This window comes from Mesorhizobium sp. M0317 (assembly GCF_040321555.1).
Taxonomy (GTDB): domain Bacteria; phylum Pseudomonadota; class Alphaproteobacteria; order Rhizobiales; family Rhizobiaceae; genus Mesorhizobium.
Genome location: NZ_JAMYRV010000005.1, coordinates 57,672 through 167,285 on the forward strand (window position 1 = coordinate 57,672; position 109,614 = coordinate 167,285).

Consider the following 109,614-nt stretch of genomic DNA (forward strand, 5'->3'; position numbering starts at 1 on the left):
TGGCTGGCGCAGTACACGCTGTCGCCGCCCGGCATGGTGGCGCGCATGCTGTTGCGCGCGCCGGAGGCGTTCGATCCCGAACCATGGATCGAGGGCCTGCAGCGGACCCTCGTCATGCCCGACCGGATGACGGATGCCAGGACGCGCGTGCTGGAGACGGCGGAAGGGGGGCTTGCCTGGACGCGATCCGGCCTGGCGCACGCGGCGGGCGTGTCGTCGACGGTGGTCGAGGGGCTCAAGGCGCAACGCGTGTTCGAGACGGTGATGATCCCGCCTCGACCGGTGGTCGCCGCGCCCGATCCCTCCTACGCCATGCCGGAGCTGATGCCGGACCAGGCAGACGCGGCCGCCATGCTGCGCGCCAATGTCGCGGCCGCTGCTTTCAACGTCACGCTGCTCGACGGCGTCACCGGCTCGGGCAAGACGGAAGTTTATTTCGAAGCGGTGGCGGCAGCCCTGGACCAGGGCAGGCAGGTGCTGATCCTGCTGCCGGAGATCGCGCTGACGCATGCCTTCCTCGAACGCTTCCAGCAGCGTTTCGGCGCCAAGCCGGCGGAATGGCATTCCGACCTGCCGCCCCGAATGCGCGAAAAGGTCTGGCGACAGGTGGCGGAAGGCGGCGTGCGCGTCGTCGCCGGCGCACGCTCGGCGCTGTTCCTGCCGTTCCGCGAGCTCGGGCTGATCGTCGTCGACGAGGAGCACGACCCCGCCTACAAGCAGGAGGATCGCGTCTTCTACAATGCGCGCGACATGGCGGTGGTGCGCGGCCATATCAGCGGCTTCCCGGTGGTGCTGGCGTCGGCGACGCCATCGGTCGAAAGCCGGGTCAATGCGCAGCAGGGCCGCTACAGCAGGGCGGTGCTGTCGGCGCGCTTTGCCGAAGCCGCGCTTCCCGATCTCAAGACGATCGACCTGCGGCGCGCGCCGCCGGCCCGGGGCGGCTTTCTGTCGCCGCTGCTGATCGACCAGATGCAACGTACGCTGGAGAAGAAGGAGCAGTCGCTGCTGTTCCTCAACCGGCGCGGCTATGCGCCGCTGACGCTGTGCCGTGTCTGCGGCCACCGCTTCGGCTGCCCGGTTTGTTCGGCCTGGCTGGTCGAGCACCGCTTTCGCGGCCAACTCGTCTGCCATCATTGCGGGCACAATGAGAAGCGGCCGGAGGCTTGTCCGGAATGCGGCACGCTCGACCATCTGGTCGCCTGCGGGCCTGGCGTCGAGCGGATAGCTGAAGAAGTCGTGGCGCATTTCCCCGACGCGCGCACGATCGTCCTGTCGTCCGATTTGATGGGTGGAGTGCGCCGGCTGCGGCTGGAGCTCGAGGCCATTGCCAATGGCGAGGCCGACATCGTCATCGGCACGCAGCTGGTCGCCAAGGGCCATAACTTTCCCAACATGACGCTGGTCGGTGTCGTCGATGCCGATCTCGGCCTCGCCAATGGCGATCCGCGCGCCGCTGAGCGCACCTTCCAATTGCTCAGCCAGGTGACTGGACGCGCCGGCCGCACCGGCAAGAAGAGCCTCGGCCTGCTGCAGACTTTCCAGCCGGACCATCCGGTGATGCGGGCGATCGTCTCGGGCGATGCCGAGGCCTTTTACGAACGCGAGATCACTGAGCGCGAACGGGCAGCCCTGCCGCCCTTCGGCAGGCTTGCCGGCGTCATCGTCAGTGCGGTGACGCGGGCCGAGGCCGAAGGCCACGCGCGCGGCCTGCGCCGTGCAGCACCCCAGGCCAGCGACCTGTTCGTGCTCGGTCCGGCCGAGGCGCCGCTGTCGCTGCTCGGTGGGCGCCATCGTTTCCGTTTGCTGATCCAGGGTGAAAAGCGCGCCGACATCCAAGGCTTCATCCGCACCATGCTGGTCGAAGGGCCGAAGCAGCGCGGCTCGGTCCGCGTGCAGGTCGACATCGATCCGCAGAGCTTCTTGTAAGCACAAAGGCTGACGCCGCCGCCGGCCGCCCGTAAGCCGTTTGTCAAGAAAACTCAGCATCTTAGTGCCGGCTAAAATGCGCGCCGTTCATGTACCCGGCTCCCATACGTTCGCTGACTAATCCTGATTTGAAAAGCCACAAAATAAATGTTGACTCGTTTTATCATGAATTATAACTGGGCCTTTCCGCTCTGGCGCTGGGGACCAGGGCATGGATGGGTACAGCATGCGCAGATTTTTCAGTACGCTTCTTTGGTCATCGGCTTTGGGTTCGTCGATTATGGCAGGCGCGGCATTTGCCCAGGAAGCCGCTCCGACGGACCAGCAGGGAGCCACCGTGCTCGATCAGATACTGGTCACCGGCCGCAATGAAAGGTCGATTTCCAGCGTCGCTCAGTCTGTCCAGGTCGTGGAACAGGAACAGGTCGAGGAAGCCGCGCAGGAAAATATCGACGCCGCGACCCTGATCAGCCGCATCGTCCCCGGCTACGCGCCACGCAACCAGACCATTTCCGGCGCTTCGGAAACCTTCCGCGGGCGCAGCGTTCTCATCATGGTCGACGGTGTGCCGCGCAACACACCGCTGCGGGACGTCTCACGCATCCTGTCGATGATCGACCTGAATTCGGTCGAGCGCATCGAAGTCATCAATGGCGCGTCCAGCCTTTATGGCGCCGGCGCCACCGGCGGCACGATCAACTTCATCACCAAGCGCGGCGACAGCGACAAGCCGAAGGTGACGGTGCGCACCGGCGTCACCGCCTTCACCGAAAACCCCGGCAAGTCGGCCGGGCCAAGCACCAGTGTCTCAGTCGAGGGCAAGAAAGGCGATTTCGACTATTTCTTCTCGGCGTCCGGTGATCTGTCGCGCCGCACCTATGACGGCCACGGCAACGAGGTGGCTTCCGACGCCATGCTTGGGCAAGGCGGCGGCGACCGCACCGGCACGGGCAATCTCTTCGGCGTGGCCGGCTACCAGTTCGATTCCAGGCGCTTCGAGGCCAGCGTCGACTGGACCTATGCCAACCAGAAGCCGGACTGGTTCACCGATTACACGACCAATCCCGTCTCCCCGGATTTCGGCGATCCCTATGAAGGCAAGCCGCTGAAGGAAGATACGAAATATCTGACCGCCAAATACACTGACAGCGACTTCGCGCTCGGAAACCTCGAGGTCAAGGCGTTCTACAACGACATCTTCAAGCAGTCGCCCTTTACCAAATTCTCGGCCGTCAACAGCCAGGTGTATTTACCGACGAACCCGACGCGGCCGGTGATCCTGCCGCCGGGTACGGACCCGACCGCCGACTTCAACCAGACGGCGCTGCAATCGCGGCGCAGCGGCGTCAACCTGACCGTCAACACGCCGATGGACTTTATCACTCAGGGCAGCACACTGACCTGGGGCGCCGACTACGTTTTCGATGCCACCGATCAGCAGCTGACCAACGGCCAGGACGCCATCTCGCCCACGACCCAGAACTCGGTTGCCTTGTTTGCGCAGGGCGAAATTCCGGTGACGGATCGCTTTCGCATCAGCGGCGGCGCGCGCTACGACCAGTTTTATCTCAACGTTGAAGACTTCACCCGGCCTGCCGCTGCCGTTCTGCTAGGCCGGAACATTATCGGCCTGCCGGCGATCCAGGTGACCGGCGGCTCGTTCGACTACGACGCCGTCACCTTCAACGCCGGCGCCGTCTACGATCTGACCGAAAGGATGCAGCTTTTCGGCAATTTCTCGCAAGGCTACAGCCTGACCGACATTGGCGGCTTCACCCGCCGGGCCGGGTTGAACTCCAACGCCGAAACCTGCGACGCCTATGGCACCGCCATCCGGCCGCTGCTGCCGTGCACCAACGCGCCGGATTACGCGATCAGCTATGCCGATATCGCGCCTGAACCCCAGCTGGTGAACACCTGGGAAGCCGGTCTGCGCGGCGATTGGGGCGACTATCGCGGCGGCGTCAGCACCTATCTGTCGACCTCGGACAACGGCGTCAGCTACGACATCGTCAACAACCGGGTATCGCAGCAGAAGGAACGTATCTGGGGCGTCGAAGCCAATCTCGAGGCAGACCTCAGCGGCATGTTCACGCTGGGCGGATCGGTCGGCTATGTCGAAGGCAAATACGACGCGGATCGCGACGGCCACATCGAAGCGAACGAGTATCTGCCGAACAACCGTGTCCCCTCGACCTACAAGGGCCTGGTCTATCTCACCACCCGTTTCGAGAACGAGCTGACCCTGCGCAGCGAGTTGGAGCTGTTTTCCGGACGCGACCGCATCGCCACCCAGGAACTGGACGGTGCAGCACTGGTCAATCTCGCCGTCTCGAAGACGTTCGGCAATGAAAGCGTGCTGAACCTTGCCGTGCGCAATGTGTTCGACACCTACTACATCAACCCTTCCGCATCGGCGACCCGCGGCGCCGACGTTCCGGGTCTGGGACGTTCGGTCGCTCTGTCCTACCAGATCACATTCTGAGGGGCGGCGGTGGCGGTGTCTCTCCAACGAAACGGTGCATTGGTCTCGCTGCTGGCAGAAGCGCCAGCCGATCCGGCGGATGGCGCGCGCTATATCGAGGCGCTCGGCCGCCTTTCGCAGGAACGGGAGCCGTTCGTGCTCCTGGTCGATATCCGCATCGAGATCGCGCTGAGCGACGCCCAGCGCAAGGCGCAAAACCTCTGGTACAAGGCGGAACGCGAGCAGCTCGAAAAAGCCTGCCGCGCCTGTGCGCTGGTGCGCCCCGCCGCCGACGAGAACATGCAGCGCGTCTGGCAAAGCCTGTTCGGCTTTCCAGTGCTCGTCACCCGCAGCCGGGCGGAGGCCGGCGCCTTCCTGAACGGTTACGCACCGAAGGACTATGTCAAATGAGCGCCGACGCAGACCGGCCGGCGCCAGCCGGGCTTTCGCGCCTGCGGCTTTTCGTCGTTCTCGCCTGCCTTTATCTGGCGCAGGCCATCCCGAGCTATCTGTTTGCCGCGGCGATCCCGCCGATCCTGCGCGAGCAAGGCGTGTCGCGCACCGCCATTGGCTTGATGGCGCTGCTGATGCTGCCGCTGGTGCTGAAATTCCTATGGGCGCCGCTGGTCGACCGCTTTCGGCCAATGGCCCGCGCCCATCGCGCCGGCTGGGTCATCATCACCCAGATCGGCGTCATCGCCGGCATCGCCGCCATGCTTTGGATCGAGCCGACCGATGTCGCCGGTATCTTTGCCGTCGGCCTTGTCGTGAGCCTGTTGATGTCGACCCAGGACATCGCCACCGACGGCTACGCGGCCAAATATCTCGACCCGAAGGACAGGCCGATCGGCAATGCGATCCAGGGCGGCGCCGTCGCGCTCGGCGTCGTTCTCGGCGGCACGCTCGGCCTGTTGGCTTATCATCATGCCGGCTGGCAAACCATGGTGGCCATGGTGGCCGCGCTGTCCATCATCCCGCTGGTCGCCGCCTTCGCCATGCGCGAGACCGATCCCGTCGCCAGCGCGCCGCAGGCGGCCATCGACCGCCCCTCGATCCTGCGCTTTCTGCGCCGGCCGGAGGCACGCCAGATCCTGTGGATCGCGCTCATCTACCGCGCCAGCGAGGGGCTGGTGAAGTCGATGGAAGGCTCCTATCTCGTCGATGCCGGCGTGCCGCTCGATATCATCGGTTATTTCTCGGGCGGTGCCGCGCTCACCGTCGGGCTCGGCGGCTCGGCGCTGGCGGCGTGGCTGCTGCACAACAGGGGCGCCGCCTCGGTGCTCGGCCTGCTCGGCGCGCTGCGAACCATCTGCTTCCTGATCTTCGCGCTGCACGCTTTCGGCGCTATCGCCGGCTTCTGGCCGATCTTCGGCGCCTCGTTCCTGCAGACGCTGGTGCGCTACATGGAGATCGTGGCGCTCTACAGCCTGTTCATGGCCGTGACGTCGTCGGACCAGCCGGGCACCGACTTCACCATCCTGTCCTGCGCCCAGCTTATCGTCTACCTCGTCGGCTCCATGCTTGCCGGGCGCCTCGCCGACATGCTCGGCTACTCCGCGCTGTTCACCCTGGCGACCGTGCTGTCGGGCATAGCCGTGGTGGCGACCTATCGCATGTTGAATGCCCATTTCGCCGATACCGCAAAAGCCCAACCGGGTACTCCGATGCCGCCATTGCCGGAGGTCGCCGAATGAGCGCGGTCTTCCTAACGCCCGGTCTGACGAACCATGGCAGCGAGACAGGCGGCGGCCAGCGCCAACGCCGCGCAGCCAGCCAGTGGCGCAAAAGGCCAGAGCGTGAAGGCAAAGCCGCCGGCCACCGCGCCGATGCTCTGGCCGAGCACATGGGTGCTGGTGAGCCAACCGGCCGCCGCGCCCTGCTCGCCGGGCTCCAGGCGCTTCATCAGCCAGGCGGTGTAGCCGGGTGTCGCCAGCGCAATGCCGGCCGCCGCCACCATCAGGGCTGCAGCCGAGGCGACGTGGCTTGCCGTGACGGTCAGCATCGTCATGCCGCCGCAAACCAGGAGGCATCCGACGACAACGCTGTTGCGCTCGGCCAGCCGCAGGCGCGCCACGACCAGACCCTGAACCAGAACCATGACGACAGCCACCAGCATCAAGGCCAGGCCGGTCACCGTCGTGGCCTGCGTCGCACCAAGGCCAAAACGCTGTTGGACCATCGGGCCGAGCATCATCTGTGCCTGTCCGAAGCCCAGAGTCAGGCACAAGCCTATCACCAGGCAAGGCAGAGCGCGGCGATCGAAGGGCGATATTCCACGGCCGGCATCAGCCGCCTTGCCGTCGATCTGTCCGCCGCCTGCCTCCTTGCCCGGCGCGAGCCACAGCAACAGCGGGCTGAACAGGAACAGGATGGGCGGCAGCAGCGGCGACAGGACGGCAGCCGTTGCCGCCAGCGCGCCGGCCAGCCGCCCCATGCTGACGCCGGCGCCAAGCAGTCCCAGCGCGGCCTGTCGCCTGTCATCGGCAACCGAGCGGCTGGCCCAGACCTGCGCCGTCGGCATGACGCCGGACGCGGCAAAACCGTACACGGTTCGCGAAAGCATCAGCAAAGCGATGCCCAGCGCGGCTCCCGTGCCGGCTATCAGCAGAATGGCGAACACCGCCTGGCCGGCCAGCATGGCGAGGCCGAGCAAGCGCAGCAGCCTGGCATGGCCAAGCCGCTCGCCCATGCGACCCCACAGCGGCGAGCCGACCAGAAAGGCCGCCGCGCCGACAGCAGTTGCCGCGCCGATAGCAAACGTGTCGAGCCTCAGCCGCTCCATCACCAGGGGAACGAGCGATACGAAGGCCGACTGGCCGAAGCCGATTGCCGAGACCGCGATCGCCAGGCGGCGAAGAAGCGAAGATCGATTTTTCATACTGGTCGTCATAACGCGAAGCTTATTTCCTGGTTAGAATAAATAATCAACAGAAATGTTCTAATAACCACAGCGTATAAGATATAATACTACAGTATTGTGTGGATTTATGAGGATGCACATGGAACAAGTAAAATCAGAATCTTCCTCTGCATTAAGCCCGTTCCTCAACGCGTTGCTGCGGGAATGGGATGGCTGGGAATTCGTCGACGCCAGCCAAACCGGGCTGTTTCGGCCGCAGGCGGCCGTGCTGCGTCTGAATTTCCCTGCCTCGCGCGCGGCGGTGCTCGTCGAGGCGCGGCATCGCTCGAAGGTTGGTTACCACGATTTCGCGATGCCGCTCTGGCGCCTCGATATTAGTAGCGAGGGGGCCGATGGCGAGGCGTCCGAGATCGACCTTTTCAGCCTTTTGGCGCTGATCCTGGCGGATCCCGACATTGCCGGCCGGGCGACAGCGAAAAGCCGACTGACCTTCCTGCGCCGCAGCCTGGCCAGCATCGCCGCAATCGCTGACGCGACTGCGGCGCGTGGATCGTCGCGGCCCTTCTCCGAAGGCGATCCTGATTTCATCGATGCCGAAAGCGCCCTGCGCTTCGGCCATGCCGTGCATCCGGCGCCGATGAGTCGCGAAGAGTTCACGCAGACTGATTCCGCGCGCTTCGGGCATGAATACTGCAATGCGTTCAAACTGCGCTGGTGGGCCGTCGACCCGACCATCCTCACTGGGGGCAGCGTCGAGCCGCTAGATGTCACCGAGATGGTCCGCGGGCTTGCCGCCAGCGATCCGCAGCTGCTTGCTCGGGCTGGCAAGCAACAGGGCAAGGTTCTCGTTCCGATGCATCCGTGGCAGGCCGTACGGCTCATGCTGGAAGACCGCGTCGAGCGCCTGTTTTGCGCCGGCCGTATCGTCGATGTTGGGCTCGGCGGACCAGCGTGGCGGGCCACGACCTCGCTGCGCACGGTTCATTCAGCTGAAGCCGAGTGGATGCTGAAATTCTCGCTCAGCCTGCGCCTGACTAATTCCAGGCGCATCGTCGAGGAGCATGAGTGCCGGCGCGGCCTTTCGGTGCACCGGCTGGTCAAGGGCAAGCTCGGCGGCGCCTTGCAGAGCCGCTGCCCAACCATGACGGTGCTGGGTGAGCCCGCCTGGTTCGGCCTGCGTGACGAAGACGGCCGGCTGATGACGGATACCATTGTCTCGTTTCGCGAAAACCCGTTTCGCGGCACGGGCAATCCGCCGGCTGCCGTTCTCGGCGCGCTTTGCGAGCGCCATCCCGGCCGTACCGAAAGCCATCTGTCCGACCTGGTCCACCGTATCGCCCGCGACGAGAAGCGACCTGTCGAGGAAACGGCGCGTTTGTGGTTCGAGCGTTTCCTTCATGCTGCCATCGAGCCGTTTATCGTTGCCTTCTCGGAATTAGGCCTGCTGTTCGGCGCCCATCAGCAGAACCTCGTCGTCGGTCTTTCCGGAGGCTGGCCGAATGCGCTCTATTTTCGCGACTGCCAGGGCACTGGTTATGTCGAGGAATTCCTGCCCAGGCTGCGCGAATTCGTGCCCGAGGCCGGTCAGGCGGGCGATCATGTCTTCCCAGCGGAAGCGGCCGCGAAGCTGTTCGGCTACTATCTGGTCGTCAATGGCGCTTTCGCCGCCGTCGCAGCCCTTGCCGCCGCTGGCCTCACCAACGAAGACGATCTGCTGGCGATATTCCGCCGCTCGCTCGAGCGGCTGGCCGCCACGCCGATGGCTGACCGGTCCTGCGTCGACTATTTGCTCAACGCGCCGACGCTCGCCGCCAAGGGCAATTTCCTGATCGCGCTGCGCGACATCAATGAGAACACCGAAGTGACCGACCCGCTGGCAGGTTACGTCGAGCTTCCGAACCCCCTGCATGTGAGAGAATACGCATGAACATCGAGGCTGCGAAAAACTGGTCACCCGCCACCGTCGCCGGCAACGAAGGATGGCAGCATCTGGCCTCGGCCGCGGAGCCGCTCGCCATCCGTGCCGGCGATGGCCATGTCAGCCTGGTCAACGCTGAGGGAACAGCGGTGGGACAGGCCCGCATCTCCGACGCGGATGGCCGCCTGCTCATCGACGATGTCGCGTTCATTGGCGGCCGCCTCGACCAACCGCAAATCCTGGCAGGTCTCGTCGACGCCGCGCTGCGCCTGCATCCTTCCTTCGACTGCGCCTTCCTGCCGGCGGCCAAGACGCTGTGGCCGGTTTCGGCGCTGGCTACCGAGACGGTTCCGGGTGAACCGGAACGCGCCGTCATCCATCGCTCGGTCCTGCGCCAGCTGCCGCTGCTGTGGCGCAGCCAGGCCTCGCATGTCACCTATCCGGCATTGATGACCGCTATCGGCCCGCAAGACCGGCTGCCGCCATTGCGCCAACCGCGCCCCTGCGGCCCGATGTACGAACGCTGGATTCCGGAGATCGGTCTCACCGTGTCGCTGCGCCCGATCGACCGCCGGACCGATCTCGACCTCTTCCATCGCTGGATGAACGATGGCCGTGTCGCCTTCTTCTGGGAACTTGCCCAGAGCCATGAAGAGCTCGACAAATATCTCGCCGAGCAGGAAAGCGATCCGCACATCTTCGGCGTCATCGCCAGCTTCGATGGGGAGCCGACCGGCTATTTCGAGTTCTACTGGGCCAAGGAGGACCGGCTCGGGCCTTATTACGAGCCACTCGACTGGGATCGCGGCTGGCATGGGCTGATCGGCAATACGCGCCATCTCGGCCGGCCGAAGACGCTGGCTCTGTTCCGTTCCGTCACCCACTATCTGTTCCTCGACGAGCCGCGCACGCAGCGCGTCGTCGGCGAGCCACGCGCAGCGCACCAGAAGATGCTGAGCTATTGCGCCGGCGCCGCCTACGACAAAGTCAAGGAGTTCGACTTCCCGCACAAGCGCGCGGCACTGGTCTGCTGCGAGCGGGAACGCTTCTTCCGCGAGGTGCCGCTGTGACGGTGCAGCAACCGATTGCCAAAGCGGGCGAGGCGACACGCTGGGCCGCGATCAACCGCGATGCCGTCGCCAAGGCCATTTCCGAACTGACCTTCGAGGAGTGCCTGTCGCCCCGCGAGCTTTCGCCCGGCCGATGGAAACTGACGCTCGGCCCCGGCGTGACCTATCGCTTTGCCGCGACGCGGCGCCTGTGGGGTCAGATCGCCGTCCGTCCGGAGACGCTGACCCGCGATGCCGGCATCGAGCTGCCGGTCGACGATGCGGTCGCCTTCTTCGCCGACGCGCGCGAGACGCTCGGCATGCCGCCGGCAACATTCTGCACCTATGCGAAGGAGCTTTACAACACGCTGATGGCCGACATGCGGATCGCCAAAGCCCGCGGCAATCGACCAGCCGCCGAACTAGCCGCGCTGCCGGATACCGAGTTGCAGGCATTGCTCGACGGCCATCCGAAGGCGCCCGCCAACAAGGGCCGGCTCGGCTGGGGACGGGACGACTTCGAGCGCTACGCGCCAGAATCGGCTGCCGCATTCCAGCTCTTCTGGCTTGCCGCCGCCAGCGATCGCTGCCTGCTGGCGCTTGACTGCGGGCTCGACGAAGAGGCGCTGCTGCAGGCCGCACTCGGCGACTACGAGCGCGCAAGGCTCGAAGCGGCTTTCAGCGCCGCCGGGATCTCGCGATCGACGCATAGGCTGCTGCCGGTCCACCCCTGGCAGTGGCAGGCGATGATCGCCTCGCAATATGGTAGCGAGATCGCCGCCGGCCGGCTGGTGCCGCTTGGCCAGTTCGGCGATCCGTTCCTGCCCCTGCAGTCGCTGCGCACTCTTGCCAATGTGGCGCGGCCCGAGGCGCTGCACGTCAAGCTGCCGCTGACCGTCCTCAACACCTCAGCGTGGCGCGGCGTGCCGGGCAAATACATGGCGATCGGCGCCGATCTGTCGCGCTGGCTGGCCACGGTGGCGGCCGCGGACCCGGTGCTCAAGGACGTCAAGGTCTTGCAGGAAGTCGCCGGCGCCTTCTATCCGCATCCGCACTATACCGGCGTTGAAGGCGCGCCCTATCAGTTTTGCGAGATGCTGGGCGCCATATGGCGCGAAAGCCCCGAAAAGGATCTGACAGCGGGCCAGCGGCCGATGATGATGGGCGCCCTGCCGCAGCGCGACGCGCATGGCAGGCCGATCGCCAGCGCCCTGATGGAGCAGTCCGGCCTTGGTCCGGAGGCATGGCTCGATCGCCTGTTCTCCACGGCCTTCGTGCCGCTCTACCACTTCATGTGCCGTTACGGCGTCGGCTTCATCGCCCATGGCCAGAACGTCACCATCATCCTCGACGGAGCGACGCCTCTCGGCGTGGCGGTCAAGGATTTCCAGGGCGACCTCGATCTCGTCGACCAGCCGTTTCCCGAACTGGCCGGCCTCGACCCCAAAATCCTGTCGACGCTGAAGCGCCGGCCGCCGGCACCTCTTCTCCAGCATCTGCAAACGGGACACATCGTCAGCGTTCTGCGCTTCCTATCCGAGGCGCTGGCCGCCTATGACCGCTTCGACGAGAGGACTTTCTACGCCATCCTGGCCGCCGCCATCCGGCGCTACCAGGCGCAGAACCCGGATCTGTCGGAACGGTTCGCGCTCTTCGATCTGTTTGCTCCGAAGATCCCACGCATCGCCATCAACAAGGTGCGCTTCGCCATCGGCTACGGCGACAGCGGCGAACGCCCTCTGCCCGACCTTGGCACACCGCTCGACAATCCGCTTAACCCCGAGTCAGCCCGGCGATCTCCCATCAGCCCAGCCAGCTCCATAAGGAGTTCGCCATGACCCATACGCTTGACCTCGCAGGCATCGGCATCGGGCCGTTCAATCTCAGCCTCGCCGCCCATCTCGATGCGGTGGACGGCGTCGAAGCGCGCTTCTTCGATCGGGCGACGCGGCTCGAATGGCATCCGGGCATGATGCTGCCGGGCGTCGAACTGCAGACATCCTTCCTCAAGGATCTCGTCACCGCGACGCATCCGACCAGCCCATGGTCGTTCATGTCCTATCTGGTCGCGCAGAAGCGGTTCTATGAATTCCTCAACGCGGATTTCTCAGCCATCCCGCGGCCGGAATTCGCCCGCTATCTCGGATGGGTCGGCGAGAACTTGTCTTCGCTGCGCTTCGCCAGCGCCGTCGACCGGATCGACTTCGACGGAACGAATTTCAGGCTGCGTATCGGCCGCGAGCAGGTGAACGCGCGCAATCTCGCCATTGCCGTCGGGCTGGTGCCTAACATCCCCGCCTGGGCGCGGGCGGCGGCCTCCGATCAATGCTTCCACAACGCCCAGGCCGCCAACCGCCTCGATCGCCTGAGCGGACAGCGTGTCGCCGTGATCGGCGGTGGCCAGAGCGGCGCCGAAGTGCTTCTGCATCTGATCTCCTCCGACCGCTTCGCCGGCCGCGAAATCGAGTGGATCTCGATGCGGCCGAATTTCCTGCCACTGGACGACTCGCCTTTCACCGACGAACTCTTCACGCCGGGCTATGTCGAAAGCTTCCATCGGCTGCCGCAAGGGCGGCGTGAGACGATCCTGGAACAGCAACTGCTTGCCGGTGACGGCGCATCGACGAGCACACTGAAGGCGATCTATCGCCAGCTTTACACGCTGCGGCACCTCTCGGAGGAAACGACGGCGGTCAACATGACGCCGCACCGCGAAGTGCTGAACGTGACGCGGGAAGGCAGCGAATACCGGCTGATCATGCGCAACGGCTTCGACGGCGCCATCGAGACGCGCACCGTCGATGCGGTGGTTCTGGCCACCGGCTATGCCTTTGCCATTCCTGATTGCATGGCGCCGCTCATGAACAGGATCGCGCTGGACGAGCGCGGTCATTACAGGCTCAACGCCAGCTTCGAGGTCGAATGGGACGGGCCCGACGACCGCCGGATCTACGCGCTCAATGCCGGCCGGCTCAGCCATGGCATAGCCGAGCCGCAGCTCAGCCTGATGGCTTGGCGCAGCGCCAAGATCGTCAATTCGCTGCTCGGGCGGGCACAGTTCGATCTCGATCTGCCCGATCCGCCGGTTGCCTGGAGTTCAAGGCACACGATACAAAGCCTGCATCATCTCGGCGCCAATGCGAGGATGACCGAATCGGGCGCGCGGTGATGTTTGTGGAGGCGGGCCGAAGAGCGTGGTACGGCGCGCGTTAAGGTTGACATCGACCCGTAAAGCTTTTCTGTGAGAGAGATCGTTCGGTCCTGCTGGAGGCTCAGCGCATGAAAACCCTTGGCCTCATCGGCGGCATGAGCTGGGAATCGACGGCGATCTATTATCGCCTGCTCAACGAGATCGTGCGCGAGCGGCTGAGCGGGCTGCATTCGGCAAAGCTGTTGCTCTATTCCTTCGACTTCGCCGAAATCGCCGACCGGCAGCATCATGGCGACTGGGACAGTGCGGGCGTGCTGCTGGCGGATGCGGCGCGCAAGCTGGAGGCGGGCGGCGCAGAGGGGCTTTTGATCTGCACCAACACCATGCACAAGCTCGCCGACCGGGTGCAGGCGGCGGTGTCGATCCCGCTTATCCACATTGCCGACGCCACGGCCGTCGCGGTCAAGGGCGCCGGCGTCAAGCGGCCGGCGCTGCTGGCGACCCGCTTCACCATGGAGCAGGATTTCTACAAGGGCCGGCTGACGGAGAAATACGGGCTGCAGCCCGTGGTGCCGGACCAGGCTGGGCGCGACATGGTGCACCAGGTAATCTACGACGAGCTTTGCCGGGGCATCGTCAACGCGGCATCGAAGGCGGCCTATATCGACGAGGTCGCCCGTCTGCGGCGCGATGAGAAGATCGATGGCGTCATCATGGGCTGCACCGAGATCACCATGTTGATTGGCGAGCGCGATTTCGACATTCCGGTGTTCGACACCACGCGCATCCATGCCGAGGCGGCGGTCGCATTCATGCTGCCCTGAAGGGTCAAAACAAGGATCAGGGCTGGGCAGCCACGGCGACATTGCCGCTGCCGGCCACTTTCAGCTTCCATCGATCTGCTTCCGTGCCGGCCAGATTGAGGTGCCCGGTCAGGAAATAAAGGCGACCGGTGTCGGGGCCTTTGGCTGTGCAAAACCGGTCCTGCAGATAGGAGGGAGGCGTCGCCTGACAATACAGGTTGGCCACGATGCTGGCCGGACGCGTGCGCGGCCTAAACAGCCTTCCGCTCCTTCACGAATTGCGCGCCGAAACTGCCGCGCGCTTGACTTCTTTTTGCAGCGACATTCAATGCATCCGGCATTGCTGTGAGGGGATGAAAGCAAGATGGAATTCGCGTTTCCGTGGCCGACCAGCCAGGGCGAATGGCTGGCTTGGTCCAGCGCCGTCGTCACCTTGGCGCTCGGTCTGCTGTTTTTCCTCGCGCCAGGGCTGGCATTTCGGATTCTGCGGCTGCAGGTCCGGCCCGAAAGGGCAGCGGCAATCGCGGAAGGGCGCGGCCGCATGTCGGGCTTCTATCTCGGCGTCAGCCTGTGCTGCATTCTGTTGGCGCAGCCGTGGCTCTATATGGCACTCGGCTTTTCCTGGCTGTTCACCGCTTTTGGCCGTTTGCTGTCGATTATGTCGGACGGCGCCAACACGCCTTTCAACTGGGCGTCGATCGTCGTCCAACTCGTCCTGGCCGCGTTGCCGCTTGCCTTCGTCTTCGGCTTTCTGCCCTGAATCGGCAGCCAATCCAAAGGCTTCGGTTGAACTCTGCGGCCGGATGCGACAATAGTGCCCGAAAAGCATGCGGGACGACGCATTGCGGTCTTAAAATGCCTGTGCTAGACGGCAATCGACTTTCGGCCGGGGATAGCGGAAGCCGCGCCTCCGTGCTTGGAAAAACTTAGTAAGGTCAAAGATTTAGCCAGAGTTTTTGCTCGCGCCAACAATCTGCGGCCCCTCAGACAAGAGAAAAGACGGTCCGTGGCTCAATCGTCATCGCCAATCTCGGGTGTCGCAGAACGCTACGCGGGTTCGCTGTTCGAACTTGCGCGGCAGTCGAATTCGGTGGCCAAGGTCGAGGCCGACCTCAACAGTTTCGCCAGGATGCTGGATGACAGCGCCGACCTGACGCGCCTCATCAACAGCCCGGTGTTCTCCAGCGAGGACCAGGCCAAGGCAATCGCGTCGATCGCCGACAAGGCCGGCATCACTGGCCTGACCGGCAATTTCCTGCGCGTCGTCGCCCGCAACCGCCGGCTCTTCGCGGTGCCCGGCATGATCAAGGCATTTCGCCGGATCTCTGCCGAACAGCGCGGTGAGACATCAGCCGAGGTCACTTCGGCGCATGAACTGACGGCTGCCCAGCAGACGGAACTCAAGGCCGCGCTGAAAAGCGTCGCCGGCAAGGACGTGGCCATCACTGTTACCGTCGATCCGTCGCTGCTCGGCGGGCTGGTGGTCAAGATGGGCTCGCGCCAGATCGATACGTCGCTCAAAACCAAACTCAATTCGCTCAAGCTTGCACTGAAAGAGGTCGGCTGATGGACATCCGCGCCGCGGAAATTTCCGCAATTCTCAAAGACCAGATCAAGAATTTCGGCAAGGAGGCCGAGGTCTCCGAAGTCGGCCAGGTGCTGTCCGTCGGTGACGGTATCGCTCGCGTCTACGGCCTCGACAATGTCCAGGCCGGCGAAATGGTCGAGTTCCCCGGCGGCATCCGCGGCATGGCGCTCAACCTCGAAGCCGACAATGTCGGCGTCGTCATCTTCGGCGCCGACCGCGACATCAAGGAAGGCGACATCGTCAAGCGCACCGGCGCCATCGTCGATACGCCTGTCGGCATGGGCCTGCTCGGCCGCGTCGTCGACGCGCTAGGCAATCCGATCGACGGCAAGGGCCCGATCAAGGCGACCGAACGCAAGCGCGTCGACGTCAAGGCGCCAGGCATCATCCCGCGCAAGTCGGTCAACGAGCCGATGTCGACCGGCCTCAAGGCCATCGATGCGCTGATCCCCGTTGGCCGCGGCCAGCGCGAGCTGGTCATCGGCGATCGCCAGACCGGCAAGACCGCGATCATCCTCGACACGATGCTCAACCAGAAGGCCGTGCACGACAACGGGCCGGAAAAGGAAAAGCTCTACTGCGTCTACGTCGCCATCGGGCAGAAGCGCTCGACGGTCGCGCAGTTCGTGAAGGTTCTCGAAGAGCGCGGCGCCCTTGAATATTCGATCATCGTCGCCGCCACAGCTTCCGATCCGGCGCCGATGCAGTTCCTGGCGCCGTTCACCGGCGCCACCATGGGCGAATATTTCCGCGACAACGGCATGCATGCGCTGATCAGCTATGACGATCTGTCGAAGCAGGCCGTCGCCTATCGCCAGATGTCGCTCTTGCTGCGCCGCCCGCCGGGTCGCGAAGCCTATCCGGGCGACGTGTTCTACCTGCATTCGCGCCTGCTCGAGCGCGCCGCCAAGCTCAACGACGATCTGGGTGGCGGTTCGCTGACCGCGCTGCCGATCATCGAGACGCAGGCCAACGACGTGTCGGCCTACATCCCGACCAACGTGATCTCGATCACCGACGGCCAGATCTTCCTCGAAACCAACCTGTTCTTCCAGGGCATCCGTCCGGCGGTCAACGTCGGCCTGTCGGTGTCGCGCGTCGGTTCGTCGGCGCAAATCAAGGCGATGAAGCAGGTCGCCGGCTCGATCAAGGGCGAGCTCGCGCAGTACCGCGAAATGGCTGCGTTCGCGCAGTTCGGCTCCGATCTCGACGCCGCCACGCAGCGCCTGCTCAACCGCGGCTCGCGCCTGACCGAACTGTTGAAGCAGCCGCAGTTCTCGCCCCTCAAGGTCGAGGAGCAGGTCACGGTGATCTTCGCCGGCGTCAGCGGCTATCTCGACAAGCTGGCGCTGAACCAGGTCGGCAAGTTCGAGCACGGCCTGCTCAGCCATATGCGCTCGGCCGGCAAGGACGTGCTGGACGGCATCCGCAAGGAAAAGGCGCTGTCGGACGATCTGCGCGCCAAGCTGAAGGCCGAGATCGACGCCTTCGCCAAGACCTTCGCTTGAGAAGAAGCCGGACGCTCGGGATCAGGTTTGAAGCATGCCTTCATTAAAAGACCTTCGTAACCGTATCGCCTCGGTCAAGGCGACGCAGAAGATCACCAAGGCGATGCAGATGGTCGCCGCGGCGAAGCTGCGCCGCGCGCAGGAAGCAGCGGAGGCGGCGCGTCCCTATTCCGAGCGGATGGGTGCGGTGCTGGCCAATATCACGCAGGCGATCGGCGGCGGCGGCGATGCCCCGGCGCTGATGACCGGCACCGGCAAGGACGATGTGCATCTGCTCGTCGTCTGCACCGCCGAGCGCGGCCTGTGCGGCGGCTTCAACTCGCAGATCGCACGTCTGGCCCGCGACCATATCCGCCGGCTTCTGGCCGACGGCAAGCAGGTCAAGATCATCTGCGTCGGCAAGAAGGGTTTCGACATTCTGCGCCGAGACTATGCCTCGCTCATTATCGACCGCGTCGACCTGCGCGATGTCAAGAAGCTCGGCTTCGTCAATGCCGATGCCATCGCCCGTAAGATCATCCATCTGTTCGGCGAAGGCGGCTTCGATATCTGCACGCTGTTTTATTCGCAGTTCAAGTCGGTGATCAGCCAGATTCCGACCGCGCAGCAGATCATTCCTGCCGGCGTGGCTTCCGCTCCCGCCGAAGCGGCCGCCGGTGGCAATGCCGTCTACGAATACGAGCCGGAGCCGGGCGAGATCCTCACCGACCTCATTCCGCGCAACATCTCGGTCCAGGTCTTCCGCGCGCTGCTCGAAAACGCAGCCGGCGAGATGGGCGCCAAAATGAGCGCCATGGACAATGCAACGCGCAATGCCGGCGACATGATCAACAAACTGTCGATCACCTATAACCGCCAGCGGCAGGCGCAGATCACCAAGGAACTGATCGAAATCATTTCGGGCGCCGAAGCGCTCTAGGCGCGACCGCCAGGAGGTCATCGACCTTCTGATGGAGCGTGAGAAACAAAGGACGAGAAGGGTAAAGACGATGGCGAAAGCAGCGACCCCCGCGAAGACGGCCCCCAAGGCGGCCGCAAAGGCTCCGGCAGCAGCGGCGAAGGCCGCTCCGGCCAAGAAGGCGGCCGCGCCCGCCAAGGCCGCGGCTCCGGCAGTGAAGACGACGAGCGTTGCCGTCAAGAAGACCGGCGCCATCGGCAAGGTTCGCCAGGTCATCGGCGCCGTCGTCGACGTGCAGTTCGGTGATCATCTGCCGGCCATTTTGAACGCCATCGAAACCTCCAATGTCGGCAACCGCCTGGTGCTCGAAGTTGCCCAGCATCTGGGCGAAAACACCGTGCGCTGCATCGCCATGGATTCCACCGAAGGCCTGGTTCGCGGCCAGGACGTCTATGACACCGGCGCGCCGATCACCGTTCCGGTCGGCCCGGGCATGCTCGGCCGCATCATCAACGTCATCGGCGAGCCGGTCGACGAAGAAGGCCCGGTCGACGGCATCGAGATGCGCGCCATCCACCAGCCGGCGCCTACCTATGTCGAACAGTCGACGGAAGCGCAGATCCTGATCACCGGCATCAAGGTGCTCGACCTTCTGGCGCCCTACGCCCGCGGAGGCAAGATCGGCCTGTTCGGCGGCGCCGGCGTCGGCAAGACGGTTCTGATCCAGGAGCTGATCAACAACGTCGCCAAGGCGCATGGCGGCTTCTCAGTGTTCGCCGGCGTCGGCGAGCGCACCCGCGAGGGCAACGATCTTTATCACGAGTTCATCGAGTCCGGCGTCAACAAGAAGGGCGGCGGCGAAGGCTCCAAGGCGGCACTGGTCTATGGCCAGATGAACGAGCCGCCGGGCGCGCGTGCCCGCGTCGGCCTGACCGGCCTGACGGTCGCCGAATATTTCCGCGACCAGGGCCAGGACGTGCTGTTCTTCGTCGACAACATCTTCCGCTTCACGCAGGCCGGTTCTGAAGTGTCGGCGCTGCTCGGCCGTATTCCTTCGGCCGTGGGTTACCAGCCAACGCTGGCCACCGACATGGGTGCGCTGCAGGAACGCATCACCACAACGACCAAGGGTTCGATCACTTCGGTGCAGGCGATCTACGTGCCGGCCGACGATTTGACCGACCCGGCGCCTGCGACCTCGTTCGCCCACCTGGACGCGACGACCGTGCTCAACCGCGCGATCTCGGAAAAGGGCATCTACCCCGCCGTCGATCCGCTCGACTCGACCTCGCGCATGCTCGATCCGCTGGTCGTCGGCGAGGAGCACTATGCCGTCGCCCGCCAGGTGCAGTCGATCCTCCAGCGCTATAAGTCGCTGCAGGACATTATCGCCATCCTTGGCATGGATGAGCTGTCGGAAGAGGACAAGCAGACGGTGGCCCGCGCCCGCAAGATCGAGCGCTTCCTGTCGCAGCCGTTCTTCGTCGCCGAAGTGTTTACGGGTGCGCCGGGCAAGCTGGTCGACCTCGCCGACACAATCAAGGGCTTCAAGGGCCTCTGCAACGGCGACTACGATCACCTGCCGGAAGCCGCCTTCTACATGGTCGGCGGCATCGACGAAGCGGTCGAGAAGGCTCAGCGCCTGGCGGCTGAAGCAGCGTAATCAAGGCAATAGGGAGTAGTCAGTAGTCAGTAGTGAATAGCGGCCGGGTGATCAGGACAGCTGTCCTCTCCCTACTCCCTACTCACTATTCCCTACTCACTAAATTGACATGGCTGAAGCTTTCAAGTTCGAACTGGTCTCGCCGGAGCGCCTCCTGGTTTCCGAGCAGGTCGAGTCCGTCGTCATTCCAGGCGCCGAAGGTGAAATGACAGTCATGGCGCATCATGCGCCAGTCATGACCACGATCAAGCCGGGCGTCGTCACGCTGAAGACCGCCGGCGGCAAGGAAGAGCGCTATGTGGTGTTCGGCGGCTTTGCCGACATCGTCCCTGCCGGCTGCACGCTGCTCGCCGAATCGGCGGTCGCCGTCGGCGATATCGACCGCGCCGATCTCGCCCGCCGCATCCAGGAAGCCAAGGAAGACGCCGCCGACGCCAAGGACGACCAGAGCCGCAGCAAGGCGGAGCAGTTCCTTAGCCAGCTTACCACGCTCGAAGGCGCGCTGCTGCCGGCGTAAGCCGCAGAATGACTGGACGTGATCCGAGGGGTCATGGTCGGGCAAAGGTATGAAACAGGCCGGGCTTAAGCCCGGCTTTTTGTATCCGGGCGACGTCAGGTCACCTGGTCTTTCCCGGTATACCCAGTGCCGCGAGCGCGAGCGCCACCCCGCCTTGCAGGATATGCTCGCGATGAGCGGCAACCAGTTCGATCAGCGTCTGGCGGTCGGGGCTGCCGCTGGCGAAGCCGGCGAGGTCAAACACCGTCACCACCCGTTCCAGCGTCGGCTGCGCTCCGAGCGCCGCCAGTGCCGCGTCGAGCGGATCGGTAAAGTGGGCTTCCGGCAGGTCCTTGCCGCGCGCCTCGCAGGCGGCGATCCAGGCGGCGATCACCAGCGTCAGATGCTCCGGGACCAGGCCGGCCTGGATGCACTCGATGGCGGTAGCGACAATGCGCTGCGGCAATTTCTGGCTGCCGTCATTGGCGATCTGCGCGGTGCGGTGGACCAGCGCGGTGTTGGAGAAACGTTCGGCAAGTTCGGCCGTATAGGCTGACGTGTCGAGCCCGGCATCCCCAGGCAATGTCGGGATGGCCTCGGCCCAGAGCCGGTCGACGAACGCGCGGATCGCGGGATCCGCGAAGGCGCGGTCGACGGTGACGTGGCCGCTGAGCAGGCCGATATAGGCGATGCCCGAATGGGCGCCGTTGAGCAGCCGAAGCTTCATGTCCTCGAACGGCCGGACATCCTCGACCATGGTGACGCCGAATTTCTCCCAGGCCGGGCGGCCGGCTGGAAACCTGTTTTCGATCACCCATTGCCGGAACGGTTCGGTCATCACCGGCCAGGCGTCCTCGAGGCCGAGTTCGACCGCGATGCGCGCCCGGTCGGCATCGGTGGTTGCCGGCACGATGCGGTCGACCATGCTCGATGGGAATGCAACGTCATCGGCTATATGACCGGCGAGGGCAGCGTCGCCTGAAGCAGCAGCGCCGGCATCGCGCAGTTTTGCAAACCCGACCAGCAGCCGGTGCAGCGTGGCGCCATTGGCCGGCAGGTTGTCGCAGCAAAGCACGGTGAAGGGCGGCGTGCCGGCGGCCCGGCGTCGCACCAGCGCTTCCGCCAGGAATCCATGCGCTGTCCTGGGAGATCCGGGATTGCCCAGGTCGTGGACGATATCGGGATGGTTTTCGTCGAGGCTGCCGTCGGCGGCCCTGAGATAGGCCTTTTCGGTGATGGTCAGGGTGACGATGCGGGTGCGCGGGTCGGTCAGCGCGGCCAGCACCGCGCCGGGGTCTTCCGGCGCGACCAGCATCGACTGGATCGAGCCGATAATGTGCAGCGCTTCGCCATCGCTGCCGCGCACCGCCAGCGTGTAGAGCCCGTCCTGTGGCGTCAGCGCATCGCGCGTGTCGGGGCTGCGCAGCGAGACGCCGACAATGCCCCAGCCGGTCTCGCCGGCCGCTAGGCAGTCATCGACATAGGCGGCCTGATGGGCACGGTGGAAGGCTCCAACGCCGAGATGGACGATGCCTGGGGCGACACTGGCGCGATCATAGGGGGGGACCGCGACCGAGGTCGGCAAGGATTGCACTGTTGCGTTGGAAAGGCGTCTGCTGGTCATGGCGCGGCTTGTCGCTGGATGGTGTGCGGGGCGGGATCTGCTAGCGGCGTAACATCCGCTCTTCCGCCGCACAATGACCTGACGCCGGTTAAAAGTCATCATACAACAATCCAGTTTTTGTATGTTGACATTATTTCTTTCCAATCCTACCGATATCGCCCCTGGGAGGAACGACGTGGCGGGACTGACCGATCCGGATCTGCTTTTTGCCGCCGAAGGGCGCGCGCTGTCGATCGCGCGCGATCTCCATGCCGGCATCAAGGACCTGCCGATCATCAGCCCGCACGGCCACACCGATCCGCGTTGGTATGCGCTCAACGAGCCATTCCCCGATCCGGCGCAATTGCTGGTGGTGCCCGACCACTACATTGTCCGCATGCTGTTCAGCCAGGGCGTGCGGCTGGAAGATCTCGGCGTCCCGACCCTCGACGGCTCGCCGGTCGAGACCGATCCCAGGGCGATCTGGCGGCGCTTCGCCGAGCACTATTACCTCTTCCGCGGCACGCCGACGCGGTTGTGGCTCGACCATGTGCTCGAGCATCTGTTCGGCATCGAAGAGCCGCTCAACGCCGACACCGCTAGCCGCCATTACGACACCATCGCGGCGCTTTTGCAGCGCGACGATTATCGTCCACGCGCGCTGTTCGAACGCTTCAACATCGAGGTCATCGCGACGACCGAGGGCGCACTCGACGATCTCCAATGGCACAAGACGATCCGCGACAGCGGCTGGCAGGGCCGCGTCGTCACTGCCTACAGGCCGGATGCCGTCGTCGATCCCGACTTCGAAGGATTTTCTGCCAATCTCGATCGCCTGGGCGAGATCGCCGGCTGCGACACCGGCACATGGGCCGGCTATCTCGACGCGCATCGCCAGCGCCGCGCCTTCTTCAAAAGTTTCGGCGCAACCTCGTCGGATCACGGCCATCCGACGGCCGAGGCCGCCAATCTTTCCGATGCGGCGGCGGAAGAGCTGTTCAACCGCATCCGCCGCGGCTCGGACGACGAGCGCGAGCGCAAACTGTTTCGCGCCCAGATGCTGACCGAAATGGCCAAGATGAGCCGCGACGACGGGCTGGTCATGCAGATCCATCCCGGCTCATGGCGCAACCACTCGCCTGGTGTTTTCCAAAAATTCGGCCGCGACAAAGGCTTCGATATTCCGACCCGCACCGACTATGCCGCGGCGCTCAAACCCTTGCTCGACTGCGTCGGGCTGGAGCGCGACCTCTCCATCATTCTGTTCACGCTCGACGAGACCAGCTACGCGCGCGAACTGGCGCCGCTGGCCGGCGTCTATCCGGCGTTGAAGCTCGGGCCGGCCTGGTGGTTCCACGACAGTCCGGAAGGCATGCGCCGGTTCCGCGAGATGACCACCGAGACCGCCGGCTTCTACAACACCGTCGGCTTCAACGATGACACCCGTGCCTTTCCATCCATACCCGCCCGTCACGATGTGGCGCGCCGGGTTGACTGCGCCTTTCTCGCCCGTCTCGTCGCCGAGCACCGGCTGCGTGAGGACGAGGCGCATGAGCTGGCGCGGGAGCTTGCCTACACGCTTGCCAAGAAGGCGTACCGGCTGTGAGCCGGGCGCGTGGAATTTTAAAAGGGAGGAAGACAGTCATGTTGCATTTTTCAAAACTGGTGGCAGCCACATTCGCCTTCGGCTCGCTGATGATCGGCGTTGCCGGCGCCCAGACCGTACTGCGCTCGGCCGACACCCATCCGGACGGGTATCCGACTGTCGAGGCGGTCAAATATCTCGGCGAGCTCATCAAGGAGCGCACCGCCGGCCGCTATTCGGTCGAGGTCTATCATTCGGCGCAGCTCGGCGAGGAAAAGGACACGATCGAGCAGACGCAGACCGGTGTCATCGATCTGAACCGCGTCTCGATGGGTCCGTTCAACGGCATCGTGCCGGAAACCGCGGTGCCGTCGCTGCCCTACATGTTCCGTTCGGTCGAGCACATGCGCCATGTCATGGACGGGCCGATCGGCGACGAGATCCTCAAGGCCTTCGAGACGCATGATCTGGTCGGCCTTGCCTTCTACGATTCCGGCGCCCGTTCCTTCTACAACACCAAGAAGGACATCACCTCGATCGCCGATCTGAAAGGCATGAAGTTCCGCGTCATCCAGTCCGACGTGTTCGTCGATATGGTCAACGCGCTTGGCGCAAATGCCACGCCGATGGCGTATGGCGAGGTCTATTCGGCGCTCGAAACCGGTGTCATCGACGGCGCCGAGAACAACTGGCCCAGCTTCGAATCCGCCAAGCACTACGAAGTCGCCAAGCACTATACCGTCGACCAGCACCAGATCGTGCCGGAAGTGCTGGTGATGTCGAAATCGAGCTGGGACAGACTGACGCCGGAAGACCAGGCGATCGTCAAGCAGGCGGCCAAGGATAGCGTCGTCAAGATGCGCGAATTGTGGGACGCGCAGGAGAAGAAGTCGCGAGAGATCGTCGAGAAGGCCGGCGTCAAGGTCAGCGAGATCGACAAGCAGCCGCTGATCGATGCGATGAAGCCGGTCTACGACAAGTATCTGAAGACGCCGGAGCTCAAGGAGCTCGCGACGCGCATCCAGGCGACCAAGTGATTTTCTGGCGGGGCGGCATGGCGCCCCCCCGCCAATCGCTTTTAGGCGACGGAAAGACCGGGAGGATCGGATGACTGCGGGAACGGCCAGGAGCGGAGCGCCACCGCGCTTCAGTGCGGTGCTTTCGAAGATTTGCGACGGTGCGCTCTATCTCGCGGGCATCGGGATGGTCGCCATGACTGCGCTTGTTGCCTACCAGGTGTTTTCCCGCTTCGTGCTCAACGCGTCACCGAGCTGGACCGAAGTCACCGCCATCATGCTGATGAACTGGTTCATTTTCCTGGGCGCTGCCGTCGGCGTGCGCGAGAATTACCATATGGGCTTCGACGTGCTGCTCTATATCCTGCCCAAGGGCAGCAAATGGGCGCTGCGCACCCTGTCCGACCTGATCGCGTTGGGCTTCGGCTTCGGCATGGTCTGGTACGGCTGCAAGCTGGTCGGGCTGACCTGGCGGACCATCATCCCGGCGCTCGAGCTTCCCGGCGGTTTTGACTATCTGCCGCTGGTTGCCGGCGGCTTTCTGATCTGCCTGTTCTCGGCCGAACGCATCGTGCTGCGCTGGTCCGGCGCCGACATCGACAAGGATATCAATCTCGAAGAAGTTCCGGAAATGCCGGCCGTGCAGGAGGCCTAGATGGAACTCTGGATCCTGTTCGGCGTCTTCACGCTTTTGATGTTTGCCGGCACGCCGATCGCCTTTTGCCTGGGTGCGGCGTCCTTCGCCACCGTGCTTTATCTCGGCCTGCCGCCCCTGGTGGTGTTCCAGCAATTGAAGTCGGGCATGTCGGCGTTCTCGCTGATGGCGATCCCGTTCTTCATCTTTGCGGGCGATCTGATGGTGCGCGGCGGCATCGCGCAGCGCATCGTTTCCTTTGCCGGCTCGCTGGTCGGTCATGTCCGCGGTGGGCTCGGTCAGGTCAACATCATCGCCGCGACGTTGTTCGGCGGCATTTCCGGCTCGGCTGTGGCGGAAGCCGCTGCCGTCGGCGGGCTGATGATCCCGCAGATGAAAGCGCGCGGCTACGGCGCCGACTATGCCGTCAACGTCACCTCGATGGCGGCGCTGATCGCGCTGCTTCTGCCGCCGTCGCAGAACATGATCATCTATTCGATCGCCGGCGGCGGCAAGATTTCGATCGCCGACCTGTTCACCGCCGGTATCCTGCCTGGTCTGCTGTTCGCCGCTTCGCTGATGGTCACCGCCTATTTCGTCGCCCGCAGCCGCGGCTACCCGGTCGAGGCTTTTCCCGGCTTCTCGCGTGTCGGCCAGCTGGCGGTCATCGCCATCCCCGGACTTCTGCTCATCGGGATCATCTTCGGCGGCGTTCGCTCGGGCATTTTCACGGCGACGGAAAGCTCCTGCATCGCCATCATCTACGCTTTGCTGGTCACCGTCTTCGTCTACCGGTCGATGGCCTGGGGCGATTTCGTCCATGCCACAAAGGGCGCGGTGCGCACGACCTCGATGGTGCTGCTGATCATCGGCACGGCGGCCTCGTTCAGCTGGCTGATGGCCTATCTAAAAGTGCCGGTGCTGCTGATCGCAGGCATGAACGCCATCTCCACCGATCCGCTGGTGGTGCTGCTTCTGCTCAACGTCCTGATGCTGCTGCTCGGTACCTTCATGGACATGGGGCCGATGATCATCATCTGCACGCCGATCTTCCTGCCGCTGGTCACCCATTACGGCGTCGACCCCGTGCATTTCGGCGTCATCACCATCCTCAATCTCGGCATTGGGCTCAACACGCCACCGGTCGGCACGGTGCAGTTCGTCGCCTGTGCCGTCGGCAAGATTACGGTCTGGGAAGCGATGCGCTCGATCTGGCCGTTCTATGGCGCGGGCATCGTGGTCCTGGGGCTGGTCACCTATATTCCGGCGATTTCGCTCTGGTTGCCGAGCGTGTTCAAATAGGGCGTCTTCAAATAGACGTCTTCAAACAGGGGTGCGATATGGCATCGGATAGCGCTGTTGATCTCAGGGTCGAGAGAAAACCCAAACTGTCGGAGACCGTCGTCGCAGCGATCCGCAAGCAGCTGCAGGCGGGCGAGATCCTGCCCGGCTACAAATTGCCGACCGAAGGACAACTGACCGAGACCTTCGGCGTCAGCCGCACCGTCATCCGCGAAGCGCTGGCCAAGCTCGCCGCCGACGGGCTGGTCGAGGCGCGCCAGGGCGCAGGCGTGTTCGTCACCGAGCACATCTCAACGATGTTCGGCGCGCTCGCCGCCGACATGGGCAGCAAGGATTCCATCGCGCTCAATGTGCTCGAAGTGCGCCTGGCCGTCGAAATCGAATCGGCCGGGCTCGCCGCCATTCGCCGCAACGCCGCGCAGGAAGCGGCGATCCAGGAAGCCTTCTTCGAGTTCGAACGGCTGCTGCTCAACAGCGAGCCGACCGGCCCGGCCGATCTCGCGTTCCACCGTGCGATCGCCAGCGCCACCAACAACCCGTTCTATGTCGAGATGCTCGATGTGCTGGGCCGCCGCGCCATTCCTTGCGACGTGACCTCGCCCTGGTCGACGGAACTTGTGCAATCCGACAGCTATCAGCGCGGGCTGCAGCGCGAGCATCTGGTGATCCTGAATGCGATCACGTCAGGCGACGCCGAAGCCGCGCGCGAGGCGATGCGCACCCATCTCACCGCCAGCCAAGAGCGCTACCGCGAGCGGCTGCACGCCCGCCAGGTCTACTACGCCGACTCGGTCAAGGCGTCGGCAACCAAATAGCCATTCATTCAGCTGGAGCAGCAATGACTCAAAGTCACCCGCATACCGATTTCACCTCGCGTTTCGCCATCGACCCGGTCGCCGCTGCTTCCATGGGCACCGACGAACTGCGTCACAACTTCCATATTGACGACCTGTTCCAGCCGGGACGCGTCAGCCTGACCTACACCCACTATGACCGCATGATCGTCGGCGGCGCCGTGCCGGCGGCAGCGCCGCTGCCGCTGGAAGCGATCAAGCCGACGGGCACCAAGAATTTTCTCGACCGCCGCGAGCTGATCATCGTCAATATCGGCGGCGCCGGCTCGGTGACGGCAAATGGCGAGACCCACCAGTTGCAGGCGCGCGACATGCTCTATCTCGGCATGGGCAGCACCGACGTTTCGTTCGCATCGGCCGATGAGGGCGCACTGGCCAAATTCTATCTGCTCGGCGCGCCTGCGCATCACACCCATCCCAACCGGCTGATCCGCATTGGCGATGCCAAGCGCCTCGATCTCGGCAGCAAGGAAACCTGCAACGAACGCTCCATCTTCCAGTTCATCCATGCCGATGGCGTCAAGACCTGCCAACTGGTGGTCGGTATGACCCAACTGGCGCCGGGCTCGGTGTGGAACACCATGCCTTGCCATGTGCATGACCGGCGCATGGAGGCCTATCTCTATTTCGACCTGCCGGAGACGGCGCGCGTCTTCCATTTCATGGGCGAGCCGGACGAAACGCGGCATCTGGTGATGGCCAACGAGGAGGCGGTGCTGTCGCCGGGTTGGTCTATCCATTCCGGGGTCGGCACCTCGAACTATGCCTTCATCTGGGCGATGGCCGGCGACAATGTCGACTACACCGATGTCGACCCGGTGCCGCTGGGTGAATTGCGTTGAGCGGCCCTTCCTCCTTCAGCCTGGCCGGCAAGCGTATCCTGGTCACCGGCGCGAACACCGGCATCGGCCAAGGCATCGCCGTCTCGATCGCGCGCGCCGGCGGCACCGTCATAGGTGTCGGCCGCTCGGCGATGGACGACACGGAAAGACAAGTCACGGAAGCCGGTGGCCAGTTCGAGGCGGTGCGATGCGATCTCGCCGATCATGTTGCCGCCAAGGCCATGCTCGACCAGGTGTGGGAGAAGACCGGCCCGATCGACGGGCTGGTCAACAATGCCGGCATCATCCGCCGCGCCGATGCGGTCGATTTCTCCGAGGCCGACTGGGACGACGTCATCGACGTCAATCTGAAGACGCTGTTCTTTCTCAGCCAGGGTTTTGCCAGGCGCGTGCTGACCGACCCGAGGCGGCGCGGCAAGATCGTCAACATCGCCTCGGTGCTGAGTTTCCAGGGCGGCATCCGCGTCGCGTCCTATACCGCGTCGAAACATGGCGCGCTCGGCGTGACCCGGCTGCTCGCCTGCGAATGGGCGGCCAAGGACATCAACGTCAACGCCATTGCTCCCGGCTATATCGAAACCAACAACACCGAGGCTCTGCGCGCCGATCCCGACCGGAGTGCGGCTATATTGGCGCGCATCCCGGCCCGGCGCTGGGGCGGACCGGAAGACATAGGCGACGCCGCTGTCTTCCTGCTGGCCCCCGCATCCGACTATATGCACGGCGCCGTGATCCCGGTGGATGGCGGCTGGCTGGCGCGATGAGGAAACAGTCATGATCGAGCATAAGATTTTTGCCCAACCCGGCGAGAGCGCGTGGACGCCGACGCCGGACGGCAACAGACGCCGCGTTCTCGTCTCCACCGATGAGCTGATGATGGTCGAGTTCGGCTTCGACAAGGGGGGCGTCGGCGCACTGCATTCGCACCCGCATGTCCAGGCCAGCTATGTCGCCGAAGGCCGCTTTGAGGTGACCATCGACGGCCGCATCGAAACAATCGAGACCGGCGGCAGCTTCATCGTGCCGTCCAATCTGGTGCACGGCGTCAAGGCGCTGGAGGCCGGGCGCCTGGTCGACAGCTTTACCCCGCACCGCGCCGATTTCCTGGCCTGAACCTTTTTCGGCAATTCCAGAAACAGGAAACCCGCGCCTACTGGGGAGGCGCGGGCTGTTGCCTGTGCGCTCGTGGCGCAGCGGTACTCGAAACATCGCCGCAGGGTTGGACGGTGCCGCAACATGGTGAAGATAGGTTTAACGATGCCAACCAGGTCGATCGCCGGTGGGGTGTTGCTGCTGCTTGTTGTGGTCACGCAGGGGCTGCGCTAATCGTTCTGTCCCGCCGCTGCTTCGGGCGGCCGATCGAAACATCAGTGATGCAGATATCGACGACGAGCGTGCCGACGCACGATCCCAAACGGCGCGTCCTCAAGGACGTGTTCGGCTTCGACGATTTCCGTCCCGGACAGGCCGCGGTGATGGAGGCGCTGCTTGCCGGCCGTCATGTGCTGGCCGTCATGCCGACGGGTGCCGGCAAGTCGCTCTGCTATCAGGTCCCGGCGCTGGTCAAGGGCGGGCTGACCATCGTCGTTTCACCGCTGGTGGCGCTGATGCAGGACCAGGTTGCCGCACTGCGCCTTGCCGGCGTCGCCGCCGATACGATCAACTCCTCGATCGACCGTGACGCCAATGTCGCGGCATGGCGCCGCGTTGCGTCCGGGCAGACGCGGCTGCTCTACCTCGCGCCGGAACGGCTGATGACCGAGCGGATGCTGGATGCGCTTGCCAGGCTCGATGTCAGCCTGATCGCCATCGACGAGGCGCATTGCATTTCGCAGTGGGGGCCGGCGTTCCGGCGCGAATATGAAGACCTGTCGCAGCTGCGTGGCATCTTTCCCGACGTACCGATCATTGCGGTGACGGCGACGGCGGACGAGACGACGCGGGCAGACATCGAGAGACGGCTGTTTGGCGGGCGTGTCGAAACGCAGGTGCTTGGCTTCGACCGGCCCAACATCAAGCTTGCCATCGAGCCCAAGCAGGACAGCAAGCGGCAGTTGTTCAATTTCATCGGGCGCCATCAGGGGCGCAGCGGCATCGTCTATTGCCTGTCGCGCAAGAAGACCGAAGAGATGGCGGCGTTTCTCGAAAAGAACGGCGTGACCGCGCTCGCCTATCACGCCGGGATGAGCAAGGAGGCGCGCGATGCGAATCAAAACGCCTTCATGACGCTGTCGGGCGTCGTCATGGTGGCGACCATCGCCTTCGGCATGGGCATCGACAAACCCGACGTCGCCTATGTCTTCCACACCGACCTGCCGGGCAGCCTCGAAGCCTATTACCAGGAAATCGGCCGCGCCGGTCGTGACGGGCGGGCGGCGGAGGCGCATATGCTTTACGGGCTCGGCGACATCCGCATGCGCCGCATGTTCATCGACGACGAGGACGCCGCTGTCGAGCACAAGCGCCGTTCGCATGGCCGGCTCGAGACGCTGATCGGCTATTGCGAGACGGCCGAGTGCCGCCGCCAGGTGCTGCTCGGTTATTTCGGTGAAGAGGCGGTCCCTTGCGGCAATTGCGACAATTGCCTGGAACAGGCGCCGCGCGCCGACGGCACCGCCGAGGCGCGCCTCATCCTGGCGGCGGTGGCGCAGAGCGGCGAGCGCTTCGGCGCCGGCCATGTCATCGACATCCTGATCGGCCACGAGACTGAAAAGATCGCGGCAAGGGGGCATCACAGGCTGGCAGCCTTCGGCAATGGCGCCCCGCACAAGAAGGATTTTTGGCAATCTATGATTCGCCAGCTGGTCGCGAACGGTTTCCTGATGCCGGACCCGGCCGGCCATGGCGGGTTGGCCATCGCGGACAAGGGCCACGCACTCGGCCGGGGCGAGGTGCCGTTCCAGTATCGGGTCGAGATGCGCACGCGCGCCGCGCGCCGCGCGGCTCGTGCCGGGCAGAGCCCCCAGAGCGAAAATGTCGATGCGTCGCTGCTCGCGGCGCTCAAGACGGTGCGGCTGCGGCTGGCCAAGGAACGCCAAGTGCCAGCCTATGTGGTGTTTTCGGATCGTACACTGATCGACATGGCCGAGCGTCGTCCGCAAGACCTCGACGATTTCGCCGGGGTCAACGGCGTAGGTGCGGCCAAGCTCAAGGAGTTCGGCAAGGTTTTTCTGAGCGCCATTGCCGAACATCAAGCTGGCGGGTGACTACGCGTTGCGGCTCGCCTGCATCCGATCTGGCAAATGGATTTCGGCGATCAATCCGCCGCCGCTTCGGTTTTTCAGCTCCAGCCTGCCTTCGATAGCAAGCGACAATTGATAGGCGATTGCCAGGCCTAATCCGGCGCCTCCGCTGCCCCGGTTTCGCGATTGCTCGAGGCGGAAGAACGGTTGCAGGACCGCTTCGAGCTGGTCTTGCGGAATGCCGGGGCCGCGATCGAGCACACTTATGACGACGTGGTCTCCAAGCCCTTTTGCCGCCAGGACTTCCGCCTTGCCGGCAAACTTCAGCGCATTGTCGACGAGGTTGGTGAGGATGCGCCGCAGCGCTTGCGGGCGCGTCACCACCGCGGCATCGATTTCCGCACCGGCCGACACGGCCTTGCCGGTGTCCTGGTAGTCGTACACCAGGCTTTCGACGAAGGAGCCGAGGTCGATCCGCGACGGCTTTTCGAGGCTGCCGCGGGCACTGCGGGCATAGGCCACGCCCTCATGCACGAGGTTCTCGATCTCGGCCAGATCGTGCATCAGCTTCTCTTTCCCCGGCGTCTCGTCCGACAGTTCGGCGCGCAGCTTCATGCGCGTGATCGGCGTCTGCAGATCATGGGAGATCGCGGCAAGGATCTGCATGCGCTCTTCGAGGTGCTCGGCAATGCGCTCGCGCATCGAATTGAAGGCGGTCGCCGCATGCGCGACTTCCAGAGGCCCTGATTCGCTCAAGCGCGGCGTGGGCTTACCCGGATCGAGTGTGTCGGCGGCGTTGGCCAGATCGACCAGCGGACGGATGACCAGACGGACGGCGAACCAGCTGCACAGCACGAGCAAAAGCAGCTGCGCCACCAGCACATAGGGCAGCCATCGCGCCAGCGGCATCAGCGAGGGGTGGACATCGATGGTCAGCGGTGCGCCATCGCTTAGCGTCAAATGCGCCTGAAGACGGTTTCCGTCAGCGGGAATGGCCTCGACCCTCACTAGGAAACGCGGGCCGGCTGCAGCGCTTATGGTCGCGCCTATCAACGGGCCTCTGCCGGTCAGCTCGGGCACGCCCGGCACTCCCGGTCCCAACACATAGCGATAGGTGTTCCGGTCGAGCAGCGGCAGCCATTGCGCCCGTTCCGCCGCGGGAACGCGGTCGAGGATGGCGATCGCAGCCTTCACATCCCTGTCCAGCGTATCGGTCATGATCGTCTGGGCCGAGGCGAAGCGCTCTGCGATCAGGAGCACAAAGGAAAGACCCTGCGCCACGATCAGGCCGGCGAGCAGGATCAGGAACAGCCGGGAGCGCAATGTGCGCGGCCAGGGCCGGAAGCGCTGCAATGTCGCCATCTGGCTCAACCCGGCTCGCTGATTTCGACAGGCATCGACAGCACATAGCCTTGGCTGCGAACCGTCTTGATGTAGGCCGGTTCGCGCGCATCGTCGCGCAGGCGCTGGCGCAGGCGGCTGACCAGCAGGTCGATGGAGCGGTCGAAGATCTCCGCTTCGCGCCCCTGCGTCAGGTTGAGCAGCTGGTCGCGGTTCAGGACACGCTGCGGATGGTCGACGAAGACGCAGAGCAGCCGGTATTCGGCGCCGCTGAGTGCGATCGCGGTGCCATCCTCGTCGAGAAGGTGACGTGCCACCGTGTCGAGACGCCACGCACCGAATTTCAGCAGACGCCCGGTCTCCGTCACCTGGAGATTTGGCGGCAGCATGCGGGTTCGCCGCAGCACCGCGTTGATGCGGGCCAGAAGCTCGCGCGCGGCGAAAGGTTTCACCAGATAGTCATCCGCGCCCAGCTCCAGGCCGATGATCCGGTCTGTTTCGTCGTTGCGGGCGGTCAGCATCAGGATAGGCGTTGCCTTGTGCTTGCCGGCGCGCAATTGCCGGCACAGAACGAGGCCGTCATCGCCGGGCATCATCACATCGAGGATGATGAGGTCGACGGAATCAGTATCGAGGAAGGCGCGCATCTGCCGGCCGTCCGGCACGGCGGTGGCGCGCAGGCCGTTCTTCTTGAGGTAGCCCGAGACCAGCTCGCGGATTTCGCGATCGTCATCGACGATCAGGATGTGATCGACATGATCCATCGTGGATGCTTCCTGTCTTCTTCGCCTGATGTCACCTGTACATTTTCCCTGGGGAAAGTGCATCAAGCGCCGCCGGCAGTGTATCCGCGAGACGCGATAAGCTGCCGGCTGCGATGCCGTTGTTTTTGCCAGTTGGCTAGACCAGCTCGATGGTGACGCCGATATTACCACGCGTGGCCTTGGAGTAGGGGCAAGTCTGATGCGCCCCTTCCACCACAGCGCGGGCAGTCTCCCGATCCACACCGGGAAGGCTGACATTGAGACGAGCCTGGAGCAGATAGCCACCCTCCGATGTCGCGAGGTCGACTTCGGCATCGACGGCGACATCGGACGGCAAGGCGACATTCATCTTGCGTGCCGCCAGGCCCATGGCGCCGATGAAGCAGGCCGACCAGCCGGCGGCAAACAGCTGCTCCGGATTGGTGCCGGCGCCGGTACCGGGCGGTGAAAGCTTGATGTCGAGGTGGCCGTCCGAGCTGCGGGATGCACCGTCGCGGCCGCCCGTGGTGTGGGTCTTGCCGGTGTAGAGAACTTTTTCGATCGTGGTCATGGGGATCATTTCCTTGAGGGAGGATAGCGTTGCGTCGAAGGCCAGGAGGCCCGCGATATCCGCATAAGAGGCGCACGACGTATCCCGAATGTGTGCTGATCGGCTGGAAATGTATCTCAGTGTGTCCGGGTGCCGGATTGCTACTTCAGCTTTCAATTTCGGCGCATGGGAACACATGCGAGATACACCGGGGCCATCCTTTCCAGCCGGTATCAAATCAGTAGGAGAAACCATGACCGACGAAATCAACCACGACCGCCGCCGCTTCTTCGGTACGGCGGCCCTAACCCTCGCCGCCGCCGGCCTGGCCGGCTCGGCCGGCGCACTGGCCAGTACGGCAAAGGCGGCGACCCTGCCCACGCCGGGGGCGAATACGACCTTCGCCGCGCTGAAGCAGATCAAGGCCGGCGTCCTCGATATCGGCTATGCCGAGGCTGGTCCGGCCGATGGGTCGCCGGTCATTCTCCTGCATGGCTGGCCCTATGATATCTACGCCTTTGTCGAAGTCGCGCCGCTGCTGGCGTCGGCGGGCTACCGGGTGATCGTGCCCTATCTTCGCGGCTATGGCACGACGCGCTTCCTGTCAGCTGAAACGATGCGAAACGGCCAGCAATCGGTGGTCGCCCAGGACATTGTAGCCCTGATGGATGTGCTCGGTATCCCCAAGGCTATCCTTGCCGGTTTCGACTGGGGCGCGCGTTGCGCCTGCATCATTGCGGCGCTGTGGCCGGAGCGTGCAAAGGCGCTGGTCTCGGTGAGCGGCTATCTCGTCAGCAACATCAAGACCGGCAAGGTGCCGCTGCCGCCGAGCGCCGAGCATGACTGGTGGTACCAGTTCTATTTCGCCACCGAGCGCGGCGCGGCCGGCTACGACAAATACCGGCATGATTTCGCCAAGCTGATCTGGCAGACGGCGTCACCGAAATGGAATTTTGACGACACCACTTTCGACCGCAGCGCCGCGGCCTTCGACAATCCTGACCATGTCGCCATCGTCATTCACAATTACCGCTGGCGCGGCGGGCTGGCGGCGGGCGATCCGCAATATAATGAGCTCGAAAACCGGCTTGCCGCTGGCCCCATCATTGGCGTGCCGACAATCACGCTGGAGGGCGACGCCAATGGCGCGCCGCACCTTAACCCAAAGGCCTATCGCAACAAGTTCTCGGGCAAATATGAGCATCGGACGATCGCGGGCGGCATCGGCCACAATCTGCCGCAGGAAGCGCCGCAGGCTTTCGCCCAGGCCGTCATCGACGTCGACAGCTATTGATCCTGTCGCTGGAAACGAAACGGGCGGCCAGTGGCCGTCCGTTTGTGGGAAGACACGAAGCGCCTCCTAGACAGTTCTGGTGAAGGGTTTCACAGAGGCGGCCGTAGATACAGCTAATATGCCCGAATTCAGCGAAGGCAATAGACCGCCATTCGTATTGCGTTCGCTGAGCTTCGGGCGACGTTTACAGCTTGCATGAAACGAACGGGGCGCGCCGAATTTTCGGCGCCCGTCTGGCTATGGGAGCAGGGCATGGACGAGAACCATCTGGCGATGTCGTTCACCGAGTTTCGTTCGCGCTACAGCCTCTAAGGGCAAGGTAATCAAGGCGATCGGATCGCCGCCTCAGGCGGCATCGCGTTCGGCCTGCGCAGTCAGGTCCGGCTCCCGGCGGCTGTATTGGCGCGGCGAACAGCCCATGACGCGCTTGAATGCCGTGCTGAATGCGCTTTCGGATTCGTAGCCGAGCGCCAGCGCGATGACGGAAACCGGATCGCCGGAATGCATCAGCCTGTCGCCGGCCAGCATCATGCGCCAGCGCGTCAGATAATCCAGGGGTGAGGCCCCGACCGTCTGCTTGAATCTGAGCGCAAAAGTCGATCGCGACATGCCGGCGCGCCCCGCCAGTTGCTGCAATGTCCAGCCATGCGCCGGGTCCTCGTGCATGGCGCCGATCGCCGCGCCGATCTGCCTGTCGGTCAGCGCGAACAGCCAGCCGACATTGCCTTGCGCCGTCATATGCAGGCGCAAGGCCTCGATCAGGATCATGTGGGCGAGGTGCTCGACGATGAGAAAGCCGCCGGGACGCCGCTGGCGCAATTCCTGCATCATCCGCTCCACCGGCCAGCGCAGCGCCGAATGGTCGCTCTCGGCGCGGATGTGGACGATGGGCGGCAGCATCCGCAACAGGATGCCGGCATGGTCGCCGGACAGCGTGAAGCGACTGCTGACGAGGAGGAAATCGCCGCCGCCATTATGGACAGTGATGCCGCCGGTGCGTGCCGGTGAAAAGATCGTTCGGGCATCGACCGTCGTCAGGCCGAGATCGCTGGCAAGCCGGAAAGGGCGGCCGCGCGGCAACAGGAAACAGTCGCCCACGTCCAGCCGCACCGCGTCAGGGACGCCCTCGACCGACAGCCAGCATCGGCCGGACACCACGGCGCCGCATTTGATGGCGGCCTGCTGGTCAGGAAACTGGATCGCCCAGTCGCCACCGGTTTCCAGCCCAGCCGACAGGTAATTGCGCGGCTTCAGTAGCGACAGCACGTCTGACAGCGGATCCATGAGCGTTCTCGGACGATTGCGAAGATATCTCGGATTTTACAGTATAGATCGTATGATCGCAACCTTCTATCTCCTTCGGCAACGGGCTGCCTGTACGGCCTTCGCCGAAAACCAAGGAGAAATGATCATGCGTGTGTTCGTTACCGGGGCTACCGGTTTTGTCGGTTCGGCTGTTGTGCGGGAATTGCTCGGGGCGGGCCATCAGGTGCTTGGCCTCGCGCGGTCGGAAGCAGGTGCGGAGTCGATCGTGGCCGCGGGCGCCGAGGCGCATCGCGGCGATATCGAGGATTTCGAGAGCCTGCGCAGCGGCGCTGCCCAATCGGATGGCGTCATCCACACGGCCTTCAACCACGACTTTTCGAGATTCGCCGCCAGTTGCGCAGTTGACCAGCGCGCCATCGAAACGCTCGGCGCGGCGCTCGAGGGTTCCGAGCGGCCGCTGCTTGTCACCTCCGGACTCGCCGGTTTTGCTCAGGGAAGGCCGGCAACCGAAGACGACAAACCTGCGCCTCCATCGCTCTCCATGCCGCGCGCTTCGGAAGCAACGGCCGTGGCGCTCGCAGCGCGCGGGGTGCGCGCATCGACGGTGCGGCTGGCGCCGACCGTCCATGGCGAGGGCGATCACGGTTTCGTGCCGATGCTGATTGCCATTGCGCGTGAAAAGGGCGTCTCGGCCTATGTCGGCGACGGCGCAAATCGCTGGGCGGCGGTGCACCGGTTCGACGCCGCCACCCTGTACAGGCTGGCGCTGGAGAAGGGGGCGGGCGGCGTCAGCTATCATGCGGTTGCCGAACAGGGCGTGGCGAGCAAAGAGATCGCCGAGATCATCGGCCGCCGGCTCGGCCTGCCGGTCGTTTCCATAGGCCCTGAGGACGCGGCTGCGCATTTCGGCTTTCTCGGGCATTTCATCGGCAGGGACTTGTCGGCGTCAAGTGAGCAGACCCGCACTGCGCTGGGATGGCAGCCGACCGGGCCGGGGCTCATCGCCGATCTCGATCGTGCCCGCTATTTCGAGGCCTGATCAGGCCGGCCAGTCGCGTTGCATTGCACGACCGACAGCCTGGCGATCAGCGGCAGTGCCAGCAACACGGCCAGACGCAGCCCGCCGAGCGGGCAGCACCGTCGTGCTGCTGGAACCGCCGCCACATGTGTATGGCGGCAAGCACAACGAACACGGCGTAGAGGCCGCCCGCCGCCGGGACGACCTGCTCGCCCGTCGCCGGAAAGCCGGCGAAGGCATGGCCTCGTCATGGCAGACCTACCTTGTTACGGGGATGCGCGCGCGATTCCCGCGCCTAGTTAGAAATCGCCCTTCCTCACCTTGCCGTAAACGATATTCCGGTTCGAGCCATAGTAGACTTTCGCGTCGAAAGGACTCCCGCCGAGGGCGGCATTGATGATGTCCCACATATCGTCGGCCGAACGTAGGATGAGCGGCCAATCCATGAAAGTCTCCATGTAACCATCCGTCGTTATCTCGTCGCTGAAATTGGCAAACAGGAATTCGCCACCGGGCTTGACGAGTTCCATGGCTCTTTGAAGCAGGCGGACGCCGATGGCACGCGGCAGGTAATCGTAAAGCCCCGATGCGTAGACGAGATCGAATGTGCCAAGGGCGTAGGCGCGGCGCAGGATGCCGCGTACGGAACCCTGGACTGCCTCGACTGCCGTGCCGGCAAAGTCGTGGTTCACCGTGGCTACGCTGACGGGGTCCTGATCCAGGCCGATCCAACGCTGCAGTTTATGCCTGGCCAACGCGTCGGAGCGTTCGGCTTCCCTGAGGTGGCCGCAGGCAATCGCCAGCACCTCAGCCTTTTCCACACTGCTGGCCGTCTCGTCCACGGTCCTGGCCAGAATATCCCGCCGCTCGCGCCCCGCCACCGAACTGGCAGCTTCACTGGTGTACGCATAGATTTGCCGACCAAGTAAGGTCGACGAGGCCACGATCTCGTCGGCGATCGGATGCTTGTAGTAAATATCCAGCAGGCCTGCATCGCCCGAATACCCGCGCGGTTTTTCGACCGACCACCGCGTGAACGGGTCCTGGAGCAAATATTCCGCGACCCGATGCTGCTGAGCCAAAGGAACGAGTTTCTGCCAAACCGCGGTAGCAACCTGCCGGCGGAGCTTGTGGAGTCGCCCCGCCAAACGATGGACGACGGGGGCGGCCGGTTTGTTTCGCGCAAAGGCTTGATGAGCAAGGTCCAGTATCAGGGCGAGCTGGGCCGTGCTGTCCCTCAACTCGTCGGAGTCAGCTGCCTCTTCGGAGGTCGCAACATGTTTCTTCATCAGCCTGGTGGTGACCAGGCTGTATTGGTCGAGCTGCAGTTTTGGCTTGATAGGCATGCCGTTTACTCTCCGGTTTACCGCCCCGGTCCCCGGCCGACAGCATAGGTGCGCCGCCGACCAATGCTAACAATTTTAATAAAATTTTAGTAAAATTTTAATCAATGGAACGGCCATCAATCCTGCAAACTGGCTAAATCCGAACCGCCCGTTTACCCTCGGTTAGCGACATCTGACTTTTCCTGCGGACAGGGGCGTCTTCATTCCCCGACCGCAGGCGACGTCGGCTGTCGCATTCGCTACTGCAGATCGCGGAGGAGCGTTGCGATGCAACTGAGCGAGGACGTTGCCCACAAGGTGGCGGCAGCGATTGGACGTCCGCGGTGGCATTCCGCCGATCCGGAACTGCTGGCGCTGTTCCTGCAGAAGGATGCCGATGAGAATCGCAGTCTCGTGCGATGGGGTATTGCGGCTGCTGTATTCAGCTATGTGGCCTATGGCCTCTTCGATTGGTTTCTTTTTCCGGATATCGCCGGCCGGCTTGTTTTGACCCGCGTTACGCTAGGGATCACTTCCCTGGCGCTTGTCGAATTTGTCGCCCGACGGGGCTTTGCCCTTGCCACCTTGCACCTTGTAGCAGCGCTGGCGATTGTATCCGGTGCCCTTGGGTGGCTCGTCTCCGCTGTTGGAACAGAGCATCAGGATGCCCTCTCCCATTTCATGGTTTTTGGCACCGTGTTCATCCTGGGTGCGAATCTGTTCTTCAACTTCCGTTTTTGGCTTTCAGCCCTTGCCTCCGCGACGGTCGCCGCAAGCTTTGTGTACGCCGCGATGTTCTCCCTTCAGGCCGACATCGCCGGCCGGGTCGTGTTGTCGGCCTATTTCGTGAACTGCCTCGTCTTGTCGCTTTATCTTTCCTGGCGGCTGAGCCTGGAGCGGTACCAGACTTTCCTGCACGCGCTTCGGGCACAATTCCAGGAGCAGGCTGCTATCAAGAAGGGGCAAAAGCTAACTGAAATCGCCGACACCGATCCGCTCACGGGAATGAAGAACCGCAGGGCGATCATTCGAGAATTCTCGGAGCTGCGCGAAGACTGGGCCGCGGACGACGACGAGATAGGCCTCATTCTGATCGACGTCGACTACTTCAAAAGGTTCAATGACGGACTTGGTCATCAGGCCGGCGACGATTGCCTGATCAAACTCGCCCATGTCCTTTCCGAGATGGCGGCTGCCAACAACGCCATCGCGGCCCGCTATGGCGGAGAAGAATTCGTCATTCTCTGCAAGGTCACCGGGCGGGCTCACCTTCATGAGATAACGAAGAAATTCTGTCGCGCTGTAGAGGATTTGGATATCTATCACCCTGATCGGGGCGACAAGCTCAACATCGTCACGATCAGTGCCGGAGCGTCGTTGACGCGCGCCGATCAGAGCATAGAGCTTAGAATCCTGCTGCAGGAAGCTGACCGCGCGCTCTACGCGTCCAAGTTTGCCGGTCGGGCTACGTTCACGATTTACGACCCGCATGCCACCAGCCAGGATCGCTCCGGCGAAAATCTTTCAGAACTGCTGAAGGTGGCAGTTTCCAACCAGCTCGTTTCCGTCGCTTACCAGCCAATTCGCGAGCTGGCGTCGGGACGCGTGCTGGGCCACGAGAGTCTGATGCGGGTATGCGACTTCGACGGCACCATGATCAGTCCGTCCGTATTCATACCCGTTGCCGAGCAGACCGGAGCGATCGTGGAACTGGGTACGTGGCTGATCGATCGAGCCTGCGGTGACATGGCGGAATATGGATTGGGCTCGGTCGTGACGGTGAACGTCTCCGTTCTTCAGCTCAAGGCTCCCAACTTTTCACTCCGGATCACCGAGATCCTTGGCAGGCACGGCCTTGCGCCCCAGAAACTGGCCATCGAAATCACCGAAGGCAGTGACATCTTTCTGGAGGCGCAAGCGGTAAGAAACGTGGAGCGGTTGCGAAAACTCGGCGTTCAGATCTGGCTGGACGACTTCGGAACGGGATTTGCCGGCCTGACATGGCTCCGCCGCTTCAAATTCGACGTGGTCAAGATCGATCGCAGCTTCCTCCACGATTGCCAGACCTCTCGCGGCTTGAGCCTGTTGCGGGACATGGTCGGGCTGCTTCGCAATCTCGGCCATGTCGTGCTCGCCGAGGGCGTCGAAACGGAGGAGCAGTACATATTGCTGCAGCGCCTGGGGGTAAATTTGATGCAGGGCTTCCTCACCGGGCATCCAGTCCCGATCGAAGAGGTAAACCAAATGAGGCAAGGCCTTGTTGCCTAGCGGCAGCCCCTTCGCTGAAGCTTCGGAGGGCATCCTGCTTCGTTCCGGTCCCCCTACGCTACTTCGTAGCTTCGGGCGACACTCCTACGCCCAGATGCGGTTCCGGGTGGCCTGCCACCCGAAGCCCGCAGGGCGTAGGGTGGCGGAGAGGGAGGGATTCGAACCCCCGATGGGCTTGCACCCATGCCGCATTTCGAGTGCGGTGCATTCGACCACTCTGCCACCTCTCCGCGGTCATGGTCGGCCGTTGCCGGCGCGGCGCACTAGATAACGGCTGGGCGGGCAGGTTACAAGGCCAAATCCGCGGGGGAATTCAGCTTCCTGTGCGGGCTCTGTCTGGAGGGCTGCGTTGCGGCCACGTCGGCAGATGGGGCCAACCGGTCCTCGACCGGAGAGATCGGGGGCGGCAAGGAGGCGGCGTGGCCAAGGATTCCGCCCGTTTGCCTTGACTCGTACCGAACCTTCGGTTAGGGGAAGCGCGCAATCGGCGTGGAGGGTTCTTCCACGCCGCTTGTTTTTCGAACCCGCAGACTGACAAAAGACGGCCGAACCGCGTGACGCGGCTCATCGAGGCCGACCGAACAGCGAAAGGCAAAAAATGTTCGCAGTCATTAAAACGGGCGGTAAGCAGTATCGCGTTGCCGCCAACGATCTCCTGAAGATCGAGAAGCTCGAAGCCAATGTCGGCGATATCGTCGAAATCGGCAGCGTCCTCGCCCATGGCGAAGGCGAAAATGTCACCTTCGGCGCCCCGTTCGTCGATGGCGCTCTGGTCACGGCGGAAGTCGTCGAGCAGGGCAAGAACCGCACCGTCATCGCTTTCAAGAAGCGCCGCCGGCAGAATTCGCGCCGCAAGATCGGCCACCGCCAGCTTCTGACCACCGTGCGGATCGCCGAGATCCTGCTGGGTGGCGCCAAGCCTTCCAAGAAGGCCGCAGCCAAGGTGGAAGCCAAGGAAGTCAAGGCTGACGTAGCGCCCGAGGCGAAGGCTGAGGCCGCGCCGAAGGAAGCCAAGGCGAAGAAGGAAGCCAAAGCCGAGGCTGCTCCGAAGGATGAAGCCAAGACGGAGACCGCCGTCGCCGCGCCGCTGTTCAAGGCGCCGAAGGGCGAGCCGGACGATTTGGCCGTGATCAAGGGCATCGGCCCGGTTGCCGCCGGCCAGCTGCACGAGCAGGGCATCACCACCTTCGCCCAGCTTGCCAAGCTGTCGGACAAGGACGTGGCCAAGATCGACGCGCACATGCCCTTCAGCACCGACCAGATCAACGACTGGCGCGAGCAGGCCAAGGAACTGGCGAAGAAGTAAAACGAACCGGCGACAAGGTCGCCGGATCGGACTTGAAACGGAACGCGAACGCGTTCATAAGACCATTCAAGCGCCCCAGGGCGCATCGGAGTTAGTTAGATGGCACACAAGAAAGCTGGCGGCTCGTCGCGCAACGGTCGCGACTCGCATTCCAAGCGTCTGGGCGTGAAGAAGTTCGGCGGCGAAGCCGTCATCCCGGGCAACATCATCATCCGTCAACGCGGCACCACCTGGCATCCCGGCGTCAATGTCGGCATGGGCACGGACCACACCCTTTTTGCGCTCGAGACCGGCGCAGTCACCTTCAACAAAAAAGCCAACGGCCGAACCTACGTATCGGTCAACCCGATTACCAAAGCCGCGGAGTAGCCGGTTCCGCACTATAAAACCGGCGCCCATCTCGGGAACCGGTGTCTGGCCAAACCAGTGAATGGAGCCAGGAAAAGGATCAGGGGAGATGGGTTTTCCATCTCCCCTTTTTTCTTGCCTGGAGGACGTCGAATGGTTGCCGAAGCGGAAGACACCGAAGACGAAAGTTACGCGATAGATTGCCCGGTGCTGGCCACGGAGCGGCTGGTGATGCGCGCCCCGTGTGAAGCCGACATCGCGCAACTGGTCGAGCTTGCCGGCAACCGTCACGTCGCCGAGATGCTGGCCCGCATGCCGCACCCCTATGGCGAGGCCGAGGCACGCGCCTTCCTGGCCATGACCAGGTCGCGCCGGGCCGGCATCGCCTACGCCCTGACGCTCGCCGGCACCGACATTTTCGTCGGCTGCGCCGGCCTCAACATGACCGATCGCGGGCTGGAACTCGGCTACTGGATCGGCGAGCTCTATTGGAAGCGCGGCTATGCGACGGAGGCCGCGCATGCGTTGGTCGACCTCGCCTTCCAACGGACGTCGATCCAGGTGCTGCAGGCTTCGACGCGGGTGATCAATCCGGCCTCGCGCCGCGTCATCCACAAATGCGGCTTCCAGTATGCCGGCCAGGGCATGCTGAACTCGATCGTCGCCGGCCAGGTGCCGGTCGAGCGGTACCGGCTGGACAGAAAGACCTGGATCAGTCTTCGAAACTGGGTGCATTTCTAGGTGTTTTGATATTCAGGTGAGGCCGGCCTGCAAACGCGGGTTTATGCGCTTCCGGTGCACGTACTTAAGTACGCTCCGCTCCGGTTCTCGAAAACCAGTGTTTTCGGCTCGGCCTGACCTGAATCTCAACACACCTAGCGCGTGCCTCCAAACGACAGGTTTGGCAACGTTGGTTGTGGATCGGACTCAACTCAGCCCATCTCGACCCAAATCGGGAGATGGTCCGAACCGACCGCTTGACGGTCGACCCACAGGCGCTTCAGCGATCCGGCGAGCGAGGCCGAGGTGAAGATGTAGTCTATGCGCTTGTGGCGGCTTGTGTCTTCGGGTCGCGTGGGATCGACCCAGGTGACGACGTCTGGTGTGTTCAGGCGCTGGGCGACGTCGACGGCGAGATCGGCGGTCAGCGGCATACCGAATTCATGGTCCGGGCGGCCGACGAGTTCGACATATTCGGGCGAGCCGGGCAGCATGTTGAAGTCGCCCATGACGATGAAGGCTTCGGGATAGGGCAGGTCCGGCAGGCCGATCTCGGGAATGCCGGAGAGGCCGCCGCCCTCGAAGGCATAGTTCAACAGGCGCTGGCGCAGGAACCGGATCTGGCTGGCGCGTTCAACCGGACTGCGATGGTCGAGATGCGTGGAATAGAAGCGGATGAAGCCGAGCGGGGTCTCGACCAGCGCCTCGAGCGCGCCGCGCTGGAAGTTCATCGCCTCAAGGCTGCGGCTGCGCGGCAAAAGCAGATTGCGCGACAGATGGATCGGCGTCTTCGACAGCACCATGTTGCCGAGCTGGAAAGTGGTGGTGATGGCGCGGCCGGCCTCCAGGCGCGAGCCTACATTGACCTCGAAATTGCTGCCGTAGGCGGCAAAATATTGGGGCAGCGCCTCGCCGATCTCGGCGACCATGTCGCGGTTGCCGTTCCTCGGATTGTTGCGGGTCACTTCCTGCAGCGCGATCACGTCGGCGCCGCGAACCGCCGCGGTGATGCGGCCGAGATCGTAGCGGCCATCCAGACCGATACCGTACTGGATGTTGTAGCTTACAACCTTCATTCCCGCGCCCCTCAAGCTCCGTCCGCGAACACTGCTACCGCGTCCCCGGCAAAAGGGCATCCGGCGCTTTAGTCGCAAAACGGCCTCGCCCTTGGCCGCGCCTTGGTTTAGAGCAAGGCGCAAGATCTAAAGCAAAGCCGCAAGGCCAACAGAAACTGCGTAGTCCAATGAAATTTCTCGATCAAGCCAAGGTTTATATCCGCTCCGGCGACGGTGGCGCCGGCTCTGTGTCGTTCCGGCGCGAAAAATTCATCGAGTTCGGCGGCCCGGATGGCGGCGACGGTGGCCGCGGCGGCGATGTCTGGCTGGAAGCGGTCAATGGGCTGAACACGCTGATCGACTATCGCTACCAGCAGCACTTCAAGGCCAAGACCGGTGTCCACGGCATGGGCCGCAACATGACCGGCGCCAAGGGCGCCGATGTGACGCTCAAGGTGCCGGCCGGAACCCAGGTGTTTGCCGAGGACAATGAGACGCTGATCTGCGACCTGACCGTGGTCGGCCAGCGCTTCCTGCTGGCCAAGGGCGGCAATGGCGGTTTCGGCAACCAGCATTTCAAGACCTCGACCAACCAGGCGCCTCGCCGCGCCAATCCGGGCCAGCCCGGCGAAGAGATGAATGTCTGGCTGCGGCTGAAGCTGATTGCCGACGCCGGCCTGGTCGGGCTGCCAAATGCCGGCAAGTCGACTTTTCTGGCAACCGTCACCGCAGCCAAGCCAAAGATCGCCGACTACCCCTTCACCACGCTGCATCCAGGTCTCGGCGTTGCCCGCATCGATGCGCGCGAATTCGTCATCGCCGACATTCCGGGCCTCATCGAGGGCGCGCATGAGGGTGTCGGCATCGGCGACCGGTTCCTCGGCCATGTCGAGCGCACGCGTGTGCTTTTGCACCTGGTCTCGGCGCAGGAGGAAAATCCTGGAAAGGCCTACAAGACCGTGCGCGCCGAGCTGGATGCCTATGGCAATGGGCTGATCGAGAAGGTCGAGATCGTGGCGCTGAGCCAGGTCGATATCCTCGACGCCGATGAGCGCAAGAAGAAGGTTGCGTCGCTCAAACGCGCTGCCGGCCGCGCGCCGATGCTGCTGTCGGCGGCCACCGGCGAGGGCGTCGAAGCGGTGCTGCGGGCGCTGATGGCGGTTGTCGGCGAAGCGCGCGACAGGGCTGACGCTCCCGTCGAGACCCGCTGGGACCGATAGCGATGACGGCGCAGTCGCTGACAAAATACCGGCGCATCACGGTCAAGATCGGTTCGGCCTTGCTGGTCGACCGCACCAGCGGCCTGAAGCGCGACTGGCTTGCCTCGCTTGCTGAGGATATTGCGGTGCTCGCCAATGGCGGCGCCGAGATCCTGGTCGTATCGTCCGGCGCCATTGCGCTCGGCCGCACCATTCTCGGTCTCGGCAAACGGGCGCTGAAGCTGGAAGAAAGCCAGGCGGCTGCGGCCGTCGGCCAGATCGCGCTGGCCGGCGCGTGGTCGGATGCGCTGGGCAAGGGTTCGCTGAAATCGGGCCAGATCCTGCTGACGCTGGGCGACACCGAAGAGCGCCGCCGCTATCTGAATGCCCGCGCGACGATCTCGACGCTGCTCAAGATGAAGGCGGTGCCGGTCATCAATGAGAACGACACGGTGGCGACCTCCGAAATCCGCTATGGCGACAATGACCGGCTGGCGGCCCGGGTGGCGACGATGATGGGCGCCGACCTGCTTGTGCTGCTCTCCGACATTGACGGGCTCTATACGGCGCCGCCGGCGCGCGATCCCGATGCGAAATTCATTCCGGTGGTCGACCGCATCACGCCCGATATCGAGGCGATGGCGGGGGCGGCCGCTTCCGAACTGTCGCGCGGCGGCATGCGCACCAAGCTCGATGCCGGCAAGATCGCCACCGCCGCCGGCACCGCCATGATCATCACCTCGGGCACAAGGCTGTCGCCACTGATGGCGATCGAGCGTGGCGAGCGCGCCACCTTCTTCAGGCCGAGCGCCAATCCGGTGAAGGGCTACAAGAGCTGGATCGCCGGCCAGCTCGAACCGGCGGGGCGGCTCACCGTCGATGCCGGCGCCATCGGTGCGCTGCTGTCCGGCAAATCTTTGCTGCCGGCCGGCGTCAGGCTGGTCAGCGGCAATTTCTCGCGCGGCGACACGGTGGCGATCCTGTCGCCGGAAGGGCGCGAGATCGCGCGCGGGCTTGTTGCCTACGATGCCGCCGATGCCGTAAGGATCGCAGGCCTGAAGACCGCCGAGATCGAAACCGTGCTCGGCTACGAGGCGCGCTCGGCGATGATCCACCGCGACGATCTGGTGGTGAGCGATCCGGGTGACCAGATACGGGCTGCCGGCCAGGTATGGGCCGGGGGCGAGGTAAGCGGAGGATGAGACATGCTGAAGTTGCATGAACAATCCGGGGATGACACCGTCGCGCTGATGGCTGATATCGGCCGCCGCGCCCGCGCGGCCGCCCGACCGTTGGCGATTGCGACCGCCGCCGCCAAGGATGCCGCACTTCTCGCCATGGCCGACGCGATCATCGCGCGCCAGCAGCAGATTCTCGATGCCAACGCCATCGATGTCTCTAACGGACACGAATCGGGCTTGTCCGGCTCCTTCATGGACCGGTTGAAGCTCGATCCGGCGCGCACCCGTGCCATGGCGGATGGCATCCGTGAAATCGCCGAGCTCAGGGACCCGGTCGGCGATGTGATCGCGGCCTGGGATCGCCCCAACGGCCTGCAGATCGAGCGCGTGCGCACGCCGCTCGGCGTTGTCGGCGTCATTTATGAAAGCCGGCCGAATGTGACGGCGGATGCCGGCGCGCTCTGCCTCAAGGCCGGCAATCCGGTGATCCTGCGCGGCGGCTCGGACTCGCTCAATTCGTCCGCCGCCATTCATGCCTGCCTGGTCGAGGGGCTGAAGGCCGCCGGCCTGCCGGAAGACGCCATTCAGCTGGTGCCGACCACCGACCGCGCCGCCGTCGGCGAGATGCTGAAGGGGCTTTCCGGCAATCTCGACGTCATCATTCCGCGGGGCGGCAAGAGCCTGGTCGGGCGCGTCCAGAGCGAGGCGCGGGTGCCGGTCTTTGCCCATCTTGAAGGCATCTGCCATCTCTACATCGACCGCTCGGCCGATCTCGACATGGCGGTCAGGATCGCCGTCAACGCCAAGATGCGGCGCACCGGTGTCTGTGGCGCTGCAGAGACTTTGCTGGTCGACCGCGCGGTGGCCTCCACACATCTGGTGCCGATCCTCGACGCGCTACGCGCCGCCGGCTGCGAGATCCATGCCGATCAGGAAGTGATGAAGCTGTTCTTCGACGCCAAGCCGGCGACCGATGCCGACTGGATGACCGAATATCTCGAGGCCATCATCGCGGTAAAGCTGGTAGACGGAATTGCCGGTGCCATCGACCATATCGAGACGTTCTCCTCACACCACACCGAGGCGATCATCGCCGAGGATACCAAAGCGGTCGAGCGGTTCTTCAACGAGATCGACTCGGCGATCCTTTTGCACAATGCCTCGACGCAGTTCGCCGATGGCGGCGAATTCGGCATGGGAGCCGAGATCGGCATCGCCACCGGCAAGATGCACGCGCGCGGACCGGTTGGTGTCGAGCAGCTGACCTCGTTCAAATACCGCGTGCGCGGGTCGGGACAGGTGAGGCCTTGAATCATTCGCGTCAGGGCTTGAGGCATTGAGCCCAGACACCCCCCTCTGTCCTGCCGGACATCTCCCCCGCAAGGGGGGAGATCAGGTTTTTCTTCCGCTTTCGCCAATCACTAACGTTGCAAGAAAAGTGCCTTTGCCGAAGCTGCTGATCTCCCCCCTTGCGGGGGAGATGCCCGGTGGGGCAGAGGGGGGTGCCTAGCACCATGCTGTCGTCCCTTCAGCCCGCCATCCCCTCGCACTACCTCCGTATGCCGCATGCCGAGAAAGGCCTCGCCGTCGGTCTGTTCGGCGGATCGTTCAACCCGCCGCATGCCGGCCATGCGCTGGTGGCGGAAATTGCCTTGCGGCGCCTCGCGCTCGACCAATTGTGGTGGATAGTGACGCCTGGCAATCCGCTGAAGAGCACCAGGGAACTGGCGCCGCTGAGCGACCGGCTGCTCCAGTCGGAGCAGATCGCCAAGAACCCGAAGATCAAGGTCACCGCCTTCGAGGCGGCGTATCATATTCGCTTCACCGCCGACACGCTGGCGCTGGTCAAGGCACGCAATCCCGGCGTCGACTTCGTCTGGATCATGGGCGCCGACTCACTCCGCGATTTCCACCGTTGGCAGCGCTGGCGCCAGATCGTCATGACCTTCCCCATCGCGGTCATCGACCGCCCGGGCGCGACGCTGTCCTTCCTGTCCTCGGTCGTGGCCAAGACCTTCGACTATGCCCGCGTCGACGAGGGTGACGCGCCCCGGCTCGCCCGCATGAAGGCGCCGGCCTGGACTTTTATTCACGGCCCGCGTTCGTCGCTGTCATCGAGTGCTATTCGCCAGCAAGCCAAGGGGTAACTCCGTAAGACCAGATCGCCGATGTCGCTTTTACGGCGGCCTTTCGCGATTGGCTGGGCGATGCTGCGCTGGATATGGCCACTTCAGTGAACCAGACCGATATCGGCCCCAATCATGGCGCCCCGCCGGCGCCCGTGATCGCCATTGCCAGCGTAATCGTGTCGATGGCGCTGATCGCGGTCGGCAACGGGTTGATGTTCGCCTATATCCCGGTCCGGCTTGGCGTCGAGCGCTTCGATCCGACCTGGGCCGGGCTGATCATCACCGGCCTGTCTGCCGGCGGACTTGCCGGCTGTATCCTGACCGGGCCGCTGGTGCGCCGCGTCGGGCACGCCCGCGCCTTCATGGTGCTGTCGGCGCTGATAGCGCTGTCGAATGCTGCCATTGGCGCCGGCACCTACCCGCTGCTGTGGATCGCGGCGCGCGCGCTTTACGGTTTTGCAATATGCGGCCTGTTCATCGTCGCCCAGAGCTGGCTCAACGATGCCGTCGCAAACGCCATTCGCGGCCGGGTGATGGCGGTGTTTTACGTCGCCTATGTCGCCGGACTTGGCGTCGGCTATGCCCTGCTGGCGGCGGTCGACATCGCGACGGCGCAGGCGCCGCTGATCGGCATTGCCTTCACCGCAGTGTCGATCCTGCCGGTCGGCATGACGCGGTTGGCTCAACCGCCGCCACCTCGCGCAGCCTCCGTGGCGCTTGGCCGCGCCTGGCGGATCTCGCCGGTCGGCGTGGCCGGCATGCTGGCCGTCGGCGGTCTGTCGATGGCGATCGCCGGGTTCGCACCGATCCATGCCACGGCCAAAGGCTATAGCCAGGCCGATGTGGCGCTGCTTTTGTCGGCGATGCCCGTCGGCACGCTGATCCTGCAGATACCGCTCGGCTGGATTTCCGACCGTACCGATCGCCGTTACGTGCTGGCCGGCGCTGCGGCACTGGCCATCGTCGCCGGTATTCTGGCCATCGGCTTCGACCGCGGCGCGCTGATGGTGCTCGTGGTGATCTACATCGTCTGGGACGGCGCCTCGGAATCGATCTATTCGCTGGCCAGCGCGCATGCCGCCGACCGCGCCGGCAAGGACGACATGGTGGCGCTGTCGAGTTCGTTGCTGTTTGCCTGGTCGCTGTCGGGGTTCATCGTGCCGGGTATCGTGACGGCCCTGTCGGCTGTCTATGGCACGCAGGCCTTCATTTATGTGGCCATCGTCATCGCCACTGTCTTCTGCCTGTTCGTGCTGTGGCGAGTGGCCACCACGCGCGCCGTCCCCGCTACGGAGACCAGCAGTTTCGCGCCGATGTCGGCGCAGGCGCCGCTGCCGGTGGAGCTCGCCTACGCCCCGGAAGATAAGCGCTGAACGGTTTCACAGCTCCTACTGCCTGGTGGCGGCAGTTTCCTGTCGAGCCTCCGGCGGAGGTGCGGGAACCGAAATGGCTTCGGCGTCGAACGCCTGCTTGACGCGTTTGGTGAGATCGATCTGGGTGGCGAAGAAATCCGCCGCCGTGGTCCAGTAGCGCAAGGTGATGGCGACGCTGGCATCGCCCACCGTGGCGACGAAGGCGATCGGCGCCGGCTCTCGCTTGACGCGGCGCTCGCCGCCGGCAACGCCCAGCATGGTTTTCTGCGCCAGGTCGATGTCGTTCCAGGAGCCGATGCTCAGCGTGATGTCTCCGCGGCGCACACCGTTGCGGGTAAAATTGCGCACCGGCTGGTTCCACAGCGTCGAATTGGGCGCCAGCACATAGACGCCGTCTGTCGTGCGGAGCTTGGTGGCGAACAGGCCGATTTCCTCGACGGTGCCGGAAATGGCGCCGACCTCGACATATTCGCCGATGCGGAATGGCCTGAGCGCCAGAAGCATGATGCCTGCGGCGATGTTCTGCAGCGTGCCTTGCAGCGCCAGGCCGATTGCCAGCCCGATGGCGCCGATGGCGGCGATGATCGAGGCCGTCTGAACGCCGAACTGGCCGAGCACCATGATGACCACCAGGATCAGGATGGCGTAGCGCACGATCTTCGAGAAGAAATGGCGCAGCGTCGCGTCGAAACCATGGATATGGCCGAGGCCGGCTGAGATCGATCGTTCTGCGAGCCCGGCGACGAGATAGCCGACGACCAGCAGGATGATGGCGCCGATGGCGGAGAAGGAATAGGAAACGATCAGTGTGCTGAGTTGCGCAAGGCCAGCCTGCACGGTGAGCAGCGTGTTCTGGGGGTCGATTGGCATCAGGAAAATCCGTTTGGGGGGTGTGTCGATAACCCCTGCCGCGGCCATGGGTTCCGATTTTTCTCAAGGCTCCGGAACCGGAAGTCGTGCACTGCGTTCGCGGTGGCAGGGCCTCCCGTCTTGAAACTGCAAGGGAACTCTGCCTATCTATAGGGTGTCACCTGATTTCGTGGGTGATTTGGTTGTTCTTGCTGCGAAAGGAAATACACTGAGAACAGCATTGCGGAAGAAGGCTGACATCATGCCTTCGCCGGCCAGGATCAGCGTAGATGACGCCGTGTCCCGTGCCATCAAGACAGTCCTTGCCAGTCTGGAAGACTCCAAGGCCGAAAATATTGTCTCAATCGACATTCAGCGGAAATCGAGCCTCGGCGACTATATGGTCATCGCGTCGGGCCGGTCGCACCGTCATGTCTCGGCTGTCGCCGACCACCTGCTCAAGGCGCTCAAGGATGCCGGTCTCGGCACGGCGCGCGTCGAGGGGCTGTCCGGCGCCGACTGGGTCCTGATCGATTCAGGCGACATCATCGTCCATGTCTTCCGCCCAGAAGTCCGCGAATTCTACAATCTTGAAAAGATGTGGCAGGCGCCGGACCTCGAGGAAGAGACCTTGCACTGAGCTTCGTCTCATGTCGTAACCATCCTGGGTGCGACATGGATTGAAAGCTCGCCGAGGCAGGGATGAAGATAGCAGTTCATGCCGTGGGCCGGATGAAGGCCGGCCCCGAGAGAGAGCTCGCCGACCGCTATTTCGAGCGTTTCGCCAAGAGCGGCCCGGCGATCGGGTTCGAATTCTCTGGTGTCGCCGAGATCGCCGAGGGACGAGCCCAGAACGCCAATGAGCGCCGCCGCGAGGAAGGCCAGAAGCTGCAGGCACAGCTGCAGCCGGGCACGGCGCTGTTCCTGCTCGACGAACGCGGCAAAAACCTGTCCTCAGACGATTTCGCCAGCCGTATCGGCCAGCTGCGCGACGGCGGACGCAAGGCGTTGGTCATCGCCATTGGCGGCGCCGACGGGCACGACCAGTCGATTCGCGATCAGGCTGAGCTGATGGTCTCGTTCGGCGCGGCGACCTGGCCGCACCAACTGGTGCGTGTCATGCTGGGCGAGCAGCTCTATCGGGCGGCAACGATTCTTTCGGGACATCCCTACCACCGTTCGTAAATCAGTGGGTCGAGGGTCAATCGTCCGGATTTCCGCCCCAATGCGCGGCTGTTTTGTGCTAGGCTTCGGTTCGATCATGGTTGATGGTTCGTTAACGAAGCCACGCATAGAGTCGGGCTTCAATGGCTGACAACGGGAAATCACGAACGGGCTTCCGGCACGCGCGCTGCGGCATCGCTGCAGCGGTGGTTTTGCTGTCGCTCGGGCTTGCGCGGGCCGAAAACACGCTGGACGTGGCGCCCGACCCCGATCTGAGCCGTGCCGAATATGAGAAGGTGTCGGCCGAGATCACGCTGTCGTCCGAACGGCTGGCCAAGCTCGCCGCCGACATTGCTTCGGTCAAGAAGGACCATGCCTCGATCACCGCGGCGCTTATCCAGTCGGCGATGACCGAGCAGAAGCTCGGCCAGGACATCGAGGATATCGGCGCCAGGCTCGAAGGACTGAAGGGCGAGGAACAGAAGATCCGTGTCTCGCTGGCGGCGCGGCGCGACGTGCTGGCCGAGGTGCTGGGCGCGCTGCAGCGCATGGGGCTCAATCCGCCGCCGGCGATCCTGGTCAAGCCGGAAGACGCACTGTCGTCGGTGCGCAGCGCCATCCTGCTCGGCGCAGTGGTGCCCGAACTGCGCCAGCAGACCGACAAATTGCTGGCCGACCTCAGGGAACAGACCCGGGTGACGGCCTCGATCGAGGCCGAGCGGACGCGGCTGACGGCGGCGGTCGGCGAGCAGACGGCGGAAAAGAAACGCCTCTCCATGCTGCTCGAAGCCAAGCGGAAGCTCGAGGCGGACACCTGGACGGCGATGGCCGCTGAAAAGGAGCGGTCCCAGACGCTTGCGGCCAAGGCCGGCAGCCTGAAAGAGCTGATCGCTTCGCTTGAAGCCGACAAGAGCCGCAAGGCGGCGGATGCCGTCAAGGCAGGCGAGCAGAAAGCGGCCGACAGCGATAAGCCCGACGCCGATAACGCCGATGCAGGCACAACCGCGTCGACGGAACTGGCTTCGCTGCCCGTGCCGGAAGGCAACCGCCTCACCGCCGCCGCGCCGTTTTCGGCACTTCAGGGACAGGTCTCGCTGCCGGTCACCGGCAAGATCAAGCTGCGTTTCGGGGCCGATGACGGTAACGGCGCGGTGATGCTTGGCGACATGGTTGCGACACAATCGGGAGCCATCGTCACGGCACCAGCGGACGGAAATGTGCTTTATGCGGGGCCTTTTCGCTCTTATGGTCAACTCTTGATCCTCAATGCGGGAGACGGCTATCATGTCGTCCTGGCGGGGATGAGCAGAATCAGCGTCGCGTCTGGCCAGTCGGTGCTCGCAGGAGAGCCGGTCGGCGCGATGGGAGAGGCCCGGGTGGCAAGCACCTCGGCCTCGAAGAATGGAAATGCCACGCCGGAACTCTATGTCGAGTTCCGCAAGGATGGAAAACCCGTCGATCCGACCCCATGGTGGGCGGACCGCTTCTCTGGAAGGACGTGAAATGATGCGGAAACTGTCGCTTCTTATTGCCGGTGCGCTGATGGGCGCGTCAGCGATGAGCCTGGTCTATGGCGCGCCCGGGTCGACGGCGAACGCTGCAGGCTCCGAGACCTATAAGCAACTGGCGATCTTCGGCGACATCTTCGAGCGCGTACGGGCGCAGTATGTGACGCCGCCGGACGACAAGTCGCTGGTCGAAAACGCCATCAATGGCATGCTCACCTCGCTCGATCCGCACTCCTCCTACATGAATGCCGAGCAGGCGCAGGACATGCGTGTGCAGACCAAGGGTGAGTTCGGCGGCCTCGGCATCGAGGTCACCATGGAGAACGATCTGGTCAAGGTGATCACGCCGATCGACGACACCCCGGCTGCCAAGGCAGGCGTGCTGGCCGGCGACTATATCGCCAAGATCGACGGCCAAGAGGTTCGCGGCCTGACGCTCAACGATGCGGTCGAAAAGATGCGCGGCCTGGTCAACACGCCGATCAAGCTGACCATCCTGCGCCAAGGCGCCGACAAGCCGATCGAGCTGACGGTGGTGCGCGATATCATCAAGGTCAAGGCGGTCAAGTTCCGGGTCGAGAACGACATCGGCTACATGAAGATCACCTCCTTCACCGAAAAGACCTATGACGACCTCGAGAACGCCATCGACACGATCAAGAAGCAGGTGCCGAACGACAAGCTCAAGGGCTATGTGCTCGATCTCAGGCTCAACCCGGGCGGCCTGCTCGACCAGGCGGTGAGCGTGTCCGACGCCTTCCTCGACCGTGGCGAGATCGTCTCGACCCGCGGCCGCGACCCGAAGGACGTCACACGCTTCGACGCCAAGGCAGGCGACGACATCGGCGCCAAGCCGCTGATCGTGCTCGTCAATGGCGGTTCGGCCAGCGCCTCCGAGATCGTCGCCGGCGCGCTGCAGGATCTGCGCCGCGCCACAGTGGTCGGCACGCAGTCGTTCGGCAAGGGCTCGGTGCAGACCATCATCCCGCTTGGCGAGAACGGCGCGCTGCGCCTGACGACGGCGCTCTATTACACGCCGTCCGGCAAGTCGATCCAGGGCAAGGGCATCACGCCCGATATCAAGGTCGACCAGCCGCTGCCGCCCGAACTGCAGGGCAGGGACCTGACGCGCGGCGAATCGGACCTCAAGGGCCATATCAAGGGCGCCGACGAGAGCGATACCGGCTCGGGCTCGGCTGCCTATGTGCCGCCGGATCCGAAGGACGATCTGCAGCTGATCTATGCCGAACAGCTGCTGCGCGGCCAAAAGACCGATCCGGCATTCCCGCCGAATCCGGAGAAGGCAGTGCTTAACCAGTGAATCGACTGGTAGCTCTGGCTGCCCAATCGAAGCGATGCAATGCTGCCGGGACCGTGAGGTTCCGGCAGTTTGATTCGGGGGCAGCTGGGCGCTGTGCCTCAAAAGGCGCAGGGGACGCGCCGTCAGTTTTGGATCTGCGCATGGCGAAGATTTCGCTGATCACGCGCCGGGGGATGCGGCTTGGCTGACGTCGGCAAGGACATCGAACGCCCGCTCGGACAGACCGTCCGACCGCGTGCCGCGTCGCGCGGGATCAGCGCTGGCGCCGTCGCGGCGATGCTGGTCGTGCTGGCCGCGGTCGGCATCTCCGGCGCGATCGCGCTGCGCGAGAAGCCGTTCCGCAAACCGGAAGCAATCGCGGTCTCGACGCCGAGGGTGACGGCGGCGGCCGAGCCCGCGGCCGCAGCGCCCACTGCTCAAGCGACGGCGGCAGCGCCGAAGGCGGAAACGCCCAAGGCCAGCGGTCCGCAGATCATCCATGTGCAAACCCAGGAGGGTGACGGCCCGCCCAATGCAGCCATTGTCATCCATGACCCGTCGACGATCGGCCAGAACCTGAAGATCGCGCATATCCCCGACAGGGCGCTGATCGAGGCCAGCGACACCGGCCCGCTGCCGGTTCGCGCCGCTGACGGCCGGCGGCCGTTCGATGTCTATGCGCGGCCGTGGTCGGGTTCGCGTGGCGCTCGAGTGGCAATCGTCATCGGCGGGCTTGCCGTGTCGCAGACCGGCACGCAGGCCGCGATGGCCAAGCTGCCGGCCGAAGTGACGCTGGCTTTTGCGCCGCAAGGCAACAGCATCGGCCGCTGGATGCAGGCGGCACGGCAGAGCGGGCATGAGGTGGTCATGCAGGTGCCGCTCGAACCGTTCGACTATCCCAACGTCAATCCCGGCCGCAACACGCTGACAGTGGCGGCAAGCCCGGACGACAATCTGAAGAATCTGCGCTGGGCGCTGTCGCGGACCACCAACTATACCGGCGTCATGAACTATATGGGGGCGCGCTTTTCGGCCGACGCGACAGCGATGGGGCCGTTCATGGCCGAGCTTGGCAAGCGCGGCCTTGCCTATGTCGATGACGGCTCGTCCGCGCGGAGCCTGGCGTCCGATCTCGCCTTGAAGGACGGTGTGCCGTTCGTCGCCGGCGATACGGCAATCGACGCCGTGCAGGACCGCGGCGCCATCCTGAAAAAGCTCGACGCGCTGGAAGCGACCGCGCGTGCCAAAGGCTCCGCCGTCGGCATCGGCTCGGCCTTCGACCTCACCGTCGATACCGTGGCGTCCTGGGTGGTCGAAGCAAAAAAGCGCGGCATCGAGATCGTGCCGATCTCGGCGGTGGCCATCGACCCGGAAAAAGGCTGATCATGACGAAGAAACCTGTCGACCCCGAGACGCTGCCTTACCGCCCTTGCGTAGGACTGATGATCCTCAATGGCGACGGGCTGGTCTGGGTCGGGCACCGCATCGCCGAACCGGACAGCGAATTTGCCGGGACCACGCAGCTCTGGCAGATGCCGCAAGGCGGCATCGACGAGGGCGAGGAGCCGCTGCAGGCGGCCGGGCGCGAGCTCTATGAAGAGACCGGCATGCGCTCGGTCACGCTGCTGGCCGAGGCGCCGCACTGGATCAACTACGACCTGCCGCCCGATCTGGTCGGCATCGCCCTCAAGGGCCGCTATCGCGGCCAGACGCAGAAATGGTTCGCCTACCGCTTTCACGGCGAGACCAGAGAGATCCAAATCAATCCGCCGCCGGGCGGCCACACCGCCGAATTCGATGAATGGGCATGGCGGCCGATGCAGGACCTGCCCGATCTGATCGTGCCGTTCAAACGGAAGGTCTATGAGGATGTGGTGGCGGCGTTCCGTCATCTAGCCTAGCTGATGTGACGGTTCGCACGGCACCTGATTCGTGCTTTATTGATCGGGACACCCGCAGCCACGAGACCCATATGAACGACGCCGGGCAATGGCCTCTTAGCGCAGCGTCTGGGCTGCCCCTCACCTGCCTGCCGGCTTTCGTCACACGAAAAGCCAAGCAGTTGGCTTTTCGTCCGCCTTACGCGGACCGCTCCTCAACTCCCCGTATAGGGCCGGGGAGAAATATCCGGCAGGACAATGAGGGGCAGCGCCGACTTCAGCGGGTCTGCAATGCATAAAGCCAAAGATACGATCAGCGAAGCGGCGGCCGGCGCCATTCTCACCATCGATCTCGGCGCGGTCAGGGAGAATTACCGGCGGCTCAAGGCAAAGCTCGGCGGCGTACGCTGCGCCGGCGTCGTCAAGGCCGACGGTTACGGGCTCGGCGCGCGGCAAGTGGCGGCGGCACTGGTTGCCGAAGGCTGCGACAGCTTCTTTGTCGCTCATCTCACCGAGGGTGTCGCGCTGCGCGACGCACTCGGACCGAAGCTGGAAATCCATGTGCTGAACGGCCTGCCGCCGGGCTCGGAACCCGAAGCGGTGGCCGCCGACCTTGTTCCCGTCATCAACAGCACCGGGCAACTGAAGGCGTGGAGCGAGGCAGGCCAAAAGGCCGGCCGCAAGCTCAAGGCCGCCATCCAGGTCGACAGCGGCATGTCGCGGCTGGGCATGGCGCCGGCAGAGGTCGAGGCGCTTTCGGCCGATGCTTTCGCCGGCGTCGATGTCGTCCTCGTCATGAGCCATCTGGCCCGCGCCGACGAACCGACCAATGCGGCCAATGACGCGCAACTTCGGGAATTCGAACGGCTGCGCAAAATGCTGCCCAGGGCGCCGGCGTCGCTCGACAATTCCTCCGGCATCTTTCTTGGGCCGCGCTATCAGTACGACCTCGCGCGTCCGGGCGCTGCGCTCTACGGCATCAATCCGACACCTGATGAGGCGAACCCGATGCTGCCGGTGGTGCGGCTCGAGGCAAAGATTATCCAGACACGCGGCATCGATAAGGGCGCGGGCGTCGGCTACGGACATGCGTTTCTGGCCAGTGGTCCCTTGCGAGCGGCCACGATCTCGCTCGGCTATGCCGATGGCTGGCACCGGCGCGCGGCTTCGGCTGCCTGGCTCAACGGCGTGCGGCTGCCCTTTGTCGGGCGGGTGTCGATGGATTCGATCATCCTCGACATCTCGGCCCTGCCGGCCGGCCGGCTGCGAGAGGGCGACCTTGTCGAACTCCTGGGTCCCTCGCAGAGCGTCGATGACGCCGCTGGTCATGCCGGCACGATCGGTTATGAAATCCTGACCAGTCTCGGACCTCGCTTCCACCGGCGCTATGTCAACGAATAGAGCCGCGACACGCCGCCCCTTGGCGGACGCCGCAGAATCCGGCAGACAGGAGGCGGCGGCCCTCTGACGGAAGTCGTCGTGGAGAGTGATGCGATGAAGATCTTCGTGTTGGGCGGCGGCGTTATCGGGGTCACCACTGCCTACTATCTCGCCGAGGCCGGCCACGAGGTGACGGTGTTCGACCGCCAGAAAGGGCCGGCGCTGGAAACCAGCTTCGCCAATGCCGGCGAGATCTCGCCGGGCTATGCCTCGCCCTGGGCCGGCCCCGGCATTCCGCTGAAGGCAATCAAGTGGCTGTTGATGAAGCACGGCCCGCTGGTGGTGCGGCCGGCCTTCGATCCGTATATGTGGACATGGCTCATCAAGATGCTGCGCAATTGCACCGCGGATCGCTACGCCATCAACAAGGCGCGCATGGTGCCGCTCGCCGAATACAGCCGCGACACGCTGAAGGCGCTGCGCGAGGCGACCGGCATCGCTTATGACGAGCGGACCAAGGGCACGCTGCAGCTGTTTCGTACGCAAAAGCAGCTCGACGGCACCGGCGGCGATGTCGAAGTGCTGAAGAAATATGGCGTTCCCTACGAGTTGCTCGATCCCGAAGGCTGCATTGGGGCCGAGCCGGCGCTGGCCGGCGTGCGGGAAAAGTTTGTCGGGGGGCTGAGATTGCCCGGCGACGAAACTGGCGACTGCAAGATGTTCACCGATCGGCTGGCCGAGCTCTGCGTGGCGCGCGGCGTCACGTTCGAGTACGGCACGCAGATCCGGCGCTTCTCCAAGAACCGCAATCGCATCGTCAGCGTCGGCACCGACCAGCGCTCGCGCGCGGCCGACGCTTATGTGCTGGCGCTGGGCAGCTATTCGGCGCGCTTCATGCGCCTGCTCAGGCGCCCGATCCCGGTCTATCCGGTCAAGGGCTATTCGATCACCGTTCCTATCAAGGACGCGGTCGCCGCCCCGGTGTCGACGGTGATGGACGAAACCTACAAGGTGGCGATCACCAGGCTCGGCGACCGCATCCGCGTCGGCGGCACGGCGGAGATTTCCGGCTTCGATCTCAGGCTGCATGAATCGCGCCGGCGCACCCTCGAACATTCGGTCGGCGATCTGTTCCCGGATGGCGGCGACCTCAAGGCGGCATCCTTCTGGTGCGGGCTGCGGCCGATGACGCCGGACGGGCCGCCGTTGGTCGGCCGCACCGAGTTCTCCAACCTCTATCTCAACACCGGGCACGGCACGCTTGGCTGGACCATGGCCTGCGGCTCGGCCAAGGTGCTGTCCGACATCATCTCCAGCAAGGTGCCTGATATCGATGTGAGGGAGCTGGGGCCGGAGCGGTATTTGAGGTAGGGGTGCTTTTTAAAGCTCGCGGCCAGCACCCCTCTGTCGTACCGGACAGAGGGGGTGTAAAGGATCGCTACAGAACGGCATTCCTTCAGCCTCGCCAGCCCTTCAAAACGCCTCCTTCACCCAACCCTTCGAGAACAGCCATCGGTAGGCCCACGGTATCGTCACCTCGGTCGATACCTGGTTCGAATGGGCGACATAGTCGTCATAGACCGGCTGCATCCTGGCGTAGAAGGCAGGGTCGAGCACCGTCATGCCGTTCTCCAGATCGTGGAAGAAACTGCGGTTGTTGAGATTGACCGACGAGATCGTCACCAGCCTTTCGTCGATCATCATGATCTTGGAGTGCAGCACGACATCGGGCGCCTTGAATTCGCGGATGTTGATGCGATTCCCATATTTCTCGACGAACAGCTTGTTGAGCGCGGTCAGCAGCTTGCCGCCAATATCGCCCTTGAGGTCGATGCGGCCGACAATGTCGATCCTGACGCCGCGCGCCAGCGCCCGCTCGATGGCCAGGCTGAGCTTCGGCGTCAGATTGAGGTAGGGATTGACGATCTCGATATGGTGCCGGGCAGTGTCGATCAACTCGACGAAGTAGGTCTCGAGCGCATGGTTGTCCTCATAGGGCACGGAAATGAAATGGCGCACCGTGCCCGGCGGGCGCCGGCTGTCGGAGCGCACCGGAATGGAGAAGGGTCTTGCGATGTTGGTGTCGGCGTCGCGCAGCCATAATGTCGAGAGATGCGCGGCCAGCGTCTCGACCGTGGCCGGGTCGGCAAACTCGATGTCGAAATCGCTCCAGTTCGAATAGTAGTTGAGCGAGAGGCCGTCGGTCTTGCCGTATTGCTCCAGGTTCGGATAGCGCGACAAGTCGATCGGCTTGTGGAACAGGAAGCCGTCATGAATGTTGCGGCCGCCGATGATGACGCGCGAGCGGGCGGGATCCTCGGCAAGTGTCGCCAGCATCTTGACGTGATGGGTCTTGTGCAGCTGCGACAGCTGCTCGTCTATCGGCGCGCCGTGGTCGGCCCGCCAGCGGTATTCCTGCAACTCGACATTGGGATAATCGGCCGCCAGCCGGTGCAGCAGGGCATCGTCCTTGTCGCGCTCCAGCACGTCTGTGACCATGATGCGCACTTTGGTGCCGAGGGCTGCGTGATGGCGGATCAGCCGCTCGATGACGCGGCCGGAAAAGTCGGCCTTGAACTCCAGCGACGACAGATAGACCAGCTTGAGTTTCGGCGCGCGCGAGAAATCGAGCGGCAGTTCGGGGTCGGCCTTGTCGAAGGCGCTGTCGGGTAAAGGCGCGCCGAGCAGCGCTTCGACCTTGGCGTTGAAACCGTCGCGCGACTTGCGTAACAGGCGCGGTGACCCGAGCGGCAGCGAACAGGTCTGCGACAGCCAGCGGCCGGCGTAGAAGACGCTGGCAAGCTTATCCAGGCCGGATGGATCGGGCACTGGACAACGCTCGTAGCGGCTGTCGAGCGCGGCTATCGCCGGATAGGCAACCTCTTCGCGCAGGATGGTGAGCGGGGCGCCTGCCGGCGCCAGACTGGAGCTGAGCTTGAGACTGCAGCGGTTCAAACCATCGCTGGGGAACAGGCTGGCGGTTTGCTCGGCCGACAGGCGGAGCCGGAAGGCGGCACCGCTCGCCACGCTGCGCGAGCCACCGCCGGCGCGAATCGCCAGCGCGCCGTCGCAGGCGCCCGATATCTCAACCGGCTGCTTTCCCGGCTGGCGCATCACGATCTCGACCGAGCGCGCCTGCAGGCCGGAAAAGCTGAACGTCTTTGGCGCGGAGGGCCGCGCGGCGGCGGCGACATAGAGCGTCTGCCGCGACACCCGCCAGCGGCCGTCGAAATGGCCTTCGCCGGCTGTGCCGCTCACTGCCGGCATCTGTTCGGCGGCAACCGGCTTCGCCAGCTGTTCCAGTGTCCGGTAGGTGGCTTGGAAATCGCGGTTGGCGATGGCGTGGCGGTCATGGCCGAACGGACCGGTGCCGTTCGCCCTGTCGATGGCGCCGATCTGGTTGTGGGCGAGCAGCGCCAGAAACTGCCTTTCATAGTCGCTGGCACCGGCATCGCCGAAAAACGCTGCTGCTGCAGTCTGCGGTCCGGGCGTGCCGGCCGATACCGACGGCCGGCCGCAATCCTTCGCATCGGGGAAGAAATCGCAGCTGTGCCGAATCGGGGCGGCGCAAGCGGCAAGGGCCGCCAGCCCCAGCCCGGCCAGAGCCAGGCAGATGGCGCGGTTCATCCCGTGGCCCCGTTCATCGTCTTCAGCTCAGCCGGGTCGCGCGGCGGCATAAAGCCTTGCGGAAAGACCTTGCAGACGGGAAGTGCGAAAGTGGCGATCAAAAGCTCGGCCTCGCCGCGCTCCTTTTTCGGCGCTGTCTTGTCATCACGGATCGCCTTTGCCGAGGCGACGAGCGCGCCGTCGCAGTCGCAATGATTATGGCGCGCGATGTAGCAGGCGTCATGGATTTGGCAGGCGCTGTCGAGGCGATTGACAGGGCGAGCCGAGAGGTCGCCGGTGCGGGTGCCGGGACCGCAGTAATTGCCGAAGACGAAAGGCGACGGGCGGGCCATTGCGATGCGGACCGGCTTGGGCAATTCGGCTTCCGGAACTTCGGTCCATGGATTGGCGCAGGCGGAAAGCGCGACAAGCGGCAAGATGGCGAGCACCGCTCGCATTTTGATCCGCACCAGCTTTGCAAAAAAGTGTCCCACCCGGCGCAGCCAATCCTTAATGATAGGCGACATCGCGCTTGTTGCCACACTGGCCGATTTTGTGGCGAAGGCAAGGCGGCGCGGCCATCAGACAAACAGCCCGCGCTCTCTCTCGACCGCCTTGGTGATGAAGTTGGCGACGATCTGCACGCGGCGCAGCGGCCGGACCGATTCATGATAGACCAGCCAGTAGGCGCGGCGGATCGGCGTCACGATGTTGACGGGGATCAGCTCCGGCATCGAGCGGGCGACAAAGGTGTGCAAGATGCCGATGCCGGCGCCCGAGCGCACCGCTTCGGCCTGGCCCAGCGCTGAGGAGATGGCGAAGCTGGTGCGCCAGTCCGGGCTGAACTCCGCCGCATAGTCGAGCGACGGGCTGACGATCAGGTCTGGGACATAGCCGATCAGCGTATGCTGGCCGAGTTCGGCAGCGGTCTCGGGTAAGCCGTGCGCCTGCGCATAGTCGCGCGAGGCAAACAGGCCGAGGGTGTAGTCGACCAGCTTTCCCGCCACCAGCCTGCCTTCGGTCGGCCGCTCGACGGTGATGGCGATGTCGGCCTCGCGCCGCGACAGCGAGAAGGAACGCGGCACCGGCACCAGCTGGATGGTGAGTTCGCGGTGCAGCGCGGTCAGCGCGCCAAGACGCGTGGCGAGGAATGCAACGCCAAACCCGTCGGGGGCGCCGATGCGCACCGTGCCTGAGATATCGTCGCCTTCGCCCGACACGGTGGAGCGTGCGGCGATCATGTCGGCTTCCATGCGCTCGGCAATGTCGAGAAAGCGCTGGCCGGCCGGCGTCAGCTCGCTGCCGGTGGTAAGCCGGCGAAACAGTTTTGTCCGTAACGCATCCTCAAGCGCTGCGATGCGGCGCGAGACGGTGGCGTGATTGAGTTCCAGCCGCTTGGCGGCGCCAAGGATCTGCCCGGCGCGGGCCACGGCGAGGAAGATGCGGACGTCATCCCAGTTCATGGGGGTGATCCGGGCTAGCGGCGAACGCGGCGTTCCCGCCCACCCCCCTCTGGCCTGCCGGCCATCTCCCCCGCAAGGGGGGAGATTGGCAGCTCCGCCGACGGCACCTTTTTTGCAGCGTTGAAGATTTGCGAAGGCAACAACCACATCTGATATCCCCCCTTGCGGGGGAGATGTCCGGCAGGACAGAGGGGGGTGTGACGGAGCGCAACCTTCGGGCCTTTCAGCAATCTGTAATTTGCGGCAATTAATGCACACTCGTCCTTCGTTGTCTATTTCCCGCACAACGGTTGCGTTTCCCCTCGCGTTGCCTTCGCGCCTGCAAAGGCGTTGAATGCTTCATCACAAACTCAGGGAGAGAAACCATGATCGAATACGGTCATTTCATTGGCGGCAAGCATGTCGCCGGGACCAGCGGGCGCAAGCAGGACGTCATGCAGCCCATGGACGGCTCGGTGCGCGGCACGGTGGCGCTGGCTTCGCCGGCTGAACTGCGTGCGGCTGTCCTGAATGCCAAGGAAGCACAGATCAAATGGGCTGCGACCAACCCGCAGCGGCGCGTGCGCGTGCTGATGAAGTTTCTTGAACTGGTTGCTCGCGACTATGACGAACTGGCCGATCTCCTGGCGCGCGAGCACGGCAAGACCATTGCCGACGCCAAGGGCGACATCCAGCGCGGCCTCGAAGTGGTCGAAGTCTGCATCGGTGCGCCGCACATGATGAAGGGCGAGTTCACCGACGGCGCCGGCCCCGGCATCGATGTCTATTCGATGCGCCAGCCCCTCGGCGTCGTTGCCGGCATCACCCCGTTCAATTTCCCGGCGATGATCCCGCTGTGGAAGATTGCCCCGGCGCTGGCCTGCGGCAACGCCTTTATCCTGAAGCCTTCCGAGCGTGACCCTGGCGTGCCGATGCGCATCGCCGAACTGTTCCTCGAGGCTGGCCTGCCGGCTGGCGTCCTCAACGTCGTCAATGGCGACAAGGATGTCGTCGACGCCATCCTCGACGATCCTGATATCAAGGCCATCGGCTTTGTCGGCTCGACGCCGATCGCGCATTACATCTATTCGCGCGGCACGGCGGCGGGAAAACGCGTGCAGTGCTTCGGCGGTGCCAAGAACCACATGGTCATCATGCCCGATGCCGACATGGACCAGACCGTCGATGCGCTGATCGGCGCGGGCTACGGCTCGGCCGGCGAGCGCTGCATGGCGATCTCGGTTGCCGTTCCCGTCGGCAACGACACCGCCAACCGCCTGATGGAAAAGCTGATCCCGCGTGTCGAAAGCCTCAAAGTCGGCCCGTCGACGGATTCGTCCGCCGATTTCGGCCCGCTGGTCACGGCGCAGGCATTGGAACGCGTCAAGGGTTATGTCGACACCGGCGTCAAGGAAGGCGCCAAGCTGGTCGTCGATGGCCGCGGCTTCTCCATGCAGGGCTACGAGGATGGCTACTATATGGGCGGCTGCCTGTTCGACAATGTGACCGCCGACATGCGCATCTACAAGGAAGAGATTTTTGGCCCGGTGCTGTCGGTGGTGCGTGCGCCGACCTATGAGAGCGCCATCAAGCTCGCCAACGATCATGAGATGGGCAATGGCGTCGCCATCTTCACCCGTGACGGTGATGCTGCTCGTGATTTTGCTTCGCGCGTCCAGGTCGGCATGGTCGGCATCAACGTGCCGATCCCGGTTCCGATCGCTTACTACACGTTCGGCGGCTGGAAGGCGTCGTCCTTCGGCGACCTCAACCAGCACGGCCCGGACGCGTTCCGCTTCTACACCAAGACCAAGACGGTGACCTCGCGCTGGCCCTCAGGCGTCAAGGACGGTGCCGAGTTCGTCATCCCGACGATGAACTGACCGGACGATTTCGAAGATCGGCAAGAAGGCCTGGGTTCAACGTCCCGGGCCTTTCTTTGTACGAAACCGACATTGGCCATCACGTTTAAGCGATGGAACCAAGAGCCGGTCATCTGCCTTAAATTGCATTCCTGCCGTGGTGCAGGCCATCAAAATAGCGCCGGTAGCAGCCGGGGTTCTCGTCTGGCGCAAGGAGGTGTCAGATGACACGACGTCTTGTGGCGGCGATGTTCTTTGCGGTGTTCGCGATGTCCGGCATCGCCCAGGCTAAAGCCGATCAATGCACGGCGCGGACCGACTTGGTCAAGGCGCTCGGCGAGAAGTTCCACGAAAACCAAGCCGCTCGTGGCCTGGTGAACCCAGATGTGGTGCTTGAGATATTCGTCTCCGACCAGGGCACCTGGACCATCCTGGCCACCGACACACACGGCCAAAGCTGCATCATCACGGCTGGCGAAGGCTGGGACGGGGCGACCATGGCCGCAGTCTTGCCGGGCACCTGATAAAGACCGGTCGGAAGTCTGGAGCAGAGACGGAGTTCAGCGTGTGGCGGCCACTTCGGCATGGCCGCGCAGCAGTGCCATAAGGCGTTTGGCGTCCTTGGCGGCAGCCTCTTCGTCACCGGCCAGGATCGAGCGGATTAGCGCGACGTGGTGTTCGGCCGATTCGGCCAGCCCTGTGTCGGCCTTGTAGCGAAACCAGAAGCGGCGGCTGTGGGTCTGCAGGGGCGCGGCCAGACGGGCCGCAAAAGGGTTGTCGGCGGCCATCGCCAAGGCCTCGTCGAGCGCCTTGTCGGCCTGGATGAAGGCCAGCACATTGCCCGAGATGACGGCCTTCTGCATGGCAAGGGCTGCCTCATGAAACAGGTCGGCGGCCTCACGGGTGACGAAGCGGGCGGCCGAGCGCGCCAGCACCACCTCGACGCCGCGCCTGGCATCCAGCACGCGCAGCCAGTCGCCGGGATGTAGCGGGGCAATGGCGATGCCGGCGCGTGGCCTGACATCCAGCAGTCCTTCCCAGGCGAGGCGCTGGATCGCTTCGCGCACCGGCGTGCGTCCTAGCGCCAGCTTCTCGATGAGGGCGCCTTCGGTGACAAAGCTCGCCGGCGCCAGTTCCAACGTCACGATCATATGCTCGAGTACATGGTAGGCCTTGGCAGCGGCCGGCTCGGGGTATGCTGTCTCACTGGATATCAAAGGTGGGCTCCTGATATATCTTACATATATCATAACTAATTCCGCGTTGACAGCCGGTTTTCAAATAGATATACGGCTGATATATCAGATGGAGAGACGATCATGTGGACCGGAGTTTTCCCCGCCGTCACGACCAAATTCACCGAAGACGACCGCCTCGACCATGCCGAAATGGAGCGCTGCTTTGCGTTGCAGATGGAGGCAGGCTGCGACGGTATCATCGTCTGCGGTTCGCTCGGCGAAGGGCCGATGCTGTCGCATGACGAGAAGATCGAGGTGCTGAAGACGGCGCAGAAAGTTGCAGGCAACAAGCCGGTGCTGCTGACGGTCAACGAGGCGGGCACCCGTGAAGCCGCAAGCATCGCCAGGCGCGCCGCAAAGGAGGGTGCCAACGGCCTGATGGTGGTGCCGAGCCCGATCTATCACACCAACCCGGAAGAGACGGTCGCCGCCTTGCGCGCCGTCGCTCAGGCCGGCGACCTGCCGGTGATGATCTACTCCAACCGGCTGGCCTACCGTGTCGATGTCACTGTCGACCAGATGGAGGATCTGGCTGCGGACAAGCGCTTCGTCGCTATCAAGGAGTCCTCCGACGACATCCGCCGCTCGACCGAGATCATCAACCGCTTCGGCGACCGCTACGATCTGTTCACCGGCGTCGACAATCTCGCCTTCGAGGCGCTGTCGGTCGGCGCCATCGGCTGGGTGGCGGGTCTGGTCGTCGCCTTCCCGCGCGAGACCGTCGCCATCTACCAGCTGATGAAGCAGGGCCGCCGTGAGGAGGCGCTTTCGATCTACCGCTGGTTCCGGCCGCTGCTCGATCTCGATGTCTCGACCTATCTGGTCCAAAACATCAAGCTTGCCGAAGTGCTCGCGATCGACACAAATGACCGCGTGCGCATGCCGCGCCAGCCGCTGTCGGGCGAGCGCCGCAAGTCGGTCGAGAAGATCATCAATGACGCGCTGGCGGTACGGCCGAAGCTGCCGCAGTTCTGAAGGCTTTCTTCTCCCCATTCACGGGGAGAAGATGGCGGCAGCCGGATGAGGGGCAGCGCCGACGTGCTAGGAAATTCCAGGGACACAGAGGAGGGCCGCCGCCCCTCATCCGCCCTTCGGGCCCCTTCTCCCCGTGAACGGGGAGAGAGGGTAGATATCGCCATTGTCGGTGGCGGCATTGTCGGCATCTGCGCGGCGGCCATGCTGGCCGAGGCCGGGCGCAGCGTCACGGTCTTCGACCGCACCGGCATCTGCGAGGAGACGAGCTCCGGCAATGCCGCCGCCTTCGCCTTCTCCGACGTGCTGCCGCTGGCGCATAAGGGCATGATGCGGCACTTGCCGAAATGGCTTGCCGATCCGCTCGGGCCACTCAGCATCCCGCCGGCCTACTTGCCGAAGCTGTTGCCTTGGCTGTTGCGCTTCTGGCGCGCTGGCGCACCAGAAAAATATGAGGCGAGCCTTGCTGCTCAGGCAGGCATGATGAAGCTCGCCGAGGCCGAATGGATGGGCCTGCTCGACCGTTCCGGCACGCGGCCGATGCTGCGCGAGGACGGCTCGCTGGAGCTTTATGAAAGCGAGGCCGAATTTCAGGCCGGGCTGCCGGGCTGGGCGGCGCGCGAGCGCTTCGGCATCGGCTTTCGCCATGTCGAAGGCGACGAACTGGCGCGGCTGCAGCCGGGACTGTCGCCGCGCTTCATCAAGGGCACCTTCGTGCCGGGCTGGAAGACCGTCGCCGATCCGAAACTGCTCGGCAAGGGGGTGTGGGCCTATGCCGAAAGGCTGGGCGCGCGTTTCGAAAAGGCGCGCATAGAGCGCGTCGCCGCCAATCCTGATGGCGCGACGCTGACGCTGACGGACGGCACGACCAGGCAGGCAAGACATCTTGTCGTGGCCGCCGGGGCATGGTCGCATCTGCTGACGAAGGCGCTTGGCGACACCATCCCGCTCGAAACCGAGCGCGGCTACAACACGACACTGCCGAAGACCGCTTTCGACGTGCAGCGGATGCTGATCTTTTCCGGCCATGGCTTCGTCATCACGCCACTCGAGACGGGCTTGCGCGTCGGCGGCGCCGTCGAGTTGGGCGGTCTCGACCGGCCGCCGAATTTTGCGCGTTCGAAGGCCATGCTGGAAAAAGCCAGACAATTCCTTCCGGGGCTGGACGCGTCAGGTGGCCGCGAGTGGATGGGGTGTCGCCCGTCGCTGCCGGATTCGCTGCCCGTCATCGGCACGGCGCGCACCGCGTCCAACGTCGTCTACGCCTTTGGCCATGGCCATCTCGGCCTGACCCAGGCGGCGGCCAGCGGCCGCTTGATCCGCGATCTTGTTCTCGGGCAAACTTCGCCGATCGATCTTGCTCCCTTCAGCCCGCAACGGTTTTGAGTTCGAGGAAATCATGGCCAAAAAATCCTTCTTTTGCATCGACGGCCATACCTGCGGCAATCCGGTGCGGCTGGTCGCCGGCGGCGGTCCCTTGCTCGAGGGTTCGACGATGATGGAGCGGCGGGCGCATTTCCTGGCGGAGTATGACTGGATCCGCACCGGGCTGATGTTCGAGCCACGCGGCCACGACGTCATGTCGGGCTCGATCCTCTATCCGCCGACGCGCGAGGATTGCGACATAGCCATCCTGTTCATCGAGACGTCGGGCTGCCTGCCGATGTGCGGCCACGGCACGATCGGCACGGTGACGATGGCCATCGAACATGGGCTGATCAAGCCGAAGACACCCGGCGTGCTCCGGCTCGACACACCGGCCGGGCTGGTTATCGCCGAATACAAACAAGTCGGCGACTATGTCGAGGAGGTGCGCATCACGAATGTGCCGTCCTTCCTTTATGCCGAGGGACTGACGGTCGACTGCCCGCAGCTTGGCGAGATCACTGTCGATGTCGCCTATGGCGGCAATTTCTACGCAATCGTCGAGCCGCAGGCGAATTTTCGCGACATGGCTGATTATTCCGCCAGCGATTTCATCGCCTGGAGCCCCGTGGTGCGGCAGCGGCTCAACGAGAAGTACTCGTTCGTGCATCCGGAAAACCCCGGCATCAACCGGCTGTCCCACATGCTGTGGACGGGCGAGCCGACAGTGGCGGGCGCGGATGCGCGCAACGCGGTCTTCTATGGCGACAAGGCGATCGACCGCTCACCTTGCGGCACCGGCACCTCGGCGCGCATGGCGCAGCTCCATGCCAAGGGCAAGCTCAAGGCCGGCGACAGTTTTGTCCACGAATCGATCATCGGCTCGCTGTTCAAGGGCAAGGTCGAGAAGGACGTCACTGTTGCCGGCAAGCCGGCCATCATTCCCTCGATCGGCGGCTGGGCGCGGATGACCGGCCTGAACACCATCTTCATCGACGACCGCGATCCGTTCGCGCACGGTTTTGTGGTTAAGTGATACGGTAGGCTGCCGATCATCCACCGAGACCAGGACTTGGACCCAGGGCGGGACCTCTTGGCGAAACCAGTCAGCGAAAGGTTAGCGCGTTGGGCGAGGCATCCACCGCCGTAGTCGGAAGTAACCCATGTTGCAGCTGGTCAGTACGGAATGTGGCTAAAAAACGAAGCCCGCCAACAACGCAAGGATTCGTCTCAAAACCTAATTTTGACCGGGATTTCTTCGAAATGAGGTCGCTGGTCCGGCTGAATCGTCAAAGACATTGCGTTATGCCAATGATAGGGTCCGCGATAGTCCAGGGGTCGGGAGCAAAAAAACGGGCAATCGGAAGGCGTGCCGGCAAAACACGCTCGACGTTTGAAAAATCACGTTGCAATCCGGGCTCGAAACTTTACGACTAGGGGAAATACGAAAAGGAATGCGTCTGCATGGGCGACATTCCAGGGGAGCCATGTACACATGCAGTACTTTGTCCAGCAGCTTATCAATGGGCTGACGCTGGGATCGATCTATGGGCTGATCGCAATCGGCTACACGATGGTCTACGGCATCATCGGCATGATCAACTTCGCCCACGGCGACATTTTCATGGTCGGGGCATTCGCCGCCCTCGTCGTCTTCCTCATCCTCGGCTCCTTGTTCTATTCGGTCCCGGTCGTCCTGGCGCTGCTGATCATGATGATCGTGGCGATGCTGCTCACCAGCCTCTACAACTGGACGATCGAGAAGGTGGCCTACCGGCCGCTGCGCGGTTCGTTCCGGCTGGCGCCGCTGATCACCGCCATCGGCATGTCGATCGCGCTGTCGAACTTCATCCAGGTGACGCAAGGTCCGCGCAACAAGCCGATCCCGCCGATGGTCAGCCAAGTCTACAACATCAATGGCATCAGCGTGTCGCTGAAGCAGATCATCATCGTCGTCGTCACCGCCCTGCTGCTGGCGCTGTTCTGGTACCTGGTCAACAGGACTTCCCTCGGCCGGGCGCAAAGGGCGTGCGAGCAGGACCGCAAGATGGCGGCGCTGCTCGGCGTCGATGTCGACCGTACGATCTCGATCACCTTCATCATGGGTGCAGCGCTTGCGGCCGTCGCGGGCACGTTGTTCCTGATGTATTACGGCGTCATCGCCTTTTCCGACGGCTTTGTGCCGGGGGTCAAGGCCTTCACCGCGGCCGTTCTCGGCGGCATCGGGTCTCTGCCGGGCGCGGTGCTTGGCGGGCTTTTGATCGGCTTCATCGAGAGCATGTGGTCGGCGTATTTCTCGATCGACTACAAGGACGTCGCGGCGTTCTCGATCCTGGCGATCGTGCTGATCTTCCTGCCTTCCGGCATTTTGGGCCGGCCAGAAGTCGAAAAGGTCTGAGACAATGGCGGTTTCCGTATCCTCGGAGCGCGACACCGTCGCCTCCCCCGTGCAGCGTGCATTGCGCGAAGCGTTCTATGCCGGCGCCATCTCGCTGGGGTTGTTCATTCTCTTCGTCGGCCTGAAGACCGACCAGAACATCAGCAACCAGCTGATCCTGGTGCAGCGCTGGTTGCTGCTCATCACCGTGGTCGTGCTGACCATGCTTGGCCGCTTCTTCTACATTGCCTATGGCCAGCCGTTCATGGCCAATCAGAAGATCACCAATGTCGCCACCGGCCTGTTGCCGGCGAGCGTCGCGTCGCGCTTCTTCCTGCTTCCGGCCTTCATCGTCGCCGTCGTGCTGGCGGTTGTCCTGGTTGCGTTCGGCAGCGCCCTGCCGGCGTTGGTGGGACCCGATCTGGCCGGCTACCTTCAGTTCCTGCGCGCATTGGCCGTCATTTACGCGCTCGCTTGCGTGATCTTCTATTTCCGCTCCTTCATCCACGCCAATTTCACCAAGCTCGGCATTGCGGCGCTGGTGCTATACCCGATCCTCGTCGTCGTGGTGCTGTCGATCTACGCGTGGTCGATAACCGGCGGCCTGCAGGGCTCGTTGAAGTGGGTCGACAATTTCGGCATCCAGATCCTGATCTATGTGATGCTGGCCTGGGGGCTGAACATCGTCGTCGGCCTCGCCGGCCTGCTCGATCTCGGCTACGTCGCCTTTTACGCGGTCGGCGCCTATGCCTATGCGTTGCTCGGTTCGCAATACGGCCTGTCGTTCTGGATCCTGCTGCCGGCCGCCGGCGCCATGGCCGCCTTCTGGGGCGTTATGCTCGGATTTCCGGTGCTCAGGCTTCGTGGCGATTACCTGGCGATCGTGACCCTGGCCTTCGGCGAGATCATCCGCCTGGTGCTGATCAACTGGCGTGAAGTCACCAACGGCTCGGCCGGCATCTCCGGCATTCCGAAGGTCACCTTCTTCGGCCTGATGACGTTCAATTCGACGGACCCGAACTACATCGGCAAGGTGCTGCACATCGCCCAGTCGAGCGCCTACTACAAGATCTTCCTCTACTATCTCATTCTCGGGCTGGCGCTGCTGACCGCCTTCGTCACCATCAGGCTCAGGCGCATGCCTGTCGGCCGCGCTTGGGAGGCGCTGCGCGAGGACGAGATTGCCTGCCGCTCGCTTGGCATCAACACCACCACCACCAAGCTCACCGCCTTTGCCACCGGCGCCATGTTCGGCGGATTTGCAGGCGCCTTCTTCGCCGCACGGCAAGGCTTCGTCAGCCCTGAATCCTTCGTCTTCCTCGAATCGGCGATCATCCTGGCCATCGTGGTGCTCGGCGGCATGGGCTCGCTGGTCGGCATCGCGGTCGCCGCGCTGGTGATGATCGGCGGCACCGAGGCGCTGCGCGAACTCGATTTCCTGAAAAGTGTCTTCGGAAAAGATTTCACGCCGGAGCTTTACCGGATGCTTTTGTTCGGCATGGCGATGGTCATCGTCATGCTGTGGAAGCCGCGCGGCTTTGTCGGCAGCCGTGAACCGACGGCCTTCCTCAGTGAACGAAAAGCGGTCTCCTCCTCCTTCACCAAGGAAGGGCACGGCTGATGAGCGCGACCTCCATTCAGAAGACCAATCCGGGTATGAAAGACGCCATCCTCCAGGTCGAGCATCTTTCGATGAAGTTCGGCGGCCTGATCGCCATCGGCGACCTGTCGTTCCAGGCCAAGCGCGGCGAGATCACCGCGCTGATCGGACCCAATGGCGCCGGCAAGACCACCGTCTTCAATTGCATCACCGGCTTCTACAAGCCGTCGGAAGGCATGATTACGCTCAACCGGGCCGACGGCTCGAGCTTCCTGCTCGAACGGCTGCCCAATCATGAGATCCCGGCGCGCGCCAAGGTGGCGCGCACCTTCCAGAACATCCGCCTGTTCTCGGGCATGACGCTGCTGGAGAATCTGCTGGTTGCCCAGCACAACAAGCTGATGAAGGCATCCGGCTATACGATCCTGGGCCTGTTCGGGATCGGCGGCTACCGCAGAGCCTCGGCTGAATCGGTGGAGCTTGCCAAGCACTGGCTGGAGAAGGCCGATCTTGTCGATCGCGCCGACGATCCGGCCGGCGACCTGCCCTATGGCGCGCAGCGGCGCCTCGAGATTGCGCGCGCCATGTGCACAGGGCCCGAACTTCTGTGCCTCGACGAGCCTGCGGCCGGTCTCAATCCGAAGGAGTCGGCTGCGCTGAATTCGCTTCTGATGGACATCAAGAGCAGTACCTCGATCCTGCTGATCGAACATGACATGTCGGTGGTCATGCAGATTTCCGACCATGTCGTGGTGCTTGAATATGGCCGCAAGATTTCCGACGGCAGCCCGCAATCGGTGCGTACCGACCCGCGCGTCATCGCCGCCTATCTCGGCGTCGACGACGAGGAGGTCGAGACGGTGCTGACCGAGGTTGGCGATGAAGACGTCATCGAGCAGCTGGACATCGGGCCGGATTCGGCTCACGGACCAGGCACATCGTCTTCCTATCTCGCCGGCCCGGTAAGCGACACGATCGGCCACAGCCAGGGCGAGCGGGTCACAGTGTCGAAGGGAGCTTCAAAGGCCACCCAATACGATACAAGAGCCAACTCCGCGCCAAGAGCACCGTCCGAGCGTCTGACGGCCAAGTCCAAGCCGGCGGCCACCAAATCCCCGACAGGCAAGCCGCGCGGAGGGCGTAAGTGATGGCCGAGACAACGCTCCTCGACATCAAGGGCGTCGAGACCTACTACGGCAACATCAAGGCGCTGAACGGCGTCGATGTCCACGTCAACCAGGGCGAGATCGTCGCGCTGATCGGTGCGAACGGTGCCGGCAAGTCGACGCTGATGATGACCATCTTCGGTGCGCCGCGCGCTCGTGCCGGCTCTATCACTTTCGCCGGCACCGACATCACCCAGATGCCGACGCACGAGATCGCCCGCATGCGTATCGCGCAGTCGCCGGAAGGCAGGCGCATTTTCCCGCGCATGACGGTGATGGAAAACCTGCAGATGGGCGCCGGTCTCGACAATCTCAAGCACTATGACGAGGATGCCGAGAAGGTGTTCGCGCTGTTCCCGCGCCTCAAGGAGCGCATTGCCCAGCGCGGCGGCACGCTGTCGGGCGGCGAGCAGCAGATGCTGTCGATCGGACGTGCGCTGATGGCGCGGCCGAAGCTGCTGCTGCTCGACGAGCCGTCGCTGGGTCTGGCGCCGCTGATCGTCAAGCAGATCTTCGATGCCATCCGCGAGCTGAACCGCACGCAAGGGCTGACCGTGTTCCTGGTCGAGCAGAACGCCTTCGGCGCGCTCAAACTCGCCACGCGCGGCTATGTCATGGTCAACGGCAACGTGACCATGAGCGGCACAGGCAAGGAATTGCTCGCCAATCCGGAAGTGCGGGCGGCCTATCTCGAAGGCGGCCATCACTGATTTTGGAGCGGAATGTATGCATACGGTATTCCGCTCCAACTTGTTTGTTTGTCGCATGACCTTTGTCCGAAAAGTCTGCAACTTTTCGGGATCATGCTAGGGAGTCTTCATCATGCAAGGCATTCTTCACGAGGAACCTTCCATCTGGCAGTTCTTCTTCGTCACCTGTCTGCTCGGCGGCTGGGCGGCATGGATGACCGGCAAGGCCAGCGCCCAGACATGGCGCAGCCTGCCGGCGCTGTTCGCCTATCTGCTGGGTCTCGGCATAGGCATCAGGTTCATCCATCATGCCTTGTTCGGCGGCACGATGTTTTCGCTGCAATACTATGTCGTGGACACAATCGTGCTCATGATATTGGGATTTGTTGGCTATCAATACACGCGTACGAACCAGATGGTGACGCAGTATAATTGGCTTTACGAACGGGCTTCGATCTTAAGCTGGAAACCGAAAGGTTGACGTTCATCATTAACGCCGTTCCGGGGATGAATCGGCGTGACAAGGGCCTGAAAATCGGCAAAGTACGCTTTCTGCGATAAGGGTGGGCATCGCATGAAAGTTTCATCCACGCCCACCTCGTAAATGGGAGCGTTTAAATGAAGAAATCACTTTTGTCCGCCGTTGCCCTGACCGCGCTTGTCGCGTTCGGTGGCAATGCATGGGCTGACGTTATCGTCGGCGTCGCAGGTCCGATCACCGGTCCGAATGCGGCCTTCGGTGCGCAGCTGCAGAAGGGTGCGGAAGCGGCCGTTGCCGACATCAACGCAGCAGGCGGCATGAACGGCGAGCAGATCAAGCTCGAAGTCGGCGACGACGTCTCGGATCCGAAGCAGGGCATTTCGGTCGGCAACAAGTTCGTCGGCGACGGCGTGAAATTCGTGATCGGCCACTTCAACTCGGGCGTCTCGATCCCGGTTTCGCAGGAAGTCTACGTCGACAACAACATCGTCGAAGTGACGCCTGCGGCGACCAACCCGAAATTCACCGAGCGCGGCCTGTGGAACGTGTTCCGCACCTGCGGACGCGATGACCAGCAGGGCGGCATCGCCGGCGGCTATATCGCGACCAACTTCAAGGACGCCAAGGTTGCCGTCATCCACGACAAGACCCCCTATGGTCAGGGCCTTGCCGACGAGACCAAGAAGGCGATGAACGCAGCCGGCCTGACCGAAGTCATGTATGAAGGCGTCAATGTCGGCGACAAGGACTTCTCGGCGCTGATCGCCAAGATGAAGGACGCCGGCGTCACCCTGATCTATTGGGGCGGCCTGCACACCGAAGCCGGCCTGATCATCCGCCAGTCGGCCGACCAGGGCCTCAAGGCTACCTTGATGTCGGGCGACGGCATCGTGACCGACGAGCTGGCTGCGATCGCCGGCGATGCGGTTATCGGTACGCTCAACACGTTCGGTCCAGATCCGCGTCTGATCCCCGAGAACAAGGCACTGGTCGAGAAGTTCCGCGCCCAGGGCTTCGAGCCGGAAGCGTACACTCTCTACTCCTACGCCGCCATGCAGGTGATCGCCGAGGCTGCTGCCGTGGCCAAGTCGAACGACCCCGTGGAAGTGGCCAAGGCGCTGCACGAGAAGGGCCCGTTCAAGACCGTTCTGGGCGATCTCGCCTATGACGCGAAGGGCGATCCGAAGCTCCCGGGCTACATCATGTACGAATGGAAGAAGGGTCCGGACGGCAAGATCTCCTGGTTCCCGAAGTCGTAATTCGGAACACAGCTCTATTTAATGCCCGGCGTTCGCGCCGGGCATTTTTCTTTGGTGACAGGGCGGCAGCGAGGGTGGCTGGATAAGCCGCTAGCCGGGGTCGAATTTGTGCGGGCACGACAATTAGCGTCACCTCGCGACGCCAATCGCACGCAGCTTTTCGAGCAGTGGTGCTAGAATCGGATTAAATCGGTTTAATCTCTCCCCGATTTTGGTTGCACTGCAGCATTTTCGCGTTAATCATGCCTCTGCCCCATCCCTCCCTGTCCGGAGCCTCCTTCCTTGGCCATCACGAAGATCCTCGTCGCCAACAGGTCCGAAATTGCCATCCGCGTCTTTCGCGCGGCCAACGAGCTCGGCCTCAAAACCGTGGCGATCTGGGCCGAGGAGGACAAATATTCGCTTCATCGGTTCAAGGCCGATGAAAGCTACCAGGTCGGGCGCGGGCCGCATCTGGCCAGGGACATGGGGCCGATCGAAAGCTATCTGTCGATCGAGGAAGTGATCCGGGTCGCCAGACTGTCCGGCGCCGACGCCATCCACCCGGGCTATGGCCTCCTGTCGGAAAGCCCTGAATTCGCAGATGCCTGCGCCGAGGCCGGCATCACTTTCATAGGGCCGAAGCCCGACACGATGCGCCGGCTCGGCAACAAGGTCGCCGCGCGCAATCTGGCCATCGAGGTCGGCGTGCCGGTGGTGCCGGCAACCGAACCGCTGCCGGACGACATGGAAGCAGTCAAGCAGCTCGCCAAGACAGTCGGCTATCCTGTGATGCTCAAGGCATCATGGGGCGGCGGCGGGCGCGGCATGCGCGCCATCCGCGCGGAAGCCGACCTCTCCCGCGAGGTGATGGAAGGCAAGCGCGAGGCCAAGGCCGCCTTCGGCAAGGACGAGGTCTATCTCGAAAAGCTGATCGAGCGCGCTCGCCATGTCGAGGTCCAGGTGCTCGGCGACACGCATGGCAACGCTGTACATCTGTTCGAGCGCGACTGCTCGATCCAGCGCCGCAACCAGAAGGTCGTCGAACGGGCGCCGGCGCCCTATCTTGGCGAGGCATTGCGCCAGGAGCTTTGCGGCTATGCGCTCAAGATCGCGCGCGAGACCAGCTATATCGGCGCCGGTACGGTGGAATTCCTGCAGGACGCCGACACCGGCAAATTCTACTTCATCGAGGTCAATCCGCGCATCCAGGTCGAGCACACCGTCACCGAGCAGGTGACCGGCATCGACATCGTCAAGGCGCAGATCCACATACTGGACGGCTTTGCCATCGGCACGAAAGAGTCGGGCGTGCCGGCGCAGGCCGACATCAGGCTGAACGGTCACGCGCTGCAGTGCCGCATCACGACCGAGGATCCGGAGCATAGTTTCATTCCGGACTACGGCCGCATCACCGCTTATCGCGAAGCCGCCGGTTTCGGCATCCGCCTCGACGGCGGCACCGCCTATTCGGGCGCGGTCATCACCCGCTTCTACGATCCGCTGCTGGAGAAGGTGACTGCCTGGGCGCCGACACCGGCCGAGGCGATCGCCCGCATGAATCGGGCCCTGCGCGAGTTCCGCATCCGCGGCGTGGCCACCAACCTCACCTTCCTCGAGGCAATCATCAACCACCCGCGCTTCGCCGACAATTCCTACACGACCAGGTTCATCGACACGACGCCGGAGCTGTTCGCGCAGGTGAAGCGGCAGGACCGCGCCACCAAGCTGCTCAACTATCTGGCCGACGTCAGCGTCAACGGCCATCCCGAAACCCGCGGCCGACCGATGCCCAAGACCGATGCGGCAGCGCCTGTCGTGCCCTATCTCAACGGCAATGTGCCTGATGGCAGCAAGCAGAAGCTAGACGCGTTGGGGCCGGAGAAATTCGCTGCCTGGATGCGTGAGCAAAAAGAGGTGCTTGTCACCGACACGACGATGCGCGACGGTCACCAGTCGCTGCTCGCCACCCGCATGCGCACGCATGACATTGCCGGCATTGCCGGTACCTATGCGCGCGCGCTGCCGCGGCTGCTGTCGCTGGAATGCTGGGGCGGCGCCACTTTCGACGTCGCCATGCGCTTCCTCACCGAGGATCCGTGGGAGCGGTTGAGCAAAGTGCGCGAAGCGGCCCCCAACCTTTTGCTGCAGATGCTTCTGCGCGGCGCCAATGGCGTCGGCTACACCAACTATCCCGACAATGTCGTGCAACATTTCGTCAGCCAGGCAGCGGCCGGTGGGGTCGACCTGTTCCGCGTCTTCGACTGCCTGAACTGGGTCGAGAATATGCGCGTCGCCATGGACGCGGTGGGCGCCGAGGGCAAGCTGGTCGAAGCAGCGATCTGCTACACCGGCGACATCATCGATCCGGCGCGCGCCAAATACGATCTCAAATATTATGTCGGGCTGGCGAAGGAATTGCAGGCCGCCGGCGCCCATATCATCGCCGTCAAGGACATGGCCGGGCTTTTGAAGCCTGCCGCCGCCCGCGTGCTGTTCAAGGCGCTGCGCGAAGCCACCGACCTCCCGATCCATTTCCACACCCACGACACGTCAGGCCTGTCGGCGGCGACGGTGCTGGCGGGCGTGGAAAGTGGCGTCGACGCCATCGACGCGGCGATGGATTCCTTCTCCGGCAACACCTCGCAGCCTTGCCTGGGCTCGATCGTCGAGGCGCTGAAGGGAACCGAGCGCGATCCCGGCCTCGATCCGCAATGGATCCGCAACATCTCCTTCTACTGGGAAGCGGTGCGCAACCAGTATGCGGCCTTCGAAAGCGATCTCAAGGGGCCAGCCTCGGAAGTCTATCTGCACGAAATGCCGGGCGGCCAGTTCACCAACCTCAAGGAGCAGGCGCGTTCGCTCGGGTTGGAAACGCGCTGGCACGAGGTGGCCCAAGCCTATCACGACGTCAACCTGATGTTCGGTGACATCGTCAAGGTGACGCCGTCATCCAAGGTGGTCGGCGACATGGCGCTGATGATGGTGAGCCAGGACCTGACCGTTGCCGACGTCGAAAACCCGGCCAAGGACATCGCCTTCCCGGACTCGGTCGTCTCGATGCTGCGCGGCGATCTCGGCCAGTCGCCCGGCGGCTGGCCTGAGAAGCTGCAGAAGAAGGCGCTGAAGGAAAACAAGCCGATCACCGTGCGGCCGGGCTCGCTGCTCAAACCGGCCGACCTCAAGGCCAGCCGCAAGGAGATCGAGGCGAAGCTGGAGCGCAAGCTTTCGGAGTACGAATTCGCGTCCTGGCTGATGTATCCGAAGGTGTTCACCGACTTCGCCGCCGCGCAGGAAACCTACGGGCCGGTCAGTGTGCTGCCGACGCCGACCTATTTCTACGGCATGAAGTCCGAAGACGAGATCTTCCTGGACATCGAGAAAGGCAAGACGCTTGTGGTGCGCTGCCTTGCGATCGGCGATGTCGATGAGAAGGGCATGGTCACCGTGTTCTTCGAGCTCAACGGCCAGCCGCGCCGCGTCAGGGTGCCGGACAGGGCGCATGGCGCCTCGGCAGCCAAGGCACGGCGCAAGGCCGAGCCCGGCAACGAGGCGCATGTCGGCGCGCCGATGCCGGGCGTGGTCTCCGCCCTTTCGGTTGCCGCCGGCCAAGCGGTCAAGGCCGGCGACGTGCTGTTGTCGATCGAAGCCATGAAGATGGAGACGGCCCTGCATGCCGAGCGCGACGGCACAGTGGCCGAAGTGCTGGTCAAGGCCGGCGATCAGATCGATGCGAAGGATCTGTTGATCGCGTTTGGCTGACGCGCGGATCCATCACACTGGGGACGGCTGGCAGCAGCCGTTCACGAGTGCGCCGATAATGGCTTGACCCGCCGCGCCCGCTCGGGCATCGAACCCGCTCCCAATTTACCGCGCCAGAATCGCGGTGCTTAAAAAGTAGCGGAGAAAAAACATGGCCGACGACATCACAGATACCAGCCAGACTGTTGCCGCCGGCCAGTTGCGCGCCTTCATCGAGCGCATCGAGCGGCTCGAGGAAGAAAAGAAGACCATCGCCGACGACATCAAGGAAGTGTTCGCCGAGGCCAAGGGCACCGGCTTCGACACCAAGGCGATGCGGTCGATCATCCGGCTGCGCAAGAAGGATCAGGCCGAGCGCCAGGAAGAGGAAACCATCCTCGATCTCTACAAGGCCGCGCTCGGCATGGTGTAAGGCTGTCTGGAAATTCTACTCCGGCTGATATCGCCGGAGCGAATTTCGAAACAGTCTCGGGCCAAGGAATGATGCTGGAACGGGCATCGAACCATGAGCGAATTCGACTTCGGCGCCCGCCGCGCCTCTGAATTCCGCCAACGCAGCTTCTGGGCGCTGTTCGCCGAACGGCATCCGGAGGAACGCGCTTCCATGGCGCGGCGCGGACCCTGGTTCTGGCAGCGCGGGCTGCCTGACTTCGCTCTGGTCCTGTCCATGTATGTCGCGCCGGCGCAAAGCCAAGTTGGCGTCTTTTTCGGCCGTAACGAGAAGTTCGGCGCGACCGGGGTCTGGTCGCGGCTGAAGCCGTTCCAACCGGCAATCGAAGACTGGCTGAAGCTCAGGCCGGAGCAGAGCTGCGAGGGCCTCGGCATCAATTCGATGTGGCGGGTGAACTGCTATGCCGAGGACAACTGGCCGGCCATGGCCGACTGGCTGGTGACGGAATGCTCGCGCTTCGAGCGCGCCGTCACCGACGTGCTGGGAGAGGGATAGCTATCAGGTGTTGGTGCAAAGCATCGGATCCTTCTTCGACTCGCGCTGGCAAGGCGCGGTGCCGGTCGAGCGGTTGTTCTGGCGCGATCTAGTCCTTGTCGGCACGACGATCAACATCGCCTCGTCGGTGGCCGCGCTCATTCTGCTCGGCTTGAAGCTGCCGCTCGCTGTCGTCCTGGCGGTGCATTTCGCGCCCGTGCCCTACAACATCTTTCTGACCTTTGCCGTCTGGCGAACCACGGAAAAATCCAGTGGCGCCAAGGCTTCGTTGATGACGCTCGGGGCTACGCTTTGGCTGATCCTGGTGGTGGTTGTCTGAGAAGATTGACACGAAAAAGGGCGGCCGAAGCCGCCCTTTGAAGATGGTGGTCAAGCCGCGGCTTAAGCCGCCGGCTCGAATTTCAGCGCCACGCCGTTGATGCAATAGCGCAGGCCGGTCGGCGGCGGGCCGTCCTCGAAGACATGGCCGAGATGGCTGCCGCAGCGGGCGCAGTGGCATTCGGTGCGGACCATGCCGTAGCTGCGGTCGACGGTGTTTTCGACCGAACCGGGCACCGGATCATTGAAGCTCGGCCAGCCGGTGCCGCTCTCGAACTTGAGCTTGGATTCGAACAGCGGCTGGTCGCAGCCGACGCAGGAAAAGGTGCCGGCGCGCTTTTCGTAGAGCAGGGCGCAGCTTCCGGGCCGTTCGGTGCCATGGCCGCGCATGACCGCATATTGCTCGGGCGTCAGGCGGGTGCGCCATTCGGCGTCGGTGCGGGTGATAGGGTAGGTGTGGGTGTCCATTTGATCTCCTCAGCCTTGGCGGCTTGTTGTTGGTTGCAAGCTATATTCGCTTAGAGATAGGCGTTTGTTACGTGTTTTGCTCGCATTTTCAGCCGAGCTCCTACCCAATCGCCTGAAGATAGCGGGCGATCGACGCATGAAATGCCGTTCTTGCGCCGCCGATGATGTTCTGCTGCCACCACGCGCCGTAGATGTCGTCGAATTCGAAAGGCTCAAGTGCCGCCGCGATGCGTCGCACGGCCGGCGCATTGAGCGGAATGTAGTTCGGATAGCTGTACATGAAGCTGACATGGCGACGCGTCGGCGTCACCTGCAATATGTCGCCGGACAGCAGGGCGTTACCGTCATCGCGTTTCCAATGCAGCACCTGGCCGCCGGCAAAATGGCCACCGCAACGCACGAGTGTCAGCGACGGGTTTATGGCCAGCGTCTCGCCCGCCCAGCTGACGATGGCGTTGTGCGGCCGCATGATCCACTGGCGGTCGTCGGCATGGAGATAGATCGGCACGCCGCCAAACGCCTCGCTCCACTCGACCATCACCGAATAATAGTGGCAGTGCGAAATGGCGATCGCGGCTAGGCCGCCGCGACGGTTGATTTCGGCTACCGCCTCGTCGCTCACCATCGAGATGCAATCCCACAGCACATTGCCGTGCGGCGTCTGCGCCAGCAGCGCCCGCTGGCCGATAGCAAAGCGCGGCTCGATGCCGAAAGCGAGAACGCCGGCATCGTCCTTCATCACAAGCCTATGCCCGGCAGAGAGTTCTTCCCCAGTGGTCCAGGCCTGGCCTTCCCAGCGCACATATTGCCGCTCGTCCTCGCAGATCGGGCAATTTTCTGGAGGGGTCTGCGTTGCCGCGAACTGGACGCCGCATTGCGGGCAAAGAAAGCAGGTCATCGGTTTTCCTCTCATATCAACGCTTGCGTGAGAGCTGCTTCGTCGCGGCTTCCAACCCGGCCAGCGTCAGTGGGAACATGCGGCCGCCGAAGAGATCGCGGATCATCGCGATCGAATGGGTGAAGCCCCAGTTTTTCTGATTTTCGGGGTTCAGCCAGACCGCATTCGGCCATTGCTGGATTAGGCGGCCAAGCCAGACACTGCCGGCTTCCGGATTCCAATGCTCGACCGAACCGCCGGGATGCGCGATCTCGTAAGGGCTCATCGAGGCATCGCCGACGACGATTACCTTGTAGTCGGGGCCGTATTTGTGAAGCAGATCGAAGGTCGGGATGGTCTCGGCATGCCTGCGCCGGTTGTCCTTCCAGACGCCCTCGTAAAGGCAGTTGTGGAAGTAAAAATATTCGAGCTGGCGGAATTCGGCGCGGGCGGCCGAAAACAGCTCCTCGACGCTTTTGATGTGGTCGTCCATCGAGCCGCCGACATCGAAGAACATCAAGAGCTTCACGGCGTTGCGCCGTTCGGGGCGCGTCTGCACATCGAGATAGCCGTGCTCGGCGGTGGCATGGATGGTGCCGGGCAGGTCGAACTCTTCCTCCGCACCCTCGCGCACCCAGCGGCGCAGGCGCTTCAGCGCCACCTTGATGTTGCGGGTGCCGAGCTCGACGGCGTCGTCGAAATTTTTGAACTCGCGCTTGTCCCAGACTTTCATCGCACGGCGATTTCGGCTTTCATGCTGGCCGATGCGCACGCCTTCGGGATTGTAGCCATAGGCGCCGAAAGGCGAAGTGCCGCCGGTGCCGATCCATTTCGAGCCGCCCTGGTGGCGGCCTTTCTGCTCCTCCAGCCGCTGCTTCAGTTTCTCCATCAGCTTGTCGAAACCGCCGAGCGCCTCGATCAGTTTCTTCTCTTCCTCGGTCAGGTGCTTTTCGGCGAGCCGGCGCAGCCATTCCTCAGGGATGTTGGCGACACCGACGGCATCGGGGCCGGTGAGCGCCTCGATCCCCTTGAAGACATGCGCAAACACCTGGTCGAAGCGGTCGATATGGCGTTCGTCCTTCACAAGCGCGGCGCGGGCGAGGTAGTAAAAACCCTCGACGTCATAGTCGACCAGCCCGGCCTCTAGCCCTTCCAGCAGCGACAGATATTCCCTGAGCGAAACGGGAACGCGCGCGGCCTTTAGTTCGAGAAAGAAGGGGAGGAACATGGTTTGCCGTTATCTATGCCGAACGGTCACGGCGGAGTCGCCACGGGCACTGTCGATTTCGCCGGATTGCAGAAGATTTGCCACAGTCGTGGGTTGGGCATGGGCAAGTGCTTTGCGATGCGGGCTTCCGCCCATTCGCGCATAGCCGAGGCGGCATCGGCTATCGCTTCCGCCGGGTTTGCGCCGGCCCCGTGGCAGCCGGCGAGATCGGGCATCCGCACTCCCCAAACGCCGTCACTGCCATCCAGGATTCCGACATAGCGGATCATTCGGCTCCTTCCGCGTTATTTCGACCGCGCTCGCATCATAGCAGATCATACTCGATAAAACCTGTCCGCCGCGCGACATGGTCGTAGAGCTTGCGCGCTGTGGCGTTGGTTTCGTGGGTCATCCAATAGACGTTCTTGACGCCGATCTTGCCGGCTTCCTGCTTGACCGCTTCAATGAGGGCCGCACCGATGCCCTTGCCGCGCACATCAGGGTCGGCGAACAGGTCCTGCAGGTAGCAGTTGTTTTTCTCCGACCAGCCGGAGCGGTGATAGAGATAATGGGTCAGGCCGACCGCCTTGCCGTCGAGCGTGGCGATAAACCCCTTCGGTTCGAATTCACCTTCCGTGAACAGTCGTTTCCAGGTGATGTCGTAGACCTCGTCCGGCAGCTTGGTCTCGTAGAAGGTGAGGTAGGCAGTCCACAGCCGCCGCCAGTCGGCATGGTCGGCCAGCGCCAGCGGGCGGACGGTGATCTCGGTCATTTCGGTTCCTCCAAGGCCTTATCGGATTCCGGCGGAATCAGATCGGAAACACCATCGCCTAATCCACCGGCGAATTGTACTCGCGAAATGCGGTCGCCAGCATTTGCAGCGCGTCACGCGCCCGCGGCGCCAGATTGTGCGAATGCAGGACCACTTCGGAGGGGTCAAGCGACGGCAGGCCGAGCTTGCGGCCAACCTCGATCAGGCCGGGCGGAGCGACGCAGTGAGCCAGCGCCGAAACGGCAAAGCCCGCCGATATCGCAATGTTGACGGCCGCGCCGCCGCCGCCGACGAAGGCCTCCTCCCAGGCGATGCCTGCTTTGTCCAGCGCCTCGACCGCCCGCACACGATCCGGACAGTTGCACACGGTGCTTAAGAGCGCGAGGCGCAACGGCGTTCCGCGCTGCCACTCGAAGGAAGGTGCGGCGAACCAGCCATAGTGGTTGCGCGACAAGGTCCGGCCAGGACGGCTGTCGCCTTCGCGGTGCACGATAACCGCGTCGAGCTCGCCGTGATCGAAAGCTTCCTTGAGCACCGTGCTGGTATCGATCCTCAAACTGAGCGTCAGCGATGGATCGTGCGCATGGAGCTGGGCAATCAGAATGGACAGCGCCGGACCGGCGGCATGATCGACAAAGCCGAGCGCAAGCCGGCACGGTGCTGACGCAAACTCCGCCATGGCGCGCTCGTGCGCGGCAAGGAAGTCGCGCGCGGCGGGGAGGAAGACGGCGCCTCGTGCCGACAGGCTGACGCGGCGCGGCGTTCTTTCGATCAATCGCGCGCCGAGCTTCTCCTCAAGGCGGCGCAGCTTGACGCTGATCGTCGCCTGCGTGCTGCCCAGCGCCGATGCCGCCTGGGTGAAGCTCTGCAGATCGGCCACCATCACAAAGGTTCGTACGGCGTCCACATCAAGACTGGTCATCGCAGCACTCCATTGGGCCAATCATTCCGTTTTGTCATTTCTGATATAGCCGAGCATAGCCTTTTTTCATGGTCGAGTCTCCTCTATCTCAAACCGGTCGCGGTTTGAAGAGCGCCTCATGCTCGGATGGAAAGAGTTCGATATGCCAATTCAACGAAACACCATAGCGCTCACCGGCGTGTGCCTGGCGTCGCTGCTGTTCGGGCTCGAAATCTCCAGCGTGCCGGTGATCCTGCCGAAACTGGAAAGCGTGCTCGCCGCCGATTTCAAAGACCTGCAATGGATCATGAACGCCTACACCATTGCCTGCACCACGGTGCTGATGGCGACAGGGACATTGGCCGACCGTTTCGGCCGCAAGAGCGTGATGGTGATCACCACCGTCGCCTTCGGCCTCGCCTCGCTGCTGTGCGGCCTGGCGCCGAGTGCGGCGCTGCTGATCGCCGCCCGCTTCCTGCAAGGTCTCGCCGGCGGCGCGATGCTGACCTGCAGCGTCGCCGTGCTGTCGCATCAGTTCCAGGACGGCCGCGAACGCGGCAAGGCTTTCGTCGCCTGGAGCGTCGTCTCAGGCATCGGGCTCGGTTTCGGGCCCGCCATCGGTGGCTTGATCGTGGCGCTGTCGAACTGGCAATGGGTGTTCCTCATCCACGTGCCGCTGGCGATCCTGGCGCTCGCCTTTATCGGCGCCGGTGTCACGCAATCGCGCGATCACAACGCCCAGAAGCTTGACTGGGCCGGCATGCTGACGCTGTCGGCTTCTGTGTTCGGCTTCTCCTATCTGATTACGCAGGGTGCGGATCTCGGGAACAGCGCCCGCATCGGCGTGATATCAGCCTCCGTGGCTGCGTTCATCGCTTTCCTTGTCGCCGAGAGGGTCAATCCCTATCCGATGTTCGATTTCTCCGTGTTCCGCATCCGCCAGTTTTCCGGCGCGATCATGGGCGCCATCGGCATGAATTTCAGCTACTGGCCGTTCATCATCTATCTGCCGATCTATTATTCCGGCGTTCTCGGCTACGACAGCACGACGACCGGCCTGCTATTGCTCGTCTACACGCTGCCCTTCATGGTGATGCCGCCGATCGCCGAGCGCATTCGCGCGCGCTATCAGGCACGAATTGCCATCCCGCTCGGTCTGCTGACGCTAGGGATCGGTTTCATCGCCATGTGGATCGGCTCCAGGCTCGAGGGCGCCACCTGGCTGACCATGCTGCCCGGCACGCTGATTGCCGGCATCGGCATCGGTCTCACCAATTCGCCGACCACCAATACCACGACCGGCGCGGTATCGCCGGATCGTGCCGGCATGGCGTCCGGCATCGACATCAGCGCACGCCTGATCACGCTCGCTATCAACATCGCGGTGCTCGGCCTGCTGCTGACGCAAGGTATCGTTTCCCACCTGCGGGCCACACTCGGCGCGGCTTTGGAGCCGGATGAGTTGCGGGCACTGGCGGAAAGGGTCGCCACCGGCAATCTGGAGGGCCTTGCGCAGGGGACGCCGAAGCTCGCAGCCCTCGACCCATCCGGCGCCATCGTGCATGCCGCGCTGGTCAACGGTTTCGGCTGGGTCATGCTCTATTGCGGGATCGGCGTTCTCGCCCTGTCGGTCATCGGCTTCGTCATCTTCGGGCCGAAGCGCGTCGCGCCGCAGGAGACAGGGCTTGCGGCGGCCGAGTGATCGGCCGAAGCCCGCTCATAGCGCTCAGCCCGCCCGCCGATCCTTATCCCTGCCGCCTGGCCATGAAAGCAAGGCGCTCAAACAGATGCACGTCCTGCTCGTTCTTCAGCAGCGCGCCGTGCAGTTTCGGCAGCGCGTTCCTGGGGTCGGCGCGCAGATCCTCGGGTGCGATGTCGTCGGCGACCAGCAGGCGGATCCAGTCGAGCACCTCGGAGGTCGACGGCTTCTTCTTCAACCCCTGCATATCGCGGATCTCGTAGAACTGGGTCAGGGCAGCACGCACCAAATTCTGCTTTATGCCGGGATAGTGCACGTCGACGATTTTGTGCAGCGTGTCGACATCGGGAAAGCGGATGTAGTGGAAGAAGCACCGGCGCAGGAAGGCGTCGGGCAGTTCCTTCTCATTGTTGGAAGTGATGATGACGATGGGGCGCACAGCGGCGCGGATCGTTTCGCCGGTTTCGTAGACGAAGAACTCCATCCGATCGAGTTCCTGCAAAAGGTCGTTGGGGAATTCGATATCGGCCTTGTCGATCTCGTCGATCAACAGCACGACCTTCTTGCCGGCCGCGAAGGCGTCCCAGAGCTTGCCGCGCTTGATGTAGTTTTTGATGTCGTTGAACCTGGCATCCCCAAGCTGGCTGTCGCGCAGCCGCGAGACGGCGTCGTACTCATAAAGTCCCTGCTGCGCACGGGTGGTCGACTTGACGTGCCATTCGATCAGGTCGAGGCCGAGCGCCGATGCCACCTGGCGGGCAAGCTCGGTCTTGCCGGTGCCCGGCTCGCCCTTGACCAGCAATGGCCGCTCCAGCGCGATCGCGGCGTTCACCGCCACCATCAGATCCTTGTCGGCGACATAGGCCGCCGTGCCTTCGAAACGCATACTTGCTCCTCGGTTGATGAGCGCGACCGTAAGGACGCTGCTTGACCTGTGCAAGGGCGAGCCGGCTGCGACGAAAGCGTGTGAGATCGAAATGGAAACATCGGCTCATGTCACTAGCGCTTGACCGACCAGCCGCCTATATTGGGCTTGGCGGTCTGCGCTTCCCGGCAGGAGAACATTTTCCCCGGGGCCTTAACGATCCTTAGGGAGCTGTCCCTGGGAAGACCCGTGGGTTTTCTCATACGGCGCCCACCTACTTTGTAGGTTCCCGGGATCGCTCTCTCCACCGGTTGTGTGGATCGTCACTTACCTGTATCCGCCCAGTTTGGCGGATGATGTGGTAGAAAACGTCGCTCATGAAACGTCACCCAGATCCGACCTTTTCTATCGTCCGCGGATGACATCTCCCAAAGCCCTGAAAAAGCAGCTGCGCCTCGAGGCACTCGGCCGCCGCGATGCGCTCGATCCGCTGTGGCGGGTGGAGATCGCGCTTGAGATGGCCGAGACGGCGCGCGACCACCTCGCCATCGAGCCGGGTCAGATCGTTTCAGCTTTCTGGCCGATGCGATCGGAAGTCGACATCAGGCCGCTGATGTTCGCCTTGCGCGAGAAGGGGGCCAGGCTTTGCCTGCCGGCCATCCTCGACAAGACCACCATCGTCTTTCGCGAACTGGTGCGCGGCGCGCCGATGGTCGAGATGGGTTTTGGCACGGTCGGTCCGCATGCGGAGGCCGAGGTTCTCGATCCCGCGGTGATGCTGGTGCCGCTCGCGGCCTTCGACAGCCGCGGTCATCGCATCGGGTATGGCGCCGGCTATTACGACCGCGCCATCGCCAGGCTGATCGACAAGGGCCAGCCGCCACGACTGATCGGCATCGCTTTCGATTGCCAGGAGGTGGGTCTCGTGCCGGATGAGGCGCACGACGTCATCATCCCGGAAATACTCACCGAGAGCGGTTTGCGCCGCTTCGACATCGCTTAAAAGACCGCGATCCCGCTTAACGCGTTTCCAAGACGTGCCGGATAGTATTCCGGCAACACAGTCCGAGCCGATGGCGGCCATCATGTTTGTCTTCGCACGCTTCCTGCTGATGCCGTTCGTCCTCATCGCGGTAACGCTGTTCGCGATGGCATTGCACATTTCCGGAACGGCCCTGCACCACCAGTTCGCCTGGCATCAGACGGTTGCCACAGTGACGGATGTCAGTTCCTACAGCGAAGCCCAGGGTAATGGCCTCACCGCGAAAGGCATCAACGTCGCTGTCACCTATGTCGCGAACGATGCACCGATGACGTGGTCCGGCAAGGGAAAGGACATCGGCCTCTACACGGCGTCCAAAGGCGACGCGGTGAAGTTGTATTACAACCCTGCCAATCCATCGATCCTCGATACCGCGGCGATGAAGGGCTGGCGCGGCGGGCTGTTGCTCCTGGCCGCTACTGGTGGGTTCACTGTTTTTTACGTGTGGTTCTTCTGGCTGCGCGGACGCACCGCGCCGCCGGCGTCACCGATGATGCCTTCGGCAGTTCGCGTCGCGGGCGCGAGCGCCAAGCCGCCTCAACAGCAGCGTGGTACTTTCGGCCGGCGTTAGCGCCAATCGCCCGGGTAGCGCTTGCCTAGCGTCCGTGCCTCTGGATAGAAGTGGGCATGAGACTTCTCTTCCTCGGCGACATGGTGGGCAAATCGGGACGTACGGCGGTGTGGGAACAACTGCCCGGCCTGATCTCGGATTTCAAACTCGACTTCGTCATCGTCAATGGCGAGAACGCCGCCGGCGGCTTCGGCATCACCGAAGACATTTTTCGCGACACCATCGCCGCCGGTGCCGATGTCGTCACCACCGGCAACCATGTCTGGGACCAGCGCGACGCACTGATCTTCGCGCCGCGCGAGGAGCGCTTCTTGCGTCCGTCCAACTTCCCCAAGGGCACGCCGGGGCGCGGTTCCGGCGTCTATATCGCCAAAAACGGCGCGCGCGTGCTGGTCGCCAACATCATGGGCCGGGTGTTCATGCATCCCGAGCTCGACGATCCGTTCCAGGCCGGCGAGCGCGAGCTGGCCGCCTGTCCGCTGGGCGAGCAGGCCGATGCCGTGGTCATCGACTTCCATGCCGAAGCGACCTCGGAGAAAATGTGCTTCGCGCATTTCGTCGACGGCCGCGCCAGCCTCGTCATCGGCACCCATACGCACCAGCCGACGGCCGACCACCAGATCCTCAACGGCGGCACCGGCTACATGTCCGATGCCGGCATGTGCGGCGACTATGATTCCTCGCTCGGCATGGACAAGGAAGAGCCGCTCAACCGCTTCCTGTCGAAAGTGCCGAAAGGCCGCTTCGAGGCGGCGACCGGACCGGCGACATTGTGCGGCGTCGGCGTCACTATTTCCGACCGCACCGGCCTGACCGAGAAGATCGCGCCTTTTCGTCGCGGGCCGCGGCTCGAAGAAACCGCGCCATCCTTCTGGTCTTGACATTGATATAGTCGAGTAAAGTACCTAACTGGCGACGAAACTGCTCTAGATCGTTAAAGAGGGGACGACCTCCATGCAGCTGATCGAGTTCTTTGCGCCGCATTTTCAATTTGTTTCCGATCCAACCGCGTGGGTCGCGTTGCTGACGCTGATCGTCCTCGAGGTCGTGCTCGGCATCGACAATCTGATCTTCATCTCGATCCTGACCAACAAATTGCCTGAGGCGCAGCGCGCCCGCGCCCGCCGTCTCGGCATCTCGGCGGCGTTGATCATGCGGCTGGTGCTGCTCGCAACCATCTCCATCATCGTGCAGCTGACGACGCCGGTGTTCACAGCGTTCGGCCATGGCTTTTCCTGGCGCGACCTGATCCTGATTGCCGGCGGCCTGTTCCTGGTCTGGAAGGCGACCAAGGAAATCCACCACACCGTCGATCCCGACGACCACAAGGATACGATGATGGGCGAGACGCTGCAGATCTCGCTTGCCGGCGCCATCTTCCAGATCCTGCTGCTCGATCTCGTCTTTTCGATCGATTCGATCATCACCGCCGTCGGCATGACCGACGAGATTGCCATCATGTACATCGCCGTGATCGTGGCGGTGAGCGTGATGATGCTGGCGGCCGGGCCGCTGGCCAATTTCATCGCCAAGAACCCGAGCATCGTCATGCTGGCGCTGGGCTTCCTGCTGATGATCGGCATGACGCTGATCGCCGACGGCATGGGCTATCATGTGCCGAAGGGCTACATCTACGCCGCGATGGGCTTTTCCGCCCTGGTCGAGGGCCTCAACATGCTGGCGCGGCGAAGGAAGAAATCCAGCGGTGGGCATTGAGGCTGGGCGATCGGGGCGATCCTAGCGCCCCGGCACGCCCTTCGGATAACGGTCGCCGATCAGGCCAAGCGACAGGCCCTGTTCCAGCCATGCCTTTGCGCCGGCAAGAACCAGTGCGAAGCCGTCGGTCGAGCCGACCGCCTGCTTGACCTGCTCGTCGGCGGTGCCGGCGAAGCCGAAATTGCTGACCTCAAGAAAGGTCGCACCGTCAGCCGTTTCGGCGCCGGGCATCTCCGTGAATGTCCAGACCACAGTGGTCGGCGGATCGCTCCATTGCATGACGATCTTCTTGTTCTCGACGATCTCGCTGACATTGACCATCGCCGAGGCCCCGTACATGCGCCACTCCCAGCGAACCTCTTTGCGGCTATCCAGCCGGCCGCTACTGTGGGTAAACCAGAATTTCGTGGTGATGGCCGGGTCGACGATCGCCTCGAAGACCTCGGCGACCGGCCGCCTGATCAGCATGCCGGCTTCGGCAGTCGGCGTTTTGTGAATTTCCATCGATGCTCCTTTCCTTGTCCGGTTTGCGCTCACCAGGCGTCAGGCTCGCGCACCATGTGAACGATGCTGGCCGGGTTGGCGATCCAGAAGCCGCGAAAGCCTTCGCCCAGGGGCTCGACCGCGTCGCAACGGACGACGCCGGCCTTGGCGAGATGATCCGCAATGGCTGCAGAATTGTCGGTGAAAAGCTCAAGCCAGACTTCGGCCTGGCTCAGCATCGGCGCCTCGTCGATCCACAGACGGTTTGGGCCAAGCTCGAAGCCGATGGCCGGCGTCTTGGCGGTGAATGGATTCAAGCCGACGACGTCGCGATAGAAGGCGATCGTCGCCTCGTACTGATGTGACGGGACTTTCATGGCGATGTTGATTCCACCTGTCATTTTCGCGGTCATTGCGGGCTCCGTTGCGCTGTTCATCTGTTTGTCTCGTTGGCCGGCTCGCCCCTCATCTCGCCGCGGTAGTAGCCGTCGCGCAGATTGATGCCGTATTCGACATAGGCCTTCATGCAGGCCAGCATCTGCGACCAGCCCTCGCAATTGAGGTAGGATTTCTGCAGGCCGACCACGCCTTCCGGCCAGCCGGATTCAGCAATGGTCACAAGGGTGCCGCCATCGTCCAGCGGCTCGAAGTTCATCTCGATGCGTGTCTTGTAGGCGGGCTTGCCTTCGGCATCGGTGGCATCCCAGCGCAGCACGATATGGCGGTCCTTGATCACCTCATCGACTTCGACGGGCACCTTGCCCCACCAGACCACCCCGGTGCCGGCCTTCAGCGGCGCGCTGGCGCCGCCGATGGTGGTGAAATAGCCACTCAGCTTTTTGGGATTGACGACGGCGTCGAAGACTTCGGCGACCGGTTTGCCGATGCGCCCGGAAACTCTGAATCCAAGAGACATATCCACAGCTCCTCCTTGATTGGCTCGACGATATGTTATAGAAACATAACATGTCAAGCCAAACCGCAGACGATCACGTTTTCAAGGCGTTGGCGCATCCGCGCCGTCGCGAATTGCTGGATCGGCTGAAGGATGCGCCGCAGACGACCGGCATGTTGTGCGAGGCGTTTCCCGACATCGATCGCTGCACCGTCATGCTGCATCTCAAGGTGCTGGAAGAAGCCGAACTGGTGGTGGCAAAGCGCCAAGGGCGAGAGCGCTGGAACCATCTCAACGCGCTGCCGATCAAGCACATCCACGACCGCTGGATCAGCCAGTATGCCGGCCATGCGCTCAGCATTATCGACCGGCTGAAGTCCGATCTGGAGGGCTGAACCGGCGCGGCTGGACGAATTGAGCCGATTTATCTATAAGCCGGCCATTCCGACAGAGAACGCCGTGCATCCATCGCGTTGCACCTTGGACGGCTCTGAAAATTTGAATTCGAGTACCCGGGAGGACGAGGTGAGACCACCTCGCTTCGGGATGCTCTAGCCGAAGACGACAGGGGTGCCATGGCCGGCCATTCACAGTTCAAGAACATCATGCACCGCAAGGGCCGGCAGGACGCGGTGCGGTCGAAAATGTTTTCCAAGCTGGCGCGCGAAATCACCGTCGCCGCCAAGAGCGGAACACCGGATCCGTCGATGAACCCGCGTTTGCGCCTGGCCATTCAGAACGCCAAGGCGGTGTCGATGCCGAAGGACAACATCCAGCGCGCCATCAACAAGGCATCGATGGGCGATGCCGAGAATTACGAAGCGGTGCGCTATGAAGGCTATGGGCCAGGCGGCGTGGCGCTGATCGTCGAGGCGCTGACCGACAACCGCAACCGCTCGGCCTCGAACGTGCGCGCCGCCTTCACCAAAGCCGGGGGTGCGCTTGGTGAAACCGGCTCGGTGTCGTTCATGTGGAACCGCGCCGGCGAGATTTACTATCCGGCCTCCGCCGGCAGCGCCGACAAGGTGATGGACGCGGCGATCGAGGCCGGCGCCGATGACGTCGAGTCCGACGAGGAAGGCCACACCATCTACTGTGCGTTCGAGAGTATGGGCGAAGTGTCTAAGGCGCTGGAAGCCTCGCTTGGCGAGGCCGAATCGGTGAAGCCGATCTGGCAGCCGCAGAACAATGTCCCGGTCGACGAAGAGCGGGCGCAATCGCTGATGAAACTGGTCGCAACGCTCGAGGACGATGACGACGTGCAGAGCGTCTACGCCAATTTCGAGGTCGACGACGAGACCATGGCCAAGCTAAGCGCGGCATGAGTTTCTGACCGTCACACGGAAGTGTAGGCGAACGCCGTAGCCAAGGACTCCCCACCCAACGTATAGATCAGTCAGTGATCGACGGGAGGGGAGATGACCGGCGAAGGGATTCCACTTGCCGCTGCGATGCGGGCTTTGGTGCTCGTCGTTTATGACGAGAATGACTGGCAGAGAAGAGGCTTGCCCTTGCGAAAGGCGTTTCGTCGACAGGTGATCAAGTTCTCGGCACTTTCCCCGTCGTACTGACAGGGGCCTGGTTTGCCTTTCAGACCTGGGGGAGCTTTCCGCGACCTGCGCCGAGCAATGCTTGGTTGGAATTCGTGCCCGCCTTGGTCGCGATCGCTTGTCTTTGGTCTGGCCGGTCTGGATCGGAATAACGATAGCGTTGGGCAATGAGCCGATCCATGATCGGGTTGCCGGCACAACCGTTCGCACCCGCGAGACACATGAATGAGCCTCCCTGATAAACCTCGGATCGTCATCATCTATTGCACGCAGTGCCAGTGGCTGTTGCGGGCCGGCTGGATGGCGCAGGAACTGCTCTCCACCTTCGGCACGGATCTTGGTGAAGTGACGCTGGTGCCGGGCACAGGCGGCATCTTCACCGTTTCCTGCAACGATGTGCTGGTCTGGGACCGCAAGCGCGACGGCGGCTTTCCCGATGCCGCCAAGCTCAAGCAGCTGGTGCGCGACGTCATCGATCCGGGCCGCGATCTCGGTCATTCCGACCGCAAGGGTCACACGCAAAAGGACCCCGCTTGAGGCGAGGTCCTTGCGTTTGCGAAGTGCCATTTTTCATAGCAATGCGAAGATGAAACAGGCCATCGACACGATGGCGGTGATGGTGCGGACGTGGTTCCACATCACCCAATGGTTCAGATGGTTCGCCCACACGGCTGCGCCATTGGCGCTGGCCGGGTCGACGGCGGCGAGCGCATCGTTGAGCGGCACATTGAAGACCATGGTCACGATCGGGTTGCCGATCAAATAGATCACGGCACCGGCAAGCAGCCAGTATAAGCCGGACTGGCTCCACCCCATGAGAACGGCGGCGATAAGCACCAGACAGAGCAGGCCGGTGCCGAACAGCGCCGTCATGAAGGTGGGCGTGATCACCGTGATGTTGATCGAATTCATCGCCGCGATGCCTTGGGGGACCGGCAGCCGGGCAAGCGCCGCCATGATAAAGTTGGAAAAGGCGAAGAACACGCCGCCGACGACGCCCGAGCCGATTGCAGCGATGATGGTGAGGGTGGGAAAAAGCTTGATCATCTCAGTTGCTCTAGATGCCGGTTGCAGCGGTTTCATTTGCGTAGGCGGAAAAGTCTTTCGGCGCGCGGCCGAGCACACGCTGGACGCCGTCGGTCAGCGTCTCGTTGCGGCCGTCAAGCACTTCGGTGAACAGCTCGTTGAGCAGCCAGGCGATTTCGGGCGGCAGTTCGTATGCCGCCGTCGCGGCGGTGAATTCGTCATGCGAGATCTTGATATAGCGGATGTCGCGGCCGGTCGCCTTGGCGATCTCGGCAACCGCGTCGGCGAAGCTTAGCAGCCGCGGCCCGGTCAACTCATAGAGCTGGCCGACATGACCCGGTTCGGTCAGCGCAACGAAGGCAGCATCAGCGATGTCGTCGACATCGACGAAGGGCTCGCCAACAGGGCCGACGGGCAAAGCCACTTCGCCTTGCCGCAAGGACTCGACGAGAAAACCTTCGCTGAAATTCTGCGAAAACCAAGCGCAACGCAGGATCGTCCAGTCAGCTCCCGAGGCTTTGACCATCTCTTCGGCGCGCTGGGCTTCGGTCTCGCCGCGGCCGGAGAGCAGCACCATGCGGGTGACGCCATTTGCCACCGCAAGCCTGGCGAAGGCGCGGACGGTCTCGGCGGCGCCCGGCACGGCGATGTCGGGATAGTAACTGATGTAGACGGCGCCCACGCCCTGCATGGCAGGCTCCCAGGTCGCCGGAACCTCCCAGTCGAAGCGGGGGCTGCCGGAACGCGAGCCGATGCGCACGGGAATGCCCTGTAAGGTCAGCCGCTCGGCGAGGCGACGGCTGGTCTTGCCAGTGCCACCGAGGATCAGGACTGGTTTGGTATCGGTCATTGTGGTTTTCCTCTGTTTACAATATGAGTAATCCTCACATTTGCAAAACGTGATAAACCCTCGTATTTTGCGAGTCAATCCGTTTGTTGGCAGATTTTGTCGAGGCCGGAGGCCGTCATGGAAGACACAGCAACGCCCGCATCTGCCCAGGAGCAGGTCGCATCGCCGCGACGGGCGCCCACCCAGCAGCGCAGCCGCGAGCGCGTCGAGCGCATGCTGGCCGCAGCCTCGGCGCTGATTGCCGAGCAAGGCAGCGACGCCATGCGCATGGGCGAGGTGGCGGAACGGGCCGCGGTGTCGATCGGTTCGCTCTACCAGTTCTTTCCCGACAAGCGGGCGATCGTCTGGGCGCTGGCCGAGCGCTACACCGCCGAAAGCCAGGCCTGCATCTCCTCGGCGCTCAAGGATGTCGTCGACGCCGAGGGCCTGCGGCAGGCGTTTTCGGAGCTGGTGGATATCTACTATCAGCTGTTCCTGGCCGAGCCGGTGATGCGCGACATCTGGTCGGGCACGCAGGCCGACAAGGCGCTGCGCCAGCTCGAACTCGCCGACAGCCGGGCGAATGCCGAATTCCTGACCATGGTGCTGAAGCGGCTGCATCCCGGCGCCGATCCGGTGGCGCTGGAGACCACAGCGTTTCTGGTCTGGCAGATGGGCGAGGCTGCCGTGCGGCTGGCGATCTCGGTCGACCGGCAGGAGGGCGACAGGCTGGTCGCCGCCTACAAGCGTATGGCGCTGCGGGAATTAGTGGACGGGTAGGCTCGCACCACTCTGGGAAGGGTCGCTTCGAAGCAGCAGGGTGGAGGCGTCGGACCGCACCCGACCCTTGGGCCGACCTCCCCACAAGCGGGAGGTATCGGCGCGTTAGCTTGAAGCGACTGACTTTGACGGCAACAAAAAACCCGCCACAAAGGCGGGTTCTTTATTCAGCGATACAGGTAAACTTTAAAGGCCGAAGCCTTCGAAGCGCTTCTTGAACTTCGACAGGCGGCCGCCGCGGTCGAGCAGGGTCTGCTGGCCGCCGGTCCAGGCCGGGTGCGTGGTCGGGTCGATATCGAGGTTCATCGTATCGCCTTCCTTGCCCCAGGTCGAACGGGTCGAGTATTCGGTGCCATCGGTCATGACGACCTTGATGGTGTGGTAGTCGGGATGGATATCGGCCTTCATTGTCGTGCTTCCTGGCTTGCGGCGCTACAGACGGGCCCGCGGCCTGCGTCGATGCGCCCCTTTTTAAAACTCGAAGCCGCAGCTATTGAAAAGCCACGGCTTCTAAAACGGTCGGCGAGCCTATACATCAGCCGGAATTGAATCACAAGGCCACGGCAGGCGCATATTGAACGCGCCCACCTGGAGCGGCCAGAGGAAACGGTCATGGCGGACATCAGCGGCGAGCAAGACGGGCGCAGGCGCTCGCTCGGGCCGCTCAGGCGCCTATATCCCTACATATTCCGCTACCGCAAACTGGTCATAGGCGCCCTCATTTCGCTCGCCATCGCCGCAGCGACGACGCTGGCGCTGCCGCTGGCCGTGCGGCGCATGATCGACCACGGTTTCAGCGCTTCCGGCACCGTCTTCATCGCCGAATATTTCGCTGCTTTGGTGGCGATGGCAGCCATTCTGGCGGCGGCATCGGCCGGACGCTACTACTTCGTCATCACGCTCGGCGAGCGGGTCGTTGCCGACATCCGCAGCGACGTGTTTTCGCATGTCACGACGCTTTCGCCGTCCTTCTTCGACACCGCGCAATCGGGCGAGATCGTCTCGCGGCTTGCCGCCGACACCACGCAGGTGAAATCCGCCGTCGGCGCCACCGCCTCGGTGGCGTTGCGCAACGTCATCCTCGGCCTTGGCGCGGTGGCGATGATGGTCGTCACCAGCCCGAAACTGTCGGGCCTGGTGATCGCGGCCATTCCGCTCATCGTGCTGCCGCTGGTCGCGTTCGGCCGTTCGGTGAGGCGCCGGTCACGGCAGGCGCAGGACACGCTGGCGCAAGCGACCGCCTATGCCAGCGAGCAGATCGGCGCGGTGCGCACGCTGCAGGCGTTCACCAACGAGACGCTGGTCACCGGGCGGTTCTCGGCCGCGGTGGAAGCCGCCTTCCAGGCGGCGCGCTCGTCGATCTTCTCCCGCTCGCTGCTCACCTTCTTTGCCATCTTCATGATCTTTTCCTCGGTCGTGGCGGTGTTGTGGTTCGGCTCGCGTGACGTGCTTGCCGGCACGATGTCGCCCGGCACGCTCGGCCAGTTCCTGCTTTACTCCGTGTTTGCCGCAGGCGCGCTGGGCGCACTGTCGGAAGTCTGGGGCGAGCTTGCCCAGGCGGCGGGTGCGGCCGAAAGGCTGACCGAGATACTCGACGAGACGCCGGCGATTCAACCGCCGGCCAATCCGCTGCCGCTGCCCGCCAAGGCGACAGGCGCGATCAGTTTCGACGACGTCTCCTTCTCCTACCCGGCAAGGCCGGACCGTGCCGCCGTCCACGGCTTGAGTTTTCAGGTCAAGCCCGGCGAGACGGTGGCGATCGTCGGCCCGTCGGGCGCCGGAAAGAGCACCGTCTTTTCGCTGATCCTGCGCTTCTACGATCCCGAAACCGGCCGCATCGCCATTGACGGTGTCGACGTGCGCAAAGCCGATCCGGCTGAAGTGCGGGAGCGCATTGCCATCGTGCCCCAGGATGTCACCATCTTTGCGGCAAGCGCGCGCGACAATATCGGCTTTGGCCGGCCGGGCGCGACGAATGCCGAGATCGAGGCCGCCGCCAGGGATGCGCTGGCCGACGAATTCATCCTGCGGCTCGACAAGGGCTACGATAGCCAGGTCGGCGAGCGCGGCGTCACCTTGTCCGGCGGCCAACGTCAGCGCGTGGCGATCGCCCGCGCCATCCTGCGCGACGCGCCGATCCTGCTGCTCGACGAAGCCACGTCGGCGCTCGACGCCGAAAGCGAAACGCTGGTGCAGACGGCGCTGGAACGGCTGATGCAGGGCCGCACCACCATCGTCATCGCCCACCGGCTGGCGACCGTGCTGAAGGCCGACCGCATCCTGGTCATGGATGGCGGCCGCATCGTCGAGGAAGGCACGCACCAGAGCCTGGTCGCCAAGGGCGGCATCTATGCAAGGCTGGCCAAGCTGCAGTTCGAAACCGGAGCAAGCGCCTTCAGGGGTGCCGCGGAGTAGCAACCCGCAATCAGGCGGGACCATACCGCTTGCGGAGATGCTCGGTGAAATACGCGGCGTTGAGCTTTTCCCCGGTGGCGCGCTCAAGCAGTTCGGGCGTCGACCAGCGCGATCCCTGCGACCAGATATTGTCGCGGCGCCAGTCATTGATGGCGGCGAAATTGCCCTTGGCGAGGTCGCTGTCGGCTGAAGGATGGTCGCGCGTCAGCGCAGCCCATTGCTGCGCCGCCATCATAGCGCCCAGCGTATAGGACGGGAAATAGCCGAAGGCGGCGCCCGGCCAATGCACGTCCTGCATCGGTCCGTCGGCTGGGTTGTCGATCGTCGAAAGGCCAAGATACTCCCGCATCTTGGCGTCCCAGGCTTCGGGCAGGTCGGCCGCCTGCAGCCGCCCCGAGACCAGCTCCTGCTCCAACTCGTAGCGCAGGATGACATGCAGCGGGTAGGTGACCTCGTCGGCGTCGACGCGGATCAGGCCGCGCTCGACCCGGTGCACATGCGGCAGGATGTCGTCGAGCGACCAGGCTTCGCCGAGATGCTTTTCGACCACGGGCAGCGCCCAGCGCCAGAATTCGGGGTTGCGGCCGACCTGTTTCTCGACGAACAGACTCTGGCTTTCATGCACCGCCATGCCGCGCGCCTTGCCGAGCGGCCAGTGCGCCCAGGCCTTCGGCAGGTTCTGCTCGTAGAGCGCATGGCCGGTCTCGTGCAGCACGCCCATCAAAGCCGACAGGAAATCGGACGTTTTGTAGCGGGTGGTGATGCGAACGTCGCTCGGCACCCCGCCGCAGAAGGGATGGTGCGATACCGACAGAGAACCATGGGTGAGGTCGAAGCCGACCGAAGCCATCATGGCGAGACCAAGCTCGCGCTGTTTGTCGATCGCATAGCTGCCGGAGAGCGGCTTCAGCGGGCGCTTGGCCAGTCGCGCTTCCTGTACGGCCAGCGCTTCCGGCACGAAGCCCTTCAGGAATGTCTTCAGCTCGGTGAAGACCGGCGTGATGTCGGCGGCGCGGTTGCCAGGATCGTATTGCTCCATCAGTGCGTCGTAGGGATCGAGGCCGAGCGCGTCGGCGCGCAGGGCGGCTTCCTCGCGCACCAGCGCGATGACACCTTCGAGCGCCGGCAGGAATCCGGCCCAGTCATTCTTGCCGCGCAGGTCGCGCCAGAGCTGCTCGGAGCGCATACGCGCCACCGTCTGGCGCTCGACGAATTCGACCGGCAGGCAGGTCAGGTTGGTGTATTGCCGGCGCAACTCCCGGACCGCGGCTTGCTGCTCCTCGTTGAGCGCTTCAGCTTCTGCAGCGGCGAGCCAGTCGGCGATCTCCGGCGCCGTTGCCCTGATATGCAGCATGCCGGCAAGGGAAGCCATCGCTTCGGCGCGCTTCTCGCCGCCGCCGACGGCCATGTGGGTCGCCTCGTCGGCGCCGAGGATAGCGAGCGCATGTTCCAGCGCTTCGAGCTTGTGGCCGAGATCATCGAGCTTCTGAAAAGACATGGCAGGTTCCGCGTTTTGGACCGCGGGAAAAGATACCAACGCGCCAGGATTGGCAACCCTCAAAGGTGGCTATGCAGCTTGCGCCGATGAGCTTGTGCGTGGAATGCTGGCTGGCGGTGGAACACCGCCATGCAGGGGAGACTAAGATGATCGGCAATATCCTGGTCGGGCTGGTGGCCCTGATCCACCTCTACATCGTCTATCTGGAGATGGTGGCGTGGGACACACCGCGCGGGCACAGGGCGTTCAACCTCAAGCCGGACTTCGCCAGCGCATCGAAGGTGCTCGCCGCCAATCAGGGGCTCTACAACGCCTTCCTTGCCGCCGGGCTGATCTGGGGCCTCTATCTCGGCGCGGCGGGATTCCAGATCAAGGTGTTCTTCCTGCTTTGCATCGCCGTCGCCGGGCTCTATGGCGCGGCGACTGCCAGCCGGAAGATCCTGTATGTTCAGACCGTGCCGGCGGTGCTGGCCCTCGCTGCGCTGTGGCTGGGCTGGTGACAAAAAAGACGCCCTCGGAACCAGATCCCGCGGGCGTCAGACAGTCCCTTCCTCATTCCTGGAGATATCAGAACGGACCTCAGCCGTTCGGATAATTCCCGCCGTCGGAGCCATCACCGATCATGAAGCCGCTGCCGGTGTCGGACATCAGCCTCTGATCGACATTGTCGAGGCGGCGCAGCAGATCGTGATATTGCGCGGCCGGGATCCGGCCATGGTCCGAAGCGGCGACCCCTTCGGCGGCCTGGCCGATATGCGCCGCACGCAGATGCAGCCACTGCGCTTCCGAGGTCGAGATGCCCTTCGTCTCGCGCGCATCCGTGATGCCCTGTTCGACGCCCCGCACCTGCTCGATCAGGCCGGTCACACGCGGACCGGTCATGTCGGTCGGGTCGCTGGCGTCGAGGGCGCCCTTGTGATGTCCGGCGGCATAGGCGCCGGCGAGTGGAACAGTGATCAGAAGTGTCGTGAGGGTTGCGGTCCTGAGAGTCTTCAAAGAGCGCATGATGTGCGTCTCCTCCTGCTATGGAAGGGGCAAGCGCTTTCGCTCCGCCTTCCGGAAGCGGGCCGTCCGGTTCCGTCGCGTCGCGATGGGAGGCATCGCCGGCGGTTCTCGGCCCTGCGCGTCAAAGTAGGAGCCCGGAAACGCGAAGTGTAATTAAAGAAAGATAATGTTTTCAGGCCTTGCCGACCTGGCGTTGCGCCCTAGAGTTGAGCCGGCAAACAATTTCGCGGGACTGAAAATCACCGTTCGGTGAGCTTCAGTTCAATGCGTCGGTTCTTGTTGCGGGCGTCTTCGGTGTCGGCGGGGTCGAGCGGCTGGAATTCGCCGAAGCCGGCCGCAACCAGCCGGTTGGCGGGCACGCCGTTCTCGATCAGGAACTTGACCACCGAGGTCGAACGCGCCGTCGACAATTCCCAATTGTCGCGATAGCGGCCGGCGCCGGACAGCGGCTTGTTGTCGGTGTGGCCGTCGACGCGCAGCACCCAGTTGATCTCGGGCGGGATTTCCTTTTGCAACTCGATGATGGCATCGGCGAGCTTCTTCATCTCGACTTTGCCGGCATCGTTGATCACTTCCGACCCGGTCGGGAACAGAACTTCCGACTGGAAGACGAAGCGGTCGCCGACGATGCGGATGTTCTCGCGGTCGGCGAGGATTTCGCGCAGGCGGCCGAAGAAGTCGGAGCGATAGCGGTTCAGCTCCTGCACGCGCTGCGCCAGCGCGACGTTGAGCCGACGGCCGAGATCGGCGATCTTGGTGTTGGAATCGCGGTCGCGCGTTTCAGAGACGTTGAGGGCATCCTCGAGCGCGCCGATCTGCTTGCGCAGCGCCGCGATCTGCTGGTTGAGGATCTCGACCTGGCTCAGCGCCTGCTGGCTGATCTGGCGCTGGCTGTCGAGTTCGCCGCCGAGTTCCGCGGCGCGCTGGGTGGCGGCGTCGCCGGCGCCGGCACCTTGCGCCAGCAGCTGCTCGAGCCGGCTCTTCTCAGCTTCGGCGGCCGACAGCGACGCCTGCAGATTGGCCAGCGAATCGTCCTTGTCCTGCGCGCTCGAGCGCTCCAGCGCCAGCAACTGCGTCAGTTCGTTGATCTGCGAGTTGAGGCGCGTGAGCGCCGTATCCTTGCCGGAGAGTTCGCGTCCGAGCAGGAACTGCGCCAGCACGAAAACGGTGAGCAGGAACATGATGGCGAGCAGCAGCGTCGACAGCGCGTCGACGAAGCCCGGCCAATAGTCGATCCGGCGATCGGTGCGCCGGCCCCTGGCGAGAGCCATGCTAGTGGACCCCGGGTTTCTTCAGCGCGTCGGCGATCTTTTCCAGCGTGTTGCGCATCGCCTTCTGCTCGTCCGACTGGGCCTCGACCCAGTCGCGCATGATCTGCTGCTCGGAGCGCATGTTCTTGACCAGGCCGGAAATGCCGTCGGCGAGATTGGCCATGGCGGTGGCGACGCGCGGATTGGAGCCGCCGCCGCTTTCCTGCATGCTGCGCAGCCGTTCCGACAGGACCCGGATCTCGTCGGAGGATTCAGTCTTGGCCGGGTCGGCGACGGCGATGTCGGAGGAGAGATCGGTGACCGAGGACAGCCAGTTTTCAAGCTCGGTATAGAAGCGGGTCTGGGCGCGGCCGGCCTGCAGGTCGAGGAAGCCTAGCACCAGCGACCCGGAAAGGCCGAACAGCGAGGACGAAAAGGCCGTACCCATGCCGGCCAGCGGCGCCGACAGCCCCTGCTTCAGCGAATCGAGCACGGCGGCGGCGTCGCCGGTGCCGGGATCGAGCGATTCGATGGTTTCGCGGATCGAGCCGATGGTGTTGAGCAGGCCCCAGAAGGTGCCGAGCAAACCGAGGAACACCAGCAGGCCGACAAGATAGCGCGACGTGTCGCGGCTTTCGTCGAGGCGGGTGGCGATCGAATCCAGCATGGTGCGCATCGAAGACGTCGAGAAGGCCACCGTCGAGGAGCGGCCGATCATCGCCTTCATCGGCGCCAGCAGCACCGGCTCGGTGGTTTCGGAACCGGCGCGGAAGGAATTGACCCAGCGCACTTCGCGAAACAGTCGTCCGACCTGGGCGAAGGCGAGCAGGATGCCGACCACAAGGACGCCGACGATCAGGCCGTTGAGGCCGGGATTGCTCCCGAAAGCGGTCGAGATCTGGCGGGTGAGGATGGCGGCGATGAAGGCGACGATGACCAGGAAGATGACCATGGTCAGGAGGAAGACCTGCGGGCTCGACAGTTTGTGCGGATCGTACATCAGGACATCAGAACGCCTGCCCACGCCGAAGGATCTGAGAAAAGCCATCCGTGCCCCGTTTCCGATGCTCTATTTGCCTTGACGCAATTCCGAACGGGAAGCCGCTCATACTTCCCTGGAACTGCTCCAGTGCCGCCGATCACGTAATTCGCGACTCTAAACGGAATTGTGACCAAATTGAATGGCGCTTGGCAATATTGCCCGACTGTCGGGCCGCACCACGCCGTTCAGAGGCGGTTGACGACCAGGCAGTCGACCATGGCGGCAAGATGCAGCCCGGCGCCGGTGACGACAAAGCCGTGCCAGAGGGCATTGTGAAAGCGCAGGCGTTTCCAGGCGAAGAAGATGACGCCGCAGGAGTACACGATGCCGCCGGCGACAATCAGCGCGATCGAGGTCGTCGGCAACGTCGCCACCAGCGGCTTGACCAGGACGACGCCGCTCCAGCCGGTGGCGAGATAGAAGACAATGGCCAGACGATCGAAGCGGCCGGGCAGGAACACTTTCATGGCAATGCCGGTCAAAGCAGCGGTCCAGACAAGGACAATCATCGGCAGCGCCAGCGGCGAGCCGTCGAGCTGGGCCAGAAAGGGCGTGTAGGTCGCGGCGATCAGGAGATAGATCGCCGCATGATCGAAGCGCCGCAAGATCCACTTCGCCGGCGACGTCACCGGCCACAGATTGTAGGTCAGCGAAATCGACAGCACAGTCAGCAGCGACACCACGAAGAAGGCGGCGGCGATGTATTCGCCGGGACCGGCATGGAAGGCGGCCAGCGCCAGCAACGCCGAGCCGGCGGCTATCGCCAGCACGATGCCGACCGCGTGGACGATGCCATCGGCGATCATCTCCGCACGCGAATAGTGCCAACGCCCGACAAAAGGGATTTCAATTGGCTGGTCTGGCTGCGCTTCTCGCGAGGATAGTGAAGGTATGCTCGTCATAAAAGATCCTGCGTCACCCTTATCTGGGCGGCCGCCGGGCAGTATTTCAAGCTTTGATTGCGGTTTTGCGACTGCGGCGCTTCAGCGCGCCGCGCCGGCATGCCAAGTGATCAGCGCGCCGAAAGCGGCTTCTTCACCGCCTTGAGCAGCGCGCGCTGGATGACCTCGTTGCCAGCGACGAGCGAACCCGCCTCGAGCATATCCTGGCCGCCATCCATGTCGGAGACGAAGCCACCGGCCTCGCGGATCAGCAGCAGGCCGGCGGCAATGTCCCAGGCCGACAGGCCGGTTTCCCAAAAGCCGTCCATGCGGCCTGCGGCGACATAAGCGAGATCGAGCGCGGCGGAACCCAGGCGGCGCACGCCCGAGACCTCGGCCATCACATTGCGCAACTCGACGAGGAAATTGCCGTGCTGGCCGCGGCCGAGATGCGGCACGCCGCAGCCGATGACGCAGTCGGTGAGCTTGCTGCGGCCGGCAACGCGCAGCCGGCGATCGTTCATGAAGGCGCCGCCGCCGCGCTCGGCGGTGTAGAGCTCATCCATTGCCGGATTGTAGATGACGGCGGCGACCAACTGGCCCTGTCGCTCCAGCGCGATCGAGATGGAAAAGATCGGAATGCCGTGCAGGAAATTGGTGGTGCCGTCGAGCGGGTCGACGATCCAACGGTGCTGGTCGTCGTCCCCTGCGATCATGCCGCGCTCTTCCATAAGGAAGGCATAGCCCGGCCGTGCCTTCGACAGTTCGGCAAACAGGATGTCCTCGGCCTTGCGGTCGGCTTGGCTGACATAGTCGCCCGGTCCCTTCATCGACACCTGCAGGTTCTGCACCTCGCCGAAATCGCGCGACAGCGAGCGGCCGGCCTTCATGGCGGCCTGGACCATGACATTGAGAAGTGCGGAGCGTGCCATCGTATCTGTTCCTGCCTACGCGTCAGTCTGCGCGGCGCATGTAGGTGAGTTCGTTGGTGTCGACGACGATGCGTTCGCCGGCGCCGATGAATGGCGGCACCAGCACGCGGATGCCGTTTTCCAGCACCGCCGGCTTGTACGAGGACGCGGCCGTCTGGCCCTTCACCACCGGGTCGGCCTCGGTGATGGTCAGCGTCACCTGGTCGGGCAGCGAAATGCCGATCGGCCTGTCCTCATAGAGCTGGACCGTCACCATCATGCCGTCCTGCAGGAAGGCGGCGCGGTCGCCGACGAAATCCTTCGCCAGCTCGAGCTGCTCGTAGCTCTGCGTGTCCATGAACACCAGCGCGTCGTCCTGGGCGTAGAGGAAGGAAAAATCCTTCAGATCGAGCCGGATCTGCTCGACGGTCTCGGCCGAGCGGAAGCGCTCGTTGAGCTTGGTGCCGTTGATCAGGTTCTTCAGTTCGACCTGGTTGTAGGCACCGCCCTTGCCGGGCTTGACGGTGTTGGTCCTGACCGCCACCCAAAGGCCGCCATCGTGCTCGATGACATAGCCGGGACGGATTTCGTTGCCATTGATCTTGGCCATGATGAGATTGATCCGGGATGCTACCAACGGCTTGGCCGTTGGTATGGGGATGGTCGCTGGACAAGCGATTTCGGGCCCCCAAGACCACAAATCGGCAGGAGAGGCAAGGGATGCCAGATCGCCCGACAGCGGCTGGTAGCCTCAAACCTGGGCTGCAATGACTTTGCCGACGGCCTCGACTATGGCATCCGCAGCCTCAGTCAGCCGGTTGAGATGAGGCGAACGAAGTGCGGCGACCTGCAAGGAAAGGTCGACATCTTCCGTGTTGACCAGCATGAGGCCGTCGGGAAGTCCGCGCCTTGCAAGACGCAACGGCACTAGCCCAAGGCCGTGCCCCCGACGGACCCATTCCATCTGCAAGGCCGGATCCTGTATCTCCGCCGCGATCTCGAAATAACGCCTTCCGCCGACCAGAACGGACATGAGTTTCTGGCGCGCGTCGCAAGGGGCCGGACTAAGCACCCACGGCATGGGTGTCCGGCCACCGTCTTCCGGATCGGGGACGGTGGACGCAGCTATGACGCCAAGACGTTCAGTGCCAAGCGCTTCCGGACCTGGCTTATCCGACGATCGCAGAACAATCGTCACATCGAGCTCGCCGCGTTCGAATTGATCGATCAGTTCGGCGCTCCAGCCGGTCTTGAGCCGTAGCGACACTTTCGGGAACGCCGCCGCGGCGTTGGCGATGGCCCCGGCGATGTCGCGGTCCGAGAGGCCATGGGCGAGACCCAGGCGGAACAGTCCTTCCGGCTCGGTCTTTCCGGCGAAGGATTTCAGCGCTTCTACGGAAGCGATGATATCGCGGCCGCGCGCCAGCACTTCCAGCCCCGTCGGCGTCAGTCGCGGCGGCTTTTGCCGGCGGTCGAGCAGCGTCGTGCCAAGCATGTCCTCCAGCCGCTGGATTTGCCGGGTCACAGCCGGCTGGGTCAGCGGCAGGCGCCGGGCGACCTTCTGGATCGAGCCCTCCTCGGCAAACAGGGCGAGCGTGCGCAATTCCTCAAGCATAGCCAGAACCATGTCTCGTAGGCATAATCATTGTAAACATTATGAATTTGAAATCCATCGCCTGGCAAGCAATTTTCCTTTCAAACGAAAGGAGGACGACAATGAAGGCAATCGAACTGCAGAGCCCAGGCGGCATCGACAATCTCAAGATGGTCGAACGGCCAATGCCGGAACCCGGCCGCCAGGAGATGATCGTCAAGGTCAGGGCCACGGCGCTCAACTACCGCGATGTCGAGATCGCGCGCGGCAGCTATCACACGACATTCCCCTTGCCGCTGGTGCCGCTTTCCGACGGCGTCGGCGAGGTCGTTGCGCTTGGCTCCGAGGTCAGCCGCTTCAAGGTCGGCGACCGGGTCTGCGGCACGTTCTGGCAGCGATGGGTCGGCGGCAGCTTCGCCATGGCCGAACCCTCATACCAGCGCGGTGGCCCCATCGATGGGCTGCTAAGCGAATTCGCCCGGCTGGACGAACAGGCGGCGGTCATCGCCCCGGCGCAGCTCAGCGATGTCGAGGCGGCGACGTTGCCTTGCGCCGCGGTCACTGCCTGGCATGCGTTGTTCACCGAGGGCAAGCTCAAGCCAGGCGAAACCGTGCTCAGCCTCGGCACCGGCGGCGTGTCGCTGTTTGCCGTGCAGTTGGCAAGGGCGGCCGGCGCGCGCGTCATTGTTACGTCGAGCAGCGATGAGAAGCTTGCCCGGGCGAAGGGGCTTGGCGCGCATGATGGCGTCAACTACCGCGACAATCCGGATTGGTCGTCGGCCGTGCTGGCGCTGACCGATGGCCGCGGCGCGGACCACATCATCGAAGTCGGTGGTCCCCAAAGTTTCGCGCAGTCGCTCAAGGCGTCGGCGCGCGGCGCCCAGATCAACGTCATCGGCTATCTCGGCGGCAGCGAAGGGGTGATTAATCCGCTCGACATCTTCCGCCGCCAGGTGAAAGCACGCGGCATACCGGTCGGCTCGCGCGAGTCCTTCGAAGCGATGAACCGGGCGCTCGCCGTCAATCGGCTGCGGCCGGTGATCGACCGGGTCTTCCCATGGGCAGAGGCAGCGCAGGCCTTTCGCCATCTCGAACACGGCTCTCCCTTCGGCAAGGTCGTGCTGGATCATACACAGTGACGTTGCGTGTCAGGGCAGGCGGTTGGCCTTCTGCAAGGCTTGCTTTGTCTGATCGTCGGTCAGCCCTTGCAGGAAATCGTCCATCTCCGGATCGATAAGGCCGGCGCGGCGGGCGACCACATACCAGGCCCCGGCCAGGATCAGGTCGGGGTCGGTTCCGATGCCGCCCATATAGAGCTTTGCCAACCGGTTCTGGGCAGCGACATTGCCGCCTTCAGCTGCCTGCTTCATCCAGTTGAAGCCGGATTTCAGGTCGCGAACACCGCCCCGGCCCTCGATCATCCAGGCGGCAAGATCGATCTGCGCGGTGTCGTAGTTCTGCCTGGCAGCCTGTGCCAGCAAGCTGCGGGCCTTTGCATCGTCGCGGGTCTTGCCGCCGACGCCATTGGCATAGACCTGCGCCATCGCATACTGGGCGTCGGCAAGCCCTGTCGCCGCGGCACGCTCATAATAAGGCACAGCCCTGGGGGGGGCGGCGGCGCCCGGGTCGGGCGGGGCGCGGCATTTGGGGCGTTTTTTCAGCGCGGGCCGGGTGGCGGGCGCGGCGGCGGGGGGCGGCTGCGCCGAATGTGCCGGGGGGTGCGTGTTGTGGTGGGG

The 109,614-nt window shown here is 63.5% G+C and carries 106 protein-coding genes, 1 tRNA gene, 1 other RNA gene and 1 pseudogene (1 of these 109 cut by a window edge); 72 read left to right on the forward strand and 37 right to left on the reverse strand.

Going from position 1 to position 109,614, the window contains the following annotated elements:
* From NKI88_RS06630 to NKI88_RS06645, 4 genes are all read left to right on the forward strand, one after another.
* Window positions 1–1,926, forward strand: partial view of a primosomal protein N' gene (locus tag NKI88_RS06630; protein ID WP_352654292.1) — the 3' portion only. 258 nt of this gene lie to the left of the window's left edge; only the last 1,926 of its 2,184 coding nucleotides appear in the window; its start codon lies off the left edge, out of view; its stop codon occupies window positions 1,924–1,926.
* A gap of 280 nt (window positions 1,927–2,206) precedes the next feature.
* On the forward strand, window positions 2,207–4,411 hold the full coding sequence (locus tag NKI88_RS06635) for a TonB-dependent receptor (protein ID WP_352654294.1): 2,205 nt from the start codon (window positions 2,207–2,209) through the stop codon (window positions 4,409–4,411).
* A gap of 15 nt (window positions 4,412–4,426) precedes the next feature.
* Window positions 4,427–4,801: a hypothetical protein gene (locus NKI88_RS06640; RefSeq protein ID WP_155923829.1), complete on the forward strand. Its 375-nt coding sequence runs from the start codon at window positions 4,427–4,429 to the stop codon at window positions 4,799–4,801.
* Window positions 4,798–6,084: a RhtX/FptX family siderophore transporter gene (locus tag NKI88_RS06645; RefSeq protein ID WP_352654296.1), complete on the forward strand. Its 1,287-nt coding sequence runs from the start codon at window positions 4,798–4,800 to the stop codon at window positions 6,082–6,084. Before NKI88_RS06640 ends, NKI88_RS06645 begins: the two co-directional genes overlap by 4 nt.
* Window positions 6,085–6,095: 11 nt before the next feature.
* On the opposite strand, the gene NKI88_RS06650 is transcribed toward NKI88_RS06645, so the two are convergent.
* Window positions 6,096–7,268 carry an MFS transporter gene (locus tag NKI88_RS06650; protein ID WP_352654298.1) on the reverse strand — a complete coding sequence of 391 codons (1,173 nt, stop codon included), beginning with the start codon at window positions 7,266–7,268 and terminating at the stop codon, window positions 6,096–6,098.
* A 121-nt stretch (window positions 7,269–7,389) separates the two neighbouring features.
* Here NKI88_RS06650 and NKI88_RS06655 point away from each other — a divergent pair, with 121 nt between their 5' ends.
* The 5 genes from NKI88_RS06655 (at window position 7,390) to NKI88_RS06675 (ending at window position 14,192) form a co-directional block, all read left to right on the forward strand.
* Entirely contained in the window at window positions 7,390–9,177 is a 1,788-nt protein-coding gene (locus tag NKI88_RS06655; protein WP_352652249.1) for an IucA/IucC family protein, read from the forward strand.
* On the forward strand, window positions 9,174–10,238 hold the full coding sequence (locus NKI88_RS06660; RefSeq protein ID WP_352652248.1) for a GNAT family N-acetyltransferase: 1,065 nt from the start codon (window positions 9,174–9,176) through the stop codon (window positions 10,236–10,238). The genes NKI88_RS06655 and NKI88_RS06660 overlap by 4 nt, the downstream gene beginning before the upstream one ends.
* Window positions 10,235–12,055: an IucA/IucC family protein gene (locus NKI88_RS06665; RefSeq protein WP_352654300.1), complete on the forward strand. Its 1,821-nt coding sequence runs from the start codon at window positions 10,235–10,237 to the stop codon at window positions 12,053–12,055. Before NKI88_RS06660 ends, NKI88_RS06665 begins: the two co-directional genes overlap by 4 nt.
* A complete protein-coding gene (locus NKI88_RS06670; RefSeq protein WP_023736845.1) occupies window positions 12,052–13,386 on the forward strand; it encodes a lysine N(6)-hydroxylase/L-ornithine N(5)-oxygenase family protein in 1,335 nt (444 codons plus the stop codon). Before NKI88_RS06665 ends, NKI88_RS06670 begins: the two co-directional genes overlap by 4 nt.
* Window positions 13,387–13,496: 110 nt before the next feature.
* Window positions 13,497–14,192, forward strand: coding sequence for an aspartate/glutamate racemase family protein (locus tag NKI88_RS06675; protein WP_023684097.1), 696 nt, complete (start codon window positions 13,497–13,499; stop codon window positions 14,190–14,192).
* A gap of 16 nt (window positions 14,193–14,208) precedes the next feature.
* Here NKI88_RS06675 and NKI88_RS06680 read toward each other — a convergent pair whose 3' ends face one another.
* On the reverse strand, window positions 14,209–14,397 hold the full coding sequence (locus tag NKI88_RS06680; protein ID WP_023693181.1) for a hypothetical protein: 189 nt from the start codon (window positions 14,395–14,397) through the stop codon (window positions 14,209–14,211).
* Window positions 14,398–14,535: 138 nt separating this feature from the next.
* Here NKI88_RS06680 and NKI88_RS06685 point away from each other — a divergent pair, with 138 nt between their 5' ends.
* From NKI88_RS06685 to NKI88_RS06710, 6 genes are all read left to right on the forward strand, one after another.
* Window positions 14,536–14,931 (forward strand): AGROH133_08824 family phage infection protein, encoded by a 396-nt coding sequence (locus NKI88_RS06685; protein WP_352654303.1) that lies wholly within the window; start codon window positions 14,536–14,538, stop codon window positions 14,929–14,931.
* Between the two features lie 246 nt (window positions 14,932–15,177).
* The gene (locus tag NKI88_RS06690) at window positions 15,178–15,738 is read left to right on the forward strand and encodes a F0F1 ATP synthase subunit delta (protein ID WP_023736849.1); all 561 of its coding nucleotides are present in this window, start codon (window positions 15,178–15,180) and stop codon (window positions 15,736–15,738) included.
* A complete protein-coding gene (atpA, locus tag NKI88_RS06695; RefSeq protein ID WP_352654305.1) occupies window positions 15,738–17,267 on the forward strand; it encodes a F0F1 ATP synthase subunit alpha in 1,530 nt (509 codons plus the stop codon). Before NKI88_RS06690 ends, atpA begins: the two co-directional genes overlap by 1 nt.
* Before the next feature lie 34 nt (window positions 17,268–17,301).
* Window positions 17,302–18,186 carry a F0F1 ATP synthase subunit gamma gene (locus NKI88_RS06700; RefSeq protein WP_352654307.1) on the forward strand — a complete coding sequence of 295 codons (885 nt, stop codon included), beginning with the start codon at window positions 17,302–17,304 and terminating at the stop codon, window positions 18,184–18,186.
* A gap of 70 nt (window positions 18,187–18,256) precedes the next feature.
* Entirely contained in the window at window positions 18,257–19,828 is a 1,572-nt protein-coding gene (atpD, locus tag NKI88_RS06705) for a F0F1 ATP synthase subunit beta (protein WP_023698224.1), read from the forward strand.
* Between the two features lie 109 nt (window positions 19,829–19,937).
* Window positions 19,938–20,345 carry a F0F1 ATP synthase subunit epsilon gene (locus tag NKI88_RS06710; RefSeq protein WP_023668674.1) on the forward strand — a complete coding sequence of 136 codons (408 nt, stop codon included), beginning with the start codon at window positions 19,938–19,940 and terminating at the stop codon, window positions 20,343–20,345.
* 100 nt (window positions 20,346–20,445) lie between these two features.
* Here NKI88_RS06710 and NKI88_RS06715 read toward each other — a convergent pair whose 3' ends face one another.
* The gene (locus NKI88_RS06715; protein WP_352654309.1) at window positions 20,446–21,948 is read right to left on the reverse strand and encodes a mannitol dehydrogenase family protein; all 1,503 of its coding nucleotides are present in this window, start codon (window positions 21,946–21,948) and stop codon (window positions 20,446–20,448) included.
* 175 nt (window positions 21,949–22,123) lie between these two features.
* Between NKI88_RS06715 and uxaC the strand changes: the two genes are divergently transcribed.
* The 9 genes from uxaC to recQ all read left to right on the forward strand — a co-directional run bounded on the left by uxaC (window position 22,124) and on the right by recQ (window position 31,366).
* Window positions 22,124–23,533, forward strand: a complete 1,410-nt coding sequence (uxaC, locus tag NKI88_RS06720; protein ID WP_352654311.1) for a glucuronate isomerase — start codon at window positions 22,124–22,126, stop codon at window positions 23,531–23,533.
* 38 nt (window positions 23,534–23,571) lie between these two features.
* Window positions 23,572–24,549, forward strand: coding sequence for a TRAP transporter substrate-binding protein (locus NKI88_RS06725; RefSeq protein ID WP_352654313.1), 978 nt, complete (start codon window positions 23,572–23,574; stop codon window positions 24,547–24,549).
* 70 nt (window positions 24,550–24,619) lie between these two features.
* The gene (locus tag NKI88_RS06730; protein ID WP_502899868.1) at window positions 24,620–25,183 is read left to right on the forward strand and encodes a TRAP transporter small permease; all 564 of its coding nucleotides are present in this window, start codon (window positions 24,620–24,622) and stop codon (window positions 25,181–25,183) included.
* Window positions 25,184–26,464, forward strand: coding sequence for a TRAP transporter large permease (locus tag NKI88_RS06735; RefSeq protein ID WP_023684106.1), 1,281 nt, complete (start codon window positions 25,184–25,186; stop codon window positions 26,462–26,464).
* Window positions 26,465–26,502: 38 nt separating this feature from the next.
* Window positions 26,503–27,279 carry a FadR/GntR family transcriptional regulator gene (locus NKI88_RS06740; protein ID WP_352654315.1) on the forward strand — a complete coding sequence of 259 codons (777 nt, stop codon included), beginning with the start codon at window positions 26,503–26,505 and terminating at the stop codon, window positions 27,277–27,279.
* A gap of 23 nt (window positions 27,280–27,302) precedes the next feature.
* Window positions 27,303–28,160: a 5-dehydro-4-deoxy-D-glucuronate isomerase gene (gene kduI / locus NKI88_RS06745; RefSeq protein ID WP_352654317.1), complete on the forward strand. Its 858-nt coding sequence runs from the start codon at window positions 27,303–27,305 to the stop codon at window positions 28,158–28,160.
* Window positions 28,157–28,924 (forward strand): 2-dehydro-3-deoxy-D-gluconate 5-dehydrogenase KduD, encoded by a 768-nt coding sequence (gene kduD / locus NKI88_RS06750; RefSeq protein WP_352654319.1) that lies wholly within the window; start codon window positions 28,157–28,159, stop codon window positions 28,922–28,924. The genes kduI and kduD overlap by 4 nt, the downstream gene beginning before the upstream one ends.
* Before the next feature lie 10 nt (window positions 28,925–28,934).
* Window positions 28,935–29,273 (forward strand): cupin domain-containing protein, encoded by a 339-nt coding sequence (locus tag NKI88_RS06755; RefSeq protein ID WP_352459913.1) that lies wholly within the window; start codon window positions 28,935–28,937, stop codon window positions 29,271–29,273.
* 260 nt (window positions 29,274–29,533) lie between these two features.
* Complete coding sequence (gene recQ / locus NKI88_RS06760) at window positions 29,534–31,366, forward strand: DNA helicase RecQ (protein WP_352654392.1); 1,833 nt, start codon at window positions 29,534–29,536, stop codon at window positions 31,364–31,366.
* On the opposite strand, the gene NKI88_RS06765 is transcribed toward recQ, so the two are convergent.
* The 3 genes from NKI88_RS06765 to NKI88_RS06775 form a co-directional block, all read right to left on the reverse strand.
* Complete coding sequence (locus tag NKI88_RS06765; protein ID WP_502897941.1) at window positions 31,367–32,713, reverse strand: ATP-binding protein; 1,347 nt, start codon at window positions 32,711–32,713, stop codon at window positions 31,367–31,369.
* The gene (locus NKI88_RS06770; RefSeq protein WP_352654323.1) at window positions 32,710–33,447 is read right to left on the reverse strand and encodes a response regulator; all 738 of its coding nucleotides are present in this window, start codon (window positions 33,445–33,447) and stop codon (window positions 32,710–32,712) included. The genes NKI88_RS06765 and NKI88_RS06770 overlap by 4 nt, the downstream gene beginning before the upstream one ends.
* Window positions 33,448–33,583: 136 nt before the next feature.
* The gene (locus tag NKI88_RS06775; protein WP_023715919.1) at window positions 33,584–33,997 is read right to left on the reverse strand and encodes an organic hydroperoxide resistance protein; all 414 of its coding nucleotides are present in this window, start codon (window positions 33,995–33,997) and stop codon (window positions 33,584–33,586) included.
* Window positions 33,998–34,229: 232 nt separating this feature from the next.
* On the opposite strand from NKI88_RS06775, the gene NKI88_RS06780 reads away from it, so the two are divergent.
* Window positions 34,230–35,270, forward strand: a complete 1,041-nt coding sequence (locus NKI88_RS06780) for an alpha/beta fold hydrolase (protein WP_352654325.1) — start codon at window positions 34,230–34,232, stop codon at window positions 35,268–35,270.
* Window positions 35,271–35,615: 345 nt separating this feature from the next.
* Here the strand turns inward: NKI88_RS06780 and NKI88_RS06785 are convergent, their stop codons facing one another.
* On the reverse strand, window positions 35,616–36,554 hold the full coding sequence (locus NKI88_RS06785; RefSeq protein ID WP_352654327.1) for an AraC family transcriptional regulator: 939 nt from the start codon (window positions 36,552–36,554) through the stop codon (window positions 35,616–35,618).
* 127 nt (window positions 36,555–36,681) lie between these two features.
* Between NKI88_RS06785 and NKI88_RS06790 the strand changes: the two genes are divergently transcribed.
* Window positions 36,682–37,575 (forward strand): SDR family oxidoreductase, encoded by an 894-nt coding sequence (locus tag NKI88_RS06790; RefSeq protein WP_352654329.1) that lies wholly within the window; start codon window positions 36,682–36,684, stop codon window positions 37,573–37,575.
* A 278-nt stretch (window positions 37,576–37,853) separates the two neighbouring features.
* Here NKI88_RS06790 and NKI88_RS06795 read toward each other — a convergent pair whose 3' ends face one another.
* Window positions 37,854–38,900 (reverse strand): class I SAM-dependent methyltransferase, encoded by a 1,047-nt coding sequence (locus NKI88_RS06795; RefSeq protein ID WP_352537819.1) that lies wholly within the window; start codon window positions 38,898–38,900, stop codon window positions 37,854–37,856.
* A gap of 267 nt (window positions 38,901–39,167) precedes the next feature.
* Between NKI88_RS06795 and NKI88_RS06800 the strand changes: the two genes are divergently transcribed.
* Window positions 39,168–41,147 (forward strand): putative bifunctional diguanylate cyclase/phosphodiesterase, encoded by a 1,980-nt coding sequence (locus tag NKI88_RS06800; protein ID WP_023824285.1) that lies wholly within the window; start codon window positions 39,168–39,170, stop codon window positions 41,145–41,147.
* 140 nt (window positions 41,148–41,287) lie between these two features.
* Here NKI88_RS06800 and NKI88_RS06805 read toward each other — a convergent pair.
* Window positions 41,288–41,377 (reverse strand) — tRNA-Ser (locus NKI88_RS06805).
* Between the two features lie 368 nt (window positions 41,378–41,745).
* Between NKI88_RS06805 and NKI88_RS06810 the strand changes: the two genes are divergently transcribed.
* The 3 genes from NKI88_RS06810 (at window position 41,746) to NKI88_RS06820 (ending at window position 43,542) form a co-directional block, all read left to right on the forward strand.
* Window positions 41,746–42,453 carry a 50S ribosomal protein L21 gene (locus NKI88_RS06810; RefSeq protein ID WP_023700236.1) on the forward strand — a complete coding sequence of 236 codons (708 nt, stop codon included), beginning with the start codon at window positions 41,746–41,748 and terminating at the stop codon, window positions 42,451–42,453.
* A gap of 99 nt (window positions 42,454–42,552) precedes the next feature.
* Window positions 42,553–42,822 (forward strand): 50S ribosomal protein L27, encoded by a 270-nt coding sequence (rpmA, locus tag NKI88_RS06815; protein WP_015315190.1) that lies wholly within the window; start codon window positions 42,553–42,555, stop codon window positions 42,820–42,822.
* 132 nt (window positions 42,823–42,954) lie between these two features.
* Complete coding sequence (locus NKI88_RS06820) at window positions 42,955–43,542, forward strand: GNAT family N-acetyltransferase (protein ID WP_023752650.1); 588 nt, start codon at window positions 42,955–42,957, stop codon at window positions 43,540–43,542.
* Between the two features lie 191 nt (window positions 43,543–43,733).
* Here the strand turns inward: NKI88_RS06820 and NKI88_RS06825 are convergent, their stop codons facing one another.
* Complete coding sequence (locus NKI88_RS06825) at window positions 43,734–44,597, reverse strand: endonuclease/exonuclease/phosphatase family protein (RefSeq protein ID WP_352654332.1); 864 nt, start codon at window positions 44,595–44,597, stop codon at window positions 43,734–43,736.
* Between the two features lie 167 nt (window positions 44,598–44,764).
* Here NKI88_RS06825 and obgE point away from each other — a divergent pair, with 167 nt between their 5' ends.
* The 5 genes from obgE (at window position 44,765) to NKI88_RS06850 (ending at window position 50,458) form a co-directional block, all read left to right on the forward strand.
* A complete protein-coding gene (gene obgE, locus NKI88_RS06830) occupies window positions 44,765–45,796 on the forward strand; it encodes a GTPase ObgE (RefSeq protein ID WP_352654334.1) in 1,032 nt (343 codons plus the stop codon).
* Between the two features lie 2 nt (window positions 45,797–45,798).
* Entirely contained in the window at window positions 45,799–46,977 is a 1,179-nt protein-coding gene (proB, locus tag NKI88_RS06835; RefSeq protein WP_023752648.1) for a glutamate 5-kinase, read from the forward strand.
* 3 nt (window positions 46,978–46,980) lie between these two features.
* Window positions 46,981–48,267 (forward strand): glutamate-5-semialdehyde dehydrogenase, encoded by a 1,287-nt coding sequence (locus tag NKI88_RS06840; protein ID WP_023752647.1) that lies wholly within the window; start codon window positions 46,981–46,983, stop codon window positions 48,265–48,267.
* A 203-nt stretch (window positions 48,268–48,470) separates the two neighbouring features.
* A complete protein-coding gene (locus NKI88_RS06845) occupies window positions 48,471–49,103 on the forward strand; it encodes a nicotinate-nucleotide adenylyltransferase (RefSeq protein WP_023712012.1) in 633 nt (210 codons plus the stop codon).
* Window positions 49,104–49,177: 74 nt separating this feature from the next.
* On the forward strand, window positions 49,178–50,458 hold the full coding sequence (locus NKI88_RS06850; protein WP_352654337.1) for an MFS transporter: 1,281 nt from the start codon (window positions 49,178–49,180) through the stop codon (window positions 50,456–50,458).
* A gap of 15 nt (window positions 50,459–50,473) precedes the next feature.
* On the opposite strand, the gene NKI88_RS06855 is transcribed toward NKI88_RS06850, so the two are convergent.
* Window positions 50,474–51,328 (reverse strand): mechanosensitive ion channel family protein, encoded by an 855-nt coding sequence (locus NKI88_RS06855; RefSeq protein ID WP_023736854.1) that lies wholly within the window; start codon window positions 51,326–51,328, stop codon window positions 50,474–50,476.
* Window positions 51,329–51,569: 241 nt separating this feature from the next.
* Between NKI88_RS06855 and rsfS the strand changes: the two genes are divergently transcribed.
* The 8 genes from rsfS (at window position 51,570) to NKI88_RS06895 (ending at window position 59,910) form a co-directional block, all read left to right on the forward strand.
* The gene (rsfS, locus tag NKI88_RS06860; protein ID WP_023668698.1) at window positions 51,570–51,947 is read left to right on the forward strand and encodes a ribosome silencing factor; all 378 of its coding nucleotides are present in this window, start codon (window positions 51,570–51,572) and stop codon (window positions 51,945–51,947) included.
* Window positions 51,948–52,009: 62 nt separating this feature from the next.
* Complete coding sequence (gene rlmH, locus NKI88_RS06865; protein ID WP_023668699.1) at window positions 52,010–52,492, forward strand: 23S rRNA (pseudouridine(1915)-N(3))-methyltransferase RlmH; 483 nt, start codon at window positions 52,010–52,012, stop codon at window positions 52,490–52,492.
* A gap of 122 nt (window positions 52,493–52,614) precedes the next feature.
* Window positions 52,615–53,973, forward strand: coding sequence for a murein hydrolase activator EnvC family protein (locus NKI88_RS06870; protein WP_352654339.1), 1,359 nt, complete (start codon window positions 52,615–52,617; stop codon window positions 53,971–53,973).
* Between the two features lies 1 nt (window position 53,974).
* Window positions 53,975–55,300 carry a S41 family peptidase gene (locus NKI88_RS06875; RefSeq protein ID WP_023668701.1) on the forward strand — a complete coding sequence of 442 codons (1,326 nt, stop codon included), beginning with the start codon at window positions 53,975–53,977 and terminating at the stop codon, window positions 55,298–55,300.
* Window positions 55,301–55,480: 180 nt separating this feature from the next.
* Window positions 55,481–56,662: a divergent polysaccharide deacetylase family protein gene (locus NKI88_RS06880; RefSeq protein ID WP_352654341.1), complete on the forward strand. Its 1,182-nt coding sequence runs from the start codon at window positions 55,481–55,483 to the stop codon at window positions 56,660–56,662.
* A 2-nt stretch (window positions 56,663–56,664) separates the two neighbouring features.
* Window positions 56,665–57,180, forward strand: a complete 516-nt coding sequence (locus NKI88_RS06885) for an RNA pyrophosphohydrolase (protein ID WP_023704925.1) — start codon at window positions 56,665–56,667, stop codon at window positions 57,178–57,180.
* Window positions 57,181–57,450: 270 nt separating this feature from the next.
* A complete protein-coding gene (alr, locus tag NKI88_RS06890) occupies window positions 57,451–58,560 on the forward strand; it encodes an alanine racemase (RefSeq protein WP_352654343.1) in 1,110 nt (369 codons plus the stop codon).
* Between the two features lie 93 nt (window positions 58,561–58,653).
* Window positions 58,654–59,910, forward strand: coding sequence for a D-amino acid dehydrogenase (locus NKI88_RS06895; RefSeq protein WP_023668705.1), 1,257 nt, complete (start codon window positions 58,654–58,656; stop codon window positions 59,908–59,910).
* A 102-nt stretch (window positions 59,911–60,012) separates the two neighbouring features.
* Here NKI88_RS06895 and NKI88_RS06900 read toward each other — a convergent pair whose 3' ends face one another.
* The 3 genes from NKI88_RS06900 to NKI88_RS06910 all read right to left on the reverse strand — a co-directional run bounded on the left by NKI88_RS06900 (window position 60,013) and on the right by NKI88_RS06910 (window position 63,608).
* Entirely contained in the window at window positions 60,013–62,166 is a 2,154-nt protein-coding gene (locus NKI88_RS06900) for a phospholipase D-like domain-containing protein (RefSeq protein ID WP_352654345.1), read from the reverse strand.
* On the reverse strand, window positions 62,163–62,603 hold the full coding sequence (locus tag NKI88_RS06905; RefSeq protein ID WP_023737897.1) for a phospholipase A2 family protein: 441 nt from the start codon (window positions 62,601–62,603) through the stop codon (window positions 62,163–62,165). The genes NKI88_RS06900 and NKI88_RS06905 overlap by 4 nt, the downstream gene beginning before the upstream one ends.
* 123 nt (window positions 62,604–62,726) lie before the next feature.
* Window positions 62,727–63,608: a LysR family transcriptional regulator gene (locus NKI88_RS06910; RefSeq protein ID WP_352654347.1), complete on the reverse strand. Its 882-nt coding sequence runs from the start codon at window positions 63,606–63,608 to the stop codon at window positions 62,727–62,729.
* A gap of 365 nt (window positions 63,609–63,973) precedes the next feature.
* Here NKI88_RS06910 and NKI88_RS06915 point away from each other — a divergent pair, with 365 nt between their 5' ends.
* Complete coding sequence (locus NKI88_RS06915) at window positions 63,974–65,470, forward strand: CoA-acylating methylmalonate-semialdehyde dehydrogenase (protein ID WP_023668709.1); 1,497 nt, start codon at window positions 63,974–63,976, stop codon at window positions 65,468–65,470.
* 203 nt (window positions 65,471–65,673) lie between these two features.
* Window positions 65,674–65,973 carry a hypothetical protein gene (locus NKI88_RS06920; protein WP_352654350.1) on the forward strand — a complete coding sequence of 100 codons (300 nt, stop codon included), beginning with the start codon at window positions 65,674–65,676 and terminating at the stop codon, window positions 65,971–65,973.
* A gap of 36 nt (window positions 65,974–66,009) precedes the next feature.
* Here the strand turns inward: NKI88_RS06920 and NKI88_RS06925 are convergent, their stop codons facing one another.
* Window positions 66,010–66,699 carry a GntR family transcriptional regulator gene (locus NKI88_RS06925; RefSeq protein WP_050588433.1) on the reverse strand — a complete coding sequence of 230 codons (690 nt, stop codon included), beginning with the start codon at window positions 66,697–66,699 and terminating at the stop codon, window positions 66,010–66,012.
* Window positions 66,700–66,768: 69 nt separating this feature from the next.
* Between NKI88_RS06925 and NKI88_RS06930 the strand changes: the two genes are divergently transcribed.
* From NKI88_RS06930 to NKI88_RS06990, 13 genes and pseudogenes are all read left to right on the forward strand, one after another.
* On the forward strand, window positions 66,769–67,662 hold the full coding sequence (locus tag NKI88_RS06930; protein WP_352654352.1) for a dihydrodipicolinate synthase family protein: 894 nt from the start codon (window positions 66,769–66,771) through the stop codon (window positions 67,660–67,662).
* A 45-nt stretch (window positions 67,663–67,707) separates the two neighbouring features.
* Entirely contained in the window at window positions 67,708–69,045 is a 1,338-nt protein-coding gene (locus NKI88_RS06935) for an NAD(P)/FAD-dependent oxidoreductase (protein ID WP_352654354.1), read from the forward strand.
* A 13-nt stretch (window positions 69,046–69,058) separates the two neighbouring features.
* The gene (locus tag NKI88_RS06940) at window positions 69,059–70,060 is read left to right on the forward strand and encodes a 4-hydroxyproline epimerase (protein WP_352654356.1); all 1,002 of its coding nucleotides are present in this window, start codon (window positions 69,059–69,061) and stop codon (window positions 70,058–70,060) included.
* Between the two features lie 459 nt (window positions 70,061–70,519).
* Window positions 70,520–71,422: a branched-chain amino acid ABC transporter permease gene (locus NKI88_RS06945; protein WP_023668715.1), complete on the forward strand. Its 903-nt coding sequence runs from the start codon at window positions 70,520–70,522 to the stop codon at window positions 71,420–71,422.
* 4 nt (window positions 71,423–71,426) lie between these two features.
* Window positions 71,427–73,022 (forward strand): high-affinity branched-chain amino acid ABC transporter permease LivM, encoded by a 1,596-nt coding sequence (gene livM / locus NKI88_RS06950; RefSeq protein WP_352654358.1) that lies wholly within the window; start codon window positions 71,427–71,429, stop codon window positions 73,020–73,022.
* Window positions 73,022–74,128, forward strand: a pseudogene (locus NKI88_RS06955) (ABC transporter ATP-binding protein); the annotation flags it as partial. The gene livM and the pseudogene NKI88_RS06955, both read left to right, overlap by 1 nt.
* Window positions 74,129–74,148: 20 nt before the next feature.
* Window positions 74,149–74,877 carry an ABC transporter ATP-binding protein gene (locus NKI88_RS06960; RefSeq protein ID WP_023668718.1) on the forward strand — a complete coding sequence of 243 codons (729 nt, stop codon included), beginning with the start codon at window positions 74,149–74,151 and terminating at the stop codon, window positions 74,875–74,877.
* Window positions 74,878–74,989: 112 nt separating this feature from the next.
* Window positions 74,990–75,337, forward strand: a complete 348-nt coding sequence (locus tag NKI88_RS06965; RefSeq protein WP_023668719.1) for a DUF6867 family protein — start codon at window positions 74,990–74,992, stop codon at window positions 75,335–75,337.
* Window positions 75,338–75,474: 137 nt separating this feature from the next.
* Window positions 75,475–76,596: a branched-chain amino acid ABC transporter substrate-binding protein gene (locus NKI88_RS06970; RefSeq protein ID WP_023668720.1), complete on the forward strand. Its 1,122-nt coding sequence runs from the start codon at window positions 75,475–75,477 to the stop codon at window positions 76,594–76,596.
* A gap of 282 nt (window positions 76,597–76,878) precedes the next feature.
* Window positions 76,879–80,337: a pyruvate carboxylase gene (gene pyc, locus NKI88_RS06975; RefSeq protein WP_352654360.1), complete on the forward strand. Its 3,459-nt coding sequence runs from the start codon at window positions 76,879–76,881 to the stop codon at window positions 80,335–80,337.
* A gap of 151 nt (window positions 80,338–80,488) precedes the next feature.
* Entirely contained in the window at window positions 80,489–80,749 is a 261-nt protein-coding gene (locus tag NKI88_RS06980) for a DUF2312 domain-containing protein (protein ID WP_023668722.1), read from the forward strand.
* A 93-nt stretch (window positions 80,750–80,842) separates the two neighbouring features.
* Window positions 80,843–81,283, forward strand: coding sequence for a hypothetical protein (locus NKI88_RS06985; protein ID WP_023668723.1), 441 nt, complete (start codon window positions 80,843–80,845; stop codon window positions 81,281–81,283).
* 7 nt (window positions 81,284–81,290) lie between these two features.
* Window positions 81,291–81,602, forward strand: a complete 312-nt coding sequence (locus NKI88_RS06990; protein ID WP_352654362.1) for a hypothetical protein — start codon at window positions 81,291–81,293, stop codon at window positions 81,600–81,602.
* Window positions 81,603–81,664: 62 nt separating this feature from the next.
* Here NKI88_RS06990 and msrB read toward each other — a convergent pair whose 3' ends face one another.
* The 6 genes from msrB to NKI88_RS07020 all read right to left on the reverse strand — a co-directional run bounded on the left by msrB (window position 81,665) and on the right by NKI88_RS07020 (window position 85,847).
* Window positions 81,665–82,069 (reverse strand): peptide-methionine (R)-S-oxide reductase MsrB, encoded by a 405-nt coding sequence (msrB, locus tag NKI88_RS06995; RefSeq protein ID WP_352654364.1) that lies wholly within the window; start codon window positions 82,067–82,069, stop codon window positions 81,665–81,667.
* A 100-nt stretch (window positions 82,070–82,169) separates the two neighbouring features.
* Window positions 82,170–82,967, reverse strand: a complete 798-nt coding sequence (locus tag NKI88_RS07000) for an MBL fold metallo-hydrolase (protein ID WP_023712004.1) — start codon at window positions 82,965–82,967, stop codon at window positions 82,170–82,172.
* Between the two features lie 16 nt (window positions 82,968–82,983).
* Window positions 82,984–84,174 carry a vWA domain-containing protein gene (locus NKI88_RS07005; protein WP_352654366.1) on the reverse strand — a complete coding sequence of 397 codons (1,191 nt, stop codon included), beginning with the start codon at window positions 84,172–84,174 and terminating at the stop codon, window positions 82,984–82,986.
* 26 nt (window positions 84,175–84,200) lie between these two features.
* Window positions 84,201–84,443 (reverse strand): type II toxin-antitoxin system HicB family antitoxin, encoded by a 243-nt coding sequence (locus tag NKI88_RS07010; RefSeq protein WP_031204429.1) that lies wholly within the window; start codon window positions 84,441–84,443, stop codon window positions 84,201–84,203.
* A gap of 35 nt (window positions 84,444–84,478) precedes the next feature.
* On the reverse strand, window positions 84,479–84,925 hold the full coding sequence (locus NKI88_RS07015) for a GNAT family N-acetyltransferase (RefSeq protein ID WP_023668728.1): 447 nt from the start codon (window positions 84,923–84,925) through the stop codon (window positions 84,479–84,481).
* Between the two features lie 58 nt (window positions 84,926–84,983).
* Window positions 84,984–85,847 carry a LysR family transcriptional regulator gene (locus NKI88_RS07020; RefSeq protein WP_023698426.1) on the reverse strand — a complete coding sequence of 288 codons (864 nt, stop codon included), beginning with the start codon at window positions 85,845–85,847 and terminating at the stop codon, window positions 84,984–84,986.
* 142 nt (window positions 85,848–85,989) lie between these two features.
* On the opposite strand from NKI88_RS07020, the gene NKI88_RS07025 reads away from it, so the two are divergent.
* The gene (locus NKI88_RS07025) at window positions 85,990–87,528 is read left to right on the forward strand and encodes an MFS transporter (RefSeq protein WP_023668730.1); all 1,539 of its coding nucleotides are present in this window, start codon (window positions 85,990–85,992) and stop codon (window positions 87,526–87,528) included.
* Between the two features lie 43 nt (window positions 87,529–87,571).
* On the opposite strand, the gene NKI88_RS07030 is transcribed toward NKI88_RS07025, so the two are convergent.
* Window positions 87,572–88,411, reverse strand: a complete 840-nt coding sequence (locus tag NKI88_RS07030) for an AAA family ATPase (RefSeq protein ID WP_352654368.1) — start codon at window positions 88,409–88,411, stop codon at window positions 87,572–87,574.
* Between the two features lie 149 nt (window positions 88,412–88,560).
* Here NKI88_RS07030 and ssrS point away from each other — a divergent pair.
* The 5 genes from ssrS to NKI88_RS07055 all read left to right on the forward strand — a co-directional run bounded on the left by ssrS (window position 88,561) and on the right by NKI88_RS07055 (window position 91,719).
* A non-coding RNA gene (gene ssrS, locus NKI88_RS07035) (6S RNA) lies at window positions 88,561–88,716 on the forward strand.
* A 92-nt stretch (window positions 88,717–88,808) separates the two neighbouring features.
* On the forward strand, window positions 88,809–89,393 hold the full coding sequence (locus NKI88_RS07040) for a 5-formyltetrahydrofolate cyclo-ligase (RefSeq protein WP_023832606.1): 585 nt from the start codon (window positions 88,809–88,811) through the stop codon (window positions 89,391–89,393).
* Window positions 89,394–89,475: 82 nt separating this feature from the next.
* The gene (locus NKI88_RS07045; protein ID WP_196813862.1) at window positions 89,476–90,003 is read left to right on the forward strand and encodes a DUF3592 domain-containing protein; all 528 of its coding nucleotides are present in this window, start codon (window positions 89,476–89,478) and stop codon (window positions 90,001–90,003) included.
* 56 nt (window positions 90,004–90,059) lie between these two features.
* Window positions 90,060–90,884: a TIGR00282 family metallophosphoesterase gene (locus NKI88_RS07050; RefSeq protein WP_023716055.1), complete on the forward strand. Its 825-nt coding sequence runs from the start codon at window positions 90,060–90,062 to the stop codon at window positions 90,882–90,884.
* A gap of 73 nt (window positions 90,885–90,957) precedes the next feature.
* Entirely contained in the window at window positions 90,958–91,719 is a 762-nt protein-coding gene (locus NKI88_RS07055; protein WP_023694576.1) for a TerC family protein, read from the forward strand.
* A gap of 21 nt (window positions 91,720–91,740) precedes the next feature.
* Here the strand turns inward: NKI88_RS07055 and NKI88_RS07060 are convergent, their stop codons facing one another.
* From NKI88_RS07060 to NKI88_RS07070, 3 genes are read right to left on the reverse strand one after another with little or no spacing between them, the layout of a single operon-like run.
* Complete coding sequence (locus tag NKI88_RS07060; protein WP_352654371.1) at window positions 91,741–92,223, reverse strand: SRPBCC family protein; 483 nt, start codon at window positions 92,221–92,223, stop codon at window positions 91,741–91,743.
* A gap of 29 nt (window positions 92,224–92,252) precedes the next feature.
* Entirely contained in the window at window positions 92,253–92,615 is a 363-nt protein-coding gene (locus NKI88_RS07065) for a VOC family protein (RefSeq protein ID WP_023700266.1), read from the reverse strand.
* A gap of 20 nt (window positions 92,616–92,635) precedes the next feature.
* Complete coding sequence (locus tag NKI88_RS07070) at window positions 92,636–93,118, reverse strand: SRPBCC domain-containing protein (RefSeq protein WP_023668738.1); 483 nt, start codon at window positions 93,116–93,118, stop codon at window positions 92,636–92,638.
* Between the two features lie 50 nt (window positions 93,119–93,168).
* Here NKI88_RS07070 and NKI88_RS07075 point away from each other — a divergent pair, with 50 nt between their 5' ends.
* The 4 genes from NKI88_RS07075 (at window position 93,169) to NKI88_RS07090 (ending at window position 95,184) form a co-directional block, all read left to right on the forward strand.
* Window positions 93,169–93,492: an ArsR/SmtB family transcription factor gene (locus tag NKI88_RS07075; RefSeq protein WP_023668739.1), complete on the forward strand. Its 324-nt coding sequence runs from the start codon at window positions 93,169–93,171 to the stop codon at window positions 93,490–93,492.
* 180 nt (window positions 93,493–93,672) lie between these two features.
* Window positions 93,673–94,422: a YebC/PmpR family DNA-binding transcriptional regulator gene (locus tag NKI88_RS07080; RefSeq protein WP_023668740.1), complete on the forward strand. Its 750-nt coding sequence runs from the start codon at window positions 93,673–93,675 to the stop codon at window positions 94,420–94,422.
* 93 nt (window positions 94,423–94,515) lie between these two features.
* On the forward strand, window positions 94,516–94,668 hold the full coding sequence (locus NKI88_RS07085; RefSeq protein ID WP_352654374.1) for a hypothetical protein: 153 nt from the start codon (window positions 94,516–94,518) through the stop codon (window positions 94,666–94,668).
* A 204-nt stretch (window positions 94,669–94,872) separates the two neighbouring features.
* Window positions 94,873–95,184 (forward strand): Rdx family protein, encoded by a 312-nt coding sequence (locus tag NKI88_RS07090; protein WP_352654376.1) that lies wholly within the window; start codon window positions 94,873–94,875, stop codon window positions 95,182–95,184.
* Window positions 95,185–95,217: 33 nt separating this feature from the next.
* Here the strand turns inward: NKI88_RS07090 and NKI88_RS07095 are convergent, their stop codons facing one another.
* Together NKI88_RS07095 and NKI88_RS07100 are read right to left on the reverse strand one after the other, a co-directional pair.
* Complete coding sequence (locus tag NKI88_RS07095; protein ID WP_352654378.1) at window positions 95,218–95,694, reverse strand: anthrone oxygenase family protein; 477 nt, start codon at window positions 95,692–95,694, stop codon at window positions 95,218–95,220.
* Window positions 95,695–95,704: 10 nt separating this feature from the next.
* Entirely contained in the window at window positions 95,705–96,523 is an 819-nt protein-coding gene (locus tag NKI88_RS07100) for an NAD(P)H-binding protein (protein ID WP_352654380.1), read from the reverse strand.
* 117 nt (window positions 96,524–96,640) lie between these two features.
* Here NKI88_RS07100 and NKI88_RS07105 point away from each other — a divergent pair, with 117 nt between their 5' ends.
* Entirely contained in the window at window positions 96,641–97,282 is a 642-nt protein-coding gene (locus NKI88_RS07105; protein ID WP_023684159.1) for a TetR/AcrR family transcriptional regulator, read from the forward strand.
* Between the two features lie 186 nt (window positions 97,283–97,468).
* Here the strand turns inward: NKI88_RS07105 and rpmE are convergent, their stop codons facing one another.
* Window positions 97,469–97,690 (reverse strand): 50S ribosomal protein L31, encoded by a 222-nt coding sequence (gene rpmE / locus NKI88_RS07110; protein ID WP_023668748.1) that lies wholly within the window; start codon window positions 97,688–97,690, stop codon window positions 97,469–97,471.
* A 204-nt stretch (window positions 97,691–97,894) separates the two neighbouring features.
* On the opposite strand from rpmE, the gene NKI88_RS07115 reads away from it, so the two are divergent.
* Window positions 97,895–99,697 (forward strand): ABC transporter transmembrane domain-containing protein, encoded by a 1,803-nt coding sequence (locus tag NKI88_RS07115; protein ID WP_023744980.1) that lies wholly within the window; start codon window positions 97,895–97,897, stop codon window positions 99,695–99,697.
* Between the two features lie 10 nt (window positions 99,698–99,707).
* On the opposite strand, the gene NKI88_RS07120 is transcribed toward NKI88_RS07115, so the two are convergent.
* Window positions 99,708–101,195, reverse strand: a complete 1,488-nt coding sequence (locus NKI88_RS07120; protein ID WP_352654383.1) for a carboxypeptidase M32 — start codon at window positions 101,193–101,195, stop codon at window positions 99,708–99,710.
* A 146-nt stretch (window positions 101,196–101,341) separates the two neighbouring features.
* Here NKI88_RS07120 and NKI88_RS07125 point away from each other — a divergent pair, with 146 nt between their 5' ends.
* A complete protein-coding gene (locus NKI88_RS07125) occupies window positions 101,342–101,695 on the forward strand; it encodes a DUF1304 domain-containing protein (protein ID WP_023711988.1) in 354 nt (117 codons plus the stop codon).
* A gap of 79 nt (window positions 101,696–101,774) precedes the next feature.
* Here NKI88_RS07125 and NKI88_RS07130 read toward each other — a convergent pair whose 3' ends face one another.
* The 7 genes from NKI88_RS07130 to NKI88_RS07160 all read right to left on the reverse strand — a co-directional run bounded on the left by NKI88_RS07130 (window position 101,775) and on the right by NKI88_RS07160 (window position 107,911).
* Window positions 101,775–102,200, reverse strand: coding sequence for a hypothetical protein (locus NKI88_RS07130; RefSeq protein WP_023827021.1), 426 nt, complete (start codon window positions 102,198–102,200; stop codon window positions 101,775–101,777).
* A gap of 239 nt (window positions 102,201–102,439) precedes the next feature.
* A complete protein-coding gene (locus NKI88_RS07135; protein WP_023684164.1) occupies window positions 102,440–103,471 on the reverse strand; it encodes a peptidoglycan -binding protein in 1,032 nt (343 codons plus the stop codon).
* A 1-nt stretch (window position 103,472) separates the two neighbouring features.
* Window positions 103,473–104,498, reverse strand: coding sequence for a MotA/TolQ/ExbB proton channel family protein (locus NKI88_RS07140; protein ID WP_023668754.1), 1,026 nt, complete (start codon window positions 104,496–104,498; stop codon window positions 103,473–103,475).
* 179 nt (window positions 104,499–104,677) lie between these two features.
* Window positions 104,678–105,394, reverse strand: a complete 717-nt coding sequence (trhA, locus tag NKI88_RS07145) for a PAQR family membrane homeostasis protein TrhA (protein WP_023704897.1) — start codon at window positions 105,392–105,394, stop codon at window positions 104,678–104,680.
* 110 nt (window positions 105,395–105,504) lie between these two features.
* A complete protein-coding gene (locus tag NKI88_RS07150; RefSeq protein ID WP_023684166.1) occupies window positions 105,505–106,305 on the reverse strand; it encodes an inositol monophosphatase family protein in 801 nt (266 codons plus the stop codon).
* A gap of 22 nt (window positions 106,306–106,327) precedes the next feature.
* Window positions 106,328–106,894 (reverse strand): elongation factor P, encoded by a 567-nt coding sequence (efp, locus tag NKI88_RS07155; protein ID WP_023668757.1) that lies wholly within the window; start codon window positions 106,892–106,894, stop codon window positions 106,328–106,330.
* 141 nt (window positions 106,895–107,035) lie between these two features.
* Entirely contained in the window at window positions 107,036–107,911 is an 876-nt protein-coding gene (locus tag NKI88_RS07160) for a LysR family transcriptional regulator (protein ID WP_023724301.1), read from the reverse strand.
* Between the two features lie 89 nt (window positions 107,912–108,000).
* On the opposite strand from NKI88_RS07160, the gene NKI88_RS07165 reads away from it, so the two are divergent.
* Window positions 108,001–109,017: a zinc-dependent alcohol dehydrogenase family protein gene (locus NKI88_RS07165; protein ID WP_023704896.1), complete on the forward strand. Its 1,017-nt coding sequence runs from the start codon at window positions 108,001–108,003 to the stop codon at window positions 109,015–109,017.
* Window positions 109,018–109,026: 9 nt separating this feature from the next.
* Here NKI88_RS07165 and NKI88_RS07170 read toward each other — a convergent pair.
* Window positions 109,027–109,614: tetratricopeptide repeat protein (locus NKI88_RS07170; RefSeq protein ID WP_352654386.1), on the reverse strand; the 588-nt coding region annotated here is incomplete at its 5' end.

What these genes read in the sequence shown, in the direction of transcription:
- NKI88_RS06635 (WP_352654294.1), top strand. Translation starts at nt 2,207, where the DNA reads ATGGCAGGCGCGGCATTTGCCCAGGAAGCCGCTCCGACGGACCAGCAG.
- NKI88_RS06645 (WP_352654296.1), top strand. Translation starts at nt 4,798, where the DNA reads ATGAGCGCCGACGCAGACCGGCCGGCGCCAGCCGGGCTTTCGCGCCTG.
- NKI88_RS06650 (WP_352654298.1), bottom strand. Translation starts at nt 7,268, where the DNA reads ATGAAAAATCGATCTTCGCTTCTTCGCCGCCTGGCGATCGCGGTCTCG.
- NKI88_RS06655 (WP_352652249.1), top strand. Translation starts at nt 7,390, where the DNA reads ATGGAACAAGTAAAATCAGAATCTTCCTCTGCATTAAGCCCGTTCCTC.
- NKI88_RS06660 (WP_352652248.1), top strand. Translation starts at nt 9,174, where the DNA reads ATGAACATCGAGGCTGCGAAAAACTGGTCACCCGCCACCGTCGCCGGC.
- NKI88_RS06670 (WP_023736845.1), top strand. Translation starts at nt 12,052, where the DNA reads ATGACCCATACGCTTGACCTCGCAGGCATCGGCATCGGGCCGTTCAAT.
- NKI88_RS06675 (WP_023684097.1), top strand. Translation starts at nt 13,497, where the DNA reads ATGAAAACCCTTGGCCTCATCGGCGGCATGAGCTGGGAATCGACGGCG.
- NKI88_RS06685 (WP_352654303.1), top strand. Translation starts at nt 14,536, where the DNA reads ATGGAATTCGCGTTTCCGTGGCCGACCAGCCAGGGCGAATGGCTGGCT.
- atpA (WP_352654305.1), top strand. Translation starts at nt 15,738, where the DNA reads ATGGACATCCGCGCCGCGGAAATTTCCGCAATTCTCAAAGACCAGATC.
- NKI88_RS06700 (WP_352654307.1), top strand. Translation starts at nt 17,302, where the DNA reads ATGCCTTCATTAAAAGACCTTCGTAACCGTATCGCCTCGGTCAAGGCG.
- atpD (WP_023698224.1), top strand. Translation starts at nt 18,257, where the DNA reads ATGGCGAAAGCAGCGACCCCCGCGAAGACGGCCCCCAAGGCGGCCGCA.
- NKI88_RS06710 (WP_023668674.1), top strand. Translation starts at nt 19,938, where the DNA reads ATGGCTGAAGCTTTCAAGTTCGAACTGGTCTCGCCGGAGCGCCTCCTG.
- NKI88_RS06715 (WP_352654309.1), bottom strand. Translation starts at nt 21,948, where the DNA reads ATGACCAGCAGACGCCTTTCCAACGCAACAGTGCAATCCTTGCCGACC.
- NKI88_RS06725 (WP_352654313.1), top strand. Translation starts at nt 23,572, where the DNA reads ATGTTGCATTTTTCAAAACTGGTGGCAGCCACATTCGCCTTCGGCTCG.
- NKI88_RS06730 (WP_502899868.1), top strand. Translation starts at nt 24,620, where the DNA reads ATGACTGCGGGAACGGCCAGGAGCGGAGCGCCACCGCGCTTCAGTGCG.
- NKI88_RS06735 (WP_023684106.1), top strand. Translation starts at nt 25,184, where the DNA reads ATGGAACTCTGGATCCTGTTCGGCGTCTTCACGCTTTTGATGTTTGCC.
- NKI88_RS06740 (WP_352654315.1), top strand. Translation starts at nt 26,503, where the DNA reads ATGGCATCGGATAGCGCTGTTGATCTCAGGGTCGAGAGAAAACCCAAA.
- kduI (WP_352654317.1), top strand. Translation starts at nt 27,303, where the DNA reads ATGACTCAAAGTCACCCGCATACCGATTTCACCTCGCGTTTCGCCATC.
- NKI88_RS06755 (WP_352459913.1), top strand. Translation starts at nt 28,935, where the DNA reads ATGATCGAGCATAAGATTTTTGCCCAACCCGGCGAGAGCGCGTGGACG.
- recQ (WP_352654392.1), top strand. Translation starts at nt 29,534, where the DNA reads ATGCAGATATCGACGACGAGCGTGCCGACGCACGATCCCAAACGGCGC.
- NKI88_RS06770 (WP_352654323.1), bottom strand. Translation starts at nt 33,447, where the DNA reads ATGGATCATGTCGATCACATCCTGATCGTCGATGACGATCGCGAAATC.
- NKI88_RS06775 (WP_023715919.1), bottom strand. Translation starts at nt 33,997, where the DNA reads ATGACCACGATCGAAAAAGTTCTCTACACCGGCAAGACCCACACCACG.
- NKI88_RS06780 (WP_352654325.1), top strand. Translation starts at nt 34,230, where the DNA reads ATGACCGACGAAATCAACCACGACCGCCGCCGCTTCTTCGGTACGGCG.
- NKI88_RS06785 (WP_352654327.1), bottom strand. Translation starts at nt 36,554, where the DNA reads ATGGATCCGCTGTCAGACGTGCTGTCGCTACTGAAGCCGCGCAATTAC.
- NKI88_RS06790 (WP_352654329.1), top strand. Translation starts at nt 36,682, where the DNA reads ATGCGTGTGTTCGTTACCGGGGCTACCGGTTTTGTCGGTTCGGCTGTT.
- NKI88_RS06795 (WP_352537819.1), bottom strand. Translation starts at nt 38,900, where the DNA reads ATGCCTATCAAGCCAAAACTGCAGCTCGACCAATACAGCCTGGTCACC.
- NKI88_RS06800 (WP_023824285.1), top strand. Translation starts at nt 39,168, where the DNA reads ATGCAACTGAGCGAGGACGTTGCCCACAAGGTGGCGGCAGCGATTGGA.
- NKI88_RS06810 (WP_023700236.1), top strand. Translation starts at nt 41,746, where the DNA reads ATGTTCGCAGTCATTAAAACGGGCGGTAAGCAGTATCGCGTTGCCGCC.
- rpmA (WP_015315190.1), top strand. Translation starts at nt 42,553, where the DNA reads ATGGCACACAAGAAAGCTGGCGGCTCGTCGCGCAACGGTCGCGACTCG.
- NKI88_RS06820 (WP_023752650.1), top strand. Translation starts at nt 42,955, where the DNA reads ATGGTTGCCGAAGCGGAAGACACCGAAGACGAAAGTTACGCGATAGAT.
- NKI88_RS06825 (WP_352654332.1), bottom strand. Translation starts at nt 44,597, where the DNA reads ATGAAGGTTGTAAGCTACAACATCCAGTACGGTATCGGTCTGGATGGC.
- obgE (WP_352654334.1), top strand. Translation starts at nt 44,765, where the DNA reads ATGAAATTTCTCGATCAAGCCAAGGTTTATATCCGCTCCGGCGACGGT.
- proB (WP_023752648.1), top strand. Translation starts at nt 45,799, where the DNA reads ATGACGGCGCAGTCGCTGACAAAATACCGGCGCATCACGGTCAAGATC.
- NKI88_RS06840 (WP_023752647.1), top strand. Translation starts at nt 46,981, where the DNA reads ATGCTGAAGTTGCATGAACAATCCGGGGATGACACCGTCGCGCTGATG.
- NKI88_RS06845 (WP_023712012.1), top strand. Translation starts at nt 48,471, where the DNA reads ATGCTGTCGTCCCTTCAGCCCGCCATCCCCTCGCACTACCTCCGTATG.
- NKI88_RS06850 (WP_352654337.1), top strand. Translation starts at nt 49,178, where the DNA reads ATGGCCACTTCAGTGAACCAGACCGATATCGGCCCCAATCATGGCGCC.
- NKI88_RS06855 (WP_023736854.1), bottom strand. Translation starts at nt 51,328, where the DNA reads ATGCCAATCGACCCCCAGAACACGCTGCTCACCGTGCAGGCTGGCCTT.
- rsfS (WP_023668698.1), top strand. Translation starts at nt 51,570, where the DNA reads ATGCCTTCGCCGGCCAGGATCAGCGTAGATGACGCCGTGTCCCGTGCC.
- rlmH (WP_023668699.1), top strand. Translation starts at nt 52,010, where the DNA reads ATGAAGATAGCAGTTCATGCCGTGGGCCGGATGAAGGCCGGCCCCGAG.
- NKI88_RS06870 (WP_352654339.1), top strand. Translation starts at nt 52,615, where the DNA reads ATGGCTGACAACGGGAAATCACGAACGGGCTTCCGGCACGCGCGCTGC.
- NKI88_RS06875 (WP_023668701.1), top strand. Translation starts at nt 53,975, where the DNA reads ATGATGCGGAAACTGTCGCTTCTTATTGCCGGTGCGCTGATGGGCGCG.
- NKI88_RS06885 (WP_023704925.1), top strand. Translation starts at nt 56,665, where the DNA reads ATGACGAAGAAACCTGTCGACCCCGAGACGCTGCCTTACCGCCCTTGC.
- alr (WP_352654343.1), top strand. Translation starts at nt 57,451, where the DNA reads ATGCATAAAGCCAAAGATACGATCAGCGAAGCGGCGGCCGGCGCCATT.
- NKI88_RS06895 (WP_023668705.1), top strand. Translation starts at nt 58,654, where the DNA reads ATGAAGATCTTCGTGTTGGGCGGCGGCGTTATCGGGGTCACCACTGCC.
- NKI88_RS06900 (WP_352654345.1), bottom strand. Translation starts at nt 62,166, where the DNA reads ATGAACCGCGCCATCTGCCTGGCTCTGGCCGGGCTGGGGCTGGCGGCC.
- NKI88_RS06905 (WP_023737897.1), bottom strand. Translation starts at nt 62,603, where the DNA reads ATGCGAGCGGTGCTCGCCATCTTGCCGCTTGTCGCGCTTTCCGCCTGC.
- NKI88_RS06910 (WP_352654347.1), bottom strand. Translation starts at nt 63,608, where the DNA reads ATGAACTGGGATGACGTCCGCATCTTCCTCGCCGTGGCCCGCGCCGGG.
- NKI88_RS06915 (WP_023668709.1), top strand. Translation starts at nt 63,974, where the DNA reads ATGATCGAATACGGTCATTTCATTGGCGGCAAGCATGTCGCCGGGACC.
- NKI88_RS06920 (WP_352654350.1), top strand. Translation starts at nt 65,674, where the DNA reads ATGACACGACGTCTTGTGGCGGCGATGTTCTTTGCGGTGTTCGCGATG.
- NKI88_RS06925 (WP_050588433.1), bottom strand. Translation starts at nt 66,699, where the DNA reads ATGATATATGTAAGATATATCAGGAGCCCACCTTTGATATCCAGTGAG.
- NKI88_RS06930 (WP_352654352.1), top strand. Translation starts at nt 66,769, where the DNA reads ATGTGGACCGGAGTTTTCCCCGCCGTCACGACCAAATTCACCGAAGAC.
- NKI88_RS06935 (WP_352654354.1), top strand. Translation starts at nt 67,708, where the DNA reads ATGAGGGGCAGCGCCGACGTGCTAGGAAATTCCAGGGACACAGAGGAG.
- NKI88_RS06940 (WP_352654356.1), top strand. Translation starts at nt 69,059, where the DNA reads ATGGCCAAAAAATCCTTCTTTTGCATCGACGGCCATACCTGCGGCAAT.
- NKI88_RS06945 (WP_023668715.1), top strand. Translation starts at nt 70,520, where the DNA reads ATGCAGTACTTTGTCCAGCAGCTTATCAATGGGCTGACGCTGGGATCG.
- livM (WP_352654358.1), top strand. Translation starts at nt 71,427, where the DNA reads ATGGCGGTTTCCGTATCCTCGGAGCGCGACACCGTCGCCTCCCCCGTG.
- NKI88_RS06960 (WP_023668718.1), top strand. Translation starts at nt 74,149, where the DNA reads ATGGCCGAGACAACGCTCCTCGACATCAAGGGCGTCGAGACCTACTAC.
- NKI88_RS06965 (WP_023668719.1), top strand. Translation starts at nt 74,990, where the DNA reads ATGCAAGGCATTCTTCACGAGGAACCTTCCATCTGGCAGTTCTTCTTC.
- NKI88_RS06970 (WP_023668720.1), top strand. Translation starts at nt 75,475, where the DNA reads ATGAAGAAATCACTTTTGTCCGCCGTTGCCCTGACCGCGCTTGTCGCG.
- NKI88_RS06980 (WP_023668722.1), top strand. Translation starts at nt 80,489, where the DNA reads ATGGCCGACGACATCACAGATACCAGCCAGACTGTTGCCGCCGGCCAG.
- NKI88_RS06985 (WP_023668723.1), top strand. Translation starts at nt 80,843, where the DNA reads ATGAGCGAATTCGACTTCGGCGCCCGCCGCGCCTCTGAATTCCGCCAA.
- msrB (WP_352654364.1), bottom strand. Translation starts at nt 82,069, where the DNA reads ATGGACACCCACACCTACCCTATCACCCGCACCGACGCCGAATGGCGC.
- NKI88_RS07000 (WP_023712004.1), bottom strand. Translation starts at nt 82,967, where the DNA reads ATGACCTGCTTTCTTTGCCCGCAATGCGGCGTCCAGTTCGCGGCAACG.
- NKI88_RS07005 (WP_352654366.1), bottom strand. Translation starts at nt 84,174, where the DNA reads ATGTTCCTCCCCTTCTTTCTCGAACTAAAGGCCGCGCGCGTTCCCGTT.
- NKI88_RS07010 (WP_031204429.1), bottom strand. Translation starts at nt 84,443, where the DNA reads ATGATCCGCTATGTCGGAATCCTGGATGGCAGTGACGGCGTTTGGGGA.
- NKI88_RS07015 (WP_023668728.1), bottom strand. Translation starts at nt 84,925, where the DNA reads ATGACCGAGATCACCGTCCGCCCGCTGGCGCTGGCCGACCATGCCGAC.
- NKI88_RS07020 (WP_023698426.1), bottom strand. Translation starts at nt 85,847, where the DNA reads ATGACCAGTCTTGATGTGGACGCCGTACGAACCTTTGTGATGGTGGCC.
- NKI88_RS07025 (WP_023668730.1), top strand. Translation starts at nt 85,990, where the DNA reads ATGCCAATTCAACGAAACACCATAGCGCTCACCGGCGTGTGCCTGGCG.
- NKI88_RS07030 (WP_352654368.1), bottom strand. Translation starts at nt 88,411, where the DNA reads ATGCGTTTCGAAGGCACGGCGGCCTATGTCGCCGACAAGGATCTGATG.
- NKI88_RS07040 (WP_023832606.1), top strand. Translation starts at nt 88,809, where the DNA reads ATGACATCTCCCAAAGCCCTGAAAAAGCAGCTGCGCCTCGAGGCACTC.
- NKI88_RS07045 (WP_196813862.1), top strand. Translation starts at nt 89,476, where the DNA reads ATGTTTGTCTTCGCACGCTTCCTGCTGATGCCGTTCGTCCTCATCGCG.
- NKI88_RS07050 (WP_023716055.1), top strand. Translation starts at nt 90,060, where the DNA reads ATGAGACTTCTCTTCCTCGGCGACATGGTGGGCAAATCGGGACGTACG.
- NKI88_RS07055 (WP_023694576.1), top strand. Translation starts at nt 90,958, where the DNA reads ATGCAGCTGATCGAGTTCTTTGCGCCGCATTTTCAATTTGTTTCCGAT.
- NKI88_RS07060 (WP_352654371.1), bottom strand. Translation starts at nt 92,223, where the DNA reads ATGGAAATTCACAAAACGCCGACTGCCGAAGCCGGCATGCTGATCAGG.
- NKI88_RS07065 (WP_023700266.1), bottom strand. Translation starts at nt 92,615, where the DNA reads ATGACCGCGAAAATGACAGGTGGAATCAACATCGCCATGAAAGTCCCG.
- NKI88_RS07070 (WP_023668738.1), bottom strand. Translation starts at nt 93,118, where the DNA reads ATGTCTCTTGGATTCAGAGTTTCCGGGCGCATCGGCAAACCGGTCGCC.
- NKI88_RS07075 (WP_023668739.1), top strand. Translation starts at nt 93,169, where the DNA reads ATGTCAAGCCAAACCGCAGACGATCACGTTTTCAAGGCGTTGGCGCAT.
- NKI88_RS07080 (WP_023668740.1), top strand. Translation starts at nt 93,673, where the DNA reads ATGGCCGGCCATTCACAGTTCAAGAACATCATGCACCGCAAGGGCCGG.
- NKI88_RS07085 (WP_352654374.1), top strand. Translation starts at nt 94,516, where the DNA reads ATGACCGGCGAAGGGATTCCACTTGCCGCTGCGATGCGGGCTTTGGTG.
- NKI88_RS07090 (WP_352654376.1), top strand. Translation starts at nt 94,873, where the DNA reads ATGAGCCTCCCTGATAAACCTCGGATCGTCATCATCTATTGCACGCAG.
- NKI88_RS07095 (WP_352654378.1), bottom strand. Translation starts at nt 95,694, where the DNA reads ATGATCAAGCTTTTTCCCACCCTCACCATCATCGCTGCAATCGGCTCG.
- NKI88_RS07100 (WP_352654380.1), bottom strand. Translation starts at nt 96,523, where the DNA reads ATGACCGATACCAAACCAGTCCTGATCCTCGGTGGCACTGGCAAGACC.
- NKI88_RS07105 (WP_023684159.1), top strand. Translation starts at nt 96,641, where the DNA reads ATGGAAGACACAGCAACGCCCGCATCTGCCCAGGAGCAGGTCGCATCG.
- rpmE (WP_023668748.1), bottom strand. Translation starts at nt 97,690, where the DNA reads ATGAAGGCCGATATCCATCCCGACTACCACACCATCAAGGTCGTCATG.
- NKI88_RS07115 (WP_023744980.1), top strand. Translation starts at nt 97,895, where the DNA reads ATGGCGGACATCAGCGGCGAGCAAGACGGGCGCAGGCGCTCGCTCGGG.
- NKI88_RS07120 (WP_352654383.1), bottom strand. Translation starts at nt 101,195, where the DNA reads ATGTCTTTTCAGAAGCTCGATGATCTCGGCCACAAGCTCGAAGCGCTG.
- NKI88_RS07125 (WP_023711988.1), top strand. Translation starts at nt 101,342, where the DNA reads ATGATCGGCAATATCCTGGTCGGGCTGGTGGCCCTGATCCACCTCTAC.
- NKI88_RS07130 (WP_023827021.1), bottom strand. Translation starts at nt 102,200, where the DNA reads ATGCGCTCTTTGAAGACTCTCAGGACCGCAACCCTCACGACACTTCTG.
- NKI88_RS07135 (WP_023684164.1), bottom strand. Translation starts at nt 103,471, where the DNA reads ATGGCTCTCGCCAGGGGCCGGCGCACCGATCGCCGGATCGACTATTGG.
- NKI88_RS07140 (WP_023668754.1), bottom strand. Translation starts at nt 104,498, where the DNA reads ATGGCTTTTCTCAGATCCTTCGGCGTGGGCAGGCGTTCTGATGTCCTG.
- trhA (WP_023704897.1), bottom strand. Translation starts at nt 105,394, where the DNA reads ATGACGAGCATACCTTCACTATCCTCGCGAGAAGCGCAGCCAGACCAG.
- NKI88_RS07150 (WP_023684166.1), bottom strand. Translation starts at nt 106,305, where the DNA reads ATGGCACGCTCCGCACTTCTCAATGTCATGGTCCAGGCCGCCATGAAG.
- efp (WP_023668757.1), bottom strand. Translation starts at nt 106,894, where the DNA reads ATGGCCAAGATCAATGGCAACGAAATCCGTCCCGGCTATGTCATCGAG.
- NKI88_RS07160 (WP_023724301.1), bottom strand. Translation starts at nt 107,911, where the DNA reads ATGGTTCTGGCTATGCTTGAGGAATTGCGCACGCTCGCCCTGTTTGCC.
- NKI88_RS07165 (WP_023704896.1), top strand. Translation starts at nt 108,001, where the DNA reads ATGAAGGCAATCGAACTGCAGAGCCCAGGCGGCATCGACAATCTCAAG.